Origin of the sequence: Avibacterium gallinarum, from assembly GCF_002921135.1 — a bacterium.
Classification (GTDB): Bacteria; Pseudomonadota; Gammaproteobacteria; order Enterobacterales; family Pasteurellaceae; genus Avibacterium; species Avibacterium gallinarum.
Genome location: NZ_PQVJ01000001.1, coordinates 56,377 through 153,243, shown reverse-complemented (window position 1 = coordinate 153,243; position 96,867 = coordinate 56,377). Strand labels below are relative to the sequence as shown.

Sequence of the window (96,867 nt, the reverse complement as noted above, 5' to 3'; positions counted from 1 at the left end):
TTACCGCACTTTTGTTTTTGTTGTATTTTTGTTTTTCTCTGCTTTCATTTTCACTGTTTTCGTTTTTAGAATTTCTCTTTCCAATAACCAATCCATTCCTTCAACGCTTGCATATTAGCTGGCATTGCACTGGCTTGTGGGATAAAGTGCATTGGCGTTAAGCCATAACTTTCTGGCGTAACGCCGTTCCCTACGCTTGCAGGAAGAACGCTAAACCCTTGTTTTTCAAATAAGAATTTTGCGCGTTGCATATGCCATTGGTTGGTGACCAAAATAATACGCTGAATATGCTCTTTTTCTAATAACGCCTTAGTAAATTGGGCATTTTCAATGGTGGTTTTCGCTTTTTCTTCTAACCACCGGGTTGGTGTGTGGAAAAACTCTTGCAGCTCTTTTGCCATTATTTTGGCTTCAGAATTGCCATTAGGTGTTCCGCCTGTAATCAAAATCGGCAGCTGAGTTTCTCTATGTAAATAAGCCGCATAACGCAAACGTTCAAGAGGGATTGCAGGCACAGCAAGGCTGCCAAATAATTCATTACTATCACGCAAACCGCCGCCTAGCACCACAATCGCCTGCGCCGTTTTATAATCGGTAAGGCTGAGTGGTGTTTGTTTTGCTAGGCTATCTTGCAATTTTTGTGCAGTGTAAGGAATGCTGAACACATACAAAATGACAATACCTAAAAGGCCGCAAGCAAAGCTCAGTTTTTTATATTGTTTTTTTGCAAAAAATAAAGAAAAAATCCATAAAATCAAGACATTAAATGGCGGAAGAATGATGGCGGTAATAAGTTTGGTGAGTAAATACATAAATAATTTTGAGCTAGACAACGTGCCAATTAGCATAAAGGGCTTGTAATCTTTTGTAAAGATACTCAATCCTTTTGGAACTATGAGGCATTCTGTTTTAAAATAGCCGTTTTACGCTGATAAGCAGCTTTATAGGAAAGATGATTAACTATGAACGAAATTTTAGTTTCCCTTAAACAAGATTTAAAGCAAATCCTTGATGCGATCGTGGATAAAAATGATGTGCTGTATTTTGATTATCCACTCCATTTAAACGTGGGGGATTTACTCATTTATGCGGGAACAGAAGCGTTTTTTCAGGATTATCAAATTAATATTCGATTAAGACGTTGCTTGCAAAGTTTCGATCTTGATGAAGTAAAAAAATATGTTAAACCAAACACCACCTTAATCTGCCACGGCGGCGGCAATTTTGGTGATCTCTACCCTGCCATTCAAGGAATGCGCGAAGCCTTGGTGCAAGCCTTTCCGAATAATCGCATTATTGTAATGCCACAAACTGCTTATTTTTCTAATCCACAAGCGAAAGAAAAATCGGCAGCCATTTTTTCCGCCCATAAAGACTGCTATTTATTTGCGCGCGATCAGGCAACTTATCAATTAATGAAAGATCAGTTTTCTGATAAGGTTTTTCTATCTCCTGATATGGCCCATCAACTTTATGGTTCAGCATTATTAAAAAACCAAAGATTCAAAAAACAAAGTGCGGTGCAAAAATCAGCAGAAAAAACCTTATATTTTTTACGTAAGGATATTGAAGCAAGCCATTTGGAAAAAAATATCCAAGCCACATTGCCAGCCAATGCCGAAGTAAAAGATTGGGAAGATATTCTCACTACACAAGATAAATATTATGAGCGTATTTGTAGCGGATTGGCTAAACTCGCGAATAAATTTCATCAGCCTTGGTTAAAGAATATAGTAAATAATTTATGGTATCGCCATAGTTTGGCGGTGATTGAACGCTGTAAAGACATTTTCCAACACTATGATTTAGTGATAACAAGCCGATTACACGGACATATTTTTTCTTGCCTGTTAGAAATCCCAAATGAAGTTTGTGATAATTCCTATGGTAAAAATTTAGGTTATTATCGCCAATGGACGCAAGGCCTTGATTTTGTGAAAGTTTATGAAGAATAAATCCTTTGCAAAACTGTTAATTACCACTTTCTTAACCACGGGACTCACAATGGTGAGTTCCTTTTTGCTTGCTCGCTTGCTTGCAGTGGAAGAACGTGGTGCATTACAGCTTTTCATCACGTCCGTAACCTATGTGGTAACTATTGCTACAGGCGGCGTTGGGTTTTCTCTCGCCCTTTGTATGCGAAATAACCAATATCATTATTGGCGTTATTATTTTTCTGCTTTTTTATTATTTTCGGTATTAGTATCCAGCCTTTCGCTTTTATTATTTAATATTACGTCATTTCATTATTTATTTATTTTAAATGTTGTTTTAACGGCTATTTTTACGATTACTTTAGAAAAAAGTAAAATTGATGCTAATTTATCTATTTATCGCCTACTTTCTTTGCAGCAACCCATTTTAGCTGTGGGGTTATATGGCGGCTATTATTTCCTTTTTGGTGAACAACATTTAGAAAAAGTGGTTCAGCTCTTAACCATTTTAACTTGCATACAAGCTTTATTTGCGCTTTATGCCCTTAGCAAAATAGAAAAACAGTTTAAGCAGAGAGCGGAAATAAAGAACATTGTACCGAATTATTTCTTCAAAAATTGGTTAAAACAAAACTTGCTACAAACCTTTGGCGCAACAACGGTAAATTTAGACCGTTTTTTAATTGTCGCTTTAATGGGAAATTATACTTTAGGCTTATATACGGTTTGCATTGCCTTTGATACCTTGCTCACTCGTATAATAAATATGCTAGTAGATTATTATTATTCTGGTTTACTCAATAATCTAAATCGTATTCGTGCAGTGTTAGGGCTTATTCTTTTAATGGGAATAAGTGCGGTGATAATTGTGCCATTTTTAGCTGAACCCGTCATTCATTTATTTTTTGGTAATGCTTATATTGAAGTTGCCCCAGTATTATTGTGGTTTATTATTAATTCATTATTAGCAGGGCTTTCTTGGCTATTATCACAAAATATGCTGATTTTAGGTAAGCAAGTATTATTATTTACACGCCAGATTATTTCTATTCTTGTTTTAGTGGGATTATTTTTTGCTTTTAAAAATCAAGGATTATATGGGGTGGCTTATGCGTTAATAGGGGCAAGTTTAGTGAGATTAATGATTTCACTCATTTACTATTATAAATTCCCGATAAAAACGAATAACTAATTTAAGTTGGATAAAATGAAAAAATTTCTTATTTCTTTAGATAAAGATCATCAACGCCGAAAACTCTTTTTTGCTCAGCCAAACACACAAGATTTCACGCTGTTTAGTGCGATTAATACGATGCAAGAAACACCAGAAAATCTCACCGCACTTTATGATCAAGAGAAATTTTCTGAGCGCTATGGGCGAAAGGTTACCAAAGGTGAAATTGGCTGCACATTAAGCCATTTAGCAGTGTATCGTTTAATTGCCGATGATGAAAATATTCAAGACGATGAATATTGTTTAATTTGTGAAGATGATGCGTTGTTTAATCAAGATTTTCAACATCATTTAGATTGTTTACTCAAAGAAAATATTCAGGCGGATATTATTCTTATTGGACAATCTAAAATTGATGATTTTAATCATTCTGAATTAGAAATTAACTATCCAACAACCTTTTCATTTTTACGCAATAAAATTGCGGGATCGCCTTTTTGCTACGCCTATCCTTATCGTAACTATTTTGCTGGCACGGTAGCCTATTTAATTAAAAAATCTGCGGTAAAAGCTTTTTTAGCCGAAGAAAAACCTTATTGGCTGGCAGATGATTATATTTTATTTGGAAATAAATTTGCTTTAGATACACAAGTGGTTCGCCCTTTATTGGCGATTGAAAATCCAAAATTAATGAGCAATTTAGAAAATGTGCGTGGTAGCATAACACATCATTTTTGGCAAAAATTAATTAAATACCCATTAAAAAAATTACTTGCTATAACGCGTAATCTAAAAGGTGGAAAATAATGTCTGCATTGGTCAATTTATTTTATCTTTATGATCCTTGGCTGTTCCATTTTTTCCGAATGGCATTTTTTGTGGGGGGGATTTCGCTCATTTACTTGGCTTATCAAGTAGTTAAAAAACGACGCCCACAAGGTATTTTTATCCCGTTAGATAGCCTAATCATAATTATTGCCTTAATTACGTTAAGTGCAATTCCAATATTGGTACACCAAACGCAAGATTATTCTGTATTATTACAATATAGCAAAACCTTAATTTTATTTATTTTTGCCATTGGAATTTATAATATTTTTTATTTTAATAACAATGGAAAAGCACTGCTTATTCGAGATTTAAAAATTGGTATTATTGTTCAATGGATTGTCGGTGTAACGGCATTAATGGGCATTGGCCTTATGGCAGAACTTGCCCTTTCAACCAATATTGTATTGCCTCGTTTTTATGGTTCAGAGCAAGAATATCGTTTATATAATATTACGTCATCAGCATTCTTCCAATTAAGCGCTTTTTACATTCTTTTATTACATTTTTTATTAGCTTACAACAAAGCACATAATCAATTAAGTGCGGTGTATTTATTCTTAATTTTATGTATTGGATTAATTTCAGGCAGAACGTTTTTACTACTTTCAATCGTTAGTATCGCCATTTATTTTAAATGGAAATACTTACCTGCTTTAGGCTTATTTGGATTACTCTGTTTAAGTTTAGCTATTTATTATCCCAAAAATCCTTATGTCGCCCACGCATTAGAACCATTGATTAATTTGATTAATCACCAAGGATTAAGTAGTTCATCAACAGACACATTAATGAAGCGTCATTTATTTATCCCAGAATTAAAACAAATATTATGGGGTGATGGGCGATATATTATGCCAAATGGAAAATATTATGGCTTAACAGATAGCGGTTTTTTACGCCAATTACTTTATGGTGGCATTGGTTATTTATCAGTCTGTTTTTTATTTACTGCTTATTTTGTGCGTAAAGTAGCATTAAATTGGTTTAATGGAAGTTGGTTATTTATCTTATCCACATTATTTATACTTTCTGTATTAAATATTAAAGCAGATACTTATGCGTTCCCTGGCATAATGCTAGTGTTGCTAATGTTATTATCTTTATTTGGCCAACAAGGGAAAAATCTCTTCTTATTTAGAAAAGAAGGAAAACAAAATGTTTAGTATTATTGTGCCATCTTATAATCGGCAATCCGAAATCCCTGCGTTATTAGCGAGTTTAACGCAACAAAGCGTGCATAATTTTGAAGTCATTATTGTTGATGATTGCTCGAAAGAAAAAGTGGTGGTAAAAAAAGATTATCCTTTTCGTGTAACCGTTATTCGTAATGAGCAAAACCAAGGTGCGGCGGAAAGCCGTAATATTGGAGCAAGAAATGCAACGCAAGATTGGTTATTATTTTTAGATGATGATGATCGTTTTGAAAAGTCGAAATGTGAAATTTTAGCGCAGCAAATTACGCAAAATCCTGAAGTAAATTTTATTTACCACCCAGCAAAATGTGTAATGGTGAATGAAAATTTTAGCTATTTTACTCACCCTTTTACACAACAAAAAGATCTCACATTAGATAATATTTTATTAGCCAATAAAATTGGTGGAATGCCTATGATTGGGATTAAGAAATCTTTCTTTTTAGCTTTAGGTGGGCTTTCAACGCAATTAAAATCTTTAGAAGATTATGAATTTGCATTAAAAGTAATTTCATCATCTGAATTAAAATCGCTCTATGTCGATCAGCCTTTAACAGAATGTACTTTTCATACCCAACGTTCCAGTGTTTCAACCAATTTAACCAATACAGAACAAGCAATCGATTTTATTGAAAAGAATTATGTGAAAACACCAATCCAACATAAAAACTTTGCCCTAAATTCACTTTATATGCTCGCCTATCCGTATATTATGAATTTATCGCGCAAAGCGGGAATTTATTATTGGAAAATGTTTAAATTAAGCAAAAATATTAAACCGCTGATTATTGCGATCATTATTTTTATTTCACCGAAATTAGCTATTCATTTGAAAAGGTTCATTTAATGAAGTTCTCAGTTTTAATGTCCTTATATATTAAGGAAAATCCACAATTCTTGCGTGAATGTTTAGAAAGTTTGCGCGCACAAACCTTGCCCGCAGATGAAATTGTCTTAGTGTTTGACGGTGCCGTTACGCCCGAATTAGAAAGTGCGGTGCAAAATTTTGTAGAATTTTTACCGCTAAAATTAGTGAAGTTGCCAGTAAATCAAGGATTGGGCAAGGCGTTAAATGAGGGATTGTTGCATTGTGCCAACGAATGGGTTTTCCGTATGGATACCGATGATATTTGCGATCCGCAACGTTTTGAAAAACAAGTAAATTTCATCAAGCAAAATCCTGAAACTATCATCTTTGGCGGACAAATTGCTGAATTTGGCGAGAATATGCAAGACATTGTGAGTTATCGCAATGTGCCAACTCAACCTAAAGAAATTGTCGAATTCACAAAAACGCGCAGCCCTTTCAATCATATGACCGTGGCTTATCAGAAATCTGCCGTACTCGCTGCCGGGGGGTATCAAGACATTCAGGAAGATTATTATTTATGGATAAACTTGGTGGCGAAATATCCACAAAATGTAGCGAATTTGCCTGATATTTTAGTTTATGCTCGCGTAGGCAATGGAATGGTTTCTCGCCGCCGTGGCTTAGCGCAAGCAAAGTGTGAGTGGAATTTATTTAAACTCAAACGTAACGTTAAATTACAATCCACCATTTCAGGATTTATCGTATTTTTATTACGTGTTTTACCACGTTTATTACCTGTTTCATTATTAAAAATCATCTATAAGTTTTTACGCAAATAATATTTTATTTATTTTAAGGAAAGCCAATGTTTAACAAAAAATTAATTTTTACTTCATTATTTTCTGCGGTTTTATTATCTGCTTGTTCAAGTAGCCATTCTATTAAAGCCGTGAGTGCAAATACTCAATATAACAAACCTCGTACATTAAATAATTTTGATGATTATGTACAATTTCTAAAAGCCAAAGCCGCAGGACAAGGGGTTTCAAGTGCGGTGCTAAATGCACAACAAAATATTCAATATATCCCTAAAGCAGTAGCATTGGATAAACAACAAGCGGGGAAAATAAAAAAACGTAACCCGAATGAACCAAGAGTATTCAATCCTAATGGGGTAACGAATTATCTTAATCGCGTACTGACCACAAATAAGGTGAATGTTGCCGAACAGCGCTATTGGGAACAATTACCGCAATTAGAAAAGGCGAGCAAAAAATTTGGCGTACAAAAAGAATATTTAATGGCGCTATGGGGAATGGAAAGTAGCTTTGGTTATTATCAAGGTTATTATGATGTGCTTTCTGTATTAGCCACCCTTGCCTTTGATGGCCGCCGTGAGCCGTTATTTAGTAAAGAATTTATTGCCGCAATGAAAATGTTAGAACGTGACCATATCCAGCGCCATAAAATGAAAGGTTCGTGGGCAGGCGCAATGGGGCAAACGCAATTTATGCCAAGTTCTTACCTGAGCTATGCTGCGGACGGTAATGGTGATGGCGAGAAAGATATTTGGAAAAATCACTATGATGTTTTCGCGTCTATCGCTCGTTATTTGCATACTGTCGGTTGGGACGATAAATTGCCGTGGGGCGTGGAAGTGCGTTTAAATCAGTATATTAGCCCAAGTTTAGCAGGCATTGAAAAGCACAAAGCACGTTCACTGCAAGATTGGCAAGCTCAGGGCGTTGAACTCAAATCGTTCAACTCAGAAAGTACACAAAATCTAACCGCACTTTCTCACGCCAAATTATGGCTTGTGCAACCAGACGGTGAAAATGGTCGCGCTTTCTTAGTGTCAAACAACTTCCGCACCTTGCTTGATTGGAATCGCTCCAATTATTTTGCGGTCAGTATTGGAATGTTTGCAGATCGCATTAGGGCGAGAGTGGGGGAGTAAGCTGCTTAAAATAGGTTGTAGCATTATGTGTTACAGAATATAATTTACTGCGAATTTGAGGCAGAGGATAATAAGTGATAATTTCATTTAATCATAAAGGGTTGGAAAAGTTCTATCGAACAGGTAATACATCTGGAATTATTGTAAATCATGCGAAAAAATTGGCAAGGATACTAGATCAGCTAGACAGTGCTAAATTTCCTCAAGATATGAATATCCCCGGTTGGAATTTACATCCTCTCTCAGGTAATTTAGCTAATCATTGGAGCGTAAAAGTAAATGGGAATTGGCGAGTTACTTTTAGGTTGGAAAATGGTCATGCTGAAATCGTTGATTATCAAGATTATCACTAGGAGATTATGATGAATATGTACTATCGCCCACATCCAGCAGAGGTCATTAAAGAGGATATTTTACCTGCACTAGGTTTAACCGTAACTGAGGCGGCGAAACAACTTGGGGTAAATAGAGTAACCCTTTCTCGCTTGCTTAATGGAAAATCTTCTATTACGGCTGAAATGGCGCTTAGACTTCATATCTGGCTAGGAGAAAATAGCCCTACGCCAGAGAGTTGGCTACATAAGCAAGCAAATTATGATTTATGGGTCGCTGAGAGGAAAGGAACGAAATTCAATATTATTCCAGCCTATCAAACTATCTAAAATCTCTCCTGAAGTGTGGGCTTCAGGAGAATTTTTATCCCTTCACTGCCTTAATATGAGATTTTAGCGTCTGTTCAATTTCATAAATCCAATCCAATTCAAATTGAGTGAAACCGGCTTGGATACGGGCATCGGTGTTGATTGCCCCTTTGAAAATAACAATGCGATATTTACGCAATAAATCGCTGAAACATTGCATTGCGTCCAGCCCTCGCTTGGCAGAAAGGGCGTGATACCAATGATTGCCAATGGAAACGTGGCCGATTTCATCACGCAAAATAATATCGAGAATTTTCACTGCATCAAAATCTTTGCGCTGTGCGATTTTTTCTTGCATTACCGGTGTGGCGTCCAAGCCCCTTGCTTCTAAAACTCGTGGCACTAACGCCATTCGTTCCCAAATATCATGTGCGGTGGCTTGTGCCATTTCCCATAATCCAGCGTGCGCTTCAAAATCGCCATATTCATAGCCTAAGGTTTTTAAGTGATTGTTTACTAAAGTAAAATGGGTGCTTTCCTCATACGCAACGCGCAACCAATCTCGCGCAAAGACTAACCCTTCGCCTAATTCTTTTTCTGCTTCACGAGCAAATCGCCAAGCCGCATCTAAGCCTAAATTGATCGCATTAAATTCAATATGCGCAATAGCGTGCAAAGTGGCGGCATAGCCTTCTTGTGTGGCAAAAGAACGTTTTGGCACGGCGTGCGGTGCAACCAATCTTGGTTTATCAGGAAAGGCGGCGATTTCTTGATTTTTGGTTACTGTTGGGAAATCCGTCAATTCTGCTTTCTCAATACGAGGCAAAAGCTCGGTATATAGGGCGTTTACTTGCTCACATTTTTTCGCGGGATCTTTTTCTTGCAAGGCGTGCGTAACTTGATCCCAAAGTTGTGTCATTAAAAGTGCGGTCATTTTTTTCCTTATTTTTCGCTAAATCGAATTAAACCTTCTTGCTGTGTGGTGGCAATTAAACGCCCTTGACGATCGAAAATTTGTCCGCGTGATAATCCCCTTGCGCCAAAGGCGTTAGGGCTTTCGATGGCGTAGAGTAGCCAATCGTTAAGATCCCCAGCACGATGAAACCAAATAGAATGGTCGATGGTGGCTAATTTCATTCCCGTTTCTAAAAAGCCTTTTTGATGTGGGTGGAGGGCAGTGAGTAACGGATGAAAATCAGAAAAATACGCCAACAAACATTGCTGAATGGCGCGATTGTGCGGCACTTCACCATTGGCTTTCACCCAAACATATTGCTCAGGCGGCAAGGCTTTGCCTTGAAAAGGGTTGTTGATATATTTAGTGCGAATATCAAAAGGGCGCTCGGCAGTAAATTTATCGCGAATTGGCTCTGGGATATATTGTGCCAATTTTTGCAATGCCACACTTTCAGCCATAAAGCTGTCTGGCTCACCGACATTTGGCATTGAAACTTGGTGATCAAAGCCTTCTTCTTCCATTTGAAATGACGCGGTAATGTGGCAAATGGCTTGATTATGCTGAATGGCTTTCACTCGCATTGCAGTGAAATGATGCCCTTCACGCAACACTTCCACATCATAAATAATCGGGTGCTGACTATCCCCGGGGGCAAGAAAATAGGCGTGGCAAGAATGTAACACGCGATCTTGGGGGGCAACTTGAATCGCCGCAGAAAGCGCTTGCGCCACCACTTGCCCGCCAAACACTTGGCGCAAACCTAAATCTTGGCTTTGCCCACGAAAGAGAAAATCATCAAGCTGTTCTAGCTTAAGTAAATCAATAAGCTGGTTGAGTAGCACAGACATTTTATCTACCTTTTAATAAAAATAAGTGCGGTGTATTTTACGGGAATTTTCAATGGTAAGCCAATTTGAACAAGAAGTTTTTTTAGGCATACGTCCTTATTAAAATAAATTAACGATATTTTGTTGGTGTTTTTTAGATTTTTTGGGGAACATGGCAATATAAGTCAAATTGCAATTCACATTCATTCAAGAATAACATAAATATTTTAGTAATTCTGTTATATTTCTTTAGCGCTATTTTACCCTGCCCTATAAACTCTAATTGGAGTGATTTTTATTTATGCAATGCTCCTCAAATGGATAAAAATTATATTTAGTAAGGTTTTCAAGTTTTCTTTCTTCTTTTTTTATATTAGGATCCCAAATTCCTTCTGCATAGATGATTTTATTATGAGAAATAAATTTAAACCAATACCTATTTGTTTTACTTAGTTCAATTAATTTAGGATTGTTGCATTTTTCACTGAGAGAAGAGTATTCATATCTAATTATTAAATACCCTATGCTTTGATTTGTTAATGTTTTTTCTGTCAGCATTTTTGTTAAATAAAATATATGTGATGCGGAAAATAAGAAGATGAAGAATAAAGTAAGGAGGGTAAGATAAAAGTTTTTCTTGTCGTTAATTTCTTTTTTACATGAGATAATAAAAATAGTAATTTCAAAGGAGATAGCTATGGAGGTGATGAAATAGAGGGCTTCTATTGTTATTGGGAAAAATAAATCACGAAATATTGGATATTGCTGTATTGAATTAAGAGTCAATTCTGATGTTGCTCGATCTATCGCAGAATAATATGTAGATATTAATATTGGCTTGATAATATAGAATAATGTAGTGAGTAGAGAGGTAATTACAGAAGTTATAAATTTATTTTTATTAATAAGTGATATGATGTATCCATCCTTTTGAATAATATAAAGAGCTATTGATATATTAACTATACTTAGTGAAAGTATTGCTGTGATAGGATTTATAATTTTAGTGAGTTGTTCTATATTAAAAGATGATAAGAAATATTTTATTAATAAAAAGTTAAGAGATGTTACTATAATAATAGGCCAAAAGTTATTTATTGAGTTGATGGTTTTTAGGGTCTTCTTTATTTTTAATAAAATAGATTTTTCGTTACTATCTTTATTACTATCTTTATTAGTGTCAAGAAAGTAACTTATACTAAGTAAAATTAACAATATAATAGGGATGGTTATTTGATTGGTAATTATATTGATTAGTATATTCATAATATTTTATCTTTTTATATTTACGAAGATTAAATGTTCTTTTTATAAAAATAATAAATAAAATGAGTGCGGTGCAAATTTTTAAAATTTTCCAAAAATTCACACGGCACTTTCCATTTATTTAAACACCGCCCAAATTGGTGCGTGGTCGGAAGGTTTTTCCATTGCACGAATATCTAGGGCAATGCCTGTATCTGTGCAGCGATCGATTAAATTATTGCTTGCCAAAATGTGATCAATGCGTAAGCCACGGTTATCGTCAAAGCCTTTTGAGCGATAATCGAACCACGAGAATTTATCGTTAACTGTTGGGTTTAAATGGCGGAAAGTGTCCGTTAAACCGTAGGCATATAAGCGGTTATACCATTCTCTTTCTTCAGGTAAGAACGAACATTTCCCAGTGCGCAACCAGCGTTTACGGTTTTCTTCACCAATGCCAATATCCAAATCACTCGGGCTGATATTCATATCACCCATAATAATAATCGGATTGTCTTTATTATGATCCTGCTCTAAATAACGCTGTAAATCCGCATAGAATTTTTCTTTAGCAGGGAATTTTGTTTCGTGCTTGCGGCTTTCTCCTTGTGGAAAGTACCCGTTGATCACCGTGAGCAACCCAAATTCTGTTTCCATTTCCGCCATAATAATGCGTTTTTGTGCGTCCGCTTCATCAGTTGGGAAGCCTTTGTGAATGGCTTTTGGTGCTTGCTTTAACAAAAATGCCACGCCATAATGCCCTTTTTGCCCGTGGTGATAAACGTGATAGCCCAAGTGTTCCACCAACGCATAAGGGAAATCTTCATCTGCCACCTTAATTTCCTGCAATCCCAAAATATCGGGCTGATACTGTTCAATAATGGCTTCAAGCTGATGAGGTCTTGCTCGTAATCCATTGATATTAAAAGACATTACTTTCATTCAATACGTTCCTAATTGTTCATTTATAAAAATCAGACGGGCATTATACTAAGGTTTGCAAGATTTCAAAAATGATAAAAAATTTCACCGCTCTTTAAAATGAAACTTAATGAATTTCAGATGATGTTTTTTGAGCCTTATTTGCGTTAAGTCAAATTCCGTTCATTTATCCCATAAGCAAGTTGATGAGTTTATTGAAAATTATAGTGCTGAATTTATAATCCCAACCATTATTTCTAACTATTTTGATGTATCTGTTTGATGTGGGGGAGTTATGGCGAAATTGAATAAGAAATTTGTGTTAGGCGGTTTGTTTGGCGTGTTGCTTGGTGTGGGGGTGTTTACGGGAACGCAATATGCAATGAAAGCTACCAGCAGCACTGAATTTTGTGTGAGCTGCCATTCTATGGAAATTCCAAAGGAAGAATGGGAAGGAAGCGTACATTTTTCTAATCGCAAAGGCATTCGTGCGGAATGTGCAGATTGTCATATTCCGCAAGATTCCGCATTTCATTATGTGAAAACCAAGGTGATGGCGTTAAAAGATGTGTGGAATACCGTTGTGGTCGATAAATTGCCAGACCAAGAAGCCTATGAAACCCATCGTTTAGCGATGGCGAAACAGGTTTGGGCAGAGATGAAAGAAAACGATTCGGCGACTTGTAAAAGTTGTCATAGTGCTGAAGCAATGGTGCTTTCAGAGCAATCAGAAGCGGCGCAGAAAATGCATAAAATAGCACAGGAAACCAATCAAACGTGCATTGATTGCCATAAAGGCATTGTACATTTTATGCCTGAAATGGACGTTGATAACCAAGAAGCCAGTGGTGAGTTAAGTAAACACGGTGGGGAGTTTAGCCCACAGGATAAAACCTTATATAGCCTAGCGATGAGTAATGTCAATATTGCTGATGGAGGCAGTATTCGCCTAATGCCTTATGCGGAATTAACCGATTGGAAAGCCTCGGGTGATCAAGTTTCAGCGACGATCACAGGCTGGCAGCAAGCTGGGGCGGAAAGCATTCTTTATATGGATTTAGGTAAACGCATTATGGTAGCGTTATTGGAAGATGTGCCGCAAGATAAAATGCAGGTGCTACGTTCTGTTTATGATGAAGTTACCGCTTCCGATTGGAAAGAAGTCCGTTTACAAATTAACGCACCGAAATCTATTTTAACGGCAAATTTGACCGCACTTAATCAATTTGGTCACAATTTGAATGAAACCTATTGTAGCGGTTGTCACGCTGCAATTGGAGCAGATCATTACACTGCGAATCAATGGATTGGTGTGGTAAATTCAATGAAAAATCGTACATCAATGTCAGCAGATGATGTCCGCACACTCACGATTTATTTACAACGTAATAGTAAGGATAAAGTGGGCGTATCACATTAATAGTTTCCATTTGGAATATTGCTAAAATTATTTAGCACTGGTTTGACTCCGAGCTTGTGATCCTAAGTCGAAAGATATGGAAGCAATGCCTGCAACTTGATTGCACAATGGTATGGTTAGAAATGATTATGCCACTCGTTTTAGAAAGGTGTCGTAAGTTAAACTCATAGCATTTTATAAGTGCGGTGCAAATTTTCAGAATTTTCCCCAGATATAAAATGCCGTGGAAAGTCATACTGAGGTGAACAATGAAAAAACAAGACAACGTTAATGCAAGTCGCCGTGATTTCATTAAACATTCTTCATTAGGTCTTGCAGGAACATCTTTATCAGGTGGGATAGTAGGATCGTTGGTATCTTCTAAAGCAGTGGCGACAGAACAAAGCACGGTGGTTACTGCGGCACACTGGGGGCCTTTAGGCGTGGTTGTGGAAGACGGTAAAGTGGTGAAGTCAGGCCCTGCGATTCCCGCACCGCTAACCAATGAATTGCAATCTGTGGTTGCCGATCAGCTTTATAGCGAAACCCGTGTTAAATATCCAATGGTGCGTAAAGGCTATTTAGAAGGCAACAAAGATACCACCTTGCGTGGACGTGATGAATGGGTGCGCGTATCTTGGGAACAGGCGTTTGATCTCGTGGCAAAAGAAATGAAACGGGTGAGAGATAGCTACGGTGCAACAGGGATCTATGCCGGATCTTATGGCTGGTACAGTTCAGGTTCACTACACGCAGCACGCACCTTGCTACATCGTTACCTTAACGTAACGGGTGGTTTTGTTGGCTCAAAAGGGGATTATTCCACTGGGGCTGCACAAGTGATTATGCCGCACGTTTTAGGCACAATTGAAGTTTATGAGCAACAAACCAGCTGGGAAACCATTTTAGAAAGCTCAGAGATTGTGGTGTTATGGTCAGCAAATCCGCTCACAACCTTACGCATTGCGTGGACATCTACGGATCAAGAGGGCTTAGCCTATTTCAAAAAATTAAAAGAGAGCGGCAAACGCATTATTTGTATTGATCCTGTGCGTAGCGAAAGTTGTGAATTTTTAGGCGCAGAGTGGATCACGATTAATACGGCAACTGACGTGCCACTAATGCTAGGAATTGCACACACCTTAGTGAGTGAAGACAAGCACGACAAAGCCTTCTTGAAAAAATACACATCAGGCTATGATAAATTTGAAGAATATTTATTAGGCAAAACAGATGGGCAGCCAAAAGATGCTACTTGGGCGAGTAAATTAACTGGCGTACCAGTAGAGGTGATTAAACAACTAGCCAATGATTTTGTGACTAAACGCACAATGTTAATGGGCGGTTGGGGAATGCAACGTCAACGCCACGGTGAGCAAAGCCACTGGATGATGGTCACACTGGCTTCTATGCTCGGACAAATTGGTTTACCGGGCGGCGGTTTCGGCTTTAGTTATCACTATGCCAATGGTGGCGTGCCAACCGCAACAGGCGGAATTTTAGGTTCGATCACTGCAAATCCAGCTGTACAAGCCGGGGAAAAAACGTGGCTTGATGAAACGTCAAAAATGGCATTTCCTGTGGCACGGGTGGCAGATGCTTTACTTAACCCCGGCAAAACGATTCAATATAATGGCACGGAAATTACCTATCCCGATATTAAATTAGTTTATTGGGCAGGTGGTAATCCATTTGTACATCATCAAGATACCAACACCTTAGTGAAAGCCTTCCATAAGCCAGATACCTTTATTGTGAATGAAGTAAACTGGACACCAACGGCACGAATGGCAGATATTGTATTGCCTGTAACAACAAGTTATGAGCGTAACGACTTAACAATGTCAGGCGATTATTCAATGATGAATATCTACCCAATGAAACAAGTTGTGCCACCGCAATTTGAAGCGAAAAGTGATTATGACATCTTCACCGAATTAGCCAAGCGTGCTGGTGTGGAAGAACAATTCACCGAAAATAAATCGGAAATGGATTGGTTAAAAGGTTTCTACCAAACGGCATTTGATGCGGCACGTAAAAACCGTGTATTAATGCCTAAATTCGAGAAATTCTGGGAAGAAAATAAACCGATTACTTTCAAAGCCAATGAAAAAGCGAAAAAATGGGTGCGTTACGAAGAGTTCCGCAATGATCCATTATTGAACCCATTGGGTACACCATCAGGTAAAATTGAAATTTATTCTGATGTGGTAGCCAAAATGAATTATGACGATTGCAAAGGCTATCCAAGCTGGATGGAACCGGCAGAATTTGCTGGCAACACCACCCCAGAAGCACCTTTAGCGTTAGTTACGCCACACCCATATTACCGCTTGCACAGCCAGCTTGCGCATACTTCATTACGTCAAAAATATGCCGTGAATGATCGTGAGCCAGTGTTGATTCATAAAGATGATGCGGCAACGCGTGGTATTGTTGATGGTGATATTGTGCGAATTTTCAATTCCCGTGGACAAGTGCTTGCCGGGGCTGTGGTTACTGATGGCATTATCAAAGGCACGGTAGCCTTGCACGAAGGGGCTTGGTACGATCCTGCGGATCTTGGACAATCGGATAAACCATTGTGTAAAAATGGTTGCCCGAATGTGCTTACTCGCGATGAAGGCACGTCAAAACTTGCACAGGGTAACTCGCCAAATACTTGTATCGTACAAGTAGAAAAATTCACTGGCGAAGCGCCAGCCGTAACGGTGTTTAAACAACCGAAACAATCGGCATAACTGCTTAGTAACATAAAAAATCAGCCTTAAGGGCTGATTTTTTTATTGCCATAATTGAAAAGTGCGGTGGTTTTTTGTGAATTTTTTAGGCTAAGATTAAATTTCCTAGTACTGTTTTTGTTATCTTCCAGAAAAACAAAACTCAGCGATGGGCTGAGTTTTATATTCACTAATGAAGTGCGGTACTTTTTTTATGAATTTCCAACAAATTTTCTTCTTGTTTAGGCATTTGTAGATAAAAGCCTTGTTGTTGGATTTTTTCTAGCACTTCTTGGTTATCTGCATTGATGAGTGATTTTTCACCTTTAAGATCAAATAGCATCACAAAAATAGGCGTGCCGAAGCTGTCGCGTAGGGTTTCGGGAATTGGGGAAAAATCATCGCGTTTAGCAATGTATAAATACATTCCTTCTTTTTTCTTACTTTTATAAATAGCGCAGAGCATAAGGTTTCCTATTGTTCAGCTTGTTTATTTTTGCGTGATTTTTTCCATTTCCACAATACAATCAAGGCAACTACGCCGATAATGGCGTAAATAACGAATTGCCCCTTGTGGATTTGCTCATTCAACCAATCTAAATTACTTGCGCCAAAATGTCCTAAATAAACCCAAATTGGCACAGAAATAATGGCGGCAAGAAAATCAATCAGCACGAAACGGACAAAACTTACACGGCGGGTAATGCCTGAAACCATATAAATTGGCGCTCTTAAACCGGGGAGAAAACGGGCGGTGAAAAGGACGCGATTGCCGTATTTATCAAATTGCGAACGCACCATTTGTAAGCGTTTTAAGGTAAGCATTTTGCGAATTGGACGGAAACGCAAGATTTTTACGCCATAAGCGCGGCCTAACCAATACATTGTGCTGTCGCCGATTAACACCCCCAGCATACTCACCACTAACATAATATGTGGATTGGTATAGCCTAAGCCAGAAATGACGCCGCCTGACACAAGGGTAATATCTTCAGGAATTGGCACGCCGAAGCCACAGATGATCAAAACAAACAAAACAGCAAAGTAGCCGTAGTCAGTAAAAAAGTTGATTAAAAATTCCATATCAAATCCGCATTTAATTTGCCAGAATGGTTAAGTTCAAAATGCTGATTATTGTAACTTTTTTTGTGAAAATAGCCATTAAAAATATGGCAATAAGCAGATTTATATTTGCCTTAAGGTCGGGCATTGATTATAATCTGCGGTCTCAAAGATTTCTTTGAGCTTGATTTTGTGAAATCGCTGGGTCGCCTGCGATTTTTTTGATTAACTTTTTATTAAAGAGAATACAACTATGTCATTCAAATTTAACGCTGAAGTGCGTACAGCGCAAGGTAAGGGTGCGAGCCGCCGCCTGCGTCATAACGGTCAAATTCCTGCAATCGTTTATGGTGGGAATGCAGAACCTGTTTCAATCATCTTAAACCACGATGAATTAAACAACGCTCAAGTACACGATTCTTTCTATTCAGACGTGATCACTTTAGTGATTGATGGTAAAGAAGTGGCTGTGAAAGTACAAGCAATGCAACGCCACCCATTCAAACCAAAATTAGTTCACATCGACTTCAAACGCGTTTAATTTTGCGTTGAATAAAAAAAGCACCTTTTTAAGGTGCTTTTTTGTTATCTCCATTTTAGAACGCATATTCAATCTTTGCCCAATAAGTGCGTGGCATTCCCACCAAAGCAAAACTGCGGTCATATTTTCCGCGTTGTACTTGCCAATAATGTTTATTGAACAGATTTTCTATCCCAACACGCAGAATAAGATCTTGGTTTTGGCGAATTTGGAAACGATATTTCGCGCCAAGATCCACGGTGGTATAAGATGGAAATTCGTAGGTTTTTGCGTAATTTTGGTAGGATTTTCCGTAATATTGCACCGCACTACTTAATAACAGATTTGGCGCGAAACTTGGTTCCCATTCTACGGCTGCTTTGGCAATAATGCGTGGGCTTGCCACTTGAGTGCCGTTGATGATTTCTCCTGCATAGCTTGAAAAATCAATGAGATCGCCTTTATTGTAAGTGATGCCGAAACTTGGGCGTAAACGGCCTTCAAGCAAGTTAGCATAAAGGTTAAATTCAATTCCACGATTGCGTTCTTTACCTTGTTCTTCCCCTGAAGTGCGGTGATATTTTGTGGCAGATTTTGCACTGATGATACCGGGGCGTGTGATTTGATAAAGGCTAAGTGTCGTGGTGAAGGTTTCACCCCAGTTTTTTCTTGCGCCTAGCTCAATTTGACGGCTTACACGCGGATCAGCCATTGTGCCATCTTCATCGACATAACCGGGCTCAAGATCTTCCAAATAATTTCCATAAAGGACAAAATTGGAATTTGGCACCCAAGCAAGGGTAAGCATTGGACTAAAGCGGTGCGCTTTGCCGTCCGTTTTAACAGATTTTTCTCCCGTTGTGGCGTTGGTTTGATAATTGGTTTGTTTGATCCATTGTAAGCGACCGCCTAAGGTTAAACGAATTTGATCGTCAAATAGCCCGAGCGTATCGGCTAAGGCAAGACTGTAAGATTTTAATTTTTGATCCGTATTGCCTTGGACTAAAGGTTTGAAGTTATCCACTTGAGCGAAGTGAGGGGCGTAGAGATTACCACCAGAAAAAGCTTTAAGCACAGGGCTTTGATCGAAATCTCGTTCGCGTAGTACCGCATCAAAAGCCACATTCCAGTTATGGCTTAATGCGCCGGTAAAATGATGGCCTTGTAATTTTAGATTTCCGCTTGTGGTACGAGTGATAAAGTCCATTGCTCGCATTTGGCTAATTTTATAATCACCGTTAGGTTGAATATTCGTAGCAAGAATTTGCCCGAAATTGCCGTAATAATTTGACGTCATATGCCCAATGCCGCCAGATAAAGTCATCTCATAAGGTAAGTCATAAGAAGCGGCGAGCATAATGGTTTGATCGCGCGTGGTTTGCCCAGACCAAGCGGGGATTAAATTGATCTCGTCATTTGGGGCAGCAGGCAAGGCATAAGTGAGATTTTGAATATCCTGTACCCTTGCACGTCCGCCGTGTGTAGCACGTTTGGCATAGAGATAATCCAAGGCAACACGCAATTTTTCGCCACGATAATCGGCAGAAATGGCAAATTCTTTATTGCGTTCATCATAATGATCACGAGCCGTATCTCCATCACGGTAAAGTCCATTAATGCGAATGCCCCATTCTTTATTTGCCCCAAAGCGGCGACCAAAATCAAAAGATTCTTGTAAACGGGAATCACTAAACCAAGCAAATCCAAGGCGATTGATGTCTTTATCGGTGGCGCGTTTGGTTTCAATATTGATTGAAGCACCTGATGACCCTTCGGGATCCATTCCTACCGTGGCAGTGGACGCGCCTTTAATCAGTTGGGCTGAGCTGACAGCAGCGGTCGGGGAATTGTAGGTGGAATATAATCCCGCTAGGCCGTTCAAACTAAATTGACGGGCATCTAATTGTAAACCACGCACATAAACGCCTTGCAAGGTGTTAGTTTCACCGCCAAAATTCATTACAGAAGCATCGGTTTTGGCGATCGCATCAACAATATTGCGTGGCTGGCTATCTGCTAGTGCCTGTTCATCATAATTCACCACGGTGATAGGCGAAGTAAAGGCCAGTTGTTCGCCTAAAAGGCTTAAATTGACCTCTGATTTGAGCTTATTGGTGGCTTTGAATTTTTCTAATTCAGTAACCACATTGATTTCATCTAACGATTGATTCGTTTCAGCCAAAGCAGAAAAAGAAATCCCAAAGAAAAGTGCGGTGTAAATTGCGCTAAATTTTACAGGAATGGAATATTGCATAAATTTCTCATTGATAATTTGTTGAACTTATAAATAAAAGGAAAGATCCTCCTTTCCTTTTATTTGCCTATAAAAACAAGGGCGATTATAGAGTAACTACATTGCCTTAATCAATGAGAATTATTCTTATTTATAAGTTGATAGCCATTCGCATTCCCCTATCCGAACTTTCATAGATTAACGCAATCAATTTTAGCACTTCAGTAGCTTGTTGAGCGGTAACTTGCAATGGGGATTGTTCGCGGAGAGTTGCGTAAATATTATCGTAATAGGCTTGGTAGTTACCGCGTTCGGTTTCAATGGGGCTACGGATAACAATACCGTTGATTTCGGTGTGCAGCAGTCCCCAGTCTTTTTCAGGCTCAGCGTTCCAATCGCCTTGTGGTTTTATGCCTTTGAGCAATAGGGCTTCTTGGTTATCCATTGTGGCTTTGATGTAGCTCCCTTTCGTGCCTTGCAACATAATGTAAGGGGCAGATTCGCGGGCGCATTTGGTGGAAGACAGCACTACTTTTTTGTCCTCATAGTAGAAAATAATTTCAAAGTTATCTTCCGATTTTGCGCCTGCACGTTGCGCTTTCATATCCGCATAAAGTGCGGTGGGAATACCGAATAAATCTACGCAATGGTCGATCAAATGCACGCCTAAATCATAAACCAGCCCAGAGCCAAATTCTCCGGTTTCTTTCCACGCTTTGCTATTGGGTTTTTGGCTGAACCGTTCGTAACGCATTTCATAATGCACAATTTCGCCCAACATTTGATGTTGAAGTAGTTTTTTCACCGTTAAAGCACCATTATCCCAACGGCGATTTTGGTAAACGGAAAGCATCACATTATGCTGCTTGGCGAGTTTATCTAGCTCTTCTGCTTGCGCAGGGTAAACCGCAAGGGGCTTTTCTACGATGACATTTTTGCCTGCCAAAATGGCTTGTTTTGCCATTTCGTAATGGGTGAGATTAGGCGTGGTGATAATCACCAAGTCAATTTCAGGGCTGAGCAGTTGTTCAAACTGATGTACCACTTCAATATAAGGATAGGCTTGTTTCGCTTTTTCGCTGCTGCGTTCAAACACTTTACGCACTTGAAAACGCGGATCGAGATCTAAAAAAGGCATATGAAAGGTTTTGGCGGACATTCCAAAGCCTGCAATGGCAACGTTAATGATTTTTTCCATTTGATTTTCCTATTGAATTGCTTTTAATCTTTGCAAAATTTCTTGGTCAGGTAGAGCCTGAATTTTGCGAATACGTTGGATAAGCAGCACGGCGGCGACAGTTAAGCTCACCACAAAGCCCACCCAAAAACCTGCCGCGCCAATGCTTGGCATTAGCCAATCGGTGCGCGATAAAATATAGCCCAATGGCATTCCAATGCCCCAATAACAGAACATTGTGATGTATAAAATAGATTTGGTGTCTTTATAGCCACGCAATGCCCCTGCGGTGATCACCTGAATGGTATCGGAAAATTGGTATAAGGCAGAAATCAACAGCAAATGGCTAGCGATTAAAATTACGTCTTGATCTGAAACGTAAATTTTAGGAATTTGTTGATTAAATAAAACCACAATGAGTGCGGTAAAACAGGCTAGGCTTAGCCCTACAGCAAGCGCTGAATAGAATACTGCTTTTGCTTGTTGCAATGAGCTTTCGCCCAAACGTTGCCCTACTAAAATGGTAGTTGCCATTCCTAAAGACATTGGCAACATAAAAATAAAGGAACTGGTCGTTAGTGCAATTTGGTGGCTAGCGACTACTTCTGTACCAAGAGGTGAAAGTAAAAGTGAAGAAAGGGCGAATAATGCCACTTCGCAAAATAGCGCAATACCAATAGGGAAGCCTAAGCCTAGCACTTTTTTTAATGTCGTTATATTTGGTTTTTCGATTAACCCTTCAAACACCTTTAAATCACGCTGGCTGCGTGCTTGACGAGAGTAGGCAATCATCATCAAACACATTGCCCAGTTTACCATTGCTGTTGCAATGCCACAGCCCACTGCACCAAAAGCAGGCACACCAAATTTTCCGTAAATGAAAATATAATTGAGTGGAATATTGAGTAATAAGCCGACAAAGGTAATCACCATTGCTGGTTTGGTTTTCGCAATACCATCGTTTAAGCAGCGGAAATTGATCATTAGTAAATAGCCCGGTAATCCCCAAAGCATAATATGCAAATAATCAATGGTGATATGTGCCAGTTTTGGATCCATTCCCATATGGCTAACAATATAATCACTGAAGTAAATAATTAATCCAATAGGAATACAGCTTAATGCCACAATCCATAGCCCTTGATGGACATAATGAGCAATACGATGACGCTGCCCTGAACCATTAAGGTAAGAAATAATTGGTGGCAAGGCAAGCAGTAAGCCGTGTCCGAGCAATACTAGTGGAAACCAGATTGAACCCGCTACTGAAATGGCTGCCATATCTGCGGCACTCACTCGTCCCGCCATAATGGTGTCCACAATGCCCATTGAGTTTTGGGCAAATTGCGCCAATAAAATGGGGAAGGCGATCGCCACCAATTTGTCCATTTCTTGGCGGTGATGTTGAATGAAACTAAATAACATAAAAATATCCGAATTTGTTATATACTATTGCAAGCTTTACCGAATTTACGGTGATGATTTTTAAGATAAGAGAGCTAATTATGTTTACAGGAATCGTGCAGGGCGTAGCCCAAATTCATTCTATTGATGAAAAAACGCATTTTAGAACACAGGTGGTGAAAATGCCACAGGAATTAACCGAAAATCTGGAAATTGGTGCGTCTGTGGCAAATAACGGCGTATGCTTAACCGTAACCAAAATTGAAGGGGATCTCGTCAGCTTTGATTTAATGACGGAAACCCTACGCATCACCAATTTAGGCGAATTATGCCAAGGGGATTGGGTGAACATTGAGCGAGCGATGAAAATGGGCGATGAAATCGGTGGACATATTTTGTCTGGCCACGTTTACACCACCGCCAAGGTTTCGCAGCGTATTGCTTCAGAAAATAACTTGCAAATTTGGTTCGAGTTGCCAGATCCTGCCTTGATGAAATATATTCTCACTAAAGGATTTATCGCCATTGATGGCATCAGCCTGACCATCGGCGAAGTGAAAGGCAACGAGTTTTGCGTAAACCTTATTCCAGAAACCATTCATCGCACCTTGATCGGCAAGCGTGAAGTGGGGGATTTAGTGAATATTGAAATCGATCCACAAACACAAGCTATTGTGGATACGGTAGAACGCTATTTAGCCAGCCGAGGCAAATAATGGCATAAAATGAAAAACTAAAGTGCGGTCGAAAATACGAAATTTTTCACCGCACTTTTTTTTATCGCATTCTATGTTACGATGTGGCACTATGCAGTAAATGGCACGCAACAGCGATATGGGGGCAATATGCAAAATGATTTTTGGAGTTCTGCGCTTTTTTCCATAAGCGTAACTTTACCGACCTTATTGTTGTTAATACTCGGCATCGGGCTACGAAAACGCAAAATCATTGACGATAAATTCAGCCAGCAAGCCACCAGCGTGGTGTTCAAAATCACCTTGCCCGCCTTATTATTTCTCAATGTATTCAAAAATCCCATTGCCGAACTGAATGAACAACTGGTGATGATTTGGGCGTGCGTGCTGGGAACCTTGTTACTGTTCCTTTGTGCGGAAATTTTTGCCGCAAAATTTGTGCAAGAAAAGCGAGAACGTGGCACTTTCGTGCAAGGGGTTTATCGCGGAAATTGTAGTATTTTAGGGCTAGCGTTCTGCCTCAATGCCTATGGCGATGCCGCATTAGTGCCAGCTACCATTTATGCCGCCACCACGGCGATTATTTACAACGTGTTAGGGGTGATCACCTTAAGCCGATCTCTTTCTGATGGCAAAGTAAATATTCCAAGAATGATCTTAAATGTGGTAAAAAATCCCTTAATTGTCAGCATAGTATTAGGCTTTTTAGCCAGTTATTTAAACTTGTCTATTCCTAAATTTATGCTCACCACAATCCAATATCTCGCCACAATGACTTTACCGCTTGCGTTGATCTGTGCTGGTGTCAGCATTGAATTAAAAGCCTTGTATAAAATTTCAGGCATTTCTTTATGGGCAAGTGTTGGACGGGTGATTGTTGCACCGATTTTTATGGTGTTACTGGGCAAATTATTTGGCTTTAGCGGCGTGAATTTAGGTGTAATTTTCTTAATGAATGCCACACCAATGGCTGCCGCGGCTTATGCAATGGTGCGAGGAATGGGGGGCAACGCCAACACGGCAGCGAACATTATTGGCATTACCACTTTCGCCTCAATGTTTATTTCTGCCTTAGGCTTAACCATTTTGCACCAAATGGGGTGGGTGTAAGAATAACGTTTAATGAAAAACGAAAGGGCGAAAATCTTCGCCCTAAAATTTATTAAAAAATCACCGCACTTTATGGTTTAAGCGAGATCTTCACCGCACAGCGTTCGCCTTGTTGGAGCGGTTGTGCAATTCTTGCAGTTTCCAAACAAACCATTGTTTTATAACCTGTTTCGCTTATTCCACCAGTGGCCTTATGCCAAGGGTTCCACAGCACCACATTGCTTGCATTATGATGTGCCACATTAATTGTACGCCCGTCCCCTTTATCGACAATGTGATGCGAAATAGGAGATTGTACTGTATAAATGCAATCAATATGCTGATCAATGAAACGTGGGGAAGGCACATTTTCTTGCTGCTGCGTTAATGCGTTGAAGCATTCGGTAGGCAAGTTTTGCACTTCCACATTGGCCACATCGCTTAAATTAAAATAGCTATGCAAAGCAAGTTGGGCAGGTTCTTGTCCGTAATGCTGAAAAATAATTTCGCAATCTTGACTAAAGATCATTGTGGTTTTGGCTTCAATTAAATGATCTGATGAAAATAAGCAAAATTCCAACCGCACTTTGTTTTCTTCAATTTCATAATCACTGAGCTGCCATAAACTGATGCGCGCATAACCGTGCGCAGGGGATTTTGCGCCACCAAACCAAGGATAGCAAATTGGCACGCCACCACGAATGGCATTGCCTAAGGTGAAGGGTTCTATTTCACTCAGCCAAAGCATGTCTTTCTGCGCGCCTTTCGGTTGCCAGCTAAATAAATGCGCGCCTTGAAGCGAGATCAAAGCTTTACCCACTTGGTGATCTAACGCAATCACGGGGATTTCATTATATTGTTGCAAACTCAATGCAGGGGTGAGTTGTTTGATGGTTGTTATTGTTGTCATTAAATTATTCTCCTTTAACAATGTGAATTATTCACTTCTTCGCGCAAAAATTTTCCGTGTTGTAGGAAAATAGTGCGGTTGGTGAGTTTACCTAGTTCGGGATTATGCGTTACCATCACGATCGTTCGGCCTTGCTGATTGAGTTCGGTGAGCAAATCTAGCACCAGTTTTTCATTTTTTTCATCAAGGTTGCCAGTGGGTTCATCAGCAAAAATCACTGGGGGCTGATTAACTAGGGCGCGGGCAATACAAACCCGTTGTTGTTCTCCCCCTGAAAGTTGGCTTGGGCGGTGATCAAAACGGTGTGCTAACCCCACTTGCGCTAAGACTGCTTTGGCAGCTTCTTCATCGACAACGCTGTGATAATGCTGCGCAAGCATCACATTTTCCAGCGCAGTCAAGTAAGGGATTAAATGGAATTGTTGGAATACCAAGCCAATTTTTTCTGCACGAAATCGTTGGCGGCCAATTTCATCGAGTTGCGCGGCGTCCACGCCATCTAAAATCACTTTACCTTCGCTTGCCGTATCAAGCCCAGTGAGAATGTTCATCAATGTGGTTTTGCCTGAGCCTGATGCCCCCATTATGGCAACAAATTCCCCCTCAGCGATTTGGATATTAATGTCTTCAAGGGCGGTTACTTGCCCAAAGCGTTTATATAAATGTTGGGTTTCAATAACGTATTTTTCCATTTTATTCGCCTTTTAAAACGTTGGCAGTTTGAATTTCTAAAGCGCGGCGCGTTGGCACAATCACGGCAACAAAAGCCACGGTGAGCGAGAGCAGAATTGTGATTGGAATCACAGGCAAGCGCAAATCAATATAGGCTTTAAACACGGTGATACCGAGAATTTGTGCCAGTAAATACCCTAAGATTAGCCCCACGACAATAGCACAAAATGCGATAAGTAAAATTTCTGTGCCAATTTGCTTAATAATATCTTGCTGTTTTGCGCCTAAGGCTTTTTGCAGGGCAAATTCTTTCGCCCGTTCGCCCACAATGGCAATTAAGGTAGTGTTCACGCAAAGGGTGGCAAGAATCAAAATTACCACTGAAATCAAGCCCATTAAGCCTTTGATTTTATCCAAAATTTGCCCCTCAGAGGCGGATACTTTCAAGATCGGGCGAATGGCTAAATCAGGATATTGCTGTTGTAATTGTTGTGCAAATTGGCTCACTTGCCCTTGATCGTTTTTCACATTGAGAAGCGCATTGGTGATCAAGCCTGTTTTATCCAGCCACTGCTGGGCAAATTCAAGATTGACAATCAGCATATTGTCCGTGGCATCACCACTTTCTACAATAGCTTTAATGGTAAAGTGGTGCTTTTCTGTTCCTTTGTTCAAGGTGATTTTATCGCCAAGGTTCAGGTTTAACCGTTGGGCAAGGGATTTGCCGATCATCGCGTTGCGATCATCAAAATTCACGCCAATGGGGGATCCTGTGATTTGCCAATAAGGGGAAAGGGTTCGCATTGCATCAAACCACACGCCCATTATCACCACTTTTTCTAAATCTGCTCGAGCCACGCCATAAAGATAAGGGCTAGCTGCGGTGATTAAACCTTGTGGAGCTTGGCTAAGAATGTGGTTGAAATCCGTTTCATTCATCAAGCCACTGCTGTTTGAACCGATGTAAAAATTTGCCCCAAAGGTGCGCAGCTCTTGGCTCATTTTGGTGTTGATGTCGAAATACACCGCGGCCATTGCGGTAACAATACTTGCGCCAACGGTGAGTGCCGCGAAAATAATCATCACCCGTTGCAAACGCAAGCGTAACGCATTGATAATTAAACGCCAAAACATTGTGCGCGCGTTGATTGAATGAGCATTATTGGCGGCCATACAACACCTCCACAGGATAAAGCTGGGCAATACGATGAGCAGGGAACCAAGTGCCGATTAAGGCAATGATCATCGACAGTACCAATACGCAAGGCACCACGATCCAAGCGAAATCTAAAGGCGAGCCAAATAGGGTAATGCCGATAAATTTGGCCAGCCCCCAACCGGCTACGCAACCAAGCGCACCACCGAGTAGGGCGCTGATAATGGCTTCGCAATAAAACAGTAAGACAATTTGCCATTGGTAAGCGCCAAGAGCTTTCATCAAGCCAATTTCTTTACTCCGTTCGATAATGGTGGTGGTCATCAGCGAAGCAATCCCCATCGCCGCAGCGACTAATGCCGCCACGGTTACCACGGCAAGCAAGAGCTGGATTTTTTCAATCACCACGCCTTCAGAAGCCGCAACTTGCCAAATTGGGCGAACCACTGCGCCTGAAATGGCCTCTTCTAACTGATGAGAAATCGAAGACACATAAGCGGTGCAGTACCAGCGATCGTATTCTTCGGCAGCTAAGGCATCAGGGTTATCTCTGGCTTTGCGCGAGAGTTTATTTTCTGGCACGGTAAGCGCGGAAACCTTGATCGCTTGCACTTTGCCAGATAAATTTAACAAATTTTGCACCGCACTTAAGGGCAGCACGATCTGCTGTTCTTCCGCGCCACCAGTGCTTAAAATCCCGACAATATGAAGATTAAGCTGGCGTTGCGTTTCGCCCTCGTGATAATTCAGTTCAATTTGATCGCCGATTTTCCACTGCGTGCGATTGGCTAATTGATTACCTAAAAGTGCGGGGATATTTTCGCTAATATTTTTCTGGCTATCGTCCACCCATTGCCCTTGCACTTTCCAATAAGGGCTAATAATGCGTTGCCCGGTGTGGTAGTCATCTTCATCAGGAATGGCAATGGGATGATCGAAAAATGTGCCTAAAATGCTGATATTATGGGTATTGTTTTGCGTCAGATTTTTGCCTTCCACTTCTGCACTGAGCAGTGGCGCAAAGCCCACAATGTTATTACGCCAGAAAATATCTTTCACATTAGGCAATTCTTTTTCATCTAAAAAATCCTGCGTGGAAAGGCTGTTTCCTCCGTTTATTTCTGCGGAAAGCACCGCACTGCTGGCAGGTTCAATCAAAATATTCGCGCCATAGGATTTCAGCTCGCGCGCCATTTTATCGCCAATATCAATGGATACCGCAAGCAGGGCAGAAACCAGCCCCGCGGCGAGAAAAATAGTCATAATGGCGAGCAATTTGCGTTTTAAACCGTGTCGCCAAGATTGCAATAACATTCGACTGAGCATTAGGGATTTTCCTCTTTCGCCACATAATTTTCAGGGTGATCGCGGAAAGCATTGAGATTTTGTTCGTTGGCAAAGAAATAGGTTTTGCCCGCATAATTATATTTATGCTCCGCTGTGGTATTTTTCAATGTTGTGCCGTCCACAGGATCTTTTACTGTTAATTCCACAATGGTGGAAAAATAGTTTAAGCCGTCTTCAAGGCTCTTTTTGCTGATGATCACTTCGCTGTCTGTTTGCTGCCAATCTTCAATCGGTACAGGGTTGCAACCGCCCGGTTTGCCGATAGACGGAATAAACATTCTCACGCCACAGCCCACGCAAACTACTTGATCCCCTTCCATAACATAGCCTTGATCGCCGCATAAAATGCAAGCATCAAACACCGCGGCTAAGCTAAGATTTTTGCTTGAGCGGTTGATCAGGAAAAAACGTACCGCTTTGCCGTCACTGGCAATCCATACAAAACGGTGTAGCTTGCCGTCTTTCACTTCTTCAATCGGAATATGAATGCGGTTTTGTTTATCGAGCGTAACAGGTTTTGCTTCAGAAAGTTGCGGTGGGCGAGAAGCGATTTGATCCCAATAAAGTTGCGCAGAAACAATGCTCAATAAGGCGATGCTTCCCCAAAAAAGCGTGCGTTGGCTGGTTTGTAATAGGGCTAATTTTTTCCGTTTTTCAATGGGTTGCAGCGTATTGTTTACCACAGTTTTGTTGGCAGAATGGATTTTTAGCGCAAATAAAATCAGGCTTAATGCGGTAAGTGCGGCGATAAAATAATTGCTATAACTGATTAAATTGCTGGATTTTGCCACGAAACTTAACCGCGCTTTGGTGAGATCAATCAATTGTAATTTCATCAAGCCAAGTAGTGCTTCACCGATTAAAGGCAAGAGTATAAATAGAGTAGTGAGCGAAATCAGCAAAAAGGGAAGTGCGGTGCATTTTTCTGCTGTTTTTGTTTGTTTTAATAAAAGATAAAGCCAAGATGCAAATAAAAAGCAAAAAATCAGGGCAAAAATCACCGCACTTAGGTGCAAGATAAAATCCGTGTTAATCACGTCCGTGTTGGTAATGGCGGAAATATTCGGATCGCGCGCCCATAGCACACCTGCGGCAAAACAAAGCACAAATTGGCAAAAATAAGCGACTTTGTTTGAACGGATAAAATGGGCAAGATAAAACAGCGCAAAAATTGCCATTAAGAAAATACTTAGCCCCAGTTTCACTGGTTGGGAAGCTGGCAGCTGCAAATAACCCACCGATCCAAAACTCAACCCCAGCAGAGAAAGCCAAAGGATTCGTTTTAAATGAAGGTTGTCATATTTCAGCCAATTTACGCCTAATAGTAAAGCAATCGGCAAAACAGATTGAAGGAAAAAAACGAAGTAGTAGTTCATAATAATCTCAATCAAAAATCTAAATTTTTCTAATTATTCTGCTGACAAAACAATGAGAAAAATCGTATTTGAGTAACTTTAGTAACAATGAAACCTAGCACAGACGTGCTAGGTTAATTTTTATTTATTTTGCTGATTGAAAATGGATTATTTCAACCCAGTAAATTTAAACTCATAGCTCACATCAAAAGGTTTCCACCAACGACCTACGCCCGTTTCGCTGTCGGTGTGGCGGTGCATACCGGCTTTTGATGGGGGATCGATGTGGTAGGTGACTTTGTAGTTACCCACGCCCATCATTTTTACGTTTGCACCATAATGTGGGCCATCGCCTGCGACCATTGGCATAAACGTGCCTTCTTGTTTTTCACCAGTGTCGGTGTTTACCAAGGTGTAAGCGATGGTTAAATATGGCATCCATTCGCCTTCGCCAAAGCCGTTGTCGTTGCCTTTGGTGGCGTGAATATCTGCTTCAAGGTGAATGTCAGAGTCTTTCGCAGATAAGCCCATTCCACGCGGTTCCATATCAATAGGTTGTAAATAAACGGCAGCAATTTCCATACCATTCATTGTTACCGCTTCACCAATTGGGTATTCTTTGAAGGCAAGGGCTGAAGGGGCAGTTAAAATTCCTGCTAATAAAGTCGCTGCAACGAATGTTTTTTTCATAGGAACTCCTATTTATTAAAGGTTAAAAATCAATATTAAGCCTGTTTTTTGCTTTGGTGTTTCATATAGAACAAAGCGAAAACGGCTGCGATAAGTAAAATAGCCTGAGGCGTTAGGGTTTCAATGTAAGGATAAATGCCGAGCCACGAAATTTCTGGCACATTGGCAACCAGTGTTGGCTCAAACAGTTTTCCTTCAATCAGTTCTAGCACCGATTTTCCTGCGAAAATAAATGCCATTAAATACATAAAAGAACCAGTAAACATAAAGAACGGTTTTAGTGGCAACTTCACCACCGAATAACGCATAATCACATAGCAAATAGCAAGCACCACAACGCCTGCCACAATACCAGCGAATAAATACACATAGCTCATTGCGTTAGTGGCATCGCCAACCAGCGCATAATAGAACAACACGGTTTCTGCGCCCTCGCGGTACACCGCAAGGAAACTGGTGATCCATAAACCAATGAGCGATCCGGTACTGAGTGCGGCGGACAGTTTGCCTTCTAAATAGCGTTTCCAGTTTTGCGCTTCCACTTTGGAAAGCAGCCAATAGCTCATCATAAAGAGCATTACCACGGCAATCATCATCGTGAAACCTTCGAGTAATTCGCGGCTTGCCCCTGAATTAGAGAACACCAGCTGGAAAATAGCCGCGGTGATAACACTGGCGATCAACGCCACATAGACCGATTGCTTAATCACTGGCAATTTATCTTGATGATTATTTTTCACTAAATAAGCCACAATCGCCGCCACAATCAGCAAGGCTTCTAAGCCCTCACGCAGCATAATTAAGAAACTATAAAGGAACATTGCCCAATCGCTTTGTTGATTGCCTTGCAACATTTCTACTGCTTTATTGAGATTTTGTGCTAAACCTTGTGCTTGTTGATGCAGTTGTTCGGCGGGCTGATTGGCTTTCATTAGACTCACTAAGCGAGTGAAGTAGCCCTCAATTTCTGTTTTAAAATTGCTATCGCGCGAGCCGATTTTGTTTTCCATTCCGCTATTTTCAAAAATATCGAAATAGGTATCTTGCACCGCAAGCATCGCCTTTTTGCTTTCGCCTTTTTCAAATAGGGTAATGGCATTTTTGATTCCCGCATTGACCTGAGTTGCCACCTTGCCCCAGTTTTGGTTGTCAGAAAAATCTTGCGAATTTTGCACCGCACTTTGCGTTGTTGCCTGTGCCACTTTGGTGGTTGGCAGTTGCGGGAGCTGTTCTTCAATATCCTGTAACAGCGTGGTGATTTGATAGCCTAACGCATTAATTTGCTCGGGTTGCTCACTGAGTTTAATCAAATCATAAAATTGTTGATTAATACTCGCTGAAGCCGCCGCGGAACGATTTTTACGAATGGACATTTCCATTTCGCTGTTTTTATAGCCATCATACTGCGCTTGCTGTACCAATTTTTTCGCTTGCGCAAAATCGCCTTTTTGGTAAGTGCTGATGGCTTGGGCGAGCAGATCATCAATGGTTCTAAAACTTTCTTGCCAGTAAGGTTCAATTTCAGCGTGCTGATAAACATCGTGTTGATTAGAGGCATTGAGCTGATGACCTTGCTCTAAAACTGGTAAGACTAATTGCAGATCTTGTTTTAGTTGGGCAATTTTATCCTGCACTTCTGGCAAGGGTTTACCTTCCCCGATCATTTTTCGGATCTCGCCAAAGGTGGCTTCCATTTGATAGCTTTTTTGTGCGGAAAAGTTAATGCGAATTGGGCCCTCTAAATTCTCAAACACCTCAAAATATGCCATTTGCACTTCGGTGCGTGCATCATCAATGTGCTTTTTTTGGTAAAGCTGAGCGGTTTTATTAAGACGATTTTCAATGTCTTGCACCCATTGTTGATAGTTTTCAGAAGCGGAGGAAAAAGAAGCAAAGAAGAGTAAAGTTAAGCACAGCAGATAACGACAATAACGCAAAAACACCATTTTTATTCTCTAATCTAAATAAAAGTTATTCTTATTTGCGTGGTATTATGCGCTTATTCCGATATTTATCAAGCAAAAACATACGAGCCCGATGAGATTCTTGACTAAAATCAAGTTTTATCTATTGATCTAGAGCAAAATCAACAAAAAATTTACAAAAGATTACACTAAAAAATTTGAGAATTTATCCTTTAATTGGTAACATTCGCACGATTTATCTCTCGCTAGATAAAGAGGTTATTTTTTAGCTTTAGCTTTATATAAAGTAGTTAGCCAGTTAATTAACTTAACTTATTTACTTTATACAATAAACACTTAGGATATCTATTATGAACAAAATCTTCCGTATTGTTTGGAATCAAGCATTACAAACTTGGGTTGTTGTTTCTGAGCTGGCATCGCGCCACGGAAAACCAACCACAATTGTAGGCTCTATTAAAAAGACCTCAAAACTATCAAAAAGTTTCCTGTTAAATTCACTTTCTCTTAGCGTATTGCTAGCACTGCCGACAGCGGCTAATGCTTATGTGGCCTTTAATTCAACCACACCATTTGGTGAGACTAAAAATCTTGATACCGATGGAAGTGCGGCAAAAGCAGCAGATGATCCAACCATTCAACCTTTAAACTATTTTACTCCGGGGAATGAATCTTTTGCTGATCCAGAATCATCAGCTTTTGTTGCAAATGGTTCTGGTGGAAGTCCTTTATATACCGAAAGTAGGGGTATGACCCAGACCGGTATTGCTATTGGTAGATTTGCAAATACCATTAGCCGTGCAGGGGGAAATAATGGTGGTGTGGCTTCATCAGGTATTGCCATTGGTAACTACGCAACTGCTGAAGGTGGGATGTCTATTGCTCTAGGTTCTTTTACTCATGCAAGTGATATTGGTGCGATTGCATTAGGTACGGCAGCACGTGCGGCAGCATTTAACTCTTTAGCTGTAATGCGTCAGGCTTCTGCTGCCGGTGATATGTCAATGGCGATCGGTACAGCTGCTTATGCCAAAAAATTAGGGGGGATTGCGGTAGGTCAATCAGCAACTGCAACAGGTAAACGCGCGGTAGCTATCGGTAGTGCCGATGCTGAAATTCAACGAGTTTCTAGTGGTACCACAGGCGAGACTGTTGGTATGACTACTTATACTGAAAGCAGTAGCACTATGGCTGAAGGTGACTCTTCTGTGGCGGTGGGTTCTGTGGCTCGAGCTAAAGGGGATAAATCTATCGCTATTGGTGCGAATGCTAGAGTAGAAAAAAGTACTACATCTCAACAAGATACTAATTTAAATAATGCAATTGCGATTGGTTCAGATTCAATAAGTGATTATATTGGTAATATTGCGGTTGGTAATAAAGCAAGCGCTAAAAGTAATGATCGTTCGTTAGCAGGAATTAGAGGGAACAATGGACATCCTGGCATTACGACATCAGGAGCTAATTCCCAAAATATGTATGGGGTTTCAACTGGATTTGGTACTTTGTCTGTAGGTGATCAATCGGCTGCAACAGAGGGATCAGTTGCATTAGGTGGAAATGCTATTGCTAATACAGTGTCCGTTGCTGTTGGTTTGCAATCTAAAGCAAATTCTTCAGGTGTGGCGGTAGGGACAACAAGTTATGCTGACAATTCATCTATTGCTGTTGGACGCCAAGCTTATTCAGATAAGTTAGGGGTTGCGGTTGGTACAACTGCAGTTGCCAACGCAATTAGTACTGTTGCACTTGGTGCATCAGCTACAGCAAATGCTAAAGGTGCTATTGCGATTGGTGGACGCGAAGCTAGTTCAGCATCTGATAATACTTATGATTTAGTTAAGGCAACTAAGGCTAGTGGTGTAAAAAGTATTGCTATTGGTTCAAAGGCTAAGGTTGAATCACAAAATGGAGGTGATGGTTCTGATGCTCAAGATTCTATAGCCATTGGTACAGAAGCGACTGTTGAGGGAGCAAAATATGCGGTAGTTATTGGTTCTGGTGCAACAACTAATGATGTTACTCTTAACAGATTTGGTGGTTTAATGGCTGGAACCCAATATAAAGCAAATAATGCTGTTGCAATTGGTTATAAAGCAAATGCATCTGTTGATGCTATTGCAATTGGTCGAGGTGCGCATTCTGAACGTTCTTCGGATAATACTACTATTGCTATTGGTGCGAATGCATTAAGCTATGGTGGTGTGGCAATTGGTGAAGAAGCTAAAGTATTAAAAGATGAGACTAAAGATGTAGCAAGTGCTTCTGTTGCAATTGGTCGCTATTCTACTGTTGGGGAATATGGTGTTGCAGTTGGTACTGGAGCTATCTCTGGTGCAGAATATACAACAGATACCGATATTACAAGTGCGGCTAAAAATATTGCAGGATCCGTTTATGGAACGGCATTAGGGATTAATACGCGTGCTTTATCTATGAGTTCTACTGCGGTAGGGCATAATGCAAAAGTTGCAAAAAAGGCTACAAGTGGTACTGCTGTTGGTCATAATGCTCAAGCGATGGCCGCAAATACAGTGGCTGTTGGGGTAACTGCAAATGCATCTGGATTATCTAGTGTGGCTATTGGACCTAGTGCACTAGCGAGTAGTGAGGTTGCTATTGCTCAAGGTTATCAAGCTCAAGCGACTTCAAATCATGCAATTGCAATTGGTCGTAGAGCAAAAGGATCTGAGAAATCAGCAATAGCGTTTGGTGATGATGCTCAAGCAATACAGACATCTGCGACGGCTATTGGTAATAGTGCACAAGCGACGGCAAGTGATGCCATTGCAATGGGATCGTCGGCAGTTACTTCAGGAAATGCAGGTATTGCTATTGGTAAAGGTGCTAAAGCACAAGGGGCTAATGCTATCTCTATTGGTACTGGAAATGTTGTAACGGGAAATAACTCTGGTGCAATTGGTGATCCAACAACAATTACAGGAACAGGCACTTATTCTGTAGGTAATAATAACGGAACGATTGCAGCTGATAATTCTGGGGTATTTGGTAATAACAATAACCTTACTGGTGGTGCAAATGATGGTATCCGCGTTATCGGTAACGACAACACAGTAACCACTTCTAATGTTCAAGTATTGGGTAATAATGTTACCGCTGATGTGGCGAACTCTGCTTACATTGGTTCAAATAGCCGTGCTGCTGCAGGTTCAGCTGTTGGAACGAAGAATAAGAAAAAAGATGGTTCAGATGGAAATACCACAACTGCTGGTGATGGTGGTACAGTAACTAATGCAACCGTTGGAACGATCACTTATGGTGGTTTTGCAGGTGCAACAGCCCATGGCGTGGTAACCGTTGGTGCAGCAGATAATGAACGTCGCATTCAAAACGTTGCTGCAGGTGAAATTTCTGCAACTTCTACAGATGCAATCAATGGTTCACAGCTTTATGCAACAAATGAAGTTATTGGCAATGTTGCAAATAGTGTTAAGAATATTTTAGGTGGCGATGCTGCTGTTGATCCTAATACAGGAAATATTACTTATGGTAATACAACGGTAGATGGTAATAAAGATGCTGATGGTGTTGGCGGAACAGGTAAAACAACGATTGATGAAGCAATTAAACATGTAAATCAAGGTTGGAAAGCGACTGTTTCAGCATCCGATGGCGGTGAACAATCTGGTCAGATGGAAGATGCTATTCAACCAGGTGAAACCTTAATCTTTGATGCGGGTAAAAATATTAAATTAACACAGTCAGAAGGCAAAATCAGTATTGCGACTAAAGATGATGTTAATTTAAACAGTGTAACAGCAAATACTGTCACTACTGGCAATACTTCAATGAATAATGATGGTTTAACTATCACTAAAGATAATAAAACTACAAAAGTTGAAGCAGGAAAAGTTACAGGTTTAGAAGAGCGTGATACGAATAGTGTTAATTATGGCACTGGTGAAAACGCTGGTCGTGCTGCAACTGAAAGTGCGGTTAAATCTGTTGATGATAAAGTTAATGCCGCTGAATTTGGCTTAAAAGCACAAGATAGTAAAGAAGTTAAGAAAAAACTTAATAACACTATTGAAGTGGTTGGTGCCGATTCAAATATTTCAACTAAAGTGGCTGATGGCAAATTACAAATTGAACTTGCTAAAACACTTGATTTAGGTGAAAACGGAAGTGTTACTATCAATGGAAATACATTAAATAAAGATGGATTAACATTGACTGGTGGACCAAGCATTACTAAATCAGGTATTAATGCTGGTGATCAAAAAATCACTAATGTTGCTCCAGGTGAACTCTCTGCAAATTCTAAAGATGCAGTAAATGGTAGCCAGTTATATGCAACTAACCAGAAAGTGGATGTTAATACCACAAATATTGCCAAAGGCACAAAATATGCTGGTGATGTTGCTGCAAATACTACAAATGAGTTTACTCGTCAGTTAGGTGATGTTACCAATGTGAAAGGTGGCGTAACTGATAAGAATAAGCTTTCTGATAATAATATTGGTGTTGTTTCAAATGGTACTGATACATTAACAGTTAAATTGTCAAAAGAATTAACTGGTTTAACAAGTGCAGTATTTGGTAATACGACAATTAATAATGATGGTGTTACCGTTACAAACGGAAATCAAACAACAAAACTAGAAAGTGGAAAAGTTACTGGGTTAGAAGCTCGTAACCCTAGCAGTAATAACTATGGTGTTGGTGATAATGCAAATCGTGCTGCGACAGAAGCTGCTGTGAAATCTGTTGATGATAAAGCAAATCAAAATGCGACAAATATTACAACTAATACTAATGATATTACTCAATTGAAAAAAGGTTGGAAAGTTACAACTAGCGCATCTGAAGGTGGTGAGGTTAGTGGTACAGAGGTGAAATCTGTATTAGCTGATGAAACAGTAACTGTTGATGCAGGTAAAAACATTAGCATTACACAGAAAGGTAATACGATTTCTGTTGCTACTAAATCCAACGTAGCTTTCGATTCTGTAACTACAGGCAATACCTCAATGAATACCGATGGAGTTACTATTACCAATAATGGTAAAACTACAAAAGTTGAAGGCGGTAAAGTTACAGGTTTAGAGGAACGTAATACTAGCAGTACAGATTATGGTACAGGTGTAAATGCTGGCCGTGCTGCAACTGAAAGTGCGGTGAAATCTGTTGATGATAAATTGACAGCTTCTACTTTTGGATTAAAAGCACAAGACAAGCAAGAAGTTAAGAAAAATCTTAACAATACAATTGAAGTGGTTGGTGCTGATTCAAATATTTCAACTAAAGTAGCTGGTGATAAGTTATAAATTGAATTAGCTAAACAATTAAATTTAACTGATAGTGGTAGTGTTACTACTGGGGCATCTACATTAAATAATAGTGGATTGACTGTTGGTGGTACAACTGTAACTAATGGAAAAGTTGCTGGCTTAGACGCTCGTAATCCTACGGATAATAAAGCCGATTATGGTATTGGTGATAATGCAAATCGCGCAGCTACAGAAGCAGCAGTGAAATCAGTTGATGATAAAGCCAATACAAATACTAATGATATCACTGAGTTGAAAAAAGGTTGGAAACTGACAACTGCAGCTGATGGTGGCTCTGTAACTGGTTCTGCTGAAACAGCGGTACAAACAGATGATATTGTAACTGTTAAAGCTGGTAAAAATATTGCAGTAACTCAAGATGGCCGTAATATTACGATTGCTACATCAATGACACCTGATTTTGATAAAGGTACTGTAACAAATAATGATAGCACTGCGAAAGGTGGTAATGTTGAGTATGTTACAAAAGGTGGTACTCAGATTGTAAATGGTGGTGATGTTTATAATGCAATCCATACCACAAATAGCCAGTATCAAGGTGATAACACAGATGTTACTGTATTACGCAACCCTGATCAGATTTTATCTGTGAAAGGTGGCGCTAATGCAAGTAAACTCTCTGATAATAACATTGGTACAGTTGGTGCGGCAGATGGTTCTATTACCGTTAAATTAGCTAAAGAGCTTGCCGATCTTACTAATGCGACCTTTGGTACATCTGATGCAGATAAAACAGTTATCAATAAAGATGGTGTAACTATCAACAAAGATAATGGTAGCGGTGCAAATGATCCAGCTAAAACAGTTAGCTTAACCGAAAACGGCTTAAATAATGGTAATAACCAAATCACTAATGTGGCAAGTGGTGGTGATATTAATGCGCCTGAAAATGAGACTAATGCAGCGAATATTGGTGATTTGAAAAATGTTTCAAATGACTTAACCAATAAAGGTTTTGCTTTAGCAGATGATAAAAACACTCAAGTGAAGAAAAATCTTGGTGAAGCTATTCAGATCAAAGGTGAAGATGGTATTACAGTTACTGCGGATACTACAAATAACTCATTAAAATTAGCATTAGGCAATGAGGTTACCGTTGGTGAAAAAGCTAAAGATGGCACCCCTGGACAAGCAGGTACAATCAATGTTGTAGGTAAAGACGGCAAAGATGGTGTAAGCATTAAAGGTGATACTGGACCAGAGGGTAAACCAGGTATCAGCATTGCAGGGAAAGATGGTGTTGATGGCGTAACGTTAACAACAAAAGTTGACGGTCAACCAGGTGTTGATGGTACAACTACCAAACCTCGTCTTGAAGTAAATAACGAAGAAGTTGCGACTTTGAATGATGGTCTCAAATTCAAAGGTAATGGCTCTGAAACTGTCGCTAAAAAACTGAATGAAACCTTAACTGTTAAAGGTGGATTAGATGAAGGTGAAGAAGCCACTGATGCGAATACTCGTGTTGATGTAACAGGCGGAGAATTAGTTGTTAAGTTAGCTAAAAATCTTACTGATTTAACTTCTGCCGTATTCACTGATGATACGACAGGTGATTCTACTGAAATTACTGGAGGTGCTATTGTTACCACTAGTGATGATGATGTTGCTGTACGTAGTGCAACTGAAACCAGTTTCATTGGTGGTCCTAACGATACCGTTAAATTAAGTAATGAGGGCTTAGATAATGGTAATAACCAAATCACTAATGTTGCAAGTGGCTTAGGAAATACTGCTCTTGAAGACGCAACTGGTGATACATTAACTAATGCTGCAAATATTGCTGATGTGAAAAAGGCTAGAACTACTGTAACATCTCAAGATGGCTCAGTGTTTGTTGCCGAAACTACTGAAGCAGATGGTCATACAAACTATGATTTAGAAGTTAATAAGCAACAAGTTGTAGAGGGAGCGCAATTACCAGTTGTTTATACAGATGCTGAAGGCAATAAATTATATAAACAAGCGGATGGTTCGTTTAATACTCAGGCAGATGGTCAGGGCACACGCGTTGAGGCCGCTGATGTTATTGCTTCCATGAATAGTGGTGATGGTTCAACTTCTACTCCAACTAAGTTAGCTAATGTAGCTTCAAGCATCGCAGATAAAGCTGGCGATACTTACCTTGATAAATTAGATGCTGCAAATACAGCAAATGCCAACAATGCTGTAAATGTGAGCGATTTGAAAAATACTGCTGATGCATTAACTAACAAAGGTTTTGGTTTAACCGCACAAGACGGCAATTCTGTAACCAAAAAACTTGGTGAAACAGTTGAAGTCGTTGGTGGGGCAGCAGATGATGTAACTACTACAGCTAAGAATGTTCGTACTGTTGTGAAAGACGGTAAAATTGAAGTTCAAGTAGCAGAAGCACCAGAATTTAAAGAGGTTACTGTAACCAATGGTAAAGATGGTGTAGATGGTAAATCTGTTGTTGTGAAACCAGATGCAATCGTATTCAACGGTGTTGATGGTGTAAACGGCAAGGATGGCGCAGACGGACAAAATGGTCAAGTAAGCGTGAAGGTTGAGAAAGGTGAGCCTGGACTTGCCGGTAATGATGGCAAAGTCGGTAATGATGGCAAAGACGGCAAAACTCGTATCGTTTATGAAAAACCAAATGGCGATAAAGAAGAAGTTGCAACCTTAAATGATGGCTTAAAATTCAAAGGTAACGGTGACACAGTTGTTGAGAAAAAACTTAACGAAACTTTAACTGTTAAAGGTGGATTAGCCGAAGGTAAAGATGTAACGGATGCAAATACCCGAGTTGATGTTGATGATGAAGGTAATTTAGTTGTGAAAATGGCTAAAGAGCTGACAGATTTAACCAGCGCTGTGTTTGGTAATAATCCTGTTAATAATAAAGGTGTAGAAAATAAACCTGGTGTGAATGTAAATGGTTCAACAGGTGCAATTACTACGCAGAATGTTGCAGGTAACCAGATTGTGATTAATAATCCTGCTGGTCAAATCACGGGCGTTGAAAGTGGTTTAGGTGATACTAAACTTGAAGAGGCCAAAGGCGATACATTGAAAAATGTTGCTAATATTGGTGATTTGCAGAATGTTTCTAAAAACCTAACGAACACTGGTTGGAAGTTACAAACTAATGATGGTACTGAAAGCACAGTTAAATTAGGCGATACTGTTCAAGTAGTTGATGGTGCAAATACCAAAGTTTCAACGGTAACTGATGCTGATGGCAAACATACATTCCATGTTGATGTAACCGGTTTACCAGTTGCTTATACTGATGAAGATGGAAATCCGTTAGTGAAAGTAGGCGATAAATTCTATAAAGCTGACGATGTTACAGATGGTGTGGTTAACCAAGATGCACCAGAAGCGACACCAACAGGAACGACTTTAGTTTCTAAAGATGGTACTGCTACACCTCAAACATTGGACAATGTGAAGAGTGTAATTGAAGCTCCAACTGCGGATAAAGATTTCTCAACAGTATTGAAAGAAGCTGCTGATAATAAACCAAATAGTGCTGTCAATGTGAGTGATCTGAAAAATACTGCTGATTCTTTAACTCAAAAAGGATTTGGTTTAACTGATGATAACGGTAATCCAGTTACTCAAAAATTAGGTAAACAAATTCAAATTAAAGGTGTTGATGGGGTTACAGTAACGGCTAAAGATGCAGATCAAGACGGTCGCCGTCTAGAAGTTTCACTTTCTGGTGATGTACGCGTAAGTGGTAAAGATGGCAAAGATGGAACTATCGGAGTTAAGGGTGCTGACGGTCGTGATGGCACAACAATTACTAAAGACGCAATCGTCTTTAATGGCGTTGATGGCGTAAACGGCAAGGCTGGTGCTGATGGTAAAGATGGTCAAGCAAGCATTAAAGTCGAGAAAGGTGCAAAAGGCCTAGATGGTAATGATGGTAAAGACGGTGAGAGCAAAACTCGTATCGTTTATGAAAAACCAAATGGCGATAAAGAAGAAGTTGCGACCTTAAATGATGGCTTAATCTTCCAAGGTAATGGTACCGATACTGTTGAGAAAAAACTAAACGAAACCTTACAAATTAAAGGTGGTTTAGATAACAAGGCAAAAGCAACAGCTGCGAATACCCGTGTTGATGTTGAAGATGGTGCTTTAGTTGTGAAAATGGCTAAAGAGCTGACAGATTTAACCAGCGCTGTGTTTGGTAATAATCCTGTTAATAATAAAGGTGTAGAAAATAAACCTGGTGTGAATGTAAATGGTTCAACAGGTGCAATTACTACGCAGAATGTTGCAGGTAACCAGATTGTGATTAATAATCCTGCTGGTCAAATCACGGGTGTTGAAAGTGGTTTAGGTGATACTAAACTTGAAGAGGCCAAAGGCGATACATTGAAAAATGTTGCTAATATTGGTGATTTGCAGAATGTTTCTAAAAACTTAACGGATACAGGTTGGAAATTACAAACTAATGACGGTAATGCACAAACTGTTAGATTAGGCGAAACTGTTCAAGTCGTTGATGGTGCGAATACAAAAGTTTCTACTATTACGAGCAAGAATGGCGTTCATTCTTACCATATTGATGTAACCGGTTTACCAGTTGTTTATACAGATGAACAAGGTAATCCATTAGTGAAAGTAGGTGATACGTTCTATAAAGCAAGTGATTTAGAAAATGGCTTGCCAAAAGAAGGTGCCAAACCAGCTACACCTACAGGTACATCATTAGTAGCACAAGATGGTTCAGCGAAACCGCAGACTTTGGATAATGTGAAAAGTGTGATTGATCCTCAAAATGGTGAAGATTTCACAAAAGCATTAGAAAAAGCAGCTGTAAGTAAGCCAAATAGTGCGGTAAATGTAAGTGATTTACGTAATACAGCAAATTCACTCACTGAAAACTTAACGCAAAAAGGATTTGGTTTAACTGACGATAATGGCGATGCCGTTACTCAAGAATTAGGTAAACAAATTCAGCTTAAGGGTACTGATGGTATCACTGTAACTGCAGATGCTGATAACCATAAGTTAGAAATTGGCTTAGGTAATGAGATTACTGTAGGTAAAGATGGCCAACCAGGCTCCATCGGTGTAGCAGGCTCTGATGGTAAAGATGGCGTTTCAATCAAAGGTGAAGACGGCGGTTCAATTGTTGTTGGTGGCAAAGATGGTGTTCCAGGAAAAGATGGTAATCCAGGTATTGCAATTAACGGCAAAGATGGTTCTATCGGTATTGCTGGTAAAGATGGCTCGAATGCTGGTGTAACCGTTGCACAAGGTGCAAAAGGCCTAGATGGTAATGACGGTAAAGATGGCGAGACTAAAACTCGTATTGTTTACGAAAAACCAAATGGCGAAAAAGAAGAAGTTGCAACCTTAAATGATGGCTTAATCTTCCAAGGTAATGGTACCGACACTGTTGCGAAAAAACTAAATGAAACCTTACAAATTAAAGGTGGTTTAGATAAAGACGCAACAGCAACAGATGCGAATACCCGTGTTGATGTTGAAGGCGGTGCTTTAGTTGTGAAAATGGCTAAAGATTTGACAGACTTAGATTCTGCTAAATTCGGTAAGGATGGTGATAACACAGTCATTAATAAAGATGGCATTACTATTACTAATTCTGATCCAACTAAACCAGATGTAAGTTTAACTGAAAATGGTTTAAGCAATGGTGGTAATAAAATTACTAATGTTGCAGATGGCGAAGCAGATACTGATGCTGTGAATGTTGGTCAGCTGAAAGCAGCGGCGGATGCAGCTAAAACCACAGTGGGTTCAGATGACCTCACTATTAAGGTTAGAAAAAATCCGGTACCAAATCCAGATGGTCATAATCATTATGATTTGAGCGTTAATTCCCAAAAAGTAGTAGAGAATGCTCAGTTACCAGTTGTTTATACGAACAAAGATGGAGAAAGAGTTTTCAAACAAGAAGATGGTACTTTCAAAACTGAGTTCGGCACAGTGGTTCAACCAAGCGATGTGATTGCTTCACTAAATAGCGGTAATAACAAAACTACCGAGCCAACGAAATTAGCGAATGTAGGCACATCTATTGGAGACATTAGTCCAACTGTAGATGGTAATCCAGTTCCTGCTGATAAAGCGAACTTCTTAGATCAACTTGCAGAAGCAGGTAAAGATGGAAGTAAAGTGGCTAATAATGCAGTTAATGTAAGTGATCTACATAACACTGCAGGTGCATTAGTTAATAAAGGCTTTAACATTGCTGCAGATAATGGTGGTGATGATAATGTTAAATTAGGGGAAACAGTTAAATTTACTGACCCTAATGAAAATATCATTACAACTGTAAAAGACAATGAGATCCAATTTGCCTTAAATAGTGAAGTATCTATTGGTGGTAAAGATGGTAAACCAGGCTCTATTGGTGTGAAAGGTGCTGATGGCAAAGATGCTGTAGCAATCAATGGCGCTGATGGCGGTTCAATTGTTGTTGGTGGCAAAGATGGTGTTCCAGGAAAAGATGGTGCTCCAGGTATTGCAATTAATGGCAAAGATGGTTCTATCGGTATTGCTGGTAAAGATGGTTCAAATGCTGGTGTAACCGTTGCACAAGGCGAAAAAGGACTGGCTGGTAATGACGGTAAAGATGGCGAAAGCAAAACTCGTATTGTTTACACTAAACCAGATGGTAATACCGAACAAGTAGCAACCTTAAATGATGGCATCAAATACCAAGGCGATGTTGGTAATGCTCAAATGACATTAAATAACACAACTCAAATTGTGGGTGGTGTAACTGATGCAGATGATCTTACTGATAACAACATCGGTGTTGTTGCAAAACAAGATGGTAAGAATGCTAAGTTAACAGTTAAACTTGCTAAGGATCTTAAAGGTCTAAATTCCGTCACTACGACAGATGCAGCAGGAAACTCTACAACTGTTCAAGGTAATGGTGTAACAATTAGTGGTCCAAATGCAGCTGGCAATAATAGTACAGTAAGTTTGACAACTAATGGCCTGAATAACGGCGGTAACCGTATTACTAATGTAGCAGATGGTAAAGATGATACTGATGCTGTGAATGTAAGACAGTTAAAAGGTGCTGTTGGTAACATTAACAATAACATCAATAAATTTAATAAAGACCTTCGTGCAGGTATTGCAGGAGCAACTGCGACAGCTGGTTTACCGCAGGTTTATATGCCTGGTAAATCAATGGTAGCAGCAGCAGGTACTTATAAAGGACAAGGGGCTATTGCCGTAGGTTATTCAAGAGCAAGTGATAATGGTAAAGTTATCTTGAAATTAACAGGTAATGCAAATACTCGTGGAGACTTTGGTGGCTCTGTGGGTGTTGGCTATCAATGGTAGTTTCGCTACTTGACTAACTGTTAGAATAAAAATCCTTTCCCTTAGGGGGAAGGATTTTTTTATATATTGATTAGCAGGTAATGGTAAAGATTGCTATGATTTGTAAGGTTGATAAAGACAAAAAGATCGATTTTTCACAAGAATTTTAGGCAACATTATTTTACTAAAGATAAAAAAATCCCACTTTGTTAAAGTGGGAGAGGAGTTTTCTTATGTTTAAAATTAAGGAGCAAGTAAAAGTTTATAAGAATAATGAACAATAAAAAAGCCTTGGTTAACAGGGCTTTCTACATACTACAACAGTATATTATAAACCTTCAGATGCCCATTTTGCAGCAACACAACGGTTAGGAGCAGTCACTACTGTACCATCTTTCTTTTTATATGGAGTTGGCTCATATTCTTTAGTGCAACCAACACCATCATATTCACTAGGATCTACAGGTACAGGTTGACCAGCGGAAGCAAGCACTTGTGAAGATAAGAATGCTGCCATAGCGCCTAATACTAATTTAGATTTAAGTTTCATAATGAACTCCTTTGTTGTTATTTTAATTGTAAAAAGATGAGTCAATACTGTCTGACTCGTAATACAGAATACTCTTTTAAATAGTAAAGTCAATATTTATTCTTCTCCGACCAGTATGAGAAAAGATTAAGTGTATCAATGGGTTATAGTTATTTTATTGACTTTTATTTAGCATAAGATGGCAATATTTAAATAAATTTTAAATATTTCTTGTTATATTATAAAAATATAATTTTTTGGTCTGTAAACTTTGATTTTTATTTGAACTTCCGCTACACTGTTTTGCATTAGTCGGGGTGCTTGTTTAAGCTGAGATGATACCCGTGAACCTGATACAGCTAATACTGACGTAGGAAACTAATTATGCAAACGCTTCTTTTCTTATTAAATTCTCACCTCACTTCTTTTATTTTTAACGGCTTTTTTCCATTACGTTGATTGGTGAATGAACGATGAAAGCCATCGAAATTTCCGATCTTAAACTCAGTTTTGCTGAGCAACCTTTGTTTGAGCATTTTCATTTTAGCGTATCACAAGGGGAGTGGGTGGCGTTGCTTGGTGCATCAGGCGTGGGAAAATCAACCTTATTGCGTGCCATTGCAGGGTTAGAAAATCAGGCGATTGTGCAAGGGCGCATTCAGTGTTCAGGCAAAATTGCTTGGCTTGCACAGCAGGATAGTTTGTATCCTTGGCTGTCTATTTTAGATAATGTTCAGCTTTATCAGCATCTTACTCATAGCAAAACGAAAAAAACGGAAGAAAAAGCCCGCACTTTATTAAGTGCGGTGAAAATGGAACAACATTTGCATAAGCCTTGTTATCAGCTTTCTGGTGGACAGCGGCAGCGCGTGGCGTTGGCTCGAACGCTAATGCAAGATGCAGAGATTATTTTAATGGACGAACCTTTTTCCGCATTAGATGCCGTAACCCGCTTGCAATTACAGCAGCTTTCACATCAGTTATTGGCAGATAAAACCGTGTTACTTATCACCCACGATCCACAAGAAGCCTTGTTGCTAGCAGATAAAATCTATATTTTGCACCAACAACCTGTTCAGCTTTCACCGCCCATTTGCCCGCAAGGCAAAGCGCCAAGAGATTTTTCGCAAGAGAAATTATGGCAATTACAGCAATATTTATTTAAGCAGTTAATGGGGGAAGATTAATGTTTGCGTGGCAAAGCCTATTTCGAGCATTGATAATGACCTTATTTTTCGCCTTGTGCTGGCAAGGGGCGATTTCAATTTTTGCGATCCCACATTATTTATTGCCTGAACCTGTTGCCGTGCTAAATGAAGTGTCTTCACAATGGGCTTTATTATTTATGCACGCCAAAATTACTTTGTGGGAAATTTTATTAGGGCTGGTGCTTGGATTTTTATTTGGTTTGCTTTCTGCCTTATTGCTGGCTTCTTCACAAACACTCTCAGCTTTTTTATTGCCCATTTTAATTGCCTCGCAGGCGATCCCTGTTTTTGCTATTGCGCCATTGTTGGTGCTTTGGTTTGGTTATGGCATTGCATCAAAAATTGCGATGACCATTTTGATTATTTATTTCCCGGTTACCGCTGCCTGTTATGACGGCTTGCGTAATACGCCAAAGCAATGGTTAGAGCTAGCGCAAACAATGGGAATTTCATCAGGGCAATTATTATTTAAGGTTCGCTTACCTGCCGCTTTGCCAGCGTTAGCCTCGGGCTTACGCATTGCGGTTTCCGTTGCCCCTATTGGGGCGATCGTGGGGGAATGGGTAGGATCATCACAAGGGCTTGGTTATTTAATGTTGCAAGCCAATGCTCGAATTCAAATTAGCTTAATGTTCGCGGCGTTGTTTATTTTGGTGGTTATCGCGCTCTTGCTGTATTTCGTGATAGATAAATTGCTTCACCGCATTATTCCTTGGGTCTGTCATTTACGTTAGGAGAAAAAATGAAAAAACAATGGTATTTATGCAGTTTAATTTTCGCTTTAGGTATGAGCATTAGCGCACAAGCCAAAGAAAAATTAACCTTATTGCTGGATTGGTTTGTCAACCCCGATCACGCCGCCATTATTGTGGCACAGCAAAAAGGCTTTTTTGCGGAAAATGGGTTGCAGGTTGAGATTATCGAGCCTGCTGATCCTTCAATGCCACCCAAATTAGTGGCAGCAGGGCAGGCAGATTTAGCGGTGGATTATCAGCCACAGCTGCAAATGCAAGTGGCAGAGGGTTTGCCGCTGGTGCGTGTTGGCACCTTAATTTCAACGCCGTTAAATAGTCTTGTGGTGCTAAAAGATAGCGGTATTGAACAAATTGCCGATTTAAAAGGGAAAAAGATCGGCTATTCAGTGAGCGGTTTTGAAGATGCGTTACTTGGTGCAATGTTGAAATCCGCCCACCTTTCTTTAAATGATGTGGAATTAGTGAACGTGAATTGGTCGCTTTCTCCCGCATTATTTAGCGGACAAGTAGATGCGGTAATTGGCGCATTTCGTAATTTTGAGCTAAATCAGATGGCGATAGAAAAGAAACCGGGCAAGGCGTTTTATCCAGAAGAACAGGGCGTGCCAATGTATGATGAATTGATTGTCGTGGCCAATAAAAATCAGCTTCCTGCGAAAAAAATTCGTGCATTTTTGACCGCACTTGAACAAGCCAGCGTTTATATTTTAAACCACCCACAACAAAGTTGGCAGGCGTTTGTGAGTTATAAACCGCAAGATTTAGACAACGAACTCAATCGCTTGGCTTGGCGCGATACCTTGCCACGTTTAAGTTTACGCCCAAGCGCCCTAGATAACGCACGTTATGAGAAAATGGCACAATTTATGCAACAACAAGGCCTGATTAAGCAGGTTCCTAAATTGTCTGATTATGCCATTCAAGTGGAATAAGAAAAATAGGCTAGGTAAAAAGTGCGGTGAAAAATACCGCACTTTTTTATGCACAAATCTCAGGAATTTGAGCTAGCTGTTTTAGTTGATAATCCGCTAATGCCCAACGCGGATCGGTGCGTTCAACGGGAGCTGGGATAACAGCGCATCGCATTGACGCGGCTTTTACTGCGGTCATTCCTAGCACGGAATCTTCAATGCCTAAACAGGCTTGGGGCTCAACACCTAATTGATGGGCAGCGTGTAAATAAACCTGCGGATGCGGTTTGTTGTAATCTAATTCTGTGGCAGAGGATAGATATTGGAAATAAGGTGCAATGCCGCAGCGTTCAGTGATTTGTTCCAATAAATAACGTGGCGAAGCGGAAGCAACCGCCAGCTTACAACCAAGTGCGGTGAGTTTTTCAAGGGTTTCTGGCACATTTGGCATTAAGGGCTTATTTTCTAAAATCATTGAAATGGCGCAGTCATTCATTCGTTTGACCATTTCTTCAACAGGAACAGACGTTTTTTGATAGCGTTGATAAACGGTTTTGACAATACCAAGAGCTGGCATTCCCGTGAGTTCTTGCATTTCTTGCAAGCTAACAGGAATACCAATTTGCCCAAATACTTCCACGCCCGCTTGTTTCCAAAAAGGTTCGGAATCAATTAAAACGCCGTCCATATCGAAGATAACTGCTTGAAATTTCATAGATTCCCCTTGAGTATTTTTTCAATGATCGCTTTGGTGAGCGCCACATAATGAGCAGAAAAACGATGACTAAAGTTTAACAAATAATAAAGCTGATAAAGCGGTTTGCGTTGCGCATAGCCTTCGTCAATCGGCAAAGTGCGGTGATAATTTTGATAGAATTTTTCAGGAAACGGTTGAAATAATTCACTAAATGCCAGATCGCATTCGTGATCGCCCCAGTAACAGGCAGGATCGTAAGTAAAAGGTTGGCCATTTGCCACAGCACAGTTTTCAATCCAAAGATTGCCGTGCAACAAGGCTGGCTTTGGCTGATGTTTGGCCAGCCCTTTGGCGACAACGGCGACTAATTGATCAATATCAGTAAACGCTAAACCTTTTTCTTTACAGATCTGTAATTGCCAGCCAATGCGTTGTTCGCTGAAAAATTTCGCCCAATTATCCGACCAACCATTTGGCTGATAAACTGGCCCTAGCCAAGTGTCAAAATCGAGTCCATAATGCTCGGCATTGCCCCATTGGTGCAAGTTGGCTAATTGTGTGCCAAATTGTGCCATTGATTGTTCGTTCGGTTCGCTGAAAGGAAGGGCTTCGAGCAGTAAAAAACTGTGGTTTTGTGAACAGCCTACGCCGTAAACTTGCGGTACTTGAATCGTCCCTGTTTTGGCTAGTAATTCCAGCTGATCGGCTTCGGCACGAAACATAGAGCGGTAGGATTTTTCATTAATTTTCACAAAAACGGGCTGGATTCCATCATCAATAATCCAAGCTTCGTGCATTTCGCCAGTATGCACTTTGCGTTTTTGCTTGATAAAATAATATGCACCAAGATGTTCGGCTAAAACTTGAGAAATTGATTTCCACATAAGTCCTCCCATATTCAACTTGCGCCACGCCTTGATCATAAAGGAAATGAGCAAAATAATCTGTGATGAACTTCAAGTTTTTTATTTGCGGAGAGAAAAATTTGCGGTAAGGTAGCGTCTATTCGCTTAAATTGTTTAGTAAGGAGCAAAAAATGAAATTATACGTTTATGATCATTGTCCATTCTGCGTGCGTGCCAGAATGATTTTTGGCTTGAAAAATTTGCCCGTGGAAGAGCAAGTGTTATTGAGTGATGACGAAGCCACGCCAGTCGCGCTCATCGGCAAAAAAATGGCCCCAATTTTGATTAAAGAAGATGGCACGGCAATGCCAGAAAGTTTGGATATTGTCCATTATGTGGATCAAAATTATGGTGATCTGTTGTTGCCAGATGATGATGTGCGTAGCGATCTGCAAGCGTGGATGCAGGCAGTGAGCCGTTATTATAATCATCTTTTATTACCGCGTTTTGTGAAATTAGGTTTACCTGAATTTGCTACCCAAAGTGCGGTGGATTATTTCGTTAAAAAGAAAACTGAAAGTATTGGTGATTTCGCCGAAAATCTGGCAAATTCTGCCCAATATATCGAAAAATTACAGCAAGATTTCACCGCACTTGAGTATTTGATTTTGTCAGAAAATGGCGCAAATGATCAGCTTTCTATGGAAGACATTTTGCTTTTCCCAATGTTGCGTAACCTCACTTGCGTGAAAGGGCTTGTATTCCCGCCGAAAGTGAAAGCTTATGTGGAAACAATGGCAAAATTATCCCAAGTGGAATTATATTTCGATAAAGCGGTTTAACCCACAAAAAGCCCAGTAAAATCGGGCAGAAAGTTGGTTTTCAGCGCAAAATAGCGTATGATCACGGGCTTGCATCGAAAGTCATTGCAAAAGCAATTCGATAACCTATAAAGCACGGTGCGAAAAATACATTGTAGGTATAACAAAGTGCGGTGCTTTTTTACTTTATTTTTATTTTAATCAACAAGTTACCTCTCGTATGGGTAACCACTGTATAAGGATTTAATATGCCAATTATTACTTTACCCGATGGCTCACAGCGCCAATTTGATAAACCCGTTACTGTGCTTGAAGTGGCGCAGGATATTGGTGCAGGTTTAGCCAAGGCGACCATCGCTGGGCGTGTGAACGGTGAACGCCGTGATGCGTGCGATCTGATTGATCAAGATGCTAATTTAGAAATCATCACCGCAAAAGATGAAGACGGATTAGAAATTATTCGCCACTCTTGCGCGCATTTATTAGGACACGCCATTAAACAGCTTTTCCCTGATGTGAAAATGGCGATCGGGCCAACCATTGAAAACGGTTTCTATTATGACGTGGATTTAGACCGCTCTTTAACGCAAGAAGATCTTGATGCCATTGAAAAAAGAATGCACGAGCTGGCAAAAACCAACTATGACGTGGTGAAAAAACGGGTAAGCTGGCAAGAAGCAAGAGATACCTTTGAACAGCGTGGCGAGCCGTATAAAATAGCGATTTTAGATGAAAACATCGAAAAAACCGCAACGCCAGCGCTTTATCATCACCAAGAATATATTGATATGTGTCGTGGGCCGCACGTGCCAAATATGCGTTTTTGCCATAACTTTAAATTACAAAAAGTGGCGGGTGCATACTGGCGTGGCGATAGCAAAAACAAGATGTTACAGCGTATTTACGGCACAGCGTGGGCGGATAAAAAACAATTGGCGGCCTATTTGCAACGTTTAGAAGAAGCGGCAAAACGCGATCACCGTAAAATTGGTAAAGCCCTTGATCTTTATCATATGCAAGAAGAAGCACCAGGTATGGTGTTCTGGCACAATGACGGTTGGACGATTTTCCGTGAGCTGGAAACCTTCGTGCGTACTAAATTGAAAGAGTACGATTATCAAGAAGTGAAAGGCCCATTTATGATGGATCGCGTGTTATGGGAAAAAACAGGCCACTGGCAAAACTACGGTGATTTAATGTTCACGACTTCATCAGAAAACCGTGAATATGCTATCAAGCCAATGAACTGCCCTGGACACGTGCAAATTTTCAACCAAGGCTTGAAATCGTATCGCGATCTGCCAATTCGTATGGCGGAATTTGGTTCGTGCCACCGTAACGAGCCATCAGGTTCATTGCACGGTTTAATGCGTGTACGCGGCTTTACTCAAGATGATGCGCATATTTTCTGTACCGAAGATCAAATTGAAAGCGAAGTAACCAGCTGTATCCGTATGGTTTACGATATTTACAGCACCTTTGGTTTCAACAATATTCAAGTAAAACTTTCTACTCGTCCAGAAAAACGCATCGGTTCTGATGAAATGTGGGACAGAGCAGAGCAGGGCTTAGCCAATGCGTTAAAACACAATGGCTTAGATTATGAAATCCAAGAGGGCGAAGGGGCATTCTATGGGCCGAAAATTGAATTTGCCTTGCGTGATAGCCTTGATCGTGAATGGCAATGTGGCACAATTCAGCTTGATTTCGCCTTACCAGGTCGCTTAAATGCCTCTTATGTGGCGGAAGACAATGACCGCAAAACGCCAGTGATGATCCACCGTGCGATTTTAGGTTCATTAGAGCGTTTTATCGGCATTATCACCGAAGATTACGCGGGCTTCTTCCCACCTTGGCTTGCTCCAACCCAAGCGGTGGTGATGAACATTACCGATAGCCAAGCGGATTATGTAAAAGACGTAGTGAAAGCTCTTTCTGACGCAGGCTTGCGTGCCAAAGCAGATTTACGCAATGAAAAAATCGGCTTTAAAATCCGTGAACACACCTTAAAACGTGTACCTTATATGTTGGTCTGTGGCGATAAAGAAATTGCCGAAGGCAAAATCGCCGTGCGTACCCGTAAAGGTGCAGATTTAGGCACGTTCACCGTGGCAGAATTCACCGAAATTCTGAAAAACCAAGTGAAAAACCGAGAATTAAAATTGCTTGGTGAGCTTGGACAAGATTAATTCACAAAAAATAAGAAAGCGAGCTAAATGCTCGCTTTTATTTTGTAATAAAAAACTACCGAAAAATCACCGCACTTTTAAGGGGCGCTTTTAATCAGTGCGGGGATTTTTTTCCAGATTTTATTTCTCTTGATATTTTTGACGATAATGCTCACCCCACGCGGCCATTGCAGTCAGTACGCTTTTTAGGCTTTTACCGTCTTCTGTTAGCGTATATTCCACCCTTGGCGGCACTTCTGCATAGACTTTTCGCGTTAATAATCCTTGGGTTTCCATTGCTCTTAAATTTGCCGTTAGCACTTTTTGCGAAATGCCAGTTAAGGTTTTTTTCAATTCACCAAAACGCTTTGTGCCATATAGCAATTCACGAATAATCAACACGCGCCAACGTTCACTCATCATCATTAAGGTAATTTCTACTTCACAATCTGGTAACTTTTTCTCTTTTTCTTTCACAATTTTTCCTTATTTTTCAATATAAGTTTCTTTAAGGTAACTACTGCACTTTTTAGTGCTTACTTTCTTTTTGTTTGCTAGGGGGATATTATCACGCTCAACAAAAACGAGATACAACAATTTTTATCATTAAACAGGAGAAAAAAATGAAAGTCGCAGTAATAGGTGCAAATGGAAAAGCAGGGCGTTTGATCGTAGCTGAAGCAGTAGCGCGTGGTTTAGAGGCTACCGCAGTGGTACGTGGTGAAAATCACAGCGCGGCACAACAAGTGCTTAAAAAAGATTTGTTTGATTTAACCAAAGCGGATCTTGCAGGCTTTGATGTAGTGATTGATGCTTTTGCTGCGTGGACGCCAGAAACTTTACCACAACATAGCACATCGCTTGCCCATTTATGTGCTATTTTGGCGGGAACAAAGGTGCGTTTGCTTGTTGTAGGCGGAGCAGGTAGCCTTTATACTGATGCTAGCCTAGCCGTACAACTTGTTGATACGCCAGATTTCCCAGCGGAATATAAACCTTTAGCCCAAGCAATGGCACAGGCATTGGCAGAATTGCGTAAGCGTGATGACGTGCAATGGACTTATCTCAGCCCAGCAGCAGTGTTCGATCCTGAAGGGGCAAAAACAGGCACATACCGCTTGGCTGGTGAAGTGTTCACGGTCAATGAAAAAGGCGAAAGCTATGTGAGCTATGCTGATTATGCCATTGCGATGATTGATGAAGCATTGAATGGTAAACACATTCGCGAACGTATTTCGGTGTTGTCGTAAGTTTCTGAAAACGTAGAATCCTTAAAAAACAAAGTGCGGTAGAAAATTTTGGAATTTTTCACCGCACTTATTTTTTACAATTTTTGTATAAACTGAGCCTAAAAAATCCCCACATATCAGTGAGGATTTTTATTTGATATATGGATTATTTCTGTCTTGCAAAAACCATTTTCACCATTTGCCAGAAGAAGGCAAGCGCGCCTAAGCCGAAAATCACATCGCCTAGGATACGCACCCAGCGTAGGGTAACGAAAAGACCTTGCTGCATAAATTCTTCACCGCGTGCATACCATAAACCGTGTACCATATTGGCGTGCGCTTGGATTACGCCAATTGGTAAAAGGCTTGAAATAATCATCACGACTAAGCCGATATTTAAACTCCAGAAACCAAATTTCATCAGTTTGTCGTCAAATTGAATGCTTGGACGTAAGTAACGCACGATGAGAAACACAAAGCCAAGAGCAAGGAAGCCATAAACCCCAAATAACGCAGCGTGTGCGTGTACTGCTGTTGTGTTTAGCCCTTGGACATAGTAAAGCGAAATAGGTGGATTGATTAAGAAACCAAATACGCCAGCGCCTAACATATTCCAAAACGCCACGGCGACAAAGCAGTAAATAGGCCATTTTAAGCGTTCCATCCAAGGTGCTTTTTGTTGCATTGACCAATGCTCCCAAGCTTCATAACCGAGTAACACGAGCGGTACAACTTCTAACGCGGAGAACGATGCGCCAACGGCGATAATTGGTGTGGTAGCCCCTGCAAAATATAGGTGGTGGAATGTGCCAGGAATACCTCCAATTAAGAAGATTGATGCTGACGCAATAGTGGAAACTGTTGCAGTGCGGCGTGAAACTAAGCCTAAGCTGACAAAAATAAAGGAAAGTGCCGCCACAGAGAATACTTCAAAGAAGCCTTCAACCCAAAGGTGTACTACCCACCAGCGCCAATATTCCATCACAGATAAATGAGTGTGTTCGCCATAGAATAAGGCCGGGCCATAGAATAAACCAATGGCGATAACAGAAGCAAAGAACAGGGCGAGTAGGTTTTTATCGCCAGGTTGTTTAAAGGCATTGATAGTGCCGCGTAGCATTAGGACTAGCCAGAATAAAATACCTGAATATTTTACTGCTTGCCAGAAACGTCCGAGATCGATAAATTCATAGCCTTGATGACCGAACATAAAGCTCAGTTCTTTTGGAATTTGGTGCGCAATTGCTAAATAGCTGCCAGTAAATGATCCTACAACTAAGACAACTAGCGCCCAAAATAGAATATCAACACCGAGTTTTTGATATTTTGGATCTTTGCCACCATTGATAATCGGCGCAAGGAATAAACCACCAGCTAAGAATGCCATTGCAATCCAGAATAATGCACTTTGAACGTGCCAGGTGCGAATTAAGGAATAAGGTAAATATTCAGAAAGTGGAATACCGTAGAAATCTTGTCCTTCTACCGTGTAATGGGCCACGATTGTACCAAAGGTGACCTGTGCAATGAATAATGCGACCACGGTGAATAGATATTTACCCAAGGCCTTTTGTGAAGGAGTAAGCTGAATTTTAGTGAGCGGATCAACCACATCTGGTGTTGGATCTTTTTCATCTTCTTTTTTCTTAAATGCCCACACCCAAACCATCATTCCAATCCCTAGGATTAAGAAAACGATACTGGCAATCGACCACATAATATTTTCTGCTGTTGGCACATTATTAATGAGCGGCTCGTGCGGCCAGTTATTGGTGTAAGTGGCATCTGTATTTGGACGATTAGCCGAAGCAGTCCAAGCTGTCCAGAAGAAAAACTTGGTTAAATCTTGACGATCCGATAATGCCGGCAGAGTGTTATCTTTCATCGCAAAATGATCGCGAGTGAGTTTAAATTGCGGATCATCACCGTATAAGGAAATATAATATTGTGCTGTTTTTTCAATGGCTTGCTGACGAGTATCAGATAATTGCACCGTACCATTTTCAACTTTGCTACCACGATATTCGCGGGTTAAGCGAGATTGTAATACAGCCTTTTGATCCTCATCTAACGCATCAAAATTTTTACCAAATTCTTTTTGCGCAGTAATGTCTAACCAATTGGTGAGTTCTCGGTGTAACCAGTCTGCCGTCCAATCGGGTGCTTGGTAAGCACCGTGTCCCCAAATTGAACCAAGTTGCATTCCCCCAGTTGTTTGCCACGCCGTTTGGCCTTGCAAAATATCTTGTTTAGTTATCAAGGTTTCGCCATTGGCATTGACATATTTTTCTGGAATGGGTGGTGCTTCACGATAAATATCCACTCCAAAATAACCGAGAATAGAAAATGCACCGATAAGCACCACAATTAAGGTGTACCAGAGCTTTTTGTATTGCCCCATAATAAATCTCCATAGTTTTAAGTAAATAGAGCATTTGCAGCTCAGAAAAACACTGTCAAATGATCGCCATATGACAGCACGAATTAATACTTGACTAATTTTATCAAGTATTTTTTACTATGCAGAGTAAAATGGCATTTCTTTGTCTTAGATCAATTTTTGTCAGAAGTTTCTTCCTTTTTAAGACGTAAGAATAACGGGAAATAAGGTGCGGTTAAAAATCCTAATAAATTTCAAAAATATTTATCGCTTGTTATAAGGAGATAATGCTAAAATCGCCAGCGTAGCAATAGCAAAGACTATTGTTTGATTTATTATTTACAAAGGAAATTTTTATGAGTAATTTAACTATTACTTTTACAACAACTCGCATTTTTGCCCATGATTTAGTGTCAGAATTATTAAATATCGGTGCGTTGTCTGCTGAAGAAACTAAGCAAAAAGGTGAAGATGTAGCAGAAGTCGTTGCTGTTTTTGGTGAGAATGTGGAAGTTCCTGATGTCATTGCTGCTTTAGCTGAATCAGGCATCACCAACATTCCTTATGTGGTGAGCTAAGAATAAAACCTGCTTGTGAGAATAAGCAGGTTTTTTATGCTCACTATAAAATATTTAACTTGTTGATAATCTTCTATGTTTTACAAAACCTCAATAAGTTTTAATCCATTCTATGTAGTAGGAGGCACTGTGAAAAAACTTTTTATGACTATTCTTGCACTTTCTTCCATAAGTATTACTGTTGCGAAAGAAGTGAATATCAAAATTTTAGGTACTTCAGATGTGCATGGTCGGGTTGTGCCTTGGAGCTATGGTGCGGATATTGCTGATCCTTCGGGTTCTTATGCTCAAATTTCCACTTATGTGAACGAGGTTCGTAAAAATAATCCTAATGTTGTTCTAGTGGATATTGGTGATGCAATTCAAGATAATCAGGTGGAAGTATTCGCTAAAACTGCTGAACATTATAAAAATAATCCCATTCCTAAAATACTTAACCAGATGAAATATGATATTTTCATTCTAGGAAATCACGAATTCAATTTTGGTATGACGGCACTAGATGAAATCCTAAAAGATATGCAAGCTCAAAAACTAACAGCAAATTTTTATTATAAAGATGGTCGTCGTTATCTTAAGCCAACAACGATAATTAAAAAAGACGGAGTGAAAATTGGCGTGATTGGTTTGACTACGCCGATGTCTGCCACTTTTGAGCTAGATACTGGCTATCTTGATCAAATGACTTTTACTTCTCCTATTGAAGAAACCAAAAAACAAATTATCCAATTAAAGCAGAAAGGGGTTGATGCGATTGTGGTTTTGGCTCATATGGGAATTGAAAATGAAAATAATATTCCAGATACAGGTGTTGCTGATCTTGTCAATGCAGTGGATGGCATTGATGTGATTATCGCTGGACATATGCATAAAAATATTCCTAGTGTAACTATTAAAGATACCTTGATTACAGAGCCGCATCGTTATGGTACAGTGGTTTCAGAGGTAGATCTTACTTTTGATGTTGAAAACAATCAGGTTAAACTGATAAATAAAACTGCAAAAACGGTTCCAGTAAAAGATCTACAAGCTGATGAAGAAATTATTAAAATTTATCAGCCTTATCATGATGAATTACGTCGTTTAAATAATGTGATTATAGGAAAAACAGAAAATACAATGGTACCCCAAGGTGAAAACCATGGTGTATCTTTTGCTTTTTCTCAAGATACGGGGCTGTCTTCTTTTATCCACGATGTAGAACAATATTATAGTCAGGCTGATGTTGTTTCCTTTGCCTTTGATCACCAGAAAGTTCGTCTAGAAAAAGGGGACATTAAGAAAAAAGACATTATCTACAATTATCGTTATGCTGGCGGTGATGTTAGCGTTTATGAGATGACAGGAAAGCAACTCAAACAATATATGGAATGGTCTGCCGATTATTTTGATACCCTTGAACCTGAAGATAACACCTATCGTTACAACGCAAAACGCGCTAAATCCAAATATGTTACTTTTGATTTATTTGGTGGTGTAAGTTATCAAATTGATTTGCGTAATCCGCAAGGACATAAAATTGTAAACCTCCGTTTGGCTGATGGTCGTCCAGTTACTGATGATATGAAACTTAAAGTAGGAATGAATTCTTATCGTTTTGGACAATTAATTAAAAAAGGAGGGATTTTTGATGGACAACAAATTCCATTACTATGGGAGTCTAAAGTTGCATTAGGGCAGGAGAATGGCACAATTCAAAATATGATGATGAATTATATCCGCGAAGTTAAAAAAGGAAAAATTGAAGGTAAAAGCCATAATCGCTGGAAAATTATTGGATTAGATTAAAGTATAAATATTAAAGTGCGGTTAAAATTTTCAGAATTTTTTTGTGGGGAGAAAAAATAAAAAGTGGCTATAAAAGCCACTTTTTTAGCGTATCACTGAGACTGAGGTAGTTTAGTATTTTTAGAGATAAAAGACCAACTTACCGCTATAAATAATAGACAAAATACTAAGCCTGTCATTAAGAACATAATCTCAAATAATCTAAATTGTTCAAACATAGGTCTAGTCGTAATGAACTCCCAGTTCTGAACAATAAAGTACATCATATATACCCATATTGCCCAAGTGAGTATGTCAAGCGCATAGCTTTTGGTTTTTAACCGCCAATTAAGATTACGCTTATTAATGATCATTTGTTTTTGCAATTCAAGACTTGCCATTTTTTCTCCTTTAATTTATTAAACTCCTCGATCTGGACTTATCCAAACCGCATGTTTTGATTTATTACGAAAAAGTGCTTTGGGAATACCTATTAATAGTGTTGTTGTATTGAGTAACCAATATGCCCAAGGATACCAAATACAAGGGAACACATAGCGTATTAAGCCTTTTTCATAACGACTATCAATATAAAGACTAAATAAACATTGTAAGAAGAATGTTGAAAATAAGATTGTGATACTGGATTTAAAAATGGATACATTTATCCACTGACTAATATGTACATCCATAAAGAAAGTCAGTATGCTAAGAAAAGTAGTGATCACAAGGAAAATAGCCCAAATCGCAGTAACAAAATATTCTACATACATTGGCCATAGACGGCGATTCCTCATTCGCCATACAACTGGAAAATATTTCATTATTACTTCAGCACCACCTTGTGTCCAACGTAAACGCTGTTTCCATAATCCTCTAAGTGTTTCTGGCATCAATACCCAGCATAACGCACGAGATTCATAATAAATATCATAACTAGCCGTTTGTAATTTCCAGCTGATATCAATATCCTCAGTAATCATATTGGTACTCCAGCCATCAACTTGACGCATAAGATCAGCACGAAATAAACAACATACGCCAGATACAGTAAAAATTGTCCCCATTAAACTTTGTGCACGTTTGATTAAACCGATAATTGAACTAAATTCAGAAACCTATAGCCGTACCAAAATCGTGCTACGATTGCGTACACACGGATTCCCAGTTACAGCACCATATTTAGGGTTATTTTCTAAGACTTGCACCATATAATCGATTGAGGAATAATCCAAAATTGCCTCACCATCAATACAAGGTGTAAATCTGAGATTCATAATAGAATAAAAAGGCGAGATAAATTTTGCTAATTCTGTATTTTTTTTGAAAAGTGGTTTCAATAAAAATAATAATGTTTTTAGGTATAAGGCTTGTGATATGGATAAAAAAAGCCGATCTGACGATCGGCTTAAGTGAAATTTTCTGTTAAATAAATTTATTAACCAATCACTTGTGGTAAATAACCTGCTTGGATTAAGAATGGCACATTCATAATTAATAAACCTAATAACAGTGCAAGAATTAAGCCTAAGCCACCGCCCATTACGCGATATGGTAAATCTGGATAACGCTTTCTTGCGCGCCACGCCAAGCCCACAGGCAATACTAAGCCGTAGAAGGTGAACATTTGTCCTGCATAGCCAAGGGCGGCGATAAAGCCGTCTGGATAGAATAGCGCAAATGCTAGCGGCGGGATAAAGGTTAATAAACCTAGCTGAATACGGTGCGCCTTAATGTTTACACGTTTTAATAAATCGTCTAAGCAGTCAAACAGTGATAACGCCACGCCAAGGAATGAGGTTACTAATGCAAGGGTTGAGAATGTTCTCACCGCACCACTGATTAATGAGCTATCTGTAGCTTGGAATGTCGCATTGATTAAGCCATTCAAGGTTGGATCATTATTTACAATTCGCACGAATTCCGATTGAGGGAACACGCCGTGGGTTGCCATTTGCCATAAAATATAGGCCACTAATGGAATCGCAGTACCGCCGATAATAGCAATGCGTAAACGTTTAATATCGCCATCTAAGTATTTGTTAATACTAGGAATAATAACGTGGAAGCCAAATGACGTGAAGAACACAGGGCTTGCTGATACAATCAAGAAATCTTTCAATGGCATTGCAAGCAAGTTATCGCTTGTTACCAACGGCAACATCATTGCCAACACCAGTACAAACGCCACCAGTTTAATCACGAATAATAAACGAGTGAGTGCGTCCACCGCACCTGTACTAATGACGATAAACACGCCTAGCACCACCGTGAATAGCACGATGGAAACGGAGGTCGCATTATCCCCTAAAAACGGCAATAATCCCGCTAATAACGAACCGCCACCTGTTACATAGGCGGAAAGAATGGCGTACATAAAAATCACTAGCGAAAGGGTCGCTAACACTCGCCCTGTCATACCGAAATATTGTTCAGCGAGTGTCGCAATTCCTGCGTCTTTGCGTTCTGCTTTTTGATACACTTCAACAAAGAGTAACGCACTGTAAGAAAGCAAAATCCACAGGATAAAGAGTAACGCAAGGGTATAGCCAAAGCCCATTTCTGCCGAAGTGAGCGGCATCGCCAACATCCCCGCCCCAATTGTCGTCCCCGCAACAAGCAAGGCACTTCCAAATGTCTTGTTTTTCATAATATTTTCCTAGTTAAACTAAAAGTGCGGTAGATTTTACCGCACTTTTTTGAAAATGTAATCATTTTTTTACAGGGTGTTTTTATTTGTTTACAATGTTTTTTCTTTGTTGTTAAGAACGAATTTTGCTCCTTGAGCGATCTTCTTTCTTTTGCTTGTTAGAAGGTCGGCAAAGAAAAAAGTCTTCGACTAAATTACTGATCTTTATTTGTTTCAAATTTTTTGACGAAGAGTAAGCCTATACTAGCTATGCTGCGTTGAGCCGTTACTTTTCCAAAAATTTTATCTACATTTAGATGATGTTAGCTGGGATATGATCAGTATTAATAAAAATAAGCAATTGGTTTAGGTTTTTAATCTGTTTAAGTGAAATAGTACGGGGAATCAAAAGCTAAGATTGTTTTGATCGATTTTGTAATATAGGCAATCAAATAGGATGGATAAATAACGTAAGTTGAGTGAAAAAGATATTTGGTAATACTAAAAGGGGTATTGTTATTTATAAAATGTAGAAGTCCTAACGATCTTCTACATCTAACTAAAATTACATGATAAATTCTACGGCTGTTTACCAATATACGCCAAGATACCGCCATCAACGTATAGAATATGACCGTTGATGAAGTTTGAGGCGTCAGAAGATAAGAACACTGCAGCGCCTGCGAGATCTTCTGGGATTCCCCAGCGAGCGGCAGGGGTTTTGGCGATGATGAATTGATCGAATGGGTGGCGTGAGCCGTCTGGTTGTCTTTCGCGTAATGGTGCGGTTTGTGGGGTAGCGATGTAACCTGGGCCGATACCATTACATTGAATGTTTGCTTCACCAAATTCTGAACAGATGTTTTTGGTTAGCATTTTTAATCCACCTTTTGCAGAAGCGTAGCCAACCACGGTTTCGCGACCTAATTCACTCATCATTGAGCAGATGTTGATGATTTTACCGTGTCCTTTTTTGATCATTGAAGGTAATACGGCTTTTGACATAATGAACGGGCCAGTTAAATCGATGTCGATAATTTTACGATAGTCCGCTGCGGTGGTTTCTAGCATTGGGATACGTTGAATGATACCTGCGTTGTTTACCAAAATGTCAATCACGCCTACTTCGTTTTCGATTTTCGCAACGTGTTCTTTTACTGCGTTTTCATCTGTTACATCAAATAAATAGCCGTGCGCATCAATGCCTGCTTCTTTATAAGCGGCAAGGCCTTTTTTCAAGTTTTCTTCGTTTACATCGTTGAATACGATTTTTGCGCCCGCTTGGCTTAATGCGGAAGCGATGGCAAAGCCGATACCGTATGATGCGCCTGTTACTAAGGCGATTTTACCTTTTAATGAGAATTGATCTAAAATGTTTGACATAGTTGCTCCTTAAACTCGTTAAATTAGGTTGTCATTGAAATTTATCATTCAGGTAAACTAATTTTAAAATTATTAAACCGTGATTTCAATTTCATTATAGCGAATTATGAGAAATAGAATGTGATGTAGCTCACATTTTTGTGAATTGCATAGAATTTTTTACGCCTTATGGAGTTTTTGCAAAAATAAGTGAACAAATAATCAACAGTTTCACGTTTTCTCTTTGTGCTAGGCTTAATCTGTTCTCACTCTTTTTAGTCATTCAATAAAATATTGTTCAATAAAGTGCGGTGATTTTTTGAAAAATTTTTAAGAATTTGTGCTTTCTTGATTTTTTATTTTCTTTTTTATCCTAATTGTTCTATCTTTATATAAAATCCATTAGAATGCAGCCTTTCATTATGAGGAGAAGTTTATGATTGAGCAAATTATCAGCAATGTGGAGCAAGCCTTAACGTGGTTTGTGGAAACATTTGATGGCCCACTTTGGGATATTACTGTCATCACCTTATTAGGCGTGGGTATTTTCTTCACGCTCACCACAGGATTAGTGCAGTTGCGTTTATTTCCACAAAGTTTGCGTGAGATGTGGTTTGGGCGTGCCTCTACGGGGGATTCTTTAACGCCATTCCAAGCCTTTGCGACAGGCTTAGCCAGCCGTGTGGGCGTGGGCAATATTGGTGGGGTTGCCACAGCGATTGCCATTGGTGGTGAAGGTGCGGTGTTCTGGATGTGGGTTACGGCGTTGATCGGAATGTCCAGTGCGGTAGCGGAATCTTCTCTTGCTCAATTATATAAATTAAAAGATAAAGATGGCGTGAGCCGTGGTGGCCCTGCTTATTATATTGTGCAAGGCTTAAAATCTCGCTGGTTGGCGGCCTGCTTTGCCATTGCGTTAATCTTTACCTTTGGTTTTGCTTTCAATGCGGTGCAATCCAATGCGATTGTTGAGGCAACAGGTAATGCGTGGAAATGGAATCCAAGTTATGTGGGAATGGGTTTGGTGATTTTAACCGCCTTGATTATTTTCGGTGGCGTGAAGCGTATTGGTAAAGTGTCCGCTAAAGTTGTGCCAACAATGGCGCTGTTTTATTTAATTATGGCAGCGATCATTATGGGAATGAATATTGAGATGATCCCAACCGTCATCAGCAATATTATCCATAGTGCGTTCTCTTTTGACGCAATGGCTGGCGGTATGTTCGGGGCGATTTTCTCTAAAGCAATGCTAATGGGGATTAAGCGAGGTTTATTCTCCAATGAAGCAGGTATGGGTTCTGCGCCAAATGCTGCGGCTTCAGCAGATGTTAAGCACCCAGTAAGCCAAGGTTTAATCCAAATGCTTGGCGTGTTTGTGGATACCATTATTGTGTGTTCTTGTACGGCCATCATCATTTTGCTCTCAGACAACTACGGCGGCGAAACGCTGAAAAGCATTTCTCTGACGCAAAATGCGCTACAATATCACGTTGGTGAGTTTGGCTTGCATTTCCTTGCGTTCATCTTATTGCTATTTGCGTTTTCTTCCATCATTGGTAACTATGCCTACGCAGAAAGCAATATCCGCTTCCTGAAAAATCGCCCTGTGGTGGTGTTTATTTTCCGCTTAGTGGTGCTATTTTTCGTGTACTTCGGCGCGGTGAATTCAGGCAATGTGGTGTGGAACTTTGCCGATACCGTAATGGCGGTGATGGCGCTAATTAACTTGGTGTCTATCGTGCTACTTTCACCGATTGTTTGGACGTTATTAAAAGATTATCAACGCCAAATTAAAGCAGGTATTCGTGAGCCAGAATTTAAGATCGAACAACATCCAGAGCTACTTAAACGTGGCGTGAATCCTGATGTTTGGAAATAATGATTAAATAGAAATGAGGTTGTTTGATGTCGGCACAAAATAGTGAATTTCAAGAAAAGGTACAAGCCTTGCTTAAACAGCATAAAGGCGAGCGAATTGTGAGCTTTGATTATGACAATCAGCGCTATTGGCTCAAACAACCTGAACAACTCAAAGGCGTGTGGCGTTTACTCAAACCGCAACCGCAAAAGGCCTTTCAAAATGAATTGAAAACCTTACAATTTTTAGCTGAAAAAAATGCCCCTGTGCCACAATTAATGGCATTTGGCGAAGATTTTTTAGTGCTAAAAGATGCAGGTAAAACCATCAGTTATTGGGTGGATAAGCCTGATCTCAGTTCTGATGAAAAATTGGCAATTTTAGCGGACGGCGCAAAGGCCTTAACGAATTTGCATAAAAAAGGCTTAGTTCACGGGCGTCCAGCGCTGCGTGATATGGCGTGGCACGATGGCAAGGTGCAATTTATTGATTTTGAATCCCGTTCTAATCACGCCAAGCTAAATTGGCAAAAGGTACGAGATAGCCTGATTTTTATCCATAGCCTTGGGCGTTCGGATTGTATTTCTGATGAGCAAATGCGTTTAACGGTAGAAAAATATCAGCAATATTGTGAGCCAGAAATTTGGCAACAAACACAATCTTTTATTAAGAAAAACCGCTGGTTATATTATTTATTATTGCCTTTCAAACCTATTGCAAGAATGGATTTAATCGCCATTTATCGCTTGTTTGAAAACACGCCAAACAAATAAGTGCGGTGCTTTTTTTGTAAGTTTTTTTGATAAAGCCTTGCTATTTGTTTTTCTATGCGTATAATACGCCACATATTTCGGACGCGGGGTGGAGCAGCTTGGTAGCTCGTCGGGCTCATAACCCGAAGGTCGTTGGTTCAAATCCAGCCCCCGCAACCAATTCATAACAAGTTCAGTAGAAAGAACCCCAATTTTGGGGTTTTTTTGTACGAGCAATTTAGATGTAGAACTGGGCTGATTAGCCCTTTTTTTACGTCCTGAGTTTGATTAAGGAGGTTGTTTTGGCAACTTTAGAAGAGAAATTATCAGATTTATTAAAAGGTTCTATCGAAGATTTAGGCTGTGAACTTTGGGGCATTGAATGTCAGCGCGCAGGCCGTTTTTTAACCGTGCGTATTTATATCGATAAAGAAGGTGGTGTGAGTGTTGATGACTGTGCAGATGTAAGCCGTCAAGTCAGCGCCATTTTAGATGTGGAAGATCCGATTGCGGATAAATATAACCTTGAAGTGTCTTCACCGGGCGTAGATCGTCCATTATTTACCCTTGAACAATATCAACGCTATATTGGCGAAGAAATTATGGTGCATTTGCGTATTCCTGTGTTAGAACGCCGTAAATGGCAAGGTAAATTAGAGAAAGTAGAAAACGATATGATCACCTTGCTCGTAGATGGGCAACCGCAAGTATTGGTATTTGGCAACATTCAAAAAGCCAATGTGGTAGCAAAATTTTAATTTTAGATAGGAAGAATAAAAATGAGTAAAGAGATTTTATTGGCGGCAGAAGCCGTATCAAATGAAAAATTATTACCACGCGAAAAGATTTTTGAAGCATTAGAAAGTGCCATTGCCCTTTCTACCAAAAAGAAATACGAGCAAGAAATTGATGTGCGTGTGGTGATCGATCCAAAAACAGGTGAATTTGACACCTTCCGCCGTTGGTTAGTGGTGGACGAAGTGACTAACCCAACAAAAGAAATCACCCTTGAAGCGGCACAATTTGAAGATCCAAATGTGCAAGTGGGTGATTATGTCGAAGATCAAATCGAATCGGTGGCATTTGACCGTATTACAATGCAAACTGCACGCCAAGTGATCAGCAGCAAAATCCGTGAAGCGGAGCGTAATAAAATCGTTGAGCAATTCCGCTCTAATGAAGGCGAAATTGTTACGGGAACGGTGAAAAAAGTAAACCGTGAAAATATTATTTTAGATTTAGGTCAGCAAGCAGAAGCGGTGATTTTGCGTGAAGATATGTTACCGCGCGAGAATTTCCGCCCAGGTGATCGTGTGCGTGGCGTGTTATATCGCGTTAGCCCAGAAAGCAAAGGCGCACAGCTTTTTGTTACCCGTGCAAAACCTGAAATGATCATTGAGCTTTTCCGCATTGAAGTACCAGAAATTGGCGAAGAGCTAATTGAAATTAAAGGCGCAGCGCGTGACCCAGGTTCGCGTGCCAAAATTGCCGTGAAAAGCAATGATAAGCGTATTGATCCAGTGGGTGCTTGCGTGGGTATGCGTGGCGCGCGTGTGCAAGCCATCACCAATGAATTAGGTGGTGAGCGTGTGGACATCGTATTGTGGGACGACAATCCAGCACAATTTGTGATTAACGCAATGGCGCCAGCCGATGTAACGTCTATCGTGGTTGATGAAGATAACCATTCTATGGACATTGCTGTTGAAGCGGAAAACTTACCACAAGCCATCGGACGTAATGGTCAAAACGTTCGTTTAGCCAAACAGCTTACAGGTTGGGCGTTAAATGTAATGACCACAGAAGAGCTAAATGAAAAACATCAAGCTGAAGATAACAAAGTGTTGAAACTCTTTATGAACGCTTTAGAAATTGACGAAGAATTCGCGCAAATTCTGGTTGAAGAGGGCTTCACTAATTTAGAAGAGCTAGCTTATGTACCAGTAAGCGAACTTACTGCGATTGATGGCTTAGAAGATGAAGATTTAGTGGAAGAATTGCAAACCCGCGCGAAAGATGCACTAACAGCCGCCGCATTAGCGGAAGAAGAAGCGTTAAAACAAGCGCATATTGAAGATAAGCTACTCAATCTTGAAGGAATGAACCGTCATCTTGCGTTCAAACTTGCAGAAAAACAAATCACCACCTTAGAAGAATTAGCGGAGCAAGGTGTTGATGATTTAGCCGATATTGAAGAATTAAGCGCTGAGCAAGCAGCGGATTTAATTATGGCAGCACGCAACATTTGTTGGTTCAGCGAAGAATAAAAAGGGGTGTAAAATTATGGTAGATGAAGTAAAAAAATCGGATGCACCGAAAAAATTAAGCATACAGCGCCGTACGAAAACCACGGCAAGCACCACAACTAGTACAGGTAAAAACAAAACTGTACAAGTGGAAGTGCGTAAAAAACGTACTGTGCCAACGGAAGCAGCTATTCGTGCGGAAGAAGAAGCACGCTTAAAAGCAAAACAAGAAGCGGAAAAGAAAGCGGCGGAAGAGAAAGCAGCCGCAGAAAAAGCGCAGAAAGAAGCTGAAAAAGCTGAACAGGCAAAACGTCAAGCTGAACAAAAAGCGAAAGAAAAAGCAGAAAAATCAGCAAAAGAAACCGCCAACAAAGCGGTTGATGAAGAAAAAGAACGCTTGAAAGCGGAAGAGGCAGAGTTACGCCGTAAAGCTGATGAATTAGCTCGTCAAAAAGCGGAAGAGCAAGCACGCAAAGCCGCAGAAGAAGCAAAACGTTATGCAGATCTTGCAAGTGCGGATGAAAAAAATGAAAATTCTGAAGATTATTCAGATTATCATCTCACTTCAAGCTATGCGCGTGAAGCGGAAGATGAAGAAGAACGCCGTAATGAAAATCGTGGTCGTGGCAAAAATAAAGTTGCCAAAGCGAAAAAAGGCGGACGTGAAGACGATAGCAACAAAAACGAGCGTGAATCAAATCGCCGTAACCAAAAAGATGCTAAAGGCGGAAAAGGCTTTAAGGGCAAACAAGGCAAAAAAGGCAGCAGCTTACAACAAGGCTTTACAAAACCAGCCGCACCAGTAAACCGTGATGTGGTGATTGGAGAAACCATTACAGTGGCAGAGCTTGCCAATAAAATGGCAGTGAAAGCTACTGAAATCATCAAAACAATGATGAAAATGGGCGAAATGGTAACCATCAACCAAGTGATCGACCAAGAAACCGCACAGCTTGTCGCCGAAGAAATGGGACACAAAGTGATCCTGCGTAAAGAAAATGAGCTAGAAGAATCTGTATTAGGCGATCGTGATGTGAATGCGGAAAAAGTAAATCGTGCACCAGTGGTTACCATTATGGGACACGTTGACCACGGTAAAACCTCTTTACTTGACTACATTCGTAAAGCGAAAGTAGCTGCAGGCGAAGCGGGTGGGATTACCCAGCACATTGGTGCATATCACGTTGAAACCGATGACGGCAAAATGATCACTTTCTTGGATACCCCAGGACACGCGGCCTTTACCTCAATGCGTGCGCGTGGTGCAAAAGCGACAGATATCGTAGTGCTAGTGGTGGCGGCTGATGATGGCGTGATGCCACAAACCATCGAAGCGATCCAACACGCGAAAGCAGCAGGCGTGCCAATTGTGGTGGCGGTGAACAAAATTGATAAACCTGAAGCCAACCCAGATCGCGTAGAGCAAGAATTACTACAACACGAAGTAATCGCCGAAAAATTCGGTGGGGATACACAATTCGTTTATGTTTCTGCGAAAAAAGGAACAGGGGTTGATGAACTACTAGAAGCCATCTTATTACAATCTGAAGTGTTAGAACTCAGTGCAGTGAAAGACGGAATGGCAACAGGTGTGGTGATTGAATCTTACCTTGATAAAGGCCGCGGCCCAGTGGCAACAATCCTCGTTCAATCAGGTACATTACGCCGTGGCGATATTGTACTTTGTGGCTTTGAATACGGCCGTGTGCGTGCAATGCGTGATGAAAACGGTAAAGATATTAGCGAAGCAGGCCCGTCAATTCCAGTGGAAGTGCTAGGTTTATCTGGCGTGCCTTCTGCGGGTGATGAAGCCACCGTGGTGCGTGATGAGAAAAAAGCGCGCGAAGTGGCATTGTATCGTCAAGGTAAATTCCGCGAAGTGAAATTAGCCCGTCAGCAAAAAGCGAAACTGGAAAATATGTTCAGCAATATGGCAGAGGGCGATGTAGCAGAATTGAACGTTATTGTTAAAGCGGACGTTCAAGGTTCGGTAGAAGCGATCGTTCAAGCCTTACAAGAGCTTTCAACCCCAGAAGTGAAAGTGAATGTAGTTGGTTCTGGCGTGGGCGGAATTACCGAAACTGATGCAACCCTAGCCGCTGCATCTAACGCGATTATTGTTGGCTTTAACGTTCGTGCCGATGCTTCAGCACGCCGTATTATTGAAAATGAAAACATTGATTTACGTTATTATTCAATCATTTATGAACTACTTAACGAAATCAAAGCGGCGATGAGCGGTATGCTCCAACCTGAATTCAAGCAAGAAATTATCGGTCTTGCGGAAGTGCGTGATGTGTTCCGTCACCCGAAATTTGGTGCAATCGCAGGTTGTATGGTGACAGAGGGCGTGGTGAAACGTAATAACCCAATCCGTGTATTACGCGACAACGTGGTAATCTTTGAAGGGGAATTGGAATCGCTCCGCCGCTTTAAAGATGACGTTGCCGAAGTGCGTAGTGGTATGGAATGTGGTATTGGCGTGAAAAACTACAACGATGTCAAAGTTGGCGACCAAATCGAAGTCTTTGAAGTGGTTGAAATTAAACGTTCAATTTAATGGCAAAAAGTGCGGTGTTTTTTGACCGCACTTTTCCTTATTAATAAAAAATTAATCACACAAATGTAAATAGGATAGGATTTTCGCCGCAGGCTAAGAGCTGCGCGATCACATCATTATCCTGTTTCTATTTATAGGAAAATAAAATGGCAAGAGAATTTAAACGCTCAGATCGCGTTGCGCAAGAATTACAAAAAGAAATTGCGGTGATTTTGCAACGCGAAGTGAAAGATCCGCGTATTGGAATGGTTACCGTGTCTGATGTGGAAGTATCGCGCGATTTGGCTTACGCAAAAGTGTTCGTAACTTTCTTATTTGATCAAGATGACAGCGTTATCGAAAGCGGAATGAAAGGGCTGGAAAAAGCCTCGCCTTATATTCGTTCTTTACTGGCTAAAGCAATGCGCTTGCGTATCGTGCCAGAGTTACGCTTTGTGTATGACAAATCCTTAGTGGAAGGAATGAGAATGTCTAACTTGGTGAGCGAAGTGATTCGTGATGATGAAAAACGATACCAAGGTGATGCAGAAAGCTACGAAAATAATAAAGAAAACAGCAAAGAAAACAATGAGTAAGGCAAAAAATAAAGGCCGCCATATTCACGGCATTTTTTTGTTAGACAAACCGCAAGGGGCGAGTTCTAACCAAATTATGCAACAAGTAAAACGGCTTTTTCAGGCAAATAAAGCAGGGCATACTGGTGCGTTAGATCCCCTTGCTACAGGAATGTTGCCCATTTGTTTAGGTGAAGCCACCAAGTTTTCGCAATATTTGCTCGATTCTGATAAGCGTTATTTGGTTACGGCAAAATTGGGCGAACGCACTGACACTTCTGACGCAGACGGACAAGTGGTTGAGCGCCGAGAAGTGCGGTCAGAAATTTCGCAAATTTTAACCGCACTTGAGCAATTCCGTGGTGAAATTATGCAAGTGCCAACAATGTTTTCAGCCCTAAAACATCAGGGAAAACCGCTTTATGAATATGCCCGCGCAGGGATCACTGTGGAGCGTGAAGCGCGTCCAATTACCATTTTTGAGCTGAAATTTATTGATTATCAAGCGCCTTATTTAACCTTAGAAGTGCATTGCTCAAAAGGCACTTATATTCGAACGTTAATTGATGACTTAGGCGAAGTGCTAGGCTGCGGCGCGCACGTTACGATGTTGCGCCGTCTTGCGGTGGCTGATTATCCACAACACGCAATGATGAGTTTAGAAGAGCTTAAAGCCTTAAGCGAACAGCAGGATTTAAGCCTGTTAGATCAACATTTACTGCCAATGGACAGTGCGGTGAAATCCTTGCCTGCGTTGGCATTAAGTGCCGAACAAAGCCGAGCCGTTGGCTTTGGGCAGCGCGTGAAGTTTGATAATCCACAAGGCATTTATGGTCAAGTGCGGTTGTTTTCTGCCGAAAATCAATTTCTTGGTGTAGCAGAAGTGGATAAAAACAATGTTATCCGACCAAGCCGAATGGTGGCGTTGGGTTTGGTATAAAAACGAAAGGGGCAAACGCCCCTTTTTTTATTATGTCTTGATTGAATTTGGGAAATTATTCCACTTTTACAATCCAACCTTCAGGTGCTTCAATATCACCGAATTGAATGCCTGTAAGCTCGTTATAAAGTTTTTGGGTTATTTCGCCTACTTCAGTTTCAGAATAGAAAACGTGGAAATTATCGCCATACTGAATACCACCGATTGGGGTAATTACGGCAGCTGTTCCGCATGCGCCCGCTTCTTTGAATTGATCTAGCTCATTAATATAAATATCGCCCTCAATGGCTTCTAAACCAAGGCGTTTTTTAGCTAAATAGAGCAAAGAATATTTTGTAATACTTGGCAGAATTGACGGAGAAAGTGGCGTAACAAATTTGTTGTCTTTCGTGATACCAAAGAAGTTTGCCGCACCCACTTCTTCAATTTTTGTGTGTGTGGTTGGATCAAGATAAATACAATCGCTAAAGTTGCGTTGTTTGGCTAGCTTTCCAGGATAAAGGCTAGCTGCATAGTTTCCACCCACTTTAGCTGCTCCCGTGCCGTGCGGTGCGGCACGATCGTATTCGGATACGATAAAGTTAGTTGGTTTCATTCCACCTTTGAAGTAAGCACCTACTGGGCTACAGAAAATAGAGAAAATATATTCTGTGGCAGGGCTTAAGCCTAAGTTATCTCCCACGCCAATCACAAACGGGCGTAAATAAAGTGTTGCTCCTGTGCCATAAGGCGCAAGCCAATCTTGATTTGCTTTAACTAATTGTTTACAAGCATCAATGAACATTTCTGTCGGGACTTCGGGCATTAACAAACGTTGGCAGCTTTTTTGCAAGCGCTCAGCATTTTGCTCAGGACGGAATAAGTTGATTGAGCCATCTTTACAACGGTAGGCTTTTAAGCCTTCAAAACATTGCTGCCCATAATGTAATGAGCTAGAAGCCTCGCTAATGTGTAAAACATTATCTTGGGTAAGCTCACCTTTAGACCATTTGCCATCTTTCCAATATGCAATGTAGCGATAATCAGTTTTGATATAACCAAAACCAAGATTTTGCCAGTCGAGATTTTTGATTGTCATTTTATTTCCTTAATAATGATGTTGTTACAACAGAATGGTTTTAATCTACACCATTATCAAAAACTTGCAACAACAAAAGTGCGGTTATTTTTGAATTTATTTTTTATTAGGAAAAAATGTGATTTATTCTTTGCTAGCCACAAGGAAATCTATTTCGGTGCAAAGTGAAATTGTGGTAGGATCTGGCACATAAAAAAACACCGCTCAAATGAGCGGTGTCTAACCTAAATGGGTTAAAAAATATACAGGAAGTGAAATGAGTAACTAACCAGTTACTCCGTTCGGTTGCCCGAACTATGCAAACACAACATCATACTTAAGTCGAAACTCTTAACCAATAAGGAATTACCAATCATTAAGTATGTGCGTATTGTAGTGAGATGCGTGGGCGAGAACAAAGGATATTTTTTTATCCCTTGCATTAAAAAAACTAATAGATAAATCAGTGAGTTAGTATAACTGATAATTTTTCATTTGAGAAGATTTTATGTATAAACGTTTGCCTCCCTTGAATTCACTGAAAGCTTTTGAATGTGCGGCACGTCATTTAAGTTTCACAAAAGCCGCCGATGAACTCTTTGTTACCCAAGCTGCGGTGAGTCATCAAATTAAATTGTTAGAAGATTTTTTAGGCATTGAGTTATTTAAGCGTCAGCACCGTGCGTTAGTTTTAACTGAGCTAGGGCAGATTTATTTTAAAGAAGTTACCGAGATTTTGCGCCGTTTATCCGAAGTTACGCAAAAATTAATGATGCAAAAAAATGAAAAACATATTGCTATTAGCGTACCACAAACCTTTGGTATTCAATGGCTTGTGCCGCGTTTAAGCAGATTTAATGAGCTTTATCCTGATATTGAAGTGCGTTTAACAGGAGTAGATCAAGATGAAGGTTTGCTAAATCGCGAAATTGATATTGCCATTTACTATGGACGTGGCGCGTGGGAAAATCTGCAAGTGGAAAAATTAGCAGAAGAAAATTTGCTCTTGCTTGCCTCGCCAAAACTCTTGGCTAAACAGCCTGTACATTCCGCAGAAGATCTTAAAAAACATACGCTGATTCATATTCATACCCGTGATAACTGGCAGAATATGGCGAATTATCTGCACCTCAAAGGGCTAGATATTCAGCACGGGCCGATTTTTAGCCATACTTTTATGGCATTACAAGCGGCTGTACACGGACAAGGTATTGTGCTTGCTAATCGACTGCTGGCTCAACAGGAAATTGATAAAGGGAATTTACAAGTGGTACTCCCAACCCAGCTAAAAGATCCAAAATCTTTTTATGTGGTAAATCAATTAGATAAAGCCAATGATGAACAAATTTTGGCATTCCGCCAATGGATAATTAAAGAAATAAGAAATAATAATGAATAAACTTGCCTTATATTGCCGTATTGGCTTTGAAAAAGAATTAGCTGCGGAAATCACCGATAAAGCCAGTGAATGCGGTGTGTTTGGTTTTGCCCGTGTTGAGCCGAATTCAGGCTATGTAATTTTTGAATGTTATCAAGCAGGCGAAGCGGATCGCCTTGCGCAAGAATTGCCTTTCGATCAACTGATTTTTGCTCGCCAAATGATCGTGGTGTCAGATTTACTGCAAGCTCTTTCCCCTGAAGATCGCATCAGCCCTATTTTATCGCAATATCGCCAAAGTGAATTGGTGAAAAAGCTCAAAAATAGCACAGAATTATTTGTGGAAACTGCCGATACCAACGAAGCCAAAGAGCTTTCAGGATTTTGCCGTAAATTTACTGTGCTACTGCGTAATGCGTTGAAAAAAGACGGCTTTTTACAGGGTAAAGATAGCCACAAAAGTGCGGTAACTTTACACGTTTTTTTCTTGCAATCCACCGCGTGCTATGTCGGGTATTCCTATAACCACAATCATTCCCCTTATTTTATGGGCATTCAACGGCTTAAATTCCCAGCAGATGTGCCAAGCCGTTCAACCCTGAAATTAGAAGAAGCCATCTTAACCTTTATTCCGAAACAAAAAGAAAGCCAATATCTGAACGAAAACCAATATGCGGTCGATCTTGGTGCTTGCCCTGGGGGCTGGACATATCAACTGGTTAAACGTGGTTTATTTGTTTATGCCGTGGATCACGGAAAAATGGCAGCCAGCCTGCATGAAACAGGGCGGATCGAACATTGCGCGGAAGACGGCTTTAAATTTCAGCCCCCGAAACGTCGCCGCATTGATTGGCTAGTCTGTGATATGGTGGAACAGCCTGGTCGCATTGCGCAACTCATCACAAAATGGTTGATCAATGGCTGGTGCCACGCCAGTATTTTCAACTTAAAATTGCCAATGAAAAAGCGTTATGCGGAAGTCAAAGAATGTTTAGCAATGATAGAACAAGCCTTGGATAAACAAGGACTTAAATACAAACTCAAAGCAAAACATTTGTATCACGATAGGGAAGAGATCACCGTTTATCTCTATTTATTGCCTTAATTAAAGTGCGGTGAAAAATTCATAAAAATTTCACCGCACTTCTTGCCTTTTAACAAAATCTCCCTATAATTTAACCTGTATAAAAAAACAGTGGTGATGTAATGGATATTTCTGAATTACTTGATGGTTTAAACGATAAACAACGTGAAGCGGTGGCCGCGCCCTTAGGCAATTATTTAGTGTTAGCGGGTGCAGGCAGCGGTAAAACGCGAGTGCTGACTTTTCGCATTGCTTGGCTGATTGCTGTGGAGCAAATTTCTGAAGGAAGCATAATGGCGGTAACTTTTACCAATAAAGCCGCAGCAGAAATGCGCCATCGAATTGAAGAAACTCTAGCAAAATATTCATCACAACGTGTAATGGGAATGTGGATCGGCACATTTCACAGCATTGCTCACCGCTTGTTACGCGCCCATTATGCCGATGCAGGGCTGCCACAGGATTTCCAAATTTTAGACAGTGATGATCAACAACGCTTAGTTAAACGCTTGATTAAACTGCACAATATTGACGAAAAAGCCTATCCACCAAAGCAAGCCTGCTGGTATATCAACCACCAAAAAGAAGAAGGTTTGCGTCCACATCAAATCGATGATCAAGGGGATATGCAAGAACGCACTTGGATCAAAATTTATCAAATTTATCAAGATGCTTGCGATCGCGCAGGCTTGTTGGATTTTTCCGAATTATTGCTTCGTGCCTATGAATTATGGCTGAAAAAACCGTTGATTTTGCAACGTTATCAGCAGCGTTTCTCGCAAATTTTAGTCGATGAGTTTCAGGACACCAACAAAATTCAATATGCGTGGATCAAATTATTGGTGGGGGAAACAGGCAAAATAATGATCGTGGGTGATGACGATCAGTCTATTTACGGCTGGCGTGGCGCACAAGTAGAAAACATTCACCGCTTCTTAGAAGATTTTCACAATGCACAAACCATTCGCCTTGAGCAAAATTATCGCTCTACGGCCAATATTCTTAACAGCGCAAACCATTTGATTGCCAATAACAGCAACCGTCTTGGCAAAGATTTATGGACAGAGGGGGAGCAGGGCGATCCTGTGGGAATTTATGCCGCATTTAATGAAATTGACGAAGCGCAGTTTGTGGCAAACCAAATCAAAATCTGGCTTGATGATGGTGGAAAGCTAGATGATTGCGCCATTTTATACCGTAGTAATAGCCAATCGCGTGTGATAGAAGAAGCCTTGATTCGCGCGCAAATTCCTTATCGCATTTATGGGGGATTACGCTTCTTTGAACGACAAGAAATTAAAGATGCCTTAGCCTATTTACGTTTAATTGCCAATCGTTTTGATGATGCCGCCTTTGAACGTGTTATTAACACGCCTGCGCGTGGTATTGGTGATCGCACCTTAGATGTTCTGCGCCAATTAACGCGTGAGCGACAAATCACCTTATGGCAAGCCATTCAAGTTGCCATTCAGGAAAATATGCTGGCAGGACGTGCCGCCACCGCCTTGTTGCGTTTTACCGAATTAATTAATTCCTTACAGCAAGAAACGGCAGAAATGCCTTTGTTTGCGCAGACGGATTTTGTCATCAAACATTCAGGCTTATATGAAATGTATAAGCAAGAAAAAGGCGAGAAAGGCGAAGTGCGGATCGAAAACTTGGAAGAATTAGTCAGCGCTACCCGAGAGTTTATCAAGCCTGAAGACGCCGAAGAAATGACAGATTTAATGGCATTTCTTACCCACGCGTCTTTAGAAGCAGGGGAAGAGCAGGCATCACCACATCAATCCAGCGTGCAAATGATGACCTTGCATTCTGCCAAAGGGCTAGAGTTTGCCCGTGTTTTTATGGTGGGCGTGGAAGAGGGATTATTCCCGAGTTTCCGTTCCTTTGAAGAGCCGGGACGCTTAGAAGAAGAACGCCGTCTGGCTTATGTCGGGATCACCCGAGCCAAACGAAAACTCACCATTAGCTATGCAGAAAGCCGCCGCTTATATGGTAAAGAAGAGCGCCATTTGCCTTCACGGTTTATTGAGGAACTGCCAGAAGATTGCATTCAAGAAGTGCGTTTACGCGGTACGGTTACCCGTGCCTATAACCGCGCAGCCGTGGGATCGCTAAATACGCATAAATCGGGCAAGGATAGTGAATGGAGAATGGGACAAAAAGTCAAACACGCCAAATTCGGTAATGGCACCATTATTAACGTGGAGGGTGAAGACAACAACACCCGCCTACAAATCGCTTTCCAAGGCGAAGGCATCAAATGGCTCATTGCCGCCTTAGCGAAGTTAGAAAAACTCTCCTAAACCTAAATTAAAAAATTAAGCGAAAAAGCACCGCACTTTGGTTTTATAAGAACCCTGTTTTATGGGGATTCTTATGCGTAAAAACAAAAGTGCGGTGCTTTTTTATGTAATTTTGATCTTAAATATAATTATTAAATGATTGATGGATTGTTATCTTTTTGTTAAAAAATAGATGCAATCAAAAAAATAGAGTGAAATTTTTCTATGTGATGAGAATTTGCTTGGTTTTTGATTGGGATTGTTGAGCAGAAAGTTGTTCAGCAATCTAACTATCTTTATAAATTATAACTATCAGGAAGGTAACACATTATGCATTTTCGTAAATCGCTTATCGCTGCATTGTTAGCGATTCCTTTTTCTTTATCTGTGGTTTCTTTACCAGCATATTCCGCAGAGGCAACGCAACAATCTATCTTAGCGGCTCAACGTTATGATCAGAGCAAGGACATTTTCCACCCTGTATATGCTAAAAATGGAATGGTAGCAACAGAGCAACATTTAGCAACGCAAGTTGGCTTGGATATTTTACGTCAAGGTGGTAATGCCATTGATGCGGCGGTTGCTGTGGGATTTGCTTTGGCCGTAGTTTTGCCAAATGCAGGGAATATCGGTGGTGGTGGTTTTATGGTGCTACACGATGCCAAAACTGGCGAAAATATTACCATTGATTTTAGAGAAATTGCCCCGCAAAAAGCACATCGAGATATGTATTTAGATGAAAAAGGTGAACTAGTAGATGGTAAATCTTTATTTACTCACTCTGCTGTGGGTGTACCGGGAACAGTTGCGGGTTTACTGTTAGCATTAGAAAAATGGGGAACTTTATCTCGTGAGCAAGTGATTGCACCGGCAATTAAATTAGCCGAGCAAGGTTTTGCGATTAGCCCAACACTCGCTGCAACGTTAGAAATTGAAAAAGAGAATTTAGCTAAATGGAAAAGTACCAAAGCGATCTTTTTCAAGCAAGATCAGCCACTTACCTTTGGTGATAACTTAGTTCAGCAAGATTTAGCCAATTCGTTACGCCTTATTGCTAAAGAAGGAAAATCTGCTTTTTATGAGGGTGAAATTGCACAAAAAATTGTGCAAGAAATGGAAAAGCACGGCGGTTTAATTAGCCTTGATGATCTGAAAAATTATAAAGCGGTAATTCGTAAGCCTATTGTGGGAGAATATCGTGGTTATAAAGTGGTAACAATGCCACCGCCAAGTTCTGGTGGGGTACATTTGGTTCAGTTGCTGAATATTTTATCGCATTATCCAATGAAAGAATTTGGTTTTAATAGTGCCAAATCCATTCATCACTATGCCGAAGCGATGAAATTGGCTTATGCAGATCGTGCGACTTATCTCGGAGATCCCGATTTTGTTAAAGTGCCAGTAGCGGGAATTACGTCAAAGGCTTATGCCGATGAGTTAGTGAAAAAAATTAATCCAGAAAAATCAACGCCAGCAACAGAGATTAAAGAAGGCAATCCAATCCCTTATGAAAGTGATCAAACAACCCACTATTCAATTATGGATAAAGATGGAAATGCGGTAGCTGTAACTTATACGCTCAATCTCAATTTTGGCTCAGGTATTGTGGCGGAAGGAACAGGTATTTTATTAAATAATGAAATGGACGATTTTTCTGCAAAACCTGGCGTGCCTAACGCATTTGGTTTGATTGGTGGCGATGCAAACGCGATCGAAGCAGGAAAACGTCCATTATCTTCAATGACGCCAACTATTCTATTAAAAGAGGATAAGCCTTGGTTAGTTACAGGGACGCCGGGCGGGGCGAGAATTATTACAACTGTATTACAAAGTATTACAAATGTGATTGATTATGGAATGAATCCTGCTGAAGCGATTACTGTTCCGCGTGTGCATCACCAATGGCAACCTGATCAGCTACGCATTGAAGAAGGTATTAGCCCAGACACCATCGAGCTGCTTAAACAAAAAGGTTACGATGTCGTGACAAAAGCGACAATGGGACGTGAACAAGTTGTTCAAGTAACCGAAGGCGGATTTTATGGCGCTTCAGATCCGCGTAATCCAGATGGCGCAGCGATGGGATATTAATCCTTTTGCAATTTAACTGATAAAGCTGATTTCAGTATGAAGTCAGCTTTTTTATGCACTATTAGTAGCATTATTCAGTCCAATTAAAACAAAAGTGTGGTGCTTTTTTGTCTATTTTTTGTAAATCAACTGTTGCGATTAGGAAAGAGAGAAAAAATTCCTGATGATTTCGCAATTTCTTATTTACAACCTGGGAAAATTCCTTTATTAATGAAAGCCATTTTATAAAAACAATCTAGGAGGAAAAGATGCACACGTCATTCAAAAAAACACTTTTATCTGCCATTTTAGGGCTATCCCTTTCTGTGGGGGCGGCAATGGCGGCTGAGGTACCCGCTGGGACACAGTTAGCTGAAAAGCAAGAATTAACTTGGAATATTAATTCTAACCCTGCCACCCTTGATCCACAAAAAATGGAAGGCGATGTAGAAGGTTATTATGCGCGTCAGTTGTTTGAAACCTTAGTGACTTCTGATGCGAAAGGTCATATTATTCCGGGGGCGGCGACCTCTTGGGAGCATAGCCCAGATTTTAAAACCTGGACATTCCACCTTCGCCCTGAGGCTAAATGGTCAAATGGTGATCCTGTTGTGGCAGGTGATTTCGTTTATGCGTGGCAGCGTTTAGCCGATCCGAAAACGGCAGCGCCTTATGCAAGCTTCTTAGAATTTGTGAAATTGAAAAATGCGGATCAAGTTACCGCAGGCAAACTTCCTGTTACTGCTCTCGGTGTTGAAGCCAAAGACGATCATACTTTAGTGTTACATTTAACCGAATCTGTGCCTTATGTTGATAAATTGGTTGAGCATTATGTGTTAGCGCCAGTAAATAAAAAAGTGGTAGAGCAATTTGGTGATAACTGGACGAAACCAGGTAATCTCGTAGGTAACGGTGCATTTGTGCTGAAATCTGCAGTGGTAAACGAAAAAGCCGTGTTAGAGCGTAATCCGAATTATTGGGACAACGCGCGCACCGTGTTGGATAAAGTGGTGTTATTGCCGATTGAATCTTCATCAACAGATGTGGCGCGTTATCGTGCAGGCGATGAAGATATTACAGGGAAAGAAATTCCAATTGAATTATATGGCAAAGTGAAAAAAGAATTAGGCGATGAGCTTTATCACGCGCCGCAACTTTGTACTTATCTTTACGAAATCAATACAGCCAAAGCGCCGTTTGATAATCCAAAAGTGCGTAGAGCCTTATCTTTAGCCTTAGAACGTGAAATTTTAACTGATAAAGTGTTACAACAAGGGCAAAAACCAGCTTACATTTTCACCCCGCCATTTATCAATGGAGCTGAGAAAATGACTAACCCTGAGTGGGCAAATTGGACGCAAGATCAGCGTAATCAAGAAGCGCTTAAATTGTTGAAAGAAGCGGGCTTTGATAAATCTCACCCGTTAAATTTCAAATTGTTATATAACACCTCTGATAACCACAAAAAATTGGCAAGTGCTGCGCAGTCCATTTGGAAGAAAAATTTACAAGGCGTGGTAAATATCACTTTGGAAAATCAAGAATGGAAAACCTACTTAGATACACGTCATCAAGGCAACTTTGATGTGGCGCGTGCAGGTTGGTGTGCGGATTATAATGAAGCTAGCACATTCTTGAACTATTATTTATCCAATAGTGCGAACAACACTGCATTCTATAAAAATCCAGCTTATGATGCCTTGATTGATTCTTCATTCAAAGCGCAAAGCGATGATGAGCGCGCAGAAGTGTATGCCAAAGCAGAAGGATTGTTAGATGCGGATACCGCAATGGTGCCAGTTTATCACTATGTTCAACCGCGTTTAATTAAACCTTGGGTGAAAGGCTTTGCTTATGCACACCCAGCACAAAACTATTATTTAAAAGACGTTTATATCATTAAACATTAATCTTTTTTACCCGCACTTTTGGCATTTTAAGGAAAGTGCGGGTGTTTTTTTCTAAATTTTTTTTGTGGGAATAATTTTATGCTTAAATTAATTTTTCGCCGTATTTTAGAGGCGATCCCAACCTTATTTATTTTAATCACCGTTTCTTTTTTTATGATGCGACTTGCCCCGGGGAGTCCATTTTCCAGTGAAAAAAATTACCCACCAGAAGTCATCGCTAATATTGAAGCAAAATATCATTTGAATGAGCCATTAATGGTGCAATATGGCATTTACTTGAAAGATTTGGCACATGGTGATTTCGGGCCTTCGTTCAAATATAAAGATTACAGCGTAAACCAGCTTGTCGCGCAATCTTTCCCTGTATCGTTAAAATTAGGGTTTTCAGCCTTTTTAATTGCTTTAGTATGCGGGATTTCCGCAGGCGTTATCGCCGCGTTGAAACAAAATAAGTGGCTAGATTATTTGATAATGACCTTTGCGATGACGGGAATTGTTGTCCCCAGTTTTGTGGTCGCCCCGTTGTTGGTGCTGATTTTTTCTATTACCTTAAAATGGCTGCCATCAGGCGGTTGGGAAGGCGGGCAGCTAACCAATATGATTTTACCAATGATTGCCCTTTCCCTTTCTTATATTGCTAGCATTGCGCGGATTATGCGTAGCTCAATGATCGAAGTCTTACATTCTAATTTTATTCGCACGGCGAAAGCAAAAGGGCTGCCAATGTCGCGAATTATTTTGAAACACGCGTTACGCCCTGCGCTATTGCCTGTCATTTCTTATATGGGGCCTGCTTTTGTGGGAATTATTACTGGCTCTATGGTGATTGAAAGTATTTTCGTGTTACCAGGAATTGGGCAGCTTTTCGTGAATGGTGCGCTAAATCGTGATTATTCCTTAGTGCTAAGTTTAACTATTTTGGTTGGCACATTAACCATTGTGTTCAATGCCATTGTAGATATTCTTTATGCCGTGATTGACCCGAAAATTCGTTATTAATGGAGTGCAGACAATGATAAAAACAAAAGAAAATCAAGCACTAATGGAAAAATTGGGGGAGCAATTAGACAAAGTCGAAGGGCGTAGTTTATGGCAAGATGCCAGACGCCGTTTTTTCCGCAATAAAGCGGCGGTGGTGAGCCTTTTCGTGTTGTTTCTCATTTTGCTGTTTGTAACCTTTGCACCAATGTTGATGCCCTTTAGCTATGATGATACAGATTGGGCAATGATGTCTTCACCGCCAGATTTTGAATCAATGCACTATTTAGGCACAGACGGCTTAGGGCGAGATCTTCTGGTTCGTCTTGCCATTGGTGGACGTATTTCCTTATTAGTTGGGATCGCAGGGGCGTTTATCGCCGTTTTAGTTGGCACGCTTTATGGCGCAACCGCAGGCTATGTGGGCGGCAAAACCGATGCGATTTTAATGCGTATTTTAGAGATCTTATATTCTTTCCCGTTTATGTTCTTTGTGATCCTATTAGTCACGTTCTTTGGGCAAAACATTTTGCTTATTTTCGTGGCAATCGGAATGGTGTCTTGGCTAGATATGGCGCGTATCGTGCGTGGTCAAACCCTAAGTCTTAAGCGTAAAGAATTTATTGAAGCAGCCATTGTTTGTGGCGTTTCGCCACGTCAAATTGTATGGCGACACATTGTGCCGAACGTGCTAGGTGTTGTGGTGGTTTATGCTTCTTTGCTTGTGCCGGGAATGATCTTGTTTGAGTCTTTTTTAAGTTTCTTAGGATTAGGTACACAAGAGCCACTTAGTAGCTGGGGCGCTTTATTAAATGATGGCGCAAAATCAATGGAAGCCACACCGTGGTTACTTATTTTCCCCGCATTGTTCCTTGTGGTAACCCTATTTTGTTTTAATTTTATTGGTGATGGCTTGCGTGATGCGCTTGATCCGAAAGATCGATAAGGTGAGAAAATGAAAAACGAAAAACACCCTCTCCTTGATGTTCAAGATTTAAGAGTAACCTTTAAAACGCCTGACGGCGAGGTTACTGCGGTGAATAATTTAACTTTTACCCTCAACGCAGGGGAAACCCTAGGCATTGTAGGGGAGTCAGGCTCAGGCAAATCGCAAACCGCGTTTGCCTTAATGGGATTATTGGCGGATAACGGCAGAACTTCAGGATCAGCACGCTTTAATGGCGAAGAGATTTTAGGTTTATCGCCCTCACAATTAAACCGCCTAAGAGCGGAGCAAATTGCGATGATTTTCCAAGATCCAATGACCTCGCTTAATCCTTATATGAAAATTGGTGAACAGCTCACGGAAGTGCTGGTGCTACATAAAGGCTATGATTACAAACAGGCCTTTGAAGAATCCGTGAAAATGTTAGATGCGGTGAAAATGCCCGAAGCACGCAAGCGAATGGCAATGTATCCGCACGAATTTTCTGGCGGTATGCGTCAGCGTGTAATGATTGCAATGGCATTATTATGTCGTCCAAAATTATTGATTGCTGATGAACCAACCACAGCCTTAGACGTAACCGTTCAAGCGCAGATTATGACCCTATTAAATGAGTTAAAACACGAGTTTAATACAGCAATTATTATGATTACGCACGATCTTGGCGTGGTGGCTGGTAGCTGCGATCAGGTGCTGGTGATGTATGCGGGAAGAACGATGGAATATGGCTCAGCGAAAGATATTTTCTATCAGCCAACTCACCCTTATTCCATTGGGTTGATCAACGCCGTGCCACGTTTGGATTCTGAAGAAGATAAACTTTTAACCATTCCCGGCAATCCACCTAATTTATTGCATTTGCCAACAGGCTGTCCGTTTAGCCCACGTTGTCAATTTGCAACGGAACAATGCCAAAACAGCCCGCCATTGGAGGAATTTTCACCAAACCGCTTGCGTGCTTGTTTTATTGAGCCAAGCCAGCTGGTAAGGGGGAATTAAGATGAAAAAATTATTATTAGAAGTTGAAGATCTGAGCGTACATTTCAAAGTGCAAAGCAACGAAGGTTTTTTATTTAAGAAAAAACAAACCTTGCACGCAGTAAACCACGTTTCCTTTAAATTATATGAGGGAGAAACCTTGGGCGTGGTAGGGGAGTCTGGCTGCGGAAAATCCACCCTTGCCCGTTCCATTATTGGCTTAGTGAAATCCGCTAGCGGCAATATTTTATGGTTAGGTAAAGATCTCAGTCAGCAATCAGAAAAGCAGTGGCACGACACACGCAAAGATATTCAAATGATTTTCCAAGATCCCTTGGCATCACTCAATCCGCGAATGACCATTGGAAATATTATTGCTGAACCACTGAAAATTTATTTTCCCCATTTATCGGCACAAGAAGTCAAAGATCGTGTGCAAGCAATGATGCTAAAAGTGGGCTTATTGCCAAATTTGATCAACCGCTATCCGCACGAATTTTCAGGCGGACAATGCCAACGTATCGGCATTGCGCGTGCGTTGATCATTGAACCCAAACTGATCATTTGTGATGAACCTGTTTCAGCTCTTGATGTATCCATTCAAGCGCAGGTGGTAAACTTGCTTAAATCATTGCAGAAAGAAATGGGATTATCGCTAATTTTCATCGCACACGATTTAGCGGTGGTGAAACATATTTCTGATCGCGTTTTGGTGATGTATTTGGGCAATGCGGTAGAGCTTGGCACTTATGATAAGGTATACCACGAAACCAAACACCCTTACACCAAAGCCCTGATGTCGGCCGTGCCAATTCCTGATCCTGATTTGGAACGCGGTAAAAAAATTCAGCTACTAGAAGGGGATCTCCCATCGCCAATCAATCCGCCATCAGGCTGCGTGTTCCGTACTCGTTGTCCCATTGCAGACACAGAATGTACACTCAGCAAACCACGCTTGGAAGGAAATGAACAGCATTTAGTGGCTTGTTTTAAGGTTTGAGCAAAAGTTAAAAATAAAGTGCGGTGCTTTTTTTAGATATTTTTTATTTTAAGAAAATATTACAAAAAAGCACCGCACTTATTATTAGATTAATTCAAGTATTTAAACACTTTCACCACTTTTATCACGCCTGAAACATTACGGGCGACTTCTGCTGCGGCATCGGCTTGTTGTTGGGTGAGGTTGCCCATTAGGAACACTTCACCATTTTCGGTGATCACTTTTACATCTGTTGATTTCACTCCTGAATTAACGAAGAGCTTGGATTTAATTTGTGTTGTGATCCAACTGTCTTTGCTGATTTGCCCAAGGGAGATTGGTGAGCCGACACGTAGTTCGTTATAAACTTCGGAAACGTTATCGACACCTTTCGCAAGCCCTGTGGCAATTTCTTTTAAACTTTCATTTGGTACTTGCCCGATAAGTAAGATTCTTCCGCTATATGAAACCACATTGATTCGAGCTTCGCTATCCAGTTGTTGATCTTTATTAATGGCGTGTAAAACTTTTTCTTCAAGGGTTTCGTCATCAACCTGTGTTCCCACTGTTCTTGGATCGGTGGCGACTTTGGTTGCAACGGCTGTTGCCCCAACAATGCCTGCCACTGTGGCGCTAACACAGCCTTGTAGAACAAATGCAGTGCCGAGGATAAGGGCTAATTTTTTTAAATTCCTTGTTTTCATTAGTTGTACTCCTTTTGATTATCTATAAAGGGTTGAGATCTATGAATGAGAAAAAAGAGAATGATCAATTAACTCACAAATCGTATTAATAATAAATAGGTGATGTTCCAAAATACGGCTTTCTTTTACCGTTGGGGCAGTGATTTCCAAATCCTGTTCGGTGAGAAAGCCTTGAATATGATCATTATTCGCGCCTGTTAATGCTATGACACTAATTTCTTTATTTAGTGCGGAATTAATCGTTTCTAGCACCATTTCTTCATTGCCAAAAGGGGAAAATACCACCAGCAGATCTCCTTGTTGTGCCACTGCGTTGAATTGGCGTTGGTAGAATTGTTGCTTGGGGCGATCGGCAATAATTGCTGATCCAATGGCGTTATCCAAGCTTAATAACACGGAAGGAAAGCTCGGTCTTTCTAGCTCATAGCGATTGAGTAAATTCGCCACCAGAAACTGCGCATTGGCGTAAGATCGTCCTTGCCCACAGACGATAATTTTATTGCCACGCAATAGGCAGGCGACAATGTTTTGTACCGCTTGAAAAATGGCATTAGGCAATAAGCTCGAAGCAGAAATCTGGGTTTGTATGCTTTCGCTGTAAAGATCTTTTATTTTATCTAACATTGTGATTTATCAGGCTTATTCATCAAGAAAATTAGGAATCCACTGTAAGTCTTGTATTGTATTACCAAATGCTACTAAGTCAAAACGGCAATCGGTATCTTCTAGGCTGCAATCTTGTTTTGCCAGCCACATATTGGCGGCATCTAGCCATTTTTGCTGTTTTTGCCAATCTACACTTTCCACGGCAGAACCAAAAAAATCATTTTTTCTTTGCCGCACTTCAACAAAAACAATAGTTTCGCCATCTTGCATAATTAAATCCAGTTCACCACATTTAAAATGCTGGTTGGCGGCAATAAATTTTAGCCCTTTAGATTGCAAAAAAAGGCGAGCTTGTTGCTCAAAGCTCGCCCCTTGCTGACGTTTGGATTTAAACATATTAATTGCTTAATACTTCCACTGACGCATTTTGGTATTGATACCACGTCATATCACGTTCGATATTGCAATTCGGACCAGCGCTTAATTTACCAGTTAAACCGTTAATATTGAAGCCAGGAACTTGGCGTAACTCATTGAATTGATTGATCAATAACCACGCATCTGCGCCCATTGCATATAAACGCATTAAGGAATAATCCCCATTGGTAAAGCCTGCGACTTTTTTGTATTGTGCAGAATCTACATCTTTAAAGAATGGAATATCGCTAAATTCTAAGCCATTCATTAATAAGCGATATTCAGGCGTATTATTTGATGAATTGCTGCGTGAACTTGCAAATAATTTCAAGTTAATATTGCTGTTATCAATCGCCATTTTAATATCACTAAGCTGATTGTTTGTTGCCACAATATATAAGGCTTGAATATTTTGGTTTAAGCCTGATTGTAGCGTGTAAGTGATGTCATCAGCATTATTGTAGAATTTGATATTGGCGTCTGTACCTGAAAGCTGCTGCCAGCGAGTGTTAAATGCAGAAGCGGTGCGGCGACCGAGATCGCTTTGCGGCACAATAATAAATGGATTTTGAATACCTTGATCCCAAATACGATTTGCCGCAGATTCTGCTTCATCTTCAGGGGCTAAGCCGTAATAGCAAAGCTGACCAATAGCACGAGAATTTGCTGTTGAGTTTAAGGTAAGTACATTTAGCCCTTGTAATAAATCAGGGCGGTTAGTCAATTTATCCACATTTTGCTTTAATAATGGACCCACAACGGTACTAATTCCTTCAAGTTTCGCTTTCTCAATGATGCTTTCCACTGGCGTAGCAAGGGTATCAAACACTTTCACTTGAATGTCTGAACCGCCTCTTGCATCATCAAAACCACGCTTAATGGTGCTACCAATGATCTGCGCATCACCACTTAATGGTAGAAGTAGGGCAACTTGGTTTAACTGCGTTTGTTGGAAGTTAAATAGCCCTTGTAATTCCGTTGGGAAAAGATAACTGGCGCTATGTCTTGGATAAGCCGCTTTCCAGCTTTGTAAGGCTTGGCTTAATTGAGCTGGGTGATTTAAGTTATCGTTGTAGGCTTTAGTTAATGCTAACCAGCCACCTAAAGCAGCACTGCCTTCCGCCGATGTGTTGTTGATTAAACCACGGTTTGCATTGCGTAATAATGCCCAAGTGCGGTCATTATTTTCTTGTTTTCTTTGCGTGTCGGTTAATAAGGAATCAATCTGAATACGTGCTTTTACGGCATTCATAATTTGATTACGATTTTTTGCTACGCGCGCAACCACTTCATAGTAACGTGCTTTTTGCGAAGGGCTTAATAAAGCAAGATCGATCGCTTTTAAGCGTGTGTCAGCGGCTTTATTATTGCCTTTCACAGCAGCGATATGCGCCTCAATGATAGCTTTATCAAGCAGCTGTTCTTCATTTAGATCATTTAATTCTGCTAACATTGCTTGCGCTTGCGGAATTTTATTCTCACGCACTAACACACGCGCAGCAAGCAATTTATAGGTTTGTTGATCTTCAAGATTTTGTGTACGTTGAATTTGATTGATGTAATATTCCGAACTGGCATTTGCATCGTTTTTCAGCACATTTGTAAAGCTGTTACCTAATAAATTAGTACAGCCCGCCAAGACCAATGCAAATAAAAAAGGCATTAATCGATTTTTTAAATTAATGCGTTGTAATAGAATAGTCATAATTACTCCGTTGTTGAAAACAATCTCGGGGATCTTACTTATCTCAATAATTAAAATCAAATAAAAGAAGTAAAAATGGACAATTTAACTGGAATTTTATATATCGTGGCAACGCCCATTGGCAATTTGCAAGACATCAGCCAACGCGCATTACAAGTGTTGGAACAAGTGGATTTAGTCGCCGCAGAAGATACGCGCCATAGTGGTTTATTACTGAGTCATTACGGCATTAAAAAGCCTTTTTTTGCCTTGCACGATCATAATGAGCAACAAAAAGCCGATATTCTGTGCGAAAAACTATTGCAAGGAACAACGATCGCCTTAGTTTCCGATGCTGGTACGCCACTGATTAGCGATCCGGGCTTTCATCTGGTGAGAAAATGTCGCCAAGCTGGCATTAAAATTGTGCCAATTCCGGGCGCTTGTGCCGCAATAGCAGGGCTTTGCGCCTCAGGTATTGCATCTGATCGTTTTTGCTTTGAAGGCTTTCTGCCCGCCAAATCCAAAGCCCGTTGCGATAAATTGGAAAATCTCGCAAAAGAAGACCGCACTTTAATTTTCTATGAATCCACCCACCGCATTTCAGATTGCCTTGCGGATATGGAAAAGGTATTCGGCGCTGAGCGTTATGTGGTGCTAGCACGCGAGCTGAGCAAAACTTGGGAAACTATTCACTGTGATGAAGTTGGCGCATTACGCCAATGGGTGAGCGAAGATCCAAACCGCAGCAAAGGCGAAATGGTACTGATTGTAGAAGGCAATGTGAGCAGTGAAGAAGAAAGCTTTTCCCCCGAGGCCGTCAAAGCCCTAACCCTTATCGCCAAAGAACTCCCGCTCAAAAAAGCCGCCGCAATTGTCGCAGAGCTTTATGGCTATAAGAAAAATGCGTTGTATCAGTTTGGGTTGGAGAATTTGTAAGTTTTATCGTAAAAAGAAAACGCTTTATCTTTCGATAAAGCGTTTTTGAGTTAAGCGAGAATTTCAATACCGCGGCGTTGTACTAAATTCAACAATTTAAGTGCCGCACCACTGGGTTTTTTCACCCCTCTTTCCCATTCTGAAATCATATTTTTGCTCACATTGAGATAATGGGCAAAAACAGTTTGAGAAACCTGTTCTTTTTCACGAATGGCTTTGATTTCTTCAGGGGTGAAAGGTGAAACAGGCGTTAAACAGAGTTCATCAAATTTTTTCATTGTTTTTTTATCCATTAATCCTGCCTCGTATAGATCCGAAGCATTTTCGTGGATCATTGCAAGTAGTTCACTCATTTTTTTCTCTCCCATAATATTTCAATGAAGGCGCCATTTTTTATTTGCGCCTCAATTTGTTCTGGCATTAACTCAGCGTATTCTTTTTGCAATGCTTTCAAGGCAACTAATTCTTGTGCTGAAATGTTGTCTTGTGTATTTTTGCTAATCCCTGCAACAAAATAGTGATTTTCATTAATTCGGTAGAAAATAAACGATCGAAAACCACCACTTCTCCCTTGTCCCGCTCTTGCTATGCGTTGTTTGATAATATTACTGCCAAGATCGGCATCAATTAATCCTTGTTCCACCCGCAAGATGGCTTCAACTAACAACGCATCGCTGATGGCGTGCTTTAGAGCAAATTTGTGAAATGCTTTTGTCTTGAATATTCGCATTAAAAACTTCCTGTCATCTTTAGCGTTATAGTAACAAAGGGATAGCATCGGGGCAACAGCGAAAAGTAAATTTATTTTCCCCTAACCCTATAATCAACGGGGAATTTCGGTATAATGCCCAAGTTAATGATGACAGGATAAAGGTTATGAGCCAATTTTTTTATATACATCCAGAAAATCCGCAGCCGCGTTTGATTAATCAAGCGGTGGATATTTTGAAACAAGGTGGGGTGATTGTTTACCCAACGGATTCAGGTTATGCCTTGGGTTGTATGCTCGGCGATAAGCACGCAATGGAGCGCATTGTGCAAATTCGCCAACTACCAGAAAATCATAATTTCACCCTTGTGTGTAGCGATTTATCAGAACTTTCAACCTATGCCACGGTGAATAATATGGCATATCGACTGATTAAAAATAACACACCGGGGCGTTACACCTTTATTCTCACTGCCACCAAAGAAGTGCCACGCCGTTTGATGACATCAAAACGCAAAACGATTGGCTTGCGCGTGCCAGATAATCAAATCGCACTCGCTTTACTAAATGCCTTAGGTGAGCCGATTTTATCTTGCTCTTTGATGTTGCCGGGGGAAGAATTTATTACGCAATCTGATCCAGAAGAAATTCGCGATCGTTTAGAACATCAAGTGGATTTAATTATTAACGGTGGCTATTTAGGGCAAGAACGAACAACTGTGGTGGATTTAACCGACAACACGCCAGTGATTTTACGCGAGGGTAGCGGTTCAACCACGCCATTTATTTAATCTTTTCAAACTGTTAGACGCTTGGGAAAGCGACAAGAGGAAATATGAAAACAACATCTTATTCACAACGCAATGCCGCCAAGGGAATGCGTTTTGCTGAAAAAAATAACACGGAAAGAAAACGTACAGACAAGCCTTTCGCATCAAATGCAGAAAGTAAAGAAAAAAGTGCGGTAAAAAAGACCGCACTTTCTGCCACCCATAAAGTGGAAGGGGAAAAATTACAAAAAGTGTTAGCACGCGCAGGGCAAGGATCTCGCCGTGAAATTGAAGCGATGATCGCCGCCAACCGAGTGAGCGTAAACGGCAAAATGGCAACACTGGGTGATCGTGTTGTGGTGAATGCGAATTTAAAGATCCGCATTGACGGACACGTTGTGAATTTACAACAAGCGCAAAAAGAAGTGTGTCGCGTGTTGATGTATTACAAGCCTGAGGGCGAACTTTGCACTCGCCACGATCCCGAAGGGCGTGCCACCGTGTTTGACCGCTTGCCGCGCTTAACAGGATCGCGTTGGATTGCGGTAGGACGCTTGGATATTAACACCTCTGGCTTATTGCTGTTTACCACAGACGGCGAATTGGCAAACCGCTTAATGCACCCAAGCCGTGAAGTGGAGCGTGAGTATTCCGTGCGCGTTTTTGGTCAGGTGGACGAAGCAATGATCGCCCGTTTACGCAAGGGCGTGCAGTTAGAAGATGGGCCTGCCAATTTCAAAGCCATTAAGCCAATGGGCGGACAAGGAATGAACCAGTGGTTTGATGTTACCCTAATGGAAGGGCGTAACCGTGAAGTTCGCCGCTTATGGGAATCGCAAGGCATTCAAGTGAGCCGTTTGATCCGCATTCGTTACGGCAATATCAAATTAATGAAAACCTTACCGCGCGGTGGTTGGGAAGAAATGGATCTCACCAATGTGAATTATCTGCGTGAATTGGTGGGGCTTGAGCCTGAAACGCAAAGCAAACTAGACGTTACCAAACAACGCAGACGCGCCAAAACTGGGCAAATCCGCCGAGCGGTAAAACGTTATGCGGATATGAATAAACGTTACAAAAAAGCTTAAAAATTCGATAAAAAGCCTAAAAAATTTCATAAAAAAGCACCGCACTTTGATCAAGGAGTGATGATGAAAATTCAGCAATTACGTTATATCGTTGAAATCGTAAATCAAAATTTGAATGTAACCGAAGCGGCAAATACCTTGTTTACCTCGCAGCCAGGGATCAGTAAACAAGTGCGGTTGTTGGAAGATGAATTAGGCTTAGAGATTTTTGAACGCAACGGTAAACATATCAAAGCCCTTACCCCAGCGGGCAAAAAAATTGTTGCGATTGCGCGCGAATTATTGGTGAAAACACAAAGCATTAAAGCCGTGGCAGATGAATATACGCAGCCTAATCACGGCGTGCTACGCATAGCCACCACCAACACGCAGGCACGTTATATGCTGCCTTCTGTGGTAGAGCGTTTTTCCAAAAAATATCCCGATGTGAGCTTGCATATTCATCAAGGTTCGCCAACACAAATTTATGACGCCTTGCTTTCTGGCGAAGTGGATTTGGCGATCACCACGGAAGCACAATATTTATTTGATGACTTGGTGCTATTGCCTTGTTACTTATGGAATCGTTCTGTGATCGTTAAAAACGATCATCCTTTGGCACAATGCCAAAATCTGACGATTGAAGAACTGAGTAAATATCCCCTTGTTACTTATACCTTTGGTTTTACTGGCGTTTCTGATTTGGATTATGCTTTCAACAGCGCAGGGCTATTGCCGAATATTGTGTTTACCGCCACCGATGCTGATGTCATCAAAACCTATGTGCGCTTAGGCTTAGGCGTGGGCATTATGGCTTCAATGGCGCATACGCCAGAAGATAAAGATCTAGTGGCAATCGATGCCAGCCATATTTTCCGTTCCAGTATGACGCAAATTGCTTTCAAACATAGCATTTTTTTACGCAATTATATGTACGATTTTATCAATATGTTTTCACCGCATTTAACCCGCCCAATGGTGGAGCAAGCAGAGCGTTTGCACGATAACAACGCGGTGAAAAAATTATTTGATGATATTGTGTTGGAAGTGCGGTAGTTTTTTGTAACAATTAGTTAACTTATAGGGTAAAATCGCTTATATTTTAATAGACTTATTTAGCATACATCCCTGATGAATTTTTGCGGATAGGGCAGATCCCTAAAATAGATAAGGAGCATTTTATGAAAATTGTTTTTCTTGATAGCACAGCCATTCCAAAACACATTCCTATTCCACGCCCTAACTTTGAACATCAATGGGTGGAATATGAGCATACTTCGCCTGAACAAACCATTGAGCGCGCGAAAGATGCGGATATTGTGATTACGAGCAAAGTCGTGTTTGATCGTGAAACAATGAAACAGCTCCCGAACTTAAAGTTAATTGCGATCACCGCCACAGGCACAAATAATGTAGATTTAGAGGCGGCAAAAGAACTAGGCATCGCAGTGAAAAATGTGACAGGCTATTCTTCTGTTACTGTGCCTGAACACGTTTTAGGGTTAATTTTTGCTTTAAAACATAGTTTAATGAATTGGTATAAAGATCAGCTCAGCGCCAAATGGGCGGATAGCAAACAGTTCTGTTATTTTGATTACCCGATCACCGATGTGAAAGGTTCAACCTTAGGTGTTGTGGGTAAAGGTAATCTTGGTAAAGAAATTGGTCGTTTAGCTGAAGCGCTAGGAATGAAGGTGATTTATGCAGAACGCAAAGGGGCGACAACAGTTCGTGAGGGTTATTTACCTTTTGAGCAAGTGTTGCAAGAAGCGGACATTGTTACCCTACATTGTCCTTTAACGCCTGAAACTACCAATTTGATCAACGCCGAAACATTAAAATTAATGAAGCCAACGGCATATTTAATCAACACAGGACGCGGGCCTTTAGTCGATGAAAAAGCCTTAGCAGAAGCGTTAGAAAATGGCACAATCGCTGCCGCGGCTTTAGATGTGTTAGTGAAAGAGCCGCCTGAGAAAGATAATCCACTTATCCAAGCGGCAACGCGTTTACCAAATTTAATCATCACCCCACACGTTGCTTGGGCATCTGATGGTGCGGTGGAAATTTTGGTGAAAAAAGTAACACAAAATATGGAAGAATTTGTCGCAACGGGCAAATAAATTTATTATCGAACGAAATTTCCCCTGTTATGCAGGGGAAATTTGTTATTTCAACCCTTAAATAATAATGATGAATTTACCGATTTCTTTATTTATTGCCCTGCGTTATTGGCGAGCGAAAAGTGCGGATCGTTTTGGGCGATTAGTTACCAACCTTGCGATGATGGGGATTGTGCTGGGTATTATGGCGTTAATCATCGTGCTTTCGGTAATGAATGGTTTGGAAAATCAACAAAAAAACAAGTGCTTTCCACCATTCCCCACGCCATAATTATGCCAAAGTCAGGCCATTTATCCCGTGAAGCGCCAACACCGACAATCCCAGCTTTCGTGCAACGCGCCATTCCGATTAACACCACTAATGTGATTTTACAAGCACCACAAGGCGTGAGTGCTGGGCAAGTGATAGGTATTCAACATTTTTCTGATGATCCTTTATTAAGCCATTTTCAACCCCAATCTTTTGAGCAATTATTACCCGCAGGCGAATTTAAATTGGTAATGGGATCGCAATTAGCGCAAAAATTACGTTCACAAATTGGCGATAAAGTCCGTTTAATGATCACGGAAAACAGCCAATATACGCCCTTTGGTCGTGTGCCTGTGCAACGCTTATTTACCATTAGCGATATTTATTTTGCTTCGGGGCAAAATGACAGCAACGCCGTGTTTGCCAATCTTTCCGATATTGGCAGATTGATGCGTATTGGCCCACAGCAAATGCAAGGTTATCGCTTATTTTTACGCGATCCTTTTGATATTACTGAACTTCCTAACTATTTCAGTGCCGATGAATGGCAGATAACCGATTGGCGTAGCCAAAAAGGGGAGTTTTTCCAAGCGGTAAAAATGGAAAAAAATATGATGGGCTTGTTGATTAGCCTGATTATTGTGGTCGCCATTTCAAATATTATCACGTCGCTCAGCTTAATGGTGGTGGATAAACAAGGAGAAATTGCCATTTTGCAAACCCAAGGATTGAATAAATCGCAAGTGCGCCGCCTGTTTATTTGGCAAGGGCTATTGGTAGGCATTAGTGGAACTTTGATCGGCACATTGCTTGGCGTGCTAACCACGTTAAATTTAGATTCCATTATGGCGTGGTTTAGTGCAGAAAATATTCGTTTACCGACAGAATTAAATCTTTCGCAGATTGTGATAATTGTTGCGGTATCCTTATTATTTTCTTTATGCTCAACGATTTATCCTGCGCACCGAGCGGCGCAAATTGAGCCAGCAGAAGCCTTGCGCTATGAATAATGCGTAACAAAGTGCGGTGCTTTTTTTTTACGAAATTTTTTACTACAAAGCGAAACAGAAAAACAACGAGAAAAGAATGACAGAGAAGCAAATTTTACTCAGCTGCCAAAATTTAACCAAAGTTTACCAAGAAGGGGAAAACCAAACGCAAGTGCTAAAAGACGTCAGTTTCTCAATGGAAGAGGGCGAATTGGTGGCGATTGTGGGCAGTTCAGGTTCGGGCAAAAGTACCTTATTGCATACCCTAGGCGGCTTAGATCAGCCAACCAGCGGTGAAGTGTTCATTAAAGGGCAATCTTTGCAAAAGGCGAGCGCTGATGAATTAGCGAAATTACGCAATCAATATATGGGGTTTGTCTATCAATTTCATCATTTAATGGCAGATTTTAGCGCACTAGAAAACGTGATGATGCCGATGTTGATTGGTAAGCAAAATCGTAGCGAAGCGCAAGAACGGGCAGAAAAAATGTTGCAAGCGGTGGGCTTAGCGCATCGCATTAAGCATCGTCCTTCTGCGTTGTCTGGCGGTGAGCGTCAGCGTGTTGCCATTGCCCGTGCTTTAGTGAATAACCCTGCTTTAGTGCTAGCTGATGAACCCACAGGGAATTTAGATCGCAAAACCACAGAAAGCATTTTTGAGCTTATTTTGCAATTAAACCAAGAGCAAAAAATTGCCTTTT

The 96,867-nt window shown here is 40.5% G+C and carries 79 protein-coding genes, 1 tRNA gene, 1 pseudogene and 2 riboswitches (1 of these 83 only partly in view); of the genes and pseudogenes, 48 read left to right on the top strand and 33 right to left on the bottom strand.

The window, feature by feature from the left end; genetic code table 11:
- Positions 1–65 precede the first annotated feature (65 nt).
- Positions 66–812, bottom strand: a complete 747-nt coding sequence (locus C3007_RS00785) for a YdcF family protein (RefSeq protein WP_103852624.1) — start codon at positions 810–812, stop codon at positions 66–68.
- A gap of 150 nt (positions 813–962) precedes the next feature.
- Between C3007_RS00785 and C3007_RS00780 the strand changes: the two genes are divergently transcribed.
- The 9 genes from C3007_RS00780 to C3007_RS00740 all read left to right on the top strand — a co-directional run bounded on the left by C3007_RS00780 (position 963) and on the right by C3007_RS00740 (position 8,562).
- Positions 963–1,955 carry a polysaccharide pyruvyl transferase family protein gene (locus C3007_RS00780; RefSeq protein ID WP_103852613.1) on the top strand — a complete coding sequence of 331 codons (993 nt, stop codon included), beginning with the start codon at positions 963–965 and terminating at the stop codon, positions 1,953–1,955.
- Entirely contained in the window at positions 1,945–3,126 is a 1,182-nt protein-coding gene (locus C3007_RS00775) for a lipopolysaccharide biosynthesis protein (protein WP_103852612.1), read from the top strand. Before C3007_RS00780 ends, C3007_RS00775 begins: the two co-directional genes overlap by 11 nt.
- A 15-nt stretch (positions 3,127–3,141) precedes the next feature.
- A complete protein-coding gene (locus C3007_RS00770) occupies positions 3,142–3,915 on the top strand; it encodes a glycosyltransferase family 25 protein (RefSeq protein WP_103852611.1) in 774 nt (257 codons plus the stop codon).
- Positions 3,915–5,102 carry a hypothetical protein gene (locus tag C3007_RS00765; protein WP_103852610.1) on the top strand — a complete coding sequence of 396 codons (1,188 nt, stop codon included), beginning with the start codon at positions 3,915–3,917 and terminating at the stop codon, positions 5,100–5,102. Before C3007_RS00770 ends, C3007_RS00765 begins: the two co-directional genes overlap by 1 nt.
- Positions 5,095–5,979, top strand: a complete 885-nt coding sequence (locus tag C3007_RS00760) for a glycosyltransferase family 2 protein (protein WP_103852609.1) — start codon at positions 5,095–5,097, stop codon at positions 5,977–5,979. The genes C3007_RS00765 and C3007_RS00760 overlap by 8 nt, the downstream gene beginning before the upstream one ends.
- Entirely contained in the window at positions 5,979–6,782 is an 804-nt protein-coding gene (locus C3007_RS00755) for a glycosyltransferase family 2 protein (protein WP_103852608.1), read from the top strand. Before C3007_RS00760 ends, C3007_RS00755 begins: the two co-directional genes overlap by 1 nt.
- 26 nt (positions 6,783–6,808) lie before the next feature.
- Positions 6,809–7,900 (top strand): lytic murein transglycosylase, encoded by a 1,092-nt coding sequence (locus C3007_RS00750; RefSeq protein WP_103852607.1) that lies wholly within the window; start codon positions 6,809–6,811, stop codon positions 7,898–7,900.
- Positions 7,901–7,974: 74 nt separating this feature from the next.
- Entirely contained in the window at positions 7,975–8,253 is a 279-nt protein-coding gene (locus C3007_RS00745) for a type II toxin-antitoxin system RelE/ParE family toxin (protein ID WP_103852606.1), read from the top strand.
- A gap of 9 nt (positions 8,254–8,262) precedes the next feature.
- The gene (locus C3007_RS00740; RefSeq protein WP_103852605.1) at positions 8,263–8,562 is read left to right on the top strand and encodes a HigA family addiction module antitoxin; all 300 of its coding nucleotides are present in this window, start codon (positions 8,263–8,265) and stop codon (positions 8,560–8,562) included.
- Between the two features lie 34 nt (positions 8,563–8,596).
- Here the strand turns inward: C3007_RS00740 and C3007_RS00735 are convergent, their stop codons facing one another.
- The 4 genes from C3007_RS00735 to xthA all read right to left on the bottom strand — a co-directional run bounded on the left by C3007_RS00735 (position 8,597) and on the right by xthA (position 12,513).
- Positions 8,597–9,475: a ferritin-like domain-containing protein gene (locus C3007_RS00735; RefSeq protein ID WP_103852604.1), complete on the bottom strand. Its 879-nt coding sequence runs from the start codon at positions 9,473–9,475 to the stop codon at positions 8,597–8,599.
- A gap of 8 nt (positions 9,476–9,483) precedes the next feature.
- Complete coding sequence (gene tesB, locus C3007_RS00730) at positions 9,484–10,347, bottom strand: acyl-CoA thioesterase II (protein ID WP_103852603.1); 864 nt, start codon at positions 10,345–10,347, stop codon at positions 9,484–9,486.
- Positions 10,348–10,605: 258 nt separating this feature from the next.
- Positions 10,606–11,541 (bottom strand): hypothetical protein, encoded by a 936-nt coding sequence (locus C3007_RS00725; protein WP_165779932.1) that lies wholly within the window; start codon positions 11,539–11,541, stop codon positions 10,606–10,608.
- A 168-nt stretch (positions 11,542–11,709) separates the two neighbouring features.
- The gene (gene xthA, locus C3007_RS00720; protein WP_103852601.1) at positions 11,710–12,513 is read right to left on the bottom strand and encodes an exodeoxyribonuclease III; all 804 of its coding nucleotides are present in this window, start codon (positions 12,511–12,513) and stop codon (positions 11,710–11,712) included.
- A 274-nt stretch (positions 12,514–12,787) separates the two neighbouring features.
- Here xthA and C3007_RS00715 point away from each other — a divergent pair, with 274 nt between their 5' ends.
- Both C3007_RS00715 and torA read left to right on the top strand, forming a co-directional pair.
- Complete coding sequence (locus C3007_RS00715; protein ID WP_103852600.1) at positions 12,788–13,912, top strand: NapC/NirT family cytochrome c; 1,125 nt, start codon at positions 12,788–12,790, stop codon at positions 13,910–13,912.
- A 34-nt stretch (positions 13,913–13,946) separates the two neighbouring features.
- A riboswitch (molybdenum cofactor riboswitch) is annotated at positions 13,947–14,079 on the top strand.
- Positions 14,080–14,160: 81 nt separating this feature from the next.
- On the top strand, positions 14,161–16,632 hold the full coding sequence (gene torA / locus C3007_RS00710; protein ID WP_103852599.1) for a trimethylamine-N-oxide reductase TorA: 2,472 nt from the start codon (positions 14,161–14,163) through the stop codon (positions 16,630–16,632).
- Between the two features lie 169 nt (positions 16,633–16,801).
- Here torA and C3007_RS00705 read toward each other — a convergent pair whose 3' ends face one another.
- On the bottom strand, positions 16,802–17,077 hold the full coding sequence (locus tag C3007_RS00705; protein ID WP_103852598.1) for a YcgL domain-containing protein: 276 nt from the start codon (positions 17,075–17,077) through the stop codon (positions 16,802–16,804).
- An 8-nt stretch (positions 17,078–17,085) separates the two neighbouring features.
- Positions 17,086–17,694: a DedA family protein gene (locus C3007_RS00700; protein ID WP_103852597.1), complete on the bottom strand. Its 609-nt coding sequence runs from the start codon at positions 17,692–17,694 to the stop codon at positions 17,086–17,088.
- 232 nt (positions 17,695–17,926) lie between these two features.
- Here C3007_RS00700 and rplY point away from each other — a divergent pair, with 232 nt between their 5' ends.
- Entirely contained in the window at positions 17,927–18,214 is a 288-nt protein-coding gene (gene rplY / locus C3007_RS00695) for a 50S ribosomal protein L25 (RefSeq protein WP_103852596.1), read from the top strand.
- A gap of 55 nt (positions 18,215–18,269) precedes the next feature.
- Here rplY and C3007_RS00690 read toward each other — a convergent pair whose 3' ends face one another.
- The 3 genes from C3007_RS00690 to C3007_RS00680 all read right to left on the bottom strand — a co-directional run bounded on the left by C3007_RS00690 (position 18,270) and on the right by C3007_RS00680 (position 23,028).
- Positions 18,270–20,447, bottom strand: coding sequence for a TonB-dependent receptor (locus tag C3007_RS00690; protein ID WP_370445370.1), 2,178 nt, complete (start codon positions 20,445–20,447; stop codon positions 18,270–18,272).
- A gap of 130 nt (positions 20,448–20,577) precedes the next feature.
- Positions 20,578–21,624 (bottom strand): Gfo/Idh/MocA family oxidoreductase, encoded by a 1,047-nt coding sequence (locus C3007_RS00685; RefSeq protein WP_103852595.1) that lies wholly within the window; start codon positions 21,622–21,624, stop codon positions 20,578–20,580.
- A 9-nt stretch (positions 21,625–21,633) separates the two neighbouring features.
- Positions 21,634–23,028 (bottom strand): MATE family efflux transporter, encoded by a 1,395-nt coding sequence (locus C3007_RS00680; RefSeq protein ID WP_103852594.1) that lies wholly within the window; start codon positions 23,026–23,028, stop codon positions 21,634–21,636.
- 80 nt (positions 23,029–23,108) lie between these two features.
- Here C3007_RS00680 and C3007_RS00675 point away from each other — a divergent pair, with 80 nt between their 5' ends.
- Together C3007_RS00675 and C3007_RS00670 are read left to right on the top strand one after the other, a co-directional pair.
- Positions 23,109–23,723, top strand: a complete 615-nt coding sequence (locus tag C3007_RS00675; RefSeq protein ID WP_103852593.1) for a riboflavin synthase subunit alpha — start codon at positions 23,109–23,111, stop codon at positions 23,721–23,723.
- 129 nt (positions 23,724–23,852) lie between these two features.
- Complete coding sequence (locus tag C3007_RS00670; protein ID WP_103852622.1) at positions 23,853–24,812, top strand: AEC family transporter; 960 nt, start codon at positions 23,853–23,855, stop codon at positions 24,810–24,812.
- 70 nt (positions 24,813–24,882) lie between these two features.
- Here C3007_RS00670 and C3007_RS00665 read toward each other — a convergent pair whose 3' ends face one another.
- From C3007_RS00665 to C3007_RS00635, 7 genes are all read right to left on the bottom strand, one after another.
- The gene (locus C3007_RS00665) at positions 24,883–25,701 is read right to left on the bottom strand and encodes a D-hexose-6-phosphate mutarotase (RefSeq protein WP_103852592.1); all 819 of its coding nucleotides are present in this window, start codon (positions 25,699–25,701) and stop codon (positions 24,883–24,885) included.
- A gap of 14 nt (positions 25,702–25,715) precedes the next feature.
- On the bottom strand, positions 25,716–26,393 hold the full coding sequence (locus C3007_RS00660) for an ABC transporter ATP-binding protein (RefSeq protein ID WP_103852591.1): 678 nt from the start codon (positions 26,391–26,393) through the stop codon (positions 25,716–25,718).
- A gap of 1 nt (position 26,394) precedes the next feature.
- Complete coding sequence (locus C3007_RS00655) at positions 26,395–27,507, bottom strand: ABC transporter permease (RefSeq protein WP_103852621.1); 1,113 nt, start codon at positions 27,505–27,507, stop codon at positions 26,395–26,397.
- A 25-nt stretch (positions 27,508–27,532) separates the two neighbouring features.
- Positions 27,533–28,855: an ABC transporter permease gene (locus C3007_RS00650; RefSeq protein WP_103852590.1), complete on the bottom strand. Its 1,323-nt coding sequence runs from the start codon at positions 28,853–28,855 to the stop codon at positions 27,533–27,535.
- A complete protein-coding gene (locus C3007_RS00645) occupies positions 28,855–30,252 on the bottom strand; it encodes a Fe-S-containing protein (protein ID WP_103852589.1) in 1,398 nt (465 codons plus the stop codon). The genes C3007_RS00650 and C3007_RS00645 overlap by 1 nt, the downstream gene beginning before the upstream one ends.
- Before the next feature lie 147 nt (positions 30,253–30,399).
- The gene (locus C3007_RS00640) at positions 30,400–30,921 is read right to left on the bottom strand and encodes an iron transporter (protein WP_017805905.1); all 522 of its coding nucleotides are present in this window, start codon (positions 30,919–30,921) and stop codon (positions 30,400–30,402) included.
- Between the two features lie 35 nt (positions 30,922–30,956).
- Positions 30,957–32,867, bottom strand: a complete 1,911-nt coding sequence (locus C3007_RS00635) for an FTR1 family iron permease (protein WP_103852588.1) — start codon at positions 32,865–32,867, stop codon at positions 30,957–30,959.
- A gap of 329 nt (positions 32,868–33,196) precedes the next feature.
- Here C3007_RS00635 and C3007_RS00630 point away from each other — a divergent pair, with 329 nt between their 5' ends.
- Together C3007_RS00630 and C3007_RS11505 are read left to right on the top strand one after the other, a co-directional pair.
- Positions 33,197–38,134: an ESPR-type extended signal peptide-containing protein gene (locus C3007_RS00630; RefSeq protein WP_103852587.1), complete on the top strand. Its 4,938-nt coding sequence runs from the start codon at positions 33,197–33,199 to the stop codon at positions 38,132–38,134.
- A gap of 78 nt (positions 38,135–38,212) precedes the next feature.
- The gene (locus tag C3007_RS11505) at positions 38,213–45,472 is read left to right on the top strand and encodes a YadA-like family protein (protein ID WP_165779931.1); all 7,260 of its coding nucleotides are present in this window, start codon (positions 38,213–38,215) and stop codon (positions 45,470–45,472) included.
- Between the two features lie 307 nt (positions 45,473–45,779).
- Here the strand turns inward: C3007_RS11505 and C3007_RS00575 are convergent, their stop codons facing one another.
- Positions 45,780–46,001 carry a hypothetical protein gene (locus C3007_RS00575; protein WP_103852586.1) on the bottom strand — a complete coding sequence of 74 codons (222 nt, stop codon included), beginning with the start codon at positions 45,999–46,001 and terminating at the stop codon, positions 45,780–45,782.
- Positions 46,002–46,283: 282 nt separating this feature from the next.
- Positions 46,284–46,374: riboswitch (TPP riboswitch) on the top strand.
- Positions 46,375–46,453: 79 nt separating this feature from the next.
- Here C3007_RS00575 and C3007_RS00570 point away from each other — a divergent pair.
- Genes C3007_RS00570 through C3007_RS00560 form a run of 3 tightly spaced genes read left to right on the top strand, consistent with a single transcriptional unit; the run spans position 46,454 to position 48,875 of the window.
- Positions 46,454–47,167, top strand: a complete 714-nt coding sequence (locus C3007_RS00570) for an ABC transporter ATP-binding protein (protein WP_103852585.1) — start codon at positions 46,454–46,456, stop codon at positions 47,165–47,167.
- A complete protein-coding gene (locus C3007_RS00565; protein ID WP_103852584.1) occupies positions 47,167–47,922 on the top strand; it encodes an ABC transporter permease in 756 nt (251 codons plus the stop codon). Before C3007_RS00570 ends, C3007_RS00565 begins: the two co-directional genes overlap by 1 nt.
- An 8-nt stretch (positions 47,923–47,930) precedes the next feature.
- The gene (locus tag C3007_RS00560) at positions 47,931–48,875 is read left to right on the top strand and encodes an ABC transporter substrate-binding protein (protein ID WP_103852583.1); all 945 of its coding nucleotides are present in this window, start codon (positions 47,931–47,933) and stop codon (positions 48,873–48,875) included.
- 46 nt (positions 48,876–48,921) lie between these two features.
- On the opposite strand, the gene hxpB is transcribed toward C3007_RS00560, so the two are convergent.
- Both hxpB and C3007_RS00550 read right to left on the bottom strand, forming a co-directional pair.
- On the bottom strand, positions 48,922–49,569 hold the full coding sequence (gene hxpB / locus C3007_RS00555; protein ID WP_103852582.1) for a hexitol phosphatase HxpB: 648 nt from the start codon (positions 49,567–49,569) through the stop codon (positions 48,922–48,924).
- Complete coding sequence (locus tag C3007_RS00550; RefSeq protein ID WP_103852581.1) at positions 49,566–50,435, bottom strand: fructosamine kinase family protein; 870 nt, start codon at positions 50,433–50,435, stop codon at positions 49,566–49,568. The genes hxpB and C3007_RS00550 overlap by 4 nt, the downstream gene beginning before the upstream one ends.
- Positions 50,436–50,587: 152 nt before the next feature.
- On the opposite strand from C3007_RS00550, the gene grxB reads away from it, so the two are divergent.
- Complete coding sequence (gene grxB, locus C3007_RS00545) at positions 50,588–51,238, top strand: glutaredoxin 2 (RefSeq protein WP_103852580.1); 651 nt, start codon at positions 50,588–50,590, stop codon at positions 51,236–51,238.
- 227 nt (positions 51,239–51,465) lie between these two features.
- Entirely contained in the window at positions 51,466–53,406 is a 1,941-nt protein-coding gene (gene thrS / locus C3007_RS00540; RefSeq protein ID WP_103852579.1) for a threonine--tRNA ligase, read from the top strand.
- 120 nt (positions 53,407–53,526) lie between these two features.
- Here the strand turns inward: thrS and C3007_RS00535 are convergent, their stop codons facing one another.
- Entirely contained in the window at positions 53,527–53,862 is a 336-nt protein-coding gene (locus tag C3007_RS00535) for a winged helix-turn-helix transcriptional regulator (protein ID WP_207763682.1), read from the bottom strand.
- A gap of 146 nt (positions 53,863–54,008) precedes the next feature.
- Between C3007_RS00535 and C3007_RS00530 the strand changes: the two genes are divergently transcribed.
- A complete protein-coding gene (locus tag C3007_RS00530; RefSeq protein WP_103852578.1) occupies positions 54,009–54,635 on the top strand; it encodes an NAD(P)-dependent oxidoreductase in 627 nt (208 codons plus the stop codon).
- A gap of 145 nt (positions 54,636–54,780) precedes the next feature.
- Here the strand turns inward: C3007_RS00530 and C3007_RS00525 are convergent, their stop codons facing one another.
- On the bottom strand, positions 54,781–57,015 hold the full coding sequence (locus C3007_RS00525; RefSeq protein ID WP_103852577.1) for a nitric-oxide reductase large subunit: 2,235 nt from the start codon (positions 57,013–57,015) through the stop codon (positions 54,781–54,783).
- 335 nt (positions 57,016–57,350) lie between these two features.
- On the opposite strand from C3007_RS00525, the gene C3007_RS00520 reads away from it, so the two are divergent.
- A complete protein-coding gene (locus C3007_RS00520; protein ID WP_103852576.1) occupies positions 57,351–57,572 on the top strand; it encodes a hypothetical protein in 222 nt (73 codons plus the stop codon).
- Positions 57,573–57,716: 144 nt separating this feature from the next.
- On the top strand, positions 57,717–59,360 hold the full coding sequence (locus C3007_RS00515) for a bifunctional metallophosphatase/5'-nucleotidase (RefSeq protein ID WP_370445387.1): 1,644 nt from the start codon (positions 57,717–57,719) through the stop codon (positions 59,358–59,360).
- Positions 59,361–59,452: 92 nt separating this feature from the next.
- Here C3007_RS00515 and C3007_RS00510 read toward each other — a convergent pair whose 3' ends face one another.
- The 4 genes from C3007_RS00510 to C3007_RS00495 all read right to left on the bottom strand — a co-directional run bounded on the left by C3007_RS00510 (position 59,453) and on the right by C3007_RS00495 (position 63,351).
- Positions 59,453–59,740 carry an ABC transporter substrate-binding protein gene (locus C3007_RS00510; RefSeq protein WP_103852574.1) on the bottom strand — a complete coding sequence of 96 codons (288 nt, stop codon included), beginning with the start codon at positions 59,738–59,740 and terminating at the stop codon, positions 59,453–59,455.
- Positions 59,741–59,758: 18 nt separating this feature from the next.
- On the bottom strand, positions 59,759–60,406 hold the full coding sequence (locus C3007_RS00505; protein ID WP_370445371.1) for a glycosyltransferase family 2 protein: 648 nt from the start codon (positions 60,404–60,406) through the stop codon (positions 59,759–59,761).
- 371 nt (positions 60,407–60,777) lie between these two features.
- Complete coding sequence (locus C3007_RS00500) at positions 60,778–61,989, bottom strand: aromatic amino acid transport family protein (RefSeq protein WP_103852573.1); 1,212 nt, start codon at positions 61,987–61,989, stop codon at positions 60,778–60,780.
- A gap of 558 nt (positions 61,990–62,547) precedes the next feature.
- Positions 62,548–63,351 carry a gluconate 5-dehydrogenase gene (locus C3007_RS00495; RefSeq protein ID WP_103852572.1) on the bottom strand — a complete coding sequence of 268 codons (804 nt, stop codon included), beginning with the start codon at positions 63,349–63,351 and terminating at the stop codon, positions 62,548–62,550.
- A 415-nt stretch (positions 63,352–63,766) separates the two neighbouring features.
- Between C3007_RS00495 and C3007_RS00490 the strand changes: the two genes are divergently transcribed.
- The 8 genes from C3007_RS00490 (at position 63,767) to truB (ending at position 72,240) form a co-directional block, all read left to right on the top strand.
- Positions 63,767–65,209: an alanine/glycine:cation symporter family protein gene (locus tag C3007_RS00490; protein WP_103852571.1), complete on the top strand. Its 1,443-nt coding sequence runs from the start codon at positions 63,767–63,769 to the stop codon at positions 65,207–65,209.
- A gap of 23 nt (positions 65,210–65,232) precedes the next feature.
- Positions 65,233–65,961, top strand: coding sequence for a BUD32 family EKC/KEOPS complex subunit (locus C3007_RS00485; RefSeq protein ID WP_370445372.1), 729 nt, complete (start codon positions 65,233–65,235; stop codon positions 65,959–65,961).
- An 82-nt stretch (positions 65,962–66,043) separates the two neighbouring features.
- A tRNA-Met gene (locus C3007_RS00480) sits at positions 66,044–66,120 on the top strand.
- A gap of 122 nt (positions 66,121–66,242) precedes the next feature.
- Positions 66,243–66,698: a ribosome maturation factor RimP gene (gene rimP / locus C3007_RS00475; protein ID WP_103852569.1), complete on the top strand. Its 456-nt coding sequence runs from the start codon at positions 66,243–66,245 to the stop codon at positions 66,696–66,698.
- Positions 66,699–66,719: 21 nt separating this feature from the next.
- The gene (nusA, locus tag C3007_RS00470; RefSeq protein ID WP_103852568.1) at positions 66,720–68,207 is read left to right on the top strand and encodes a transcription termination factor NusA; all 1,488 of its coding nucleotides are present in this window, start codon (positions 66,720–66,722) and stop codon (positions 68,205–68,207) included.
- A gap of 16 nt (positions 68,208–68,223) precedes the next feature.
- The gene (gene infB / locus C3007_RS00465; protein ID WP_103852567.1) at positions 68,224–70,746 is read left to right on the top strand and encodes a translation initiation factor IF-2; all 2,523 of its coding nucleotides are present in this window, start codon (positions 68,224–68,226) and stop codon (positions 70,744–70,746) included.
- 146 nt (positions 70,747–70,892) lie between these two features.
- Positions 70,893–71,321, top strand: a complete 429-nt coding sequence (rbfA, locus tag C3007_RS00460; RefSeq protein WP_103852566.1) for a 30S ribosome-binding factor RbfA — start codon at positions 70,893–70,895, stop codon at positions 71,319–71,321.
- Positions 71,314–72,240: a tRNA pseudouridine(55) synthase TruB gene (gene truB / locus C3007_RS00455; RefSeq protein WP_103852565.1), complete on the top strand. Its 927-nt coding sequence runs from the start codon at positions 71,314–71,316 to the stop codon at positions 72,238–72,240. The genes rbfA and truB overlap by 8 nt, the downstream gene beginning before the upstream one ends.
- A 55-nt stretch (positions 72,241–72,295) precedes the next feature.
- On the opposite strand, the gene C3007_RS00450 is transcribed toward truB, so the two are convergent.
- On the bottom strand, positions 72,296–73,318 hold the full coding sequence (locus C3007_RS00450) for a branched-chain amino acid aminotransferase (RefSeq protein WP_103852564.1): 1,023 nt from the start codon (positions 73,316–73,318) through the stop codon (positions 72,296–72,298).
- Positions 73,319–73,805: 487 nt separating this feature from the next.
- On the opposite strand from C3007_RS00450, the gene C3007_RS00445 reads away from it, so the two are divergent.
- From C3007_RS00445 to oppF, 9 genes are all read left to right on the top strand, one after another.
- A complete protein-coding gene (locus C3007_RS00445) occupies positions 73,806–74,696 on the top strand; it encodes a transcriptional regulator GcvA (RefSeq protein ID WP_103852563.1) in 891 nt (296 codons plus the stop codon).
- A complete protein-coding gene (gene rlmM, locus C3007_RS00440) occupies positions 74,689–75,780 on the top strand; it encodes a 23S rRNA (cytidine(2498)-2'-O)-methyltransferase RlmM (protein ID WP_103852562.1) in 1,092 nt (363 codons plus the stop codon). The genes C3007_RS00445 and rlmM overlap by 8 nt, the downstream gene beginning before the upstream one ends.
- Before the next feature lie 101 nt (positions 75,781–75,881).
- Positions 75,882–78,068, top strand: a complete 2,187-nt coding sequence (uvrD, locus tag C3007_RS00435; protein WP_103852561.1) for a DNA helicase II — start codon at positions 75,882–75,884, stop codon at positions 78,066–78,068.
- A 309-nt stretch (positions 78,069–78,377) separates the two neighbouring features.
- Positions 78,378–80,138 carry a gamma-glutamyltransferase gene (gene ggt, locus C3007_RS00430; protein WP_103852560.1) on the top strand — a complete coding sequence of 587 codons (1,761 nt, stop codon included), beginning with the start codon at positions 78,378–78,380 and terminating at the stop codon, positions 80,136–80,138.
- A gap of 248 nt (positions 80,139–80,386) precedes the next feature.
- Positions 80,387–82,027 (top strand): ABC transporter substrate-binding protein, encoded by a 1,641-nt coding sequence (locus C3007_RS00425; protein WP_103852559.1) that lies wholly within the window; start codon positions 80,387–80,389, stop codon positions 82,025–82,027.
- Positions 82,028–82,105: 78 nt separating this feature from the next.
- Positions 82,106–83,026, top strand: a complete 921-nt coding sequence (gene oppB / locus C3007_RS00420) for an oligopeptide ABC transporter permease OppB (RefSeq protein WP_103852558.1) — start codon at positions 82,106–82,108, stop codon at positions 83,024–83,026.
- A 13-nt stretch (positions 83,027–83,039) separates the two neighbouring features.
- Positions 83,040–83,951, top strand: a complete 912-nt coding sequence (gene oppC, locus C3007_RS00415) for an oligopeptide ABC transporter permease OppC (RefSeq protein ID WP_103852557.1) — start codon at positions 83,040–83,042, stop codon at positions 83,949–83,951.
- 9 nt (positions 83,952–83,960) lie between these two features.
- Positions 83,961–84,950: an ABC transporter ATP-binding protein gene (oppD, locus tag C3007_RS00410; protein ID WP_103852556.1), complete on the top strand. Its 990-nt coding sequence runs from the start codon at positions 83,961–83,963 to the stop codon at positions 84,948–84,950.
- A gap of 1 nt (position 84,951) precedes the next feature.
- Positions 84,952–85,929 carry a murein tripeptide/oligopeptide ABC transporter ATP binding protein OppF gene (gene oppF, locus C3007_RS00405; protein ID WP_103852555.1) on the top strand — a complete coding sequence of 326 codons (978 nt, stop codon included), beginning with the start codon at positions 84,952–84,954 and terminating at the stop codon, positions 85,927–85,929.
- 89 nt (positions 85,930–86,018) lie between these two features.
- Here the strand turns inward: oppF and dolP are convergent, their stop codons facing one another.
- Genes dolP through C3007_RS00385 form a run of 4 tightly spaced genes read right to left on the bottom strand, consistent with a single transcriptional unit; the run spans position 86,019 to position 89,340 of the window.
- Positions 86,019–86,612, bottom strand: coding sequence for a division/outer membrane stress-associated lipid-binding lipoprotein (gene dolP, locus C3007_RS00400; protein WP_103852554.1), 594 nt, complete (start codon positions 86,610–86,612; stop codon positions 86,019–86,021).
- Between the two features lie 39 nt (positions 86,613–86,651).
- The gene (locus tag C3007_RS00395; RefSeq protein WP_103852553.1) at positions 86,652–87,236 is read right to left on the bottom strand and encodes a D-sedoheptulose-7-phosphate isomerase; all 585 of its coding nucleotides are present in this window, start codon (positions 87,234–87,236) and stop codon (positions 86,652–86,654) included.
- 15 nt (positions 87,237–87,251) lie between these two features.
- Complete coding sequence (locus C3007_RS00390) at positions 87,252–87,614, bottom strand: YraN family protein (RefSeq protein WP_103852552.1); 363 nt, start codon at positions 87,612–87,614, stop codon at positions 87,252–87,254.
- 1 nt (position 87,615) lies between these two features.
- Positions 87,616–89,340: a penicillin-binding protein activator gene (locus C3007_RS00385; protein WP_103852551.1), complete on the bottom strand. Its 1,725-nt coding sequence runs from the start codon at positions 89,338–89,340 to the stop codon at positions 87,616–87,618.
- A gap of 75 nt (positions 89,341–89,415) precedes the next feature.
- Here C3007_RS00385 and rsmI point away from each other — a divergent pair, with 75 nt between their 5' ends.
- Positions 89,416–90,258 carry a 16S rRNA (cytidine(1402)-2'-O)-methyltransferase gene (gene rsmI, locus C3007_RS00380; protein WP_103852550.1) on the top strand — a complete coding sequence of 281 codons (843 nt, stop codon included), beginning with the start codon at positions 89,416–89,418 and terminating at the stop codon, positions 90,256–90,258.
- 50 nt (positions 90,259–90,308) lie between these two features.
- Here rsmI and C3007_RS00375 read toward each other — a convergent pair whose 3' ends face one another.
- Positions 90,309–90,611: a helix-turn-helix domain-containing protein gene (locus tag C3007_RS00375; protein ID WP_103852549.1), complete on the bottom strand. Its 303-nt coding sequence runs from the start codon at positions 90,609–90,611 to the stop codon at positions 90,309–90,311.
- The gene (locus C3007_RS00370; RefSeq protein WP_103852548.1) at positions 90,608–90,988 is read right to left on the bottom strand and encodes a type II toxin-antitoxin system RelE/ParE family toxin; all 381 of its coding nucleotides are present in this window, start codon (positions 90,986–90,988) and stop codon (positions 90,608–90,610) included. The genes C3007_RS00375 and C3007_RS00370 overlap by 4 nt, the downstream gene beginning before the upstream one ends.
- Positions 90,989–91,134: 146 nt before the next feature.
- Here C3007_RS00370 and C3007_RS00365 point away from each other — a divergent pair, with 146 nt between their 5' ends.
- The 6 genes and pseudogenes from C3007_RS00365 to lolD form a co-directional block, all read left to right on the top strand.
- Positions 91,135–91,758, top strand: a complete 624-nt coding sequence (locus tag C3007_RS00365) for an L-threonylcarbamoyladenylate synthase (protein WP_103852547.1) — start codon at positions 91,135–91,137, stop codon at positions 91,756–91,758.
- A gap of 86 nt (positions 91,759–91,844) precedes the next feature.
- Positions 91,845–92,825, top strand: coding sequence for a 23S rRNA pseudouridine(2605) synthase RluB (rluB, locus tag C3007_RS00360; protein WP_341476364.1), 981 nt, complete (start codon positions 91,845–91,847; stop codon positions 92,823–92,825).
- Between the two features lie 63 nt (positions 92,826–92,888).
- Positions 92,889–93,860 carry an HTH-type transcriptional regulator CysB gene (gene cysB, locus C3007_RS00355; RefSeq protein ID WP_103852545.1) on the top strand — a complete coding sequence of 324 codons (972 nt, stop codon included), beginning with the start codon at positions 92,889–92,891 and terminating at the stop codon, positions 93,858–93,860.
- 125 nt (positions 93,861–93,985) lie between these two features.
- The gene (locus tag C3007_RS00350) at positions 93,986–94,927 is read left to right on the top strand and encodes a 2-hydroxyacid dehydrogenase (protein WP_103852544.1); all 942 of its coding nucleotides are present in this window, start codon (positions 93,986–93,988) and stop codon (positions 94,925–94,927) included.
- Positions 94,928–94,997: 70 nt separating this feature from the next.
- Positions 94,998–96,187: pseudogene (locus tag C3007_RS00345) on the top strand (lipoprotein-releasing ABC transporter permease subunit).
- A gap of 76 nt (positions 96,188–96,263) precedes the next feature.
- A protein-coding gene (gene lolD / locus C3007_RS00340) for a lipoprotein-releasing ABC transporter ATP-binding protein LolD (protein ID WP_103852543.1) crosses the window boundary here: on the top strand, positions 96,264–96,867 show its 5' portion. It continues 86 nt past the right edge of the window; 604 of the gene's 690 nt are visible here — the first part of the coding sequence; the start codon lies at positions 96,264–96,266; its stop codon lies beyond the right edge, outside the window.

Bases quoted from the DNA above. Each gene is read 5' to 3' on its own strand.
- C3007_RS00785 (WP_103852624.1), bottom strand. From the start codon at position 812: ATGTATTTACTCACCAAACTTATTACCGCCATCATTCTTCCGCCATTT.
- C3007_RS00780 (WP_103852613.1), top strand. From the start codon at position 963: ATGAACGAAATTTTAGTTTCCCTTAAACAAGATTTAAAGCAAATCCTT.
- C3007_RS00775 (WP_103852612.1), top strand. From the start codon at position 1,945: ATGAAGAATAAATCCTTTGCAAAACTGTTAATTACCACTTTCTTAACC.
- C3007_RS00770 (WP_103852611.1), top strand. From the start codon at position 3,142: ATGAAAAAATTTCTTATTTCTTTAGATAAAGATCATCAACGCCGAAAA.
- C3007_RS00765 (WP_103852610.1), top strand. From the start codon at position 3,915: ATGTCTGCATTGGTCAATTTATTTTATCTTTATGATCCTTGGCTGTTC.
- C3007_RS00760 (WP_103852609.1), top strand. From the start codon at position 5,095: ATGTTTAGTATTATTGTGCCATCTTATAATCGGCAATCCGAAATCCCT.
- C3007_RS00755 (WP_103852608.1), top strand. From the start codon at position 5,979: ATGAAGTTCTCAGTTTTAATGTCCTTATATATTAAGGAAAATCCACAA.
- C3007_RS00750 (WP_103852607.1), top strand. From the start codon at position 6,809: ATGTTTAACAAAAAATTAATTTTTACTTCATTATTTTCTGCGGTTTTA.
- C3007_RS00740 (WP_103852605.1), top strand. From the start codon at position 8,263: ATGAATATGTACTATCGCCCACATCCAGCAGAGGTCATTAAAGAGGAT.
- C3007_RS00735 (WP_103852604.1), bottom strand. From the start codon at position 9,475: ATGACCGCACTTTTAATGACACAACTTTGGGATCAAGTTACGCACGCC.
- tesB (WP_103852603.1), bottom strand. From the start codon at position 10,347: ATGTCTGTGCTACTCAACCAGCTTATTGATTTACTTAAGCTAGAACAG.
- xthA (WP_103852601.1), bottom strand. From the start codon at position 12,513: ATGAAAGTAATGTCTTTTAATATCAATGGATTACGAGCAAGACCTCAT.
- C3007_RS00715 (WP_103852600.1), top strand. From the start codon at position 12,788: ATGGCGAAATTGAATAAGAAATTTGTGTTAGGCGGTTTGTTTGGCGTG.
- torA (WP_103852599.1), top strand. From the start codon at position 14,161: ATGAAAAAACAAGACAACGTTAATGCAAGTCGCCGTGATTTCATTAAA.
- C3007_RS00705 (WP_103852598.1), bottom strand. From the start codon at position 17,077: ATGCTCTGCGCTATTTATAAAAGTAAGAAAAAAGAAGGAATGTATTTA.
- C3007_RS00700 (WP_103852597.1), bottom strand. From the start codon at position 17,694: ATGGAATTTTTAATCAACTTTTTTACTGACTACGGCTACTTTGCTGTT.
- rplY (WP_103852596.1), top strand. From the start codon at position 17,927: ATGTCATTCAAATTTAACGCTGAAGTGCGTACAGCGCAAGGTAAGGGT.
- C3007_RS00690 (WP_370445370.1), bottom strand. From the start codon at position 20,447: ATGCAATATTCCATTCCTGTAAAATTTAGCGCAATTTACACCGCACTT.
- C3007_RS00685 (WP_103852595.1), bottom strand. From the start codon at position 21,624: ATGGAAAAAATCATTAACGTTGCCATTGCAGGCTTTGGAATGTCCGCC.
- C3007_RS00680 (WP_103852594.1), bottom strand. From the start codon at position 23,028: ATGTTATTTAGTTTCATTCAACATCACCGCCAAGAAATGGACAAATTG.
- C3007_RS00675 (WP_103852593.1), top strand. From the start codon at position 23,109: ATGTTTACAGGAATCGTGCAGGGCGTAGCCCAAATTCATTCTATTGAT.
- C3007_RS00670 (WP_103852622.1), top strand. From the start codon at position 23,853: ATGCAAAATGATTTTTGGAGTTCTGCGCTTTTTTCCATAAGCGTAACT.
- C3007_RS00665 (WP_103852592.1), bottom strand. From the start codon at position 25,701: ATGACAACAATAACAACCATCAAACAACTCACCCCTGCATTGAGTTTG.
- C3007_RS00660 (WP_103852591.1), bottom strand. From the start codon at position 26,393: ATGGAAAAATACGTTATTGAAACCCAACATTTATATAAACGCTTTGGG.
- C3007_RS00655 (WP_103852621.1), bottom strand. From the start codon at position 27,507: ATGTTTTGGCGTTTAATTATCAATGCGTTACGCTTGCGTTTGCAACGG.
- C3007_RS00650 (WP_103852590.1), bottom strand. From the start codon at position 28,855: ATGCTCAGTCGAATGTTATTGCAATCTTGGCGACACGGTTTAAAACGC.
- C3007_RS00645 (WP_103852589.1), bottom strand. From the start codon at position 30,252: ATGAACTACTACTTCGTTTTTTTCCTTCAATCTGTTTTGCCGATTGCT.
- C3007_RS00640 (WP_017805905.1), bottom strand. From the start codon at position 30,921: ATGAAAAAAACATTCGTTGCAGCGACTTTATTAGCAGGAATTTTAACT.
- C3007_RS00635 (WP_103852588.1), bottom strand. From the start codon at position 32,867: ATGGTGTTTTTGCGTTATTGTCGTTATCTGCTGTGCTTAACTTTACTC.
- C3007_RS00630 (WP_103852587.1), top strand. From the start codon at position 33,197: ATGAACAAAATCTTCCGTATTGTTTGGAATCAAGCATTACAAACTTGG.
- C3007_RS00575 (WP_103852586.1), bottom strand. From the start codon at position 46,001: ATGAAACTTAAATCTAAATTAGTATTAGGCGCTATGGCAGCATTCTTA.
- C3007_RS00570 (WP_103852585.1), top strand. From the start codon at position 46,454: ATGAAAGCCATCGAAATTTCCGATCTTAAACTCAGTTTTGCTGAGCAA.
- C3007_RS00565 (WP_103852584.1), top strand. From the start codon at position 47,167: ATGTTTGCGTGGCAAAGCCTATTTCGAGCATTGATAATGACCTTATTT.
- C3007_RS00560 (WP_103852583.1), top strand. From the start codon at position 47,931: ATGAAAAAACAATGGTATTTATGCAGTTTAATTTTCGCTTTAGGTATG.
- hxpB (WP_103852582.1), bottom strand. From the start codon at position 49,569: ATGAAATTTCAAGCAGTTATCTTCGATATGGACGGCGTTTTAATTGAT.
- C3007_RS00550 (WP_103852581.1), bottom strand. From the start codon at position 50,435: ATGTGGAAATCAATTTCTCAAGTTTTAGCCGAACATCTTGGTGCATAT.
- grxB (WP_103852580.1), top strand. From the start codon at position 50,588: ATGAAATTATACGTTTATGATCATTGTCCATTCTGCGTGCGTGCCAGA.
- thrS (WP_103852579.1), top strand. From the start codon at position 51,466: ATGCCAATTATTACTTTACCCGATGGCTCACAGCGCCAATTTGATAAA.
- C3007_RS00530 (WP_103852578.1), top strand. From the start codon at position 54,009: ATGAAAGTCGCAGTAATAGGTGCAAATGGAAAAGCAGGGCGTTTGATC.
- C3007_RS00525 (WP_103852577.1), bottom strand. From the start codon at position 57,015: ATGGGGCAATACAAAAAGCTCTGGTACACCTTAATTGTGGTGCTTATC.
- C3007_RS00520 (WP_103852576.1), top strand. From the start codon at position 57,351: ATGAGTAATTTAACTATTACTTTTACAACAACTCGCATTTTTGCCCAT.
- C3007_RS00515 (WP_370445387.1), top strand. From the start codon at position 57,717: ATGACTATTCTTGCACTTTCTTCCATAAGTATTACTGTTGCGAAAGAA.
- C3007_RS00510 (WP_103852574.1), bottom strand. From the start codon at position 59,740: ATGGCAAGTCTTGAATTGCAAAAACAAATGATCATTAATAAGCGTAAT.
- C3007_RS00505 (WP_370445371.1), bottom strand. From the start codon at position 60,406: ATGGGGACAATTTTTACTGTATCTGGCGTATGTTGTTTATTTCGTGCT.
- C3007_RS00500 (WP_103852573.1), bottom strand. From the start codon at position 61,989: ATGAAAAACAAGACATTTGGAAGTGCCTTGCTTGTTGCGGGGACGACA.
- C3007_RS00495 (WP_103852572.1), bottom strand. From the start codon at position 63,351: ATGTCAAACATTTTAGATCAATTCTCATTAAAAGGTAAAATCGCCTTA.
- C3007_RS00490 (WP_103852571.1), top strand. From the start codon at position 63,767: ATGATTGAGCAAATTATCAGCAATGTGGAGCAAGCCTTAACGTGGTTT.
- nusA (WP_103852568.1), top strand. From the start codon at position 66,720: ATGAGTAAAGAGATTTTATTGGCGGCAGAAGCCGTATCAAATGAAAAA.
- infB (WP_103852567.1), top strand. From the start codon at position 68,224: ATGGTAGATGAAGTAAAAAAATCGGATGCACCGAAAAAATTAAGCATA.
- rbfA (WP_103852566.1), top strand. From the start codon at position 70,893: ATGGCAAGAGAATTTAAACGCTCAGATCGCGTTGCGCAAGAATTACAA.
- truB (WP_103852565.1), top strand. From the start codon at position 71,314: ATGAGTAAGGCAAAAAATAAAGGCCGCCATATTCACGGCATTTTTTTG.
- C3007_RS00450 (WP_103852564.1), bottom strand. From the start codon at position 73,318: ATGACAATCAAAAATCTCGACTGGCAAAATCTTGGTTTTGGTTATATC.
- C3007_RS00445 (WP_103852563.1), top strand. From the start codon at position 73,806: ATGTATAAACGTTTGCCTCCCTTGAATTCACTGAAAGCTTTTGAATGT.
- rlmM (WP_103852562.1), top strand. From the start codon at position 74,689: ATGAATAAACTTGCCTTATATTGCCGTATTGGCTTTGAAAAAGAATTA.
- uvrD (WP_103852561.1), top strand. From the start codon at position 75,882: ATGGATATTTCTGAATTACTTGATGGTTTAAACGATAAACAACGTGAA.
- ggt (WP_103852560.1), top strand. From the start codon at position 78,378: ATGCATTTTCGTAAATCGCTTATCGCTGCATTGTTAGCGATTCCTTTT.
- C3007_RS00425 (WP_103852559.1), top strand. From the start codon at position 80,387: ATGCACACGTCATTCAAAAAAACACTTTTATCTGCCATTTTAGGGCTA.
- oppB (WP_103852558.1), top strand. From the start codon at position 82,106: ATGCTTAAATTAATTTTTCGCCGTATTTTAGAGGCGATCCCAACCTTA.
- oppC (WP_103852557.1), top strand. From the start codon at position 83,040: ATGATAAAAACAAAAGAAAATCAAGCACTAATGGAAAAATTGGGGGAG.
- oppD (WP_103852556.1), top strand. From the start codon at position 83,961: ATGAAAAACGAAAAACACCCTCTCCTTGATGTTCAAGATTTAAGAGTA.
- oppF (WP_103852555.1), top strand. From the start codon at position 84,952: ATGAAAAAATTATTATTAGAAGTTGAAGATCTGAGCGTACATTTCAAA.
- dolP (WP_103852554.1), bottom strand. From the start codon at position 86,612: ATGAAAACAAGGAATTTAAAAAAATTAGCCCTTATCCTCGGCACTGCA.
- C3007_RS00395 (WP_103852553.1), bottom strand. From the start codon at position 87,236: ATGTTAGATAAAATAAAAGATCTTTACAGCGAAAGCATACAAACCCAG.
- C3007_RS00390 (WP_103852552.1), bottom strand. From the start codon at position 87,614: ATGTTTAAATCCAAACGTCAGCAAGGGGCGAGCTTTGAGCAACAAGCT.
- C3007_RS00385 (WP_103852551.1), bottom strand. From the start codon at position 89,340: ATGACTATTCTATTACAACGCATTAATTTAAAAAATCGATTAATGCCT.
- rsmI (WP_103852550.1), top strand. From the start codon at position 89,416: ATGGACAATTTAACTGGAATTTTATATATCGTGGCAACGCCCATTGGC.
- C3007_RS00375 (WP_103852549.1), bottom strand. From the start codon at position 90,611: ATGAGTGAACTACTTGCAATGATCCACGAAAATGCTTCGGATCTATAC.
- C3007_RS00370 (WP_103852548.1), bottom strand. From the start codon at position 90,988: ATGCGAATATTCAAGACAAAAGCATTTCACAAATTTGCTCTAAAGCAC.
- C3007_RS00365 (WP_103852547.1), top strand. From the start codon at position 91,135: ATGAGCCAATTTTTTTATATACATCCAGAAAATCCGCAGCCGCGTTTG.
- rluB (WP_341476364.1), top strand. From the start codon at position 91,845: ATGCGTTTTGCTGAAAAAAATAACACGGAAAGAAAACGTACAGACAAG.
- cysB (WP_103852545.1), top strand. From the start codon at position 92,889: ATGAAAATTCAGCAATTACGTTATATCGTTGAAATCGTAAATCAAAAT.
- C3007_RS00350 (WP_103852544.1), top strand. From the start codon at position 93,986: ATGAAAATTGTTTTTCTTGATAGCACAGCCATTCCAAAACACATTCCT.